The sequence below is a fragment of the Thermomonospora echinospora genome (assembly GCF_900108175.1).
In the GTDB taxonomy this organism is placed as follows: domain Bacteria; phylum Actinomycetota; class Actinomycetes; order Streptosporangiales; family Streptosporangiaceae; genus Thermomonospora; species Thermomonospora echinospora.
Genome location: NZ_FNVO01000003.1, coordinates 518,303 through 622,893 on the forward strand (window position 1 = coordinate 518,303; position 104,591 = coordinate 622,893).

At 71.6% G+C, this 104,591-nt stretch carries 83 protein-coding genes; 38 read left to right on the forward strand and 45 right to left on the reverse strand.

The features are described from left to right. Positions 1–110 precede the first annotated feature (110 nt). Positions 111–869, forward strand: coding sequence for a YaaA family protein (locus C4U03_RS09780; RefSeq protein ID WP_103937471.1), 759 nt, complete (start codon positions 111–113; stop codon positions 867–869). A gap of 75 nt (positions 870–944) precedes the next feature. Here the strand turns inward: C4U03_RS09780 and C4U03_RS09785 are convergent, their stop codons facing one another. The 3 genes from C4U03_RS09785 to C4U03_RS09795 all read right to left on the reverse strand — a co-directional run bounded on the left by C4U03_RS09785 (position 945) and on the right by C4U03_RS09795 (position 6,119). Beyond that, positions 945–1,940 (reverse strand): hypothetical protein, encoded by a 996-nt coding sequence (locus C4U03_RS09785; RefSeq protein WP_103937353.1) that lies wholly within the window; start codon positions 1,938–1,940, stop codon positions 945–947. Positions 1,941–2,119: 179 nt separating this feature from the next. Then, entirely contained in the window at positions 2,120–3,769 is a 1,650-nt protein-coding gene (locus tag C4U03_RS09790; RefSeq protein ID WP_103937354.1) for an RNA polymerase sigma factor, read from the reverse strand. Positions 3,770–4,013: 244 nt separating this feature from the next. Beyond that, positions 4,014–6,119, reverse strand: a complete 2,106-nt coding sequence (locus tag C4U03_RS09795) for a SpoIIE family protein phosphatase (protein ID WP_103937472.1) — start codon at positions 6,117–6,119, stop codon at positions 4,014–4,016. 793 nt (positions 6,120–6,912) lie between these two features. On the opposite strand from C4U03_RS09795, the gene C4U03_RS09800 reads away from it, so the two are divergent. Together C4U03_RS09800 and C4U03_RS09805 are read left to right on the forward strand one after the other, a co-directional pair. After that, positions 6,913–8,160 (forward strand): FxsB family cyclophane-forming radical SAM/SPASM peptide maturase, encoded by a 1,248-nt coding sequence (locus C4U03_RS09800; protein ID WP_103937355.1) that lies wholly within the window; start codon positions 6,913–6,915, stop codon positions 8,158–8,160. Continuing rightward, complete coding sequence (locus C4U03_RS09805) at positions 8,160–9,497, forward strand: HEXXH motif domain-containing protein (RefSeq protein WP_103937356.1); 1,338 nt, start codon at positions 8,160–8,162, stop codon at positions 9,495–9,497. The genes C4U03_RS09800 and C4U03_RS09805 overlap by 1 nt, the downstream gene beginning before the upstream one ends. A 105-nt stretch (positions 9,498–9,602) precedes the next feature. Here the strand turns inward: C4U03_RS09805 and fxsT (C4U03_RS09810) are convergent, their stop codons facing one another. After that, positions 9,603–12,176 (reverse strand): FxSxx-COOH system tetratricopeptide repeat protein, encoded by a 2,574-nt coding sequence (gene fxsT, locus C4U03_RS09810; protein WP_103937357.1) that lies wholly within the window; start codon positions 12,174–12,176, stop codon positions 9,603–9,605. Between the two features lie 316 nt (positions 12,177–12,492). On the opposite strand from fxsT (C4U03_RS09810), the gene C4U03_RS40325 reads away from it, so the two are divergent. From C4U03_RS40325 to fxsT (C4U03_RS09830), 5 genes are all read left to right on the forward strand, one after another. Then, complete coding sequence (locus tag C4U03_RS40325) at positions 12,493–12,669, forward strand: hypothetical protein (RefSeq protein ID WP_160146936.1); 177 nt, start codon at positions 12,493–12,495, stop codon at positions 12,667–12,669. Positions 12,670–13,350: 681 nt separating this feature from the next. Beyond that, on the forward strand, positions 13,351–14,817 hold the full coding sequence (locus C4U03_RS09815; RefSeq protein WP_160146937.1) for an MFS transporter: 1,467 nt from the start codon (positions 13,351–13,353) through the stop codon (positions 14,815–14,817). 243 nt (positions 14,818–15,060) lie between these two features. Further along, positions 15,061–16,545, forward strand: a complete 1,485-nt coding sequence (locus C4U03_RS09820) for a VMAP-C domain-containing protein (RefSeq protein WP_146087298.1) — start codon at positions 15,061–15,063, stop codon at positions 16,543–16,545. A 17-nt stretch (positions 16,546–16,562) separates the two neighbouring features. Beyond that, positions 16,563–17,573, forward strand: a complete 1,011-nt coding sequence (locus C4U03_RS09825) for an AAA family ATPase (RefSeq protein ID WP_103937360.1) — start codon at positions 16,563–16,565, stop codon at positions 17,571–17,573. Then, on the forward strand, positions 17,570–21,715 hold the full coding sequence (gene fxsT / locus C4U03_RS09830) for an FxSxx-COOH system tetratricopeptide repeat protein (protein WP_103937361.1): 4,146 nt from the start codon (positions 17,570–17,572) through the stop codon (positions 21,713–21,715). Before C4U03_RS09825 ends, fxsT (C4U03_RS09830) begins: the two co-directional genes overlap by 4 nt. An 18-nt stretch (positions 21,716–21,733) precedes the next feature. On the opposite strand, the gene C4U03_RS09835 is transcribed toward fxsT (C4U03_RS09830), so the two are convergent. From C4U03_RS09835 to fxsA, 3 genes are all read right to left on the reverse strand, one after another. Further along, entirely contained in the window at positions 21,734–23,578 is a 1,845-nt protein-coding gene (locus C4U03_RS09835; RefSeq protein WP_103937362.1) for an HEXXH motif domain-containing protein, read from the reverse strand. After that, positions 23,575–24,711 (reverse strand): FxsB family cyclophane-forming radical SAM/SPASM peptide maturase, encoded by a 1,137-nt coding sequence (locus C4U03_RS09840; protein ID WP_103937473.1) that lies wholly within the window; start codon positions 24,709–24,711, stop codon positions 23,575–23,577. The genes C4U03_RS09835 and C4U03_RS09840 overlap by 4 nt, the downstream gene beginning before the upstream one ends. 102 nt (positions 24,712–24,813) lie before the next feature. Next, positions 24,814–25,020: an FxSxx-COOH cyclophane-containing RiPP peptide gene (gene fxsA, locus C4U03_RS09845; protein ID WP_103937363.1), complete on the reverse strand. Its 207-nt coding sequence runs from the start codon at positions 25,018–25,020 to the stop codon at positions 24,814–24,816. Between the two features lie 274 nt (positions 25,021–25,294). On the opposite strand from fxsA, the gene C4U03_RS09850 reads away from it, so the two are divergent. The 11 genes from C4U03_RS09850 to C4U03_RS09900 all read left to right on the forward strand — a co-directional run bounded on the left by C4U03_RS09850 (position 25,295) and on the right by C4U03_RS09900 (position 37,390). Next, positions 25,295–25,999 (forward strand): molybdopterin-dependent oxidoreductase, encoded by a 705-nt coding sequence (locus C4U03_RS09850; RefSeq protein WP_103937364.1) that lies wholly within the window; start codon positions 25,295–25,297, stop codon positions 25,997–25,999. After that, positions 25,986–26,666 carry a cytochrome b/b6 domain-containing protein gene (locus C4U03_RS09855; RefSeq protein ID WP_103937365.1) on the forward strand — a complete coding sequence of 227 codons (681 nt, stop codon included), beginning with the start codon at positions 25,986–25,988 and terminating at the stop codon, positions 26,664–26,666. The genes C4U03_RS09850 and C4U03_RS09855 overlap by 14 nt, the downstream gene beginning before the upstream one ends. A gap of 105 nt (positions 26,667–26,771) precedes the next feature. Continuing rightward, on the forward strand, positions 26,772–27,056 hold the full coding sequence (locus C4U03_RS09860; RefSeq protein ID WP_103937366.1) for a hypothetical protein: 285 nt from the start codon (positions 26,772–26,774) through the stop codon (positions 27,054–27,056). 226 nt (positions 27,057–27,282) lie between these two features. After that, a complete protein-coding gene (locus tag C4U03_RS09865; protein WP_407701420.1) occupies positions 27,283–28,824 on the forward strand; it encodes a hypothetical protein in 1,542 nt (513 codons plus the stop codon). 150 nt (positions 28,825–28,974) lie between these two features. Continuing rightward, complete coding sequence (locus C4U03_RS09870; protein ID WP_146087299.1) at positions 28,975–31,305, forward strand: TY-Chap domain-containing protein; 2,331 nt, start codon at positions 28,975–28,977, stop codon at positions 31,303–31,305. Between the two features lie 76 nt (positions 31,306–31,381). After that, positions 31,382–33,883, forward strand: coding sequence for a TY-Chap domain-containing protein (locus tag C4U03_RS40330; RefSeq protein WP_103937368.1), 2,502 nt, complete (start codon positions 31,382–31,384; stop codon positions 33,881–33,883). Then, entirely contained in the window at positions 33,880–34,248 is a 369-nt protein-coding gene (locus C4U03_RS09880) for a hypothetical protein (protein ID WP_103937369.1), read from the forward strand. Before C4U03_RS40330 ends, C4U03_RS09880 begins: the two co-directional genes overlap by 4 nt. A 56-nt stretch (positions 34,249–34,304) precedes the next feature. Further along, positions 34,305–35,087, forward strand: coding sequence for a putative hydro-lyase (locus C4U03_RS09885; RefSeq protein WP_103937475.1), 783 nt, complete (start codon positions 34,305–34,307; stop codon positions 35,085–35,087). A 32-nt stretch (positions 35,088–35,119) separates the two neighbouring features. Next, positions 35,120–35,881, forward strand: a complete 762-nt coding sequence (locus C4U03_RS09890; RefSeq protein ID WP_103937370.1) for a LamB/YcsF family protein — start codon at positions 35,120–35,122, stop codon at positions 35,879–35,881. Between the two features lie 43 nt (positions 35,882–35,924). After that, a complete protein-coding gene (gene pxpB, locus C4U03_RS09895) occupies positions 35,925–36,542 on the forward strand; it encodes a 5-oxoprolinase subunit PxpB (RefSeq protein ID WP_103937371.1) in 618 nt (205 codons plus the stop codon). After that, the gene (locus C4U03_RS09900; RefSeq protein ID WP_103937372.1) at positions 36,542–37,390 is read left to right on the forward strand and encodes a 5-oxoprolinase subunit C family protein; all 849 of its coding nucleotides are present in this window, start codon (positions 36,542–36,544) and stop codon (positions 37,388–37,390) included. Before pxpB ends, C4U03_RS09900 begins: the two co-directional genes overlap by 1 nt. 132 nt (positions 37,391–37,522) lie before the next feature. On the opposite strand, the gene C4U03_RS09905 is transcribed toward C4U03_RS09900, so the two are convergent. Both C4U03_RS09905 and C4U03_RS09910 read right to left on the reverse strand, forming a co-directional pair. After that, positions 37,523–38,611 (reverse strand): winged helix DNA-binding domain-containing protein, encoded by a 1,089-nt coding sequence (locus tag C4U03_RS09905; protein WP_103937373.1) that lies wholly within the window; start codon positions 38,609–38,611, stop codon positions 37,523–37,525. Between the two features lie 52 nt (positions 38,612–38,663). After that, a complete protein-coding gene (locus tag C4U03_RS09910; protein WP_103937374.1) occupies positions 38,664–41,168 on the reverse strand; it encodes an AAA family ATPase in 2,505 nt (834 codons plus the stop codon). A gap of 279 nt (positions 41,169–41,447) precedes the next feature. Between C4U03_RS09910 and C4U03_RS09915 the strand changes: the two genes are divergently transcribed. Continuing rightward, complete coding sequence (locus tag C4U03_RS09915) at positions 41,448–42,161, forward strand: ribonuclease HII (protein WP_103937375.1); 714 nt, start codon at positions 41,448–41,450, stop codon at positions 42,159–42,161. Between the two features lie 61 nt (positions 42,162–42,222). Beyond that, on the forward strand, positions 42,223–42,870 hold the full coding sequence (locus tag C4U03_RS09920) for an HhH-GDP family DNA glycosylase (RefSeq protein ID WP_103937376.1): 648 nt from the start codon (positions 42,223–42,225) through the stop codon (positions 42,868–42,870). Between the two features lie 133 nt (positions 42,871–43,003). On the opposite strand, the gene C4U03_RS09925 is transcribed toward C4U03_RS09920, so the two are convergent. Next, positions 43,004–44,548, reverse strand: coding sequence for a TerD family protein (locus tag C4U03_RS09925; RefSeq protein WP_103937377.1), 1,545 nt, complete (start codon positions 44,546–44,548; stop codon positions 43,004–43,006). A 133-nt stretch (positions 44,549–44,681) separates the two neighbouring features. Between C4U03_RS09925 and C4U03_RS42800 the strand changes: the two genes are divergently transcribed. Beyond that, a complete protein-coding gene (locus C4U03_RS42800; RefSeq protein ID WP_103937378.1) occupies positions 44,682–45,485 on the forward strand; it encodes a DoxX family protein in 804 nt (267 codons plus the stop codon). A 41-nt stretch (positions 45,486–45,526) separates the two neighbouring features. On the opposite strand, the gene C4U03_RS09935 is transcribed toward C4U03_RS42800, so the two are convergent. The 4 genes from C4U03_RS09935 to C4U03_RS09950 all read right to left on the reverse strand — a co-directional run bounded on the left by C4U03_RS09935 (position 45,527) and on the right by C4U03_RS09950 (position 50,468). Further along, entirely contained in the window at positions 45,527–46,441 is a 915-nt protein-coding gene (locus C4U03_RS09935; protein WP_103937379.1) for a helix-turn-helix domain-containing protein, read from the reverse strand. A gap of 162 nt (positions 46,442–46,603) precedes the next feature. Continuing rightward, a complete protein-coding gene (locus C4U03_RS09940) occupies positions 46,604–49,420 on the reverse strand; it encodes a vitamin B12-dependent ribonucleotide reductase (protein ID WP_103937380.1) in 2,817 nt (938 codons plus the stop codon). An 83-nt stretch (positions 49,421–49,503) separates the two neighbouring features. After that, positions 49,504–49,977, reverse strand: coding sequence for a transcriptional regulator NrdR (nrdR, locus tag C4U03_RS09945; protein ID WP_103937381.1), 474 nt, complete (start codon positions 49,975–49,977; stop codon positions 49,504–49,506). 194 nt (positions 49,978–50,171) lie between these two features. Beyond that, positions 50,172–50,468, reverse strand: a complete 297-nt coding sequence (locus tag C4U03_RS09950; RefSeq protein WP_103937382.1) for a peptidoglycan-binding protein — start codon at positions 50,466–50,468, stop codon at positions 50,172–50,174. Between the two features lie 638 nt (positions 50,469–51,106). On the opposite strand from C4U03_RS09950, the gene lexA reads away from it, so the two are divergent. Beyond that, positions 51,107–51,808 (forward strand): transcriptional repressor LexA, encoded by a 702-nt coding sequence (gene lexA, locus C4U03_RS09955; protein WP_103937383.1) that lies wholly within the window; start codon positions 51,107–51,109, stop codon positions 51,806–51,808. Between the two features lie 51 nt (positions 51,809–51,859). On the opposite strand, the gene C4U03_RS09960 is transcribed toward lexA, so the two are convergent. After that, on the reverse strand, positions 51,860–52,252 hold the full coding sequence (locus tag C4U03_RS09960; RefSeq protein WP_200827163.1) for a cupin domain-containing protein: 393 nt from the start codon (positions 52,250–52,252) through the stop codon (positions 51,860–51,862). A 570-nt stretch (positions 52,253–52,822) separates the two neighbouring features. Further along, on the reverse strand, positions 52,823–55,288 hold the full coding sequence (gene leuS / locus C4U03_RS09965) for a leucine--tRNA ligase (protein WP_235017737.1): 2,466 nt from the start codon (positions 55,286–55,288) through the stop codon (positions 52,823–52,825). A gap of 404 nt (positions 55,289–55,692) precedes the next feature. Here leuS and C4U03_RS09970 point away from each other — a divergent pair, with 404 nt between their 5' ends. Next, complete coding sequence (locus tag C4U03_RS09970; RefSeq protein ID WP_103937385.1) at positions 55,693–57,237, forward strand: long-chain-fatty-acid--CoA ligase; 1,545 nt, start codon at positions 55,693–55,695, stop codon at positions 57,235–57,237. 90 nt (positions 57,238–57,327) lie between these two features. Here the strand turns inward: C4U03_RS09970 and C4U03_RS09975 are convergent, their stop codons facing one another. Continuing rightward, the gene (locus tag C4U03_RS09975; RefSeq protein ID WP_103937477.1) at positions 57,328–58,197 is read right to left on the reverse strand and encodes a helix-turn-helix transcriptional regulator; all 870 of its coding nucleotides are present in this window, start codon (positions 58,195–58,197) and stop codon (positions 57,328–57,330) included. A 114-nt stretch (positions 58,198–58,311) separates the two neighbouring features. Here C4U03_RS09975 and C4U03_RS09980 point away from each other — a divergent pair, with 114 nt between their 5' ends. Next, the gene (locus C4U03_RS09980) at positions 58,312–59,046 is read left to right on the forward strand and encodes an SDR family oxidoreductase (RefSeq protein WP_103937386.1); all 735 of its coding nucleotides are present in this window, start codon (positions 58,312–58,314) and stop codon (positions 59,044–59,046) included. A 58-nt stretch (positions 59,047–59,104) separates the two neighbouring features. Here C4U03_RS09980 and C4U03_RS09985 read toward each other — a convergent pair whose 3' ends face one another. Continuing rightward, positions 59,105–60,349, reverse strand: a complete 1,245-nt coding sequence (locus tag C4U03_RS09985) for a cytochrome P450 (RefSeq protein ID WP_103937387.1) — start codon at positions 60,347–60,349, stop codon at positions 59,105–59,107. A 104-nt stretch (positions 60,350–60,453) separates the two neighbouring features. Then, positions 60,454–61,323: an alpha/beta fold hydrolase gene (locus C4U03_RS09990; RefSeq protein ID WP_103937388.1), complete on the reverse strand. Its 870-nt coding sequence runs from the start codon at positions 61,321–61,323 to the stop codon at positions 60,454–60,456. A gap of 252 nt (positions 61,324–61,575) precedes the next feature. Here C4U03_RS09990 and C4U03_RS09995 point away from each other — a divergent pair, with 252 nt between their 5' ends. After that, complete coding sequence (locus C4U03_RS09995; protein WP_103937389.1) at positions 61,576–62,952, forward strand: aspartate aminotransferase family protein; 1,377 nt, start codon at positions 61,576–61,578, stop codon at positions 62,950–62,952. Positions 62,953–63,037: 85 nt separating this feature from the next. Here the strand turns inward: C4U03_RS09995 and C4U03_RS10000 are convergent, their stop codons facing one another. Beyond that, a complete protein-coding gene (locus tag C4U03_RS10000; protein ID WP_160146938.1) occupies positions 63,038–63,859 on the reverse strand; it encodes a class I SAM-dependent methyltransferase in 822 nt (273 codons plus the stop codon). A 203-nt stretch (positions 63,860–64,062) separates the two neighbouring features. On the opposite strand from C4U03_RS10000, the gene C4U03_RS10005 reads away from it, so the two are divergent. The 3 genes from C4U03_RS10005 to C4U03_RS10015 all read left to right on the forward strand — a co-directional run bounded on the left by C4U03_RS10005 (position 64,063) and on the right by C4U03_RS10015 (position 66,504). Then, a complete protein-coding gene (locus tag C4U03_RS10005) occupies positions 64,063–64,485 on the forward strand; it encodes a CBS domain-containing protein (RefSeq protein ID WP_103937391.1) in 423 nt (140 codons plus the stop codon). Between the two features lie 328 nt (positions 64,486–64,813). Continuing rightward, positions 64,814–65,449: an RNA polymerase sigma factor gene (locus C4U03_RS10010; protein WP_103937478.1), complete on the forward strand. Its 636-nt coding sequence runs from the start codon at positions 64,814–64,816 to the stop codon at positions 65,447–65,449. A 68-nt stretch (positions 65,450–65,517) separates the two neighbouring features. Beyond that, positions 65,518–66,504, forward strand: coding sequence for a hypothetical protein (locus tag C4U03_RS10015; protein WP_103937392.1), 987 nt, complete (start codon positions 65,518–65,520; stop codon positions 66,502–66,504). 28 nt (positions 66,505–66,532) lie between these two features. On the opposite strand, the gene C4U03_RS10020 is transcribed toward C4U03_RS10015, so the two are convergent. From C4U03_RS10020 to C4U03_RS10030, 3 genes are all read right to left on the reverse strand, one after another. Then, the gene (locus C4U03_RS10020; protein WP_103937393.1) at positions 66,533–67,795 is read right to left on the reverse strand and encodes an SAM-dependent methyltransferase; all 1,263 of its coding nucleotides are present in this window, start codon (positions 67,793–67,795) and stop codon (positions 66,533–66,535) included. Between the two features lie 52 nt (positions 67,796–67,847). Beyond that, a complete protein-coding gene (locus tag C4U03_RS10025) occupies positions 67,848–69,215 on the reverse strand; it encodes an FAD-binding oxidoreductase (protein WP_103937394.1) in 1,368 nt (455 codons plus the stop codon). 302 nt (positions 69,216–69,517) lie between these two features. Beyond that, a complete protein-coding gene (locus C4U03_RS10030) occupies positions 69,518–70,045 on the reverse strand; it encodes a DUF1707 and DUF4870 domain-containing protein (RefSeq protein WP_103937395.1) in 528 nt (175 codons plus the stop codon). Positions 70,046–70,627: 582 nt separating this feature from the next. Between C4U03_RS10030 and C4U03_RS10035 the strand changes: the two genes are divergently transcribed. Next, on the forward strand, positions 70,628–70,999 hold the full coding sequence (locus C4U03_RS10035; RefSeq protein ID WP_103937396.1) for a hypothetical protein: 372 nt from the start codon (positions 70,628–70,630) through the stop codon (positions 70,997–70,999). Positions 71,000–71,198: 199 nt separating this feature from the next. Here C4U03_RS10035 and C4U03_RS10040 read toward each other — a convergent pair whose 3' ends face one another. Next, positions 71,199–72,263 carry a DUF4192 domain-containing protein gene (locus C4U03_RS10040; protein ID WP_103937397.1) on the reverse strand — a complete coding sequence of 355 codons (1,065 nt, stop codon included), beginning with the start codon at positions 72,261–72,263 and terminating at the stop codon, positions 71,199–71,201. Between the two features lie 178 nt (positions 72,264–72,441). On the opposite strand from C4U03_RS10040, the gene C4U03_RS10045 reads away from it, so the two are divergent. Beyond that, entirely contained in the window at positions 72,442–73,506 is a 1,065-nt protein-coding gene (locus tag C4U03_RS10045) for a M4 family metallopeptidase (RefSeq protein ID WP_160146939.1), read from the forward strand. Between the two features lie 18 nt (positions 73,507–73,524). Here C4U03_RS10045 and C4U03_RS10050 read toward each other — a convergent pair whose 3' ends face one another. Beyond that, positions 73,525–76,026: a penicillin acylase family protein gene (locus C4U03_RS10050; protein ID WP_235017738.1), complete on the reverse strand. Its 2,502-nt coding sequence runs from the start codon at positions 76,024–76,026 to the stop codon at positions 73,525–73,527. A 159-nt stretch (positions 76,027–76,185) separates the two neighbouring features. Between C4U03_RS10050 and C4U03_RS10055 the strand changes: the two genes are divergently transcribed. From C4U03_RS10055 to C4U03_RS10065, 3 genes are all read left to right on the forward strand, one after another. Continuing rightward, positions 76,186–77,772: an SMI1/KNR4 family protein gene (locus C4U03_RS10055; RefSeq protein WP_103937400.1), complete on the forward strand. Its 1,587-nt coding sequence runs from the start codon at positions 76,186–76,188 to the stop codon at positions 77,770–77,772. A 39-nt stretch (positions 77,773–77,811) separates the two neighbouring features. Beyond that, a complete protein-coding gene (locus C4U03_RS10060; protein ID WP_235017739.1) occupies positions 77,812–79,983 on the forward strand; it encodes an ATP-dependent DNA helicase in 2,172 nt (723 codons plus the stop codon). A gap of 251 nt (positions 79,984–80,234) precedes the next feature. Next, on the forward strand, positions 80,235–81,449 hold the full coding sequence (locus C4U03_RS10065) for a pyridoxal phosphate-dependent aminotransferase (RefSeq protein ID WP_103937401.1): 1,215 nt from the start codon (positions 80,235–80,237) through the stop codon (positions 81,447–81,449). Positions 81,450–81,603: 154 nt separating this feature from the next. Here C4U03_RS10065 and C4U03_RS10070 read toward each other — a convergent pair whose 3' ends face one another. The 14 genes from C4U03_RS10070 to C4U03_RS10135 form a co-directional block, all read right to left on the reverse strand. Further along, complete coding sequence (locus C4U03_RS10070; RefSeq protein WP_103937402.1) at positions 81,604–82,377, reverse strand: hypothetical protein; 774 nt, start codon at positions 82,375–82,377, stop codon at positions 81,604–81,606. Positions 82,378–82,400: 23 nt separating this feature from the next. Next, a complete protein-coding gene (locus tag C4U03_RS10075) occupies positions 82,401–82,961 on the reverse strand; it encodes a hypothetical protein (protein ID WP_235017740.1) in 561 nt (186 codons plus the stop codon). A gap of 17 nt (positions 82,962–82,978) precedes the next feature. Then, the gene (locus tag C4U03_RS41705; protein WP_235017741.1) at positions 82,979–83,947 is read right to left on the reverse strand and encodes a hypothetical protein; all 969 of its coding nucleotides are present in this window, start codon (positions 83,945–83,947) and stop codon (positions 82,979–82,981) included. Between the two features lie 2 nt (positions 83,948–83,949). Continuing rightward, the gene (locus tag C4U03_RS10085; RefSeq protein WP_200827164.1) at positions 83,950–84,522 is read right to left on the reverse strand and encodes a hypothetical protein; all 573 of its coding nucleotides are present in this window, start codon (positions 84,520–84,522) and stop codon (positions 83,950–83,952) included. A 13-nt stretch (positions 84,523–84,535) separates the two neighbouring features. Then, positions 84,536–85,798 (reverse strand): MlaD family protein, encoded by a 1,263-nt coding sequence (locus tag C4U03_RS10090; RefSeq protein ID WP_103937403.1) that lies wholly within the window; start codon positions 85,796–85,798, stop codon positions 84,536–84,538. Then, on the reverse strand, positions 85,798–87,048 hold the full coding sequence (locus C4U03_RS10095; RefSeq protein WP_103937404.1) for an MCE family protein: 1,251 nt from the start codon (positions 87,046–87,048) through the stop codon (positions 85,798–85,800). Before C4U03_RS10095 ends, C4U03_RS10090 begins: the two co-directional genes overlap by 1 nt. Then, the gene (locus C4U03_RS10100; RefSeq protein ID WP_103937405.1) at positions 87,045–88,235 is read right to left on the reverse strand and encodes an MCE family protein; all 1,191 of its coding nucleotides are present in this window, start codon (positions 88,233–88,235) and stop codon (positions 87,045–87,047) included. Before C4U03_RS10100 ends, C4U03_RS10095 begins: the two co-directional genes overlap by 4 nt. Further along, entirely contained in the window at positions 88,235–89,248 is a 1,014-nt protein-coding gene (locus tag C4U03_RS10105; protein ID WP_103937406.1) for an MCE family protein, read from the reverse strand. Before C4U03_RS10105 ends, C4U03_RS10100 begins: the two co-directional genes overlap by 1 nt. Continuing rightward, positions 89,245–90,300 carry an MCE family protein gene (locus C4U03_RS10110; protein WP_103937407.1) on the reverse strand — a complete coding sequence of 352 codons (1,056 nt, stop codon included), beginning with the start codon at positions 90,298–90,300 and terminating at the stop codon, positions 89,245–89,247. The genes C4U03_RS10105 and C4U03_RS10110 overlap by 4 nt, the downstream gene beginning before the upstream one ends. Next, complete coding sequence (locus C4U03_RS10115) at positions 90,297–91,601, reverse strand: MCE family protein (protein ID WP_103937408.1); 1,305 nt, start codon at positions 91,599–91,601, stop codon at positions 90,297–90,299. The genes C4U03_RS10110 and C4U03_RS10115 overlap by 4 nt, the downstream gene beginning before the upstream one ends. Beyond that, positions 91,601–92,443: an MlaE family ABC transporter permease gene (locus tag C4U03_RS10120; RefSeq protein ID WP_103937409.1), complete on the reverse strand. Its 843-nt coding sequence runs from the start codon at positions 92,441–92,443 to the stop codon at positions 91,601–91,603. The genes C4U03_RS10115 and C4U03_RS10120 overlap by 1 nt, the downstream gene beginning before the upstream one ends. A 6-nt stretch (positions 92,444–92,449) precedes the next feature. Further along, entirely contained in the window at positions 92,450–93,238 is a 789-nt protein-coding gene (locus tag C4U03_RS10125) for an MlaE family ABC transporter permease (RefSeq protein WP_268817499.1), read from the reverse strand. After that, entirely contained in the window at positions 93,235–94,440 is a 1,206-nt protein-coding gene (locus tag C4U03_RS10130) for an ABC transporter ATP-binding protein (protein ID WP_103937410.1), read from the reverse strand. Before C4U03_RS10130 ends, C4U03_RS10125 begins: the two co-directional genes overlap by 4 nt. A 237-nt stretch (positions 94,441–94,677) precedes the next feature. After that, on the reverse strand, positions 94,678–95,031 hold the full coding sequence (locus C4U03_RS10135) for an ATP-binding protein (protein WP_160146940.1): 354 nt from the start codon (positions 95,029–95,031) through the stop codon (positions 94,678–94,680). Between the two features lie 214 nt (positions 95,032–95,245). On the opposite strand from C4U03_RS10135, the gene C4U03_RS10140 reads away from it, so the two are divergent. Further along, positions 95,246–96,055, forward strand: a complete 810-nt coding sequence (locus C4U03_RS10140) for a helix-turn-helix domain-containing protein (protein ID WP_103937412.1) — start codon at positions 95,246–95,248, stop codon at positions 96,053–96,055. Next, a complete protein-coding gene (locus C4U03_RS10145) occupies positions 96,055–96,435 on the forward strand; it encodes a DUF397 domain-containing protein (RefSeq protein ID WP_160146941.1) in 381 nt (126 codons plus the stop codon). The genes C4U03_RS10140 and C4U03_RS10145 overlap by 1 nt, the downstream gene beginning before the upstream one ends. Before the next feature lie 60 nt (positions 96,436–96,495). Here C4U03_RS10145 and C4U03_RS10150 read toward each other — a convergent pair whose 3' ends face one another. Together C4U03_RS10150 and C4U03_RS10155 are read right to left on the reverse strand one after the other, a co-directional pair. Beyond that, complete coding sequence (locus C4U03_RS10150; protein ID WP_103937413.1) at positions 96,496–97,200, reverse strand: class I SAM-dependent DNA methyltransferase; 705 nt, start codon at positions 97,198–97,200, stop codon at positions 96,496–96,498. An 87-nt stretch (positions 97,201–97,287) separates the two neighbouring features. Then, the gene (locus C4U03_RS10155) at positions 97,288–98,244 is read right to left on the reverse strand and encodes an NAD(P)-dependent alcohol dehydrogenase (protein ID WP_103937414.1); all 957 of its coding nucleotides are present in this window, start codon (positions 98,242–98,244) and stop codon (positions 97,288–97,290) included. A gap of 643 nt (positions 98,245–98,887) precedes the next feature. Here C4U03_RS10155 and C4U03_RS10160 point away from each other — a divergent pair. Next, complete coding sequence (locus C4U03_RS10160; protein WP_235017742.1) at positions 98,888–99,784, forward strand: hypothetical protein; 897 nt, start codon at positions 98,888–98,890, stop codon at positions 99,782–99,784. Positions 99,785–99,942: 158 nt separating this feature from the next. Here C4U03_RS10160 and C4U03_RS10165 read toward each other — a convergent pair whose 3' ends face one another. The 4 genes from C4U03_RS10165 to C4U03_RS10180 all read right to left on the reverse strand — a co-directional run bounded on the left by C4U03_RS10165 (position 99,943) and on the right by C4U03_RS10180 (position 104,340). Further along, positions 99,943–100,533, reverse strand: coding sequence for a hypothetical protein (locus C4U03_RS10165; RefSeq protein ID WP_103937415.1), 591 nt, complete (start codon positions 100,531–100,533; stop codon positions 99,943–99,945). A 119-nt stretch (positions 100,534–100,652) separates the two neighbouring features. Continuing rightward, positions 100,653–101,297, reverse strand: coding sequence for a hypothetical protein (locus tag C4U03_RS10170; RefSeq protein WP_103937416.1), 645 nt, complete (start codon positions 101,295–101,297; stop codon positions 100,653–100,655). Positions 101,298–101,860: 563 nt separating this feature from the next. Next, on the reverse strand, positions 101,861–103,339 hold the full coding sequence (locus C4U03_RS10175; protein ID WP_146087302.1) for a DUF6801 domain-containing protein: 1,479 nt from the start codon (positions 103,337–103,339) through the stop codon (positions 101,861–101,863). A 548-nt stretch (positions 103,340–103,887) separates the two neighbouring features. Then, a complete protein-coding gene (locus tag C4U03_RS10180) occupies positions 103,888–104,340 on the reverse strand; it encodes a hypothetical protein (protein ID WP_235017743.1) in 453 nt (150 codons plus the stop codon). Here C4U03_RS10180 and C4U03_RS41710 point away from each other — a divergent pair. Continuing rightward, positions 104,333–104,591, forward strand: a 259-nt coding sequence (locus C4U03_RS41710) for a hypothetical protein (protein ID WP_235017744.1), incomplete at its 3' end; no start/stop codon positions are given. The genes C4U03_RS10180 and C4U03_RS41710 overlap by 8 nt on opposite strands.

Below are 104,591 nucleotides of genomic sequence, written 5' to 3' on the forward strand. Positions count from 1 at the left end.
GCCCCGGCACGCCGGGGCCACCGGAACGACGAGCGGCGGCCATCACAGGCGATGGCCGCCGCTCGCCCATGAACGCGAAGACCGAGACCACGACACGGATCGGGGGAACCGTGCTGATCGTGCTGCCGCCCTCGGAGGGCAAGGCGTGCGGCGGGGACGGCCCACCGCTCGACCCGGCCGGCCTGAGCTTCCCCGAACTGAACCCGATCCGGGAGCGGGTGCTGTCGGCCCTGGCCGAGGTCTGCGGCCGGGACGACGCACCGCAGGTGCTGGCGCTGCCGCGGACCCAGGCGGAGGAGGCGCTGCGGCGCAACCGCGACCTCCATACCGCGCCGACCCTGCCCGTGTCGCGGCTCTACAAAGGTGTGCTCTACGAGAACCTGGCGCTGGCGTCCCTGGACGAGGCCGCCCGGCGGGCCGCCGACGAGCAGATCGTGATCCTGTCGGGGCTGTGGGGGGCGCTGCGCCTGACGGACCGGATCCCGCCCTACCGGCTGGCGATGGCCGTCTCGCTCCCGCCGCTGGGCAGGCTCGCCGCGCTCTGGCGGCCGGCCCTGGAGCAGGCGCTGCGGCCGACGGGGCTCGTGGTGGACATGCGTTCGGCCCCGTACGCGGTCGCCTGGCGCCCGGCGGCGCCCACCGTGACGGTACGGGTGTTCCGGGAGTTCCACGTCCCGGGCGGCGTCCCCAAGCGCACGGTCGTGAGCCACATGGCGAAGGCCACGCGCGGCAAGGTGGCCCACGACCTCCTCAAGGCCGGGGTGGACCCGGCGTCCCCCGAGGAGCTTCTCAAGGCCGTCTGCGGACTTGGCTACAGCGCCGAGCTGAGCGGGGACGGCAGGCATCTGGACGTCGTCCTGCACGCCTGAGGCGGCCCTGAGGGGCCGTTCAGCCGGTCGCCCGCGCCCCTGGGCTCCCCAGACGTCCCGGGCCCGTGGCGAGGGTCAGGAGATGTCCAGGTTGAGGTGGCGGCAGGCCTTGACGTACTGATCGGTCTCGTCGCCGAAATAGCTCCAGGGCAGCCCGCTCGGCCGCCCGTGGGTGCGGATCAGGTGCTGGCGGGCCGGCCGCCGCGCGTCCGCAAGGTGGAAGGCGGCGCCGAAGAAGTTGTGCGCCTCGATCGTGCGGGGGTGGGGACGGGGCCCCTCAAACCAGCGGCGTGCGGCGATCTCCACGTCACGGCACTCCTCGGCGGAGAACCAGGACGAGGTGCCGCGGATGATCCCCGAGCGCTCCTGCACGAAGTACTCGAAGTAGGCCAGCGGGATCAGCGCGGCCCGCGGGTCCTCGCGGGGGGCCATACTCATCGCCACCCGGGCGAAGTCGAACATCTCCTCCATCATCCCGCCCCACTGCGGGGACAGGGTGACCACCCGCGCGACATGCGCCCCGTACAGGGTGGGCCATCGCCGGTGGGCCTGCGCCCACAGGGCGTCCTTGTCCTCCCGACCCAGGTCCAGGCCGAGGGCCAGCCACATCATCGACTCCCACGGGACGGGGTCGTCCCGGAAGATCTCGGCGGCCCGCATCAGCGGCTCGCGGGCGGCCTTCATCCGTTTGGTGTACGCGATGTAACCGGCCGCCTGCACTGAGCGGGCACGGGCGTCCGGGCGGCTCCGCCAGGCCTCCTCGACCCGGGTACGGCCCAGCCACAGCCACAGGTCGGGATTGCCGGGGTCCTCGGCCAGCAGGGCCTCGATCCCCCGGCTCCATCCCGCGGCAGCCTTGGCCAGCGCCTCCACGCGCAGGGATCGCAGTTCGGGGTCGGCTCTGCTCTCCGCCAGGGCTGCGGCGCCGACTCTCGGATAACGGTCGCGGACCGCGTCGACGGCGCGGTCCAGTACGGGGTCCAGCCATGGACGTCCGCGGATCAGGCGTGCGGCGCGGGGTCGTGCGCCAGGGGACCGGCTGGGCACCCGGTCGACCTCCATCACTCCCATATCCGGCGAGCGTAGGAAGAACCGGGGCGGCCGACGCTACTTGCGTGTAAACAGTGTGTTACGCACTCGGACACGAGTTGACCTGCAACTTTTCAACAGGTCAGCACGAGTGCGGTGATGGAGTGACACCGGCCGGGTACGCCGCCCCCCGCAGGACGGCGTACCGGGCGGGCGACTGCTCAGTCGAGGTAGTCGCGCAGCACCTGCGAGCGCGACGGGTGACGCAGCTTCGACATGGTCTTGGACTCGATCTGCCGGATGCGCTCCCGGGTCACCCCGTACACCTTGCCGATCTCGTCCAGGGTCTTGGGCTGGCCGTCGGTCAGCCCGAACCGCATCGACACCACCCCGGCCTCGCGCTCGCTGAGGGTGTCGAGCACCGAGTGCAACTGCTCCTGCAGCAGGGTGAAGCTGACCGCGTCGGCCGGGACGATCGCCTCGGAGTCCTCGATCAGGTCGCCGAACTCGCTGTCGCCGTCCTCACCGAGCGGAGTGTGCAGCGAGATCGGCTCACGGCCGTACTTCTGCACCTCCACGACCTTCTCGGGGGTCATGTCCAGCTCGCGGGCCAGCTCCTCCGGGGTCGGCTCGCGGCCCAGGTCCTGCAGCATCTGCCGCTGCACCCGGGCCAGCTTGTTGATGACCTCGACCATGTGCACCGGGATGCGGATGGTGCGGGCCTGGTCGGCCATCGCGCGGGTGATCGCCTGCCGGATCCACCAGGTGGCGTAGGTGGAGAACTTGAAGCCCTTGGTGTAGTCGAACTTCTCCACCGCGCGGATCAGGCCCAGGTTGCCCTCCTGGATCAGGTCCAGGAACAGCATCCCGCGCCCGGTGTAGCGCTTGGCCAGCGAGACCACCAGCCGCAGGTTGGCCTCCAGCAGGTGGCTCTTGGCGCGGCGGCCGTCCTCGGCGATCCACTCCAGGTCCTCGCGGTCCTCGGGGGACATCGCGTGCCCGGCGGTGGCCAGCCGCTCCTCGGCGAACAGGCCGGCCTCGATCCGCTTGGCCAGCTCCACCTCCTGCTCGGCGTTGAGCAGGGGCACCTTGCCGATCTGCTTGAGGTAGTCCTTGACCGGGTCGGCGGTGGCGCCGGCCGCGGCGATCTGCTGGGCCGGGGCGTCGTCGTCGTCATCGGTGATGACCAGGACGTCCTCTTCGGTCTCGGGGCCGGCCTTGCCGGCCGCCGGCTTGACCGCCTCGGGCGCCTCGTCCTCCTCGATCTCCTCCTCGACGGCGTCGTCCACCACGTCGTCGGTCAGGTCGACGTCGAGGTCGAGGTCGTCCTCGAGGTCGGTGACCTCGACGTCGTCGTCCAGCTCCGGGTCGTCCTTGGCCGCCGCGGGGCCCTTGGCGGGAGCTGCCTTGGCCGCCGCCTTGCGGGCGGGGGCGGCCTTCTTGGCGGCGCTCTTCTTGGCCGGTGCGGACTTCTTGGCCGCGGCCCTGGCCGCCGGTGCGGCGCCACGGCCCGCCGGTTCAGCCGCCTCCGCGGTCTTGTCCACGGCGTCGTCGACGACCGCGGTCACCGTGTCCGGCTGCTCCTTGGCAGCGGCCGTCGTCTTGCCTCTGCGCCCCGCCGGCGTCGCGCGCTGCTTGCGCGGACGCTTCGGCGCTGCGGAGTCGGCAGCGCTCACCATGACGGTCACACCCTCCTTGCTGAGGCTCCGCAAGATGCTGGAGGCCTTGGACACGGGGATGTCGGCCTCCTCGAACGTACGTCGTACGTCGTCGGCTTCGAGGTAACCCTGGGACCGTCCACGCTCGATCAGTTGCCCGATGACGTGCTCGTGCAGGTCTGACGCTTTCGAGGTCGAGCTAGCAGGCGACACAAATACCTCTCGAACGAACGTGTGGCTAGGTTGACCCAAGTGCCCTGGCGGGCGTGACCCCGCTTGTGGCGGAGCCTGAGCAGCTCGCACTCGGCAGGGCCTGACTGATCGCGCGGCACCGCAGCGTACCCGCTCTCATCAAGGTCAAGCATTCTGGCACGGCCGCGCATTCCGCTTTGAAGAGTCCTGCCCGGTACCACACCACCTTAGAGGGCACCGGGCGGTCCTCTGTACGTCTGCGCGGTCAGCACGCCGGCTTGGGCGGGACGTGCAGGGCGAGCACGGTCACATCGTCCACTTGCTCGTATCCGGCAAGCATCCGATCTACCAGGAAGTCGACGAGTCTCTCGGGATCCCCCACCACCTCTGGTGGAGCGTCCGCGGCGACCGTGACCAGTTCGGCCAGGCCGGCGTCCACCCCACGCCTACGGTTCTCCACAAGTCCATCGGAATAGAAGACCACAGTGTTGCCGGTTTCGATGGAAAAACTTGTCTGCTGTCGCTGGCTGGGCCAGCCCAGCGGGGTGCCGGGCTCGCTGGTGCTCAGCCGCGCGGGTCCGTCCATCGACAGCAGCAGCGGCGGCGGATGCCCGGCGTTGCTGAGCACTCCGCGCCCGGTCTCGGGGTCGATCACCGCGTAGGCGACGGTGGTGAACTGCTCCTCGTCCTCGGTGGCCGAGAACAGCCGATCCAGTCCGGCCAGCACCGCGGCGGGCCGGGGATCGTTGAGCGCCAGCGCCCGCAGCGCGTTGCGGACCCGGCCCATCCCGGCGGCGGCCAGCACGCCCTTGCCCATGACGTCGCCGACCGCCACCGCCAGTCGGTCGTCGGGCAGCCGGAAGGCGTCGTACCAGTCGCCGCCGACCTGCACGTGCCGGGTGGCCGGGTGGTAGCGGGCGGCCAGCCGCATCGTGTGGATCTGGGGCAGGTCGCTGGGCAGCAGACTGCGCTGCAGTTCCTCGGCGGTCTTGTGCTCACGCTCGAACAGCAGGGCGCGTTCCACCGCCAGCGCGCACTGGCCGGCCAGCGCCTCCAGGAAGACCCGCTCCTCCTCGGTGATCTCGCGCGGCCGGGTGAAGGAGAACCGCAGCGCCCCGATCGGCGCGCCGGCCGCCAGCAGCGGCAGCCCCACCCAGGCCCGCTCGTCGGCGTGCCAGGGGAAGGTGGCGGCCTCGTCCCGTCCGAGGTGCAGCCGCAGCTGGTCGGGGGTCCCGGCGGTGAACGGTCGGCCCTCGCGGACCGCCACCGACATGACGGTCGGCTCGTTCACCGAGATGTCGCCGCGCAGCGCCGTGCCGCCCTCGCCGCCGTCCGGGCCGGCCGGGGCGACGATGCTCAGCCGCAGTTTGTCGTCGTCCAGCAGGGCCACCGCGGAGTGGTCGGCGCCGATCGCCGATCGACCCACCTCGGTGATCACCTGCACCACCTGGCTGACCGTCAGCGCCTCGGCCAGCATCGAGGTGGCCTGCTGCAGCCGGGCGGTGCGCAGCGCGGCGGCCGACAGCTGCTCGGTGAGGCGGCCGCGCATCTCCTCGGCCTCGCGCTGCCCGGTGACGTCGGTGTTGGCGCCCACCCACTCGATCACGGTGTCGCCCCGCCAGATCGGCACCGCCCGCACGTCGAAGTGCCGGTAGGTGCCGCTGCGGGTGCGCACCCGGTAGGCGGACTCGAAGATCCGGTTGTCGGCCACGCACTCGCGCCAGGCGGTCTCCACCCGCGACCGGTCCTCCGGGTGCACCACGGCCAGCCAGCCGCCGGCGGCGTAGTCCTCGGCGCTCTGGCCGGTGATGGCCCGCCACTCGGGCGCGTCGTCGGTGATCTCGCCCTCGGGCGAGGTCACCCACACCACCTGGGAGCTGGACTCCACCAACGAGCGGTAGCGCTGCTCCCGGCGCCGCACGACGTCCTCCCCCAGCCGCCGCTCGGTCACGTCCAGGGCGATCAGGATCACCCCGGCGAGCTTGTCGTCGGCGCTCCAGGAGGGGAACCAGGAGCAGGTGAAGTGCCGCACCCGCCCGTCCTGGCCGCCTTGGCCGCCCCGGCCGGCGGGACGCAGGGCCAGGTCGACGTCGGCGACCGGGGTCTCCTCGGCCAGCACCCTGCGCAGCGCCGCCTCCACGGGGACGGTCAGCTCGTCCGGCAGCACCTGCGAGGGCCGCCGGTCCAGGACGTCCTCGGCGCGCAGCCCCAGCGCCTCCAGCAGGGTGTCGTTGACCCGCCGCAGGCGCAGGCCGTCGTCGAAGAGGGCCAAGCCCACCGGGGCGCCCCTCAGCAGCGTCGACAGCAGGGCGGAGTCGGTCGCGTCCATGCCGGCGACTCGTGGGTGCGGGACGGACGTATCGGCGCTCACGTTCGACACCTCCGAATCCGCATCCTTCGGTCGCTGACCAGCGGTGCTCATTCCTAGCAGCCTTCCGGGTAGCGCAAGAGCCCGTACTGCGAGGCTAGTCTTCATCACTATGAGTGAATGGGAGCAGGCTAGCGCTCCCCGCCTCCATCACAACACCGGTCGGAATCAGGTCTTCATCATCCCGAGGGTTCGGCGCCGAAGGAAGTCCCGTTCGGCAACGTGTTCGGACAACCTGACGACCGCCCGTTCCCGGTCACCTGGTGACCGGCCCTCCCCAGGCCCGCCGGAACCCGTCGGGTGGCACGGGTCCGACGGCGAACAGCCGTCAGCAGATCCTACGCCGCCCGGCCCCCACCGGGTGGCCGACTCGCTCCTGCCGCCCGCATCCGCGGGCGGTTCCGCCCCCGGACACCCCGATGGCCGCTTCCGGTCACCCACAGACACCCATCCCGGTGTGGCAAAAACCAGCCAAAATCTCGTTGTTCGACCGGATCGTCAGGGGCCGAGCGGACCTCAGGCGCCGTCCGAGGCAGCGGACGCACCAGCGGCATCTGACGGTCCGATGGCGGCACCATACCCCGGTGCGGGCGGACCCGTCCGGCTTCTCCCGCTCCGAGGCGTTATTTCTCCATTGACAAACTCGGCACAGGTGGATGCCGGCCGATAACTTTCGCAGGCTCGGACATCGACGCGAGGCAACAGGTTTGACACTCCCTCAAATGCGTGCATAAACATACAAGTCCCGGCAAAAGCGCAGTGTCGCGCTCACATCCGACCGTGGGGGTAGATCTGCGTGACGGCCGTTGCCGACCCAGCGAGCGCCGCAGCCGAATGGCCGGCCCGTCTGGACGTCCAGGCGCTGCTGGAGTCCGGCTGGCGTCCCACCCCGTTCCACCAGTTCGTGCTGAAGATCCACAGCCGGTGCAACCTGGCCTGCGACTACTGCTACATGTACGAGATGGCCGACCAGAGCTGGCGGCGGCAGCCCCGGCGGATGAGCCGGCCCACCCTCGACCGGGTCGCCCTGCGGATCGCCGAGCACGCCCGCGTCAACCGGCTGCCCGGGGTGGAGGTCATCCTGCACGGCGGCGAACCCCTGCTGGCCGGCCCCGACCACATCCGGTACGCGGTGGACACGATACGTTCGGCGGTGGATCCGGATATTCAGGTGTCCTTCCATCTACAGACCAATGGGACCCTACTCGATTCCGTCTTTCTGCAACTGTTCGACGAGCTCGGCGTTTTCGTCAGCGTCAGCCTGGACGGCGACGAGGAGGGCCACGACCGTCACCGCCGGCGCGCCAACGGCCGAGGCAGCCACGCCACGGTGACGACGGGTCTGCGCAGGCTGACCGCACCCGCCTACCGCCACCTGTTCAGCGGCCTGCTCAGCACCATCGACCTGGACAACGACCCGGTGGCCACCTATGAGGCGCTGCTGCGGTTCCGGCCCCCAACCGTCCATTTCCTGCTCCCCCACGGCAACTGGGACAACCCGCCCCCAGGCCGGGTCCCCGGCTCGGACGCCGCCTCTTACGGGGACTGGCTGATCGAGGTGTTCGACCGCTGGTACCGGGCCCCGGTGCGGGAGACCCGGGTACGGATGTTCTCGGAGATCATCCGACTGCTGGTCGGCCGCCCCTCGCGCAGCGAGTCGATCGGGCTGTCGCCGGTCGCCGTCGCCGTCGTGGAGACCAACGGCGGCATCGAGCAGGTCGACACCCTCAAGTCGGCCTACGAGGGCGCCACCAGCACCCCGCTGCACGTCTCGCGGGACTCCTTCGACACCGCCCTCCTCCTGCCCCGCATCGCGGCCCGCCAGATCGGCCGCCGCGCGCTGGCGGCCGAGTGCCGGTCATGCCCGCTGCAGCGGGTCTGCGGAGGGGGCCTGTACACGCACCGCTACCGGTCCGGCAGCGGGTTCGCCAACCCGTCGGTGTACTGCCCGGACCTGTTCCGTCTCATCTCCCACATCCAGCGGACCGTCACCAAGGACCTGGCGGCGCTCAAGCACTCCTCTCGCAAACGTGGTGACCTGTGATGAGCCTCGGCCGGCACAGCGTTCCCGAGAAGGCCTTCCTCGCCCTGGCCGCAGGAAGCGGCGGAGCCGACGCCCTGGAACACCTCAAGGCGGCGCAGCGGAGCAAACACCTGCTGCTGATCCGTGCGGTACGGGACACCGCGCTCGAGGCCGGGCATCCCGAAGCCCACCAGGCCGGACAGGCCTACCGTCTGCTGGCCGACATCGAACGGACACATCCGGACCAGGTCCGGACCGTCCTGGCCTATCCGACGGTCGGAGCGTGGGCGCGGCGCACACTGCTCGCCCTGACCGGCGACGGCAACGCCCGGAAAGCGGCGCACCCGGGTGAGCTGACGGCCCTGGCCGCCGCGGCGGCGATCCGGGCGGGGCATTCCTGCGCGGTCGAGGTTCCGGTCCGCGACGGCGCAGTCGTGCTGCCATCACTCGGCCGCGCGCCGCTGCCCGGCCAGAGCACCGCCTTGGTACGGTCGCGTCCCGGCCGAGCCGAGGTGACCGCCGGCGGCACCACCGTCCGGGTGCCGGGCGACCACCATGAGGACGGACCCGGATGGGAGGCGTTGCGCAGGCTCAGCGCCGAATGGCGGGGGACGCGCGTCGACTTCCTGCTGGACGATCACGACCCCGACCGTGCGCCCGGCGCCGACCCCGTCGGCACGCGGCTCGACGCCCGCGAGCTGGAACACTGGCGGGAGACCCTCGGCAGGGCCTGGCGGATGCTGCTCAGCAGGCACTGGACCACCGCGGAGGAGGTCGCCGCGTCGATCACCGTCCTGACCCCGCTGGTCCCGCCGGAGCAGGGCCAGTCCAGCGCCACCCCCAAGCACGCGTTCGGCAATGTCGGGCTGTCCACGCCGCCCGACGCCCATTTCTTCGCGGTGACCCTGGCGCACGAGGTACAGCACACGAAGCTGACCGCCCTGCTCGACGTGGTCCGGCTGGTCCGCCCCGATGACGGCAGCCGTTACTACGCACCCTGGCGGGAGGATCCCCGGCCGCCCGAAGGGCTTCTGCAGGGCGCCTATGCCCATCTGGGGATCACCGGCTTCTGGCGGCGGCAGCGCGACCACGAATCGGGCGACCGGGCGCTGCGCGCGCACAGCGACTTCGCCCGCTGGCGGGAGGCCACCGAACTCGGCGCCCGCACCTTGCTGGCCAGCGGCCGGCTCACCCCGGCGGGCAAGGTGTTCGTCACCGAGATGCGCCGCACCCTTCGGCCCTGGCTGCGCGAGCCGGTGAGCGCGCCCGCCCGAGAACGGGCCCGCAGGGTCGCCGAAGACCACCTCTCCCGCTGGCGTCTGCGCAACGGCGAGCCGCCCTTGCCGGCCGCGCTCTAGGCTCAACGGCGTTGCCGGGCGCCACGGACCGGTCTCCCGCCCGCGGCGCACCGCCGCCCAGGGGCGCCACCGGCCACGGGCGGACGGGCTCCGGAGGGCCGCGGCCTAGATGGGCGGAGGGTCGAAGTCGGCGTCCAGATGCCGTCGTTCCTGCGCGACCACCGCGTCCGGATGCTCCGGTCCGAGCGTCCTCGCGTAGGTCTCTATGGCCTCTTCGAACAGTTGCTCCGCCTGCTCCGCCTCGCCGACCTCCCGCAGGTCGACCGACAGGTTCGCGGCGCACGCCAGCGTCATCGGGTGGGCCGGTCCCAGCAGGTCGCGGATCCTGCGCAGCGTGCCCCGCCCGAGCCGGCAGGCAGCCTCGTGGTCGCCGAGCGCCGCCAGGTCGCTGGCGAGGTTGCCGGCCACCGTCAGCGAGTAGTGGTGGTCGCGTCCGAGCTTGGCCTCCAGCCCCTCCAGCGCCTTCTCGTTGGTCTCCCGGGCGGACTTGGGATCTCCGCAGACCCGCCGCAGCAGGGCCAGGTTGCCCGCGCAGCCGTGGGTGAAGGGATGCTCGCCGCCGTACACCCGGGGATAGCGGCGCACCGTGTCGGACGCCAGTTCAAGCGCCGCCTCCAGCTGCCCCATCGCCCGCAGGATGTTCGCCAGGGCGATCGCTGCGGCCAGGGTGTCGGGATGGTTCAGGCCGAACAGCCGGACATGACGGGCGTGCATGTCCTCGGCCAGTTCCAGCGACCTGTCATAGTCGCCGATGCGCCGCCAGGCGATGGACAGGTCCTTGGCGGTGCGCAAGGTCCACGGGTGGTCGGGACCCAACTTCTCGACCCCGTAGTCGTAGGCGTCCTCGCCCAGGTCGCAGGCCTCCGAATAGTCTCCGCACAGACGTACCGCCCGCGCCAGCCCCGTCCATGCGTTCAGGAGGCTGGCCTCGCCGGCACTGGGCTGGTCCGGCTGGTTCTGGAATTCGTTGAGTCCTCGGAACACCACCTCGTGGAACTCCTTGGCCTGGATGTAGTCGCTGTTGAGGCCGTGATCGAGCGCGAGGTTGTTCATCGCCCGCAAGGTCTCCAGATGCGACTTGCCGAAGACCTCCTTATGCCGCTCGAGCGAGTCGGCGTCGTGATCCCGGGCGGTGGTGAACTCTCCGTGGGCCCGCAGGTCGGCCCCCAGGGAGTTGGTCAGGACCAGAACCTCTCTCTCCTTCTCCAGGAGAAGGTTCTCAGCGCCGCTCTCCACCACCAGGTTCTTGGCGGACGCGAGCGCGTTCTTGTTCACCTCGTAGGCCGCGTTGTACTCGCCGAGCGCCCGCAGGATGTTGCCGAGGTGCCGTCGCCCTCGCAGGATGAGGACATCCTCCTGCTCCGCGTCGGCCGCCCACTCGTCCAGCAGCGAGTTGACCAGGCTCCGGGCCGCGGCGTAGTCACCGGACGTATACAGGTAACGCACCATCTTGAGGGCGAAGTCACGGACCTCCGGGTCCTGGTTCTGACGCACCAGTGACGGTTCGATGTGACCGACGAGTTGCTGGTACCGGTCCCAGTGCTTGGTGTCCTCGGGGTCACGGGGGGCCGCCTGGGCGAGGAGCAGGTGAACCTCGTTGCGGATCCTGGCCCGCGCCGCTTCGGCCACCTCGTCGCGCAGCAGTGCCTGGATCAGCCGGTGCACCTGGATCGTACGGCTTGGCGAGTCGATGCGGGCCAGCGCGTAGCGGCCCATCTCCCTGATCGCCCGGGTCAGCCGGATGGGGTCGTCGAGCAGCGAGGTCAGCTTGGGGCCCAACCCGGGACGTGGCCGGGAGAAGACATCCCTGGGGATGGGCTCGGGACCGAAGAAGGCGCAGCATCGCAGCAGTTCCACCGCCTCGGGCATCTTCTCGGCGAGGCTGGACACCGACAGCGCCCAGGCCGCCGTCATCGGCGCCGGGTACTCGCTGGGCTTGCCCTCCAGGAGCAACTGGCTGGTGCGCTCACGCAGCAGCCGCAGGTACTCGCTCACCGACATGCCGGTCTCCGCCTGCAGGGCGCCGGCCTGCTCCAGCGCCAGCGGCAGGTCCCCCAGTTCCTCGGCCAGGTGATCGGCCTCTGCGGAACTGATCGCCTGCGGCACCCGCTTGCTGAGGAACTGCACGCTCTCCGCACGCGTGAACACGTCCACCGCGACGGTGTCGACCACCGCCTCCCAGCGATGGTTCCGGGAGGTGATCAGCACATGACCGGGCCCGCGCGGCAGGACGTCGTTGAGCTCCTCCGGCTCGTCGGCGTTGTCGAAGATCAGCAACCAGCGGGAGTAGGGCTCCCCGCGGCGCAACGTCTCGAGGACCGCGTTGGCCGCCTCTTCGGTGCCGGTGGTCGAGGCGGGCGGCAGGCCCAGATACGGGGCCAGCGCCGCAAGGCTCGAACGGACGAGGATGGGCTGGTCCGCCGGAATCCACCACACCAGGTCGTAGTCGGACCTAAACCGCCAGGCGTACTCGATCGCCATCTGGGTCTTGCCCACGCCCCCCAGCCCGTGCAGGGCGTGCGGGACCACCGCGGTCACCTGCCCGGTGATGCCCTGCTGCAGGACGGAGAGCAGTTCTTCCCGGCCGGTGAAGTTCTTGTTGCGCGGAGGAATCTTTCCCCAGACGTCGGGGATGGGTTCCCGCAGCCGTCCGGCCCTGGCATATTCGCCCTGCGTCATGCCCTACCTCCGCACAGTCCGGACCACCACGTCCTCCAGCCACCATTGCTCATCCTAGGACTGGACCTGTCAATATCCCATCTCAGGAGACATGGACTGGTCATTGCCGTGGAGTTAATCTGAAGGATTAGGCCGAGCGACCCAGAATCCGGACGACCACTTCGCAGGTTTCGGGCCCGACACAATAGTGATCAAAACACGTGCCGATGGTCACGTCAGAGAAATTCTGTCAGACTGCACTTCTGGGCGGGCTTTCACAGATGCGGAGCCGCACGGCCATGGGCGGCGATCACGGCAGCCGCCATCGGGAGGAAAGATGCAGCATCCAGCGACGGGCTCGGCGGAAGCACTCGTCGACGTCTCCAAGCTGACACTGGCCGAGATCGACGGCCTACCCGAGTTGCACCCACTGGGGGAGACGCTCCGCGAGGCGATAGACACCTCTCCCGTGATCGCCGCCGCCGGCTTCGACAGCGGGCTGACGCCGTTCTAGGCGTTCGCCCCGCGCCGCCCGGCACGGTACGGCACCCCCCGGCCGGGCGACCGCCTCACCGTGTCGGTGGGCGGCCCGGGACGGGCGACTCGGCGGACGTTCACGCCGCGGAGCCCAAGGGCCGTCACCGCACCGGTGGCCGCCTGCCGCCCCGGGCCACCACCCCCGGGCCGCAAGGCCGGCACCGCGAGGCCGGAAAAGAGCATATATTCCGGCATAGACCGCCATTCCCCGGTGAAATGCCCCACGGGGGACGATCGAGCCTCGTGATCGCCATATGGTTCACGAGCGCCTCCTCCCAGGCGACGACGCAATCCAGAACGGCCCGTTCGCAACCGTGACGGGCATGACGGTCAACGCAGGTAGCCGGGCCCTTCATCGGGGACAGGGGCACGCGTGACCCCCAGGGGACGCGGCATGCGGGCGGAGAACCGGCCGCGCCCGGGCCGGTGCTCGATGCTGCAAAAACTCGACAAGTTTCCCCATAATCGCCGTGCAAGTCCGCTAAGTTAAGACGTGCTGCCCACGCCGTGCATGGGCAGCACTGTTGATTCAGTGGGCAACCGCGGCCCACCACCCTACGTGGCCGATTTGTCACGCTACCCGCTGAATTGACGCATGCCCGGACCATGCCTTGTTTCCCGGGCAGTGGAATGTCCAGCCTCGATCAAGGTGTGCCGCGTGCCCGTAAACGCGGTCAGGGAGTACGGGCGGGTGGCCGACTGCGAAACTGAGAAATGCGGTGGCGAGAACGCCGGACGCTGGCGGCTACCACGTTCCTTCACTCTGTTGTGGAGCGGATCGGCGGCCTCCCAGTTCGGCAGGATGGGCGTCGCCATCGCCAACCCGCTGCTGGCCCTCTCGCTGACCGGTTCCCCCGTCTTCGCCGGCTGGGTGACGGCCGCCTCCACTTTTCCCAGCCTGCTGCTCCACCTGCCGGCCGGGGTGCTCGTCGACCGCTTCGACCGCAGGCTGGTGATGATGACGTGCCAGTTCGCCCGGCTACTCATCGCCCTCCTTTTGATCGTCAGCCTCTATCTGACAGAGAATCCGCTGCTGCTCATCCCCGCGGCCGCCGGCGACGGGGTCTTCTCCGCGCTTTATGACCTGGCCGAGGTGACCGCCATCCGGCAGGTGGTACCGGACGACCAGTTGCCGGACGCGATGGGAAAGAACGAGGCGCGCAGCCATATCGCGCTTCTGCTGGGCAGACCGCTGGGCGGCTTACTGTACGACGCCGGCCGGTTGTTTCCCTATGCAGCCAACGCTTTCTTCTCACTGATTTCGCTGATCACCTTGAGTTTTGTGAGGATTCCCGTACCGGAAACCGAGGCATGGCACGGCGGGACCATGCTCCAGGAGTTCCGGGACGGCCTGGCGCGGTTGTGGCACGACCATTTCCTGCGCCAGATCCTCATCGTCTGCGCGATCACCAACTTCGCCTTTCAGACGATCTTCCTGCTGCTCATCGTCCAGGCCGAGCGGCGCATCGGCTCGGCGACCATGATCGGCGTACTGTTCACCGCGTCCGGTCTCGGCGGCGCGCTGGGCGCGCTCGCGACGCCCAGGATCCTCCGCCGGGCCCTGCACGGCGCGGAGTCGACCCGGGTGGTACTGGTCTGCGTGTGGGGCTGGTCGGCGATGACCACGATCGTGGTCGTCTTCGACCATCCGCTGGTCGGCCTGGCGGCCTGGGGAGGCATCAGCTTCATCGGCGCCCATCTCAACGTCGCCCTGGCGATCTACCGGGCGAAGGCGGTGCCGGAGAAGCTCATGGCCAAGGTGACCGGTGTGAGCGGCTTCGTCACCCGGGGCGCCGTACCCCTCGGCGCGCTGGTCGCCGGCTATCTGGTGTCGAACCTGGACACCAGGCACGCGGCACTGACCGTCGCGCTCGCCACGCTCGGCGTGTCGCTGTGGACCACCTGGCAATGGCACGGCGGACGATCCGGGCTCGCCCGCCGGCGCCCGGTCGCCGGCCTGGCGCGGTGGGCGTCCGAGTTGCGGGCCGAGCGCGTGCTGCCCGGGCGGCCCCGGCAACGCCGTTCCGTGCTCGCCGCCGACGCGGCCGAAGACACGGCGGCGCCTTCCGGCTTGGACGCCTCGGTGGCGCGGACCGCCGATCCCGAAGCGGCGCCCATGACCTGAACGGGTTGCCCGGAAATCGAACTACGGACACCCGGATCCATCCCACAACGATGGCCACGGAAATACGGTCACATCTTCCATTGACACGGCCGTAAACATCTTTATTAATGTCCGTTACCGAGGGCAAGGCTCGTCGCGGTCGAAGCGGCGCAGACCGGCACCGAACCCTGGACACCGCGTACGATATGACGATTAACCGGGGGTTCTTCGGCGGCTCTGCGCCTAAAGGGGATGGGGCTGAGAGTGGCTTGGTCACTGGGGGTCGATGATCAATGGCAGCTGGTTCACGCCCTCCTGGACGTCGAGGGCATGCGCCGGCGCAGGGACCGCGACCTCTACATCGATCTCCTGGAGGAGGAACTGGGCTGCCGGCTTCCCGCCAAGCGCGATGACCGTGATGTGTACGACGTGCTGCATTTGGTGAAGTCCTGCCTGGCCTACCCTGGGGCGGTCCGTACGCTGGCGATGATCGTCGGTCGGTTCCACGGAGGCGCCAGGGCCATGCAGAACCTCAACGAACTGATCGAGCAACTGTTCCCCGAGCCGCTGCTGACCTCGCAGGAGCGCCGTGAGCTCAACCGGTTGCTGCTGCACGATCCGGCGGGCGGCGGGATGCGCGTCGCGGACCGCACCGTCATCGGCGACCTGTACGGCAGGGCGGTGGGGCCGCTCGGCCCGCCGCTGAACCGCGACGTCGACGACCTGCGGGAGGTCCTCGCGCTGCTGGAGGACGCGACCGTCGGGCTCGATGGGGTTCCGCCCCTGCTGGCCTTCGTCGAGAACCTGGCGGCCCACGCCGACGAGCCCATCGCGGGCGCTCTGCGGGCCTGGTCGGAGCGCTTCGCCAGACGTCTGGGGCTGGAGCCCGGAACCGCGCACGCGATTCGCGGGCGCGTCGAACGCGCACCGAGGTCCATCGGCCCCCGCAGCTATCTGATCATCGAGTTCCGCCCCGACGCCGTCGACGCCGACCGCTACCTCACCTCGGCCTGGCTGCAGATCGACGACGCGCACGGCGCCATGCTGCGCTGCGACGACGAGGACCCGCTGCCGCGCACCCGGTTTCCCCGGGTGATCGAGGAGCTGCTCACCGACCCCCGGGTGGTCAACCGGCCGCGCCCGGAACTGATCGTGGAGTTCGTCCTCCCCCGGAGCCTGCTGTGCGTTCCCCTCGATCAGATCCGGGTCGACATCGAGGGACTGGAACGCCGGCTGGGGATCGAATACCCGATCGTGGTGCGCAGCTTCGACCGGATGCGTAAGCCCGCGCTGCACCACAACTGGCGGCGCAAGTGGAACTGGCTGCGCGACAATCCGGCCCGGGCCGGCATGTGCCGGCTTCCCCGGCATGCCGACTTCGACGAGGAGCGCCTGTACAACACGCTGGTGTCGGACGAGTCCTCGGTCTGCCTCGCGCTGGCGTTCATCCCGCGGAACGAGTACGAGAGCCCGCCCGACGAGCTGGAGGTCGGCCTGCACGCGGGCGTGCCGATCGCCGTCTGGTGCCGCTGGGAGCGCGAGCCGGGCCGCTTCTTCGCCGAGGTCCAGGAGCTGTGGGGCCAGGGGGCGCTGGAGCTCCCCGAAAGTGTGCTGGCGCTGCGGCGCAAGGCCCTGCGGGCGCTGGACGAGACCGCCGCGGAGAACCATCTCGGATTCCAGCTCACCTTGATGTTCGACGACGCCGATCGGCTTCCCGAGCCTTACGTCCGGCTCAGCGCGCCGGCCTGACCACCGCTGGAGGACCCATGGCGACGACCGAGCCCGCATCCGCCGCACAGGACGAGACCTGGTTCATCTACCGGGGCGACGGCCGGCCGCACGACGGGCTGGAACGGTTGCCGGAGCCTCCGCCGTGGCGCCGCTTCGATCGTTCCGGCACCGACCGGCGCAGGGACCGCGCGCTGTCCTACCGCCCCGACAAGAACGCGGTCAAGATGGTCAACGCGGCCGTCTATCTGCGGCGGCCCCTGCTGGTGACGGGCAGGCCCGGCACCGGCAAGTCGACCCTGGCCTACAACGTCGCCTATGAGCTGGGGCTGGAGCCGGTGCTCTACTGGCCCATCACCAGTAAGTCCACGCTGGAGCAGGGGCTGTACCGCTACGACGCGATCGGCCGGCTGCACGAGACGAGCCTGCGTCAGGCCGCGGCGCCCGCCGCCGACGCCGCCGCGCCGGACATCGGCCGTTTCATCCGCCTCGGCCCGCTGGGGACGGCGCTGCTGCCGCGGCCCAGGCCCCGGGTGCTGCTGATCGACGAACTCGACAAGAGCGACATCGACCTCCCCAACGACCTGCTCAACGTGTTCGAGGAGGGCGGCTTCACGATCCCGGAGCTGGACCGGCTGCCCGAGGAACAGCCGATGGTCCACGTGATGACCTCCGACGAGCGGGCCCGGGTGCCGGTGGAGCGAGGTCAGGTGCGCTGCACGGCCTTCCCCATAGTGATCATCACCAGCAACGGGGAGCGCGAGTTCCCTCCGGCGTTCCTGCGCCGCTGCATCCGGCTGATGATCGAGCCGCCCACCCCCGAACAGCTCGCCGACATCGTCGAGGCGCATCTGGGCAGGCAGGCCCGGGAGCGCAGCGGCGACATCATCCAGGAGTTCCTGGACCGCCAGACCCGCGGCGACCTGGCCACCGACCAGTTGCTGAACGCCATCTATCTCGCCACCTCCGGGGCACGCCCGCCGCAGAGCGACCTGGAGGAGCTGCGCGAGGCCATCCTGCGCCCGCTCGACGCCGCCGGATCGGGATGATCGACCGGCTGATCGAGGCCCTGCGCGGGCTCGATCCGCAGCCGACCGCCGGAGAGCTGGCCGACGCCCTCTGGCTGGCCCGGTATCTGCCCGCACGGCAGAGCGGGCGACCCGACGCCGCGGCCGACGGGCAGGCGCCGCCGGCATTCGACGGGCGGGAGAAGGAGCCGTTCCCCGAGCCGCCGGACACTCCCCCGAACCCTCCGGACCGGCCCGTCCAGGTCAGGTCGGCAGCCGCTCAGGCGGGGCTGCACATGGCCCCGCCGCGCTCCTCGGGCTCGCAGGTCGTGCGCAGCCCGGCCATGCCCGCGATCCCCCGGGCGCTGCGGCTGGCCCGGGCGCTGCGCCCGCTGCGGGTGGGGGCGGCCTCCCGCACCCGCGCGTACCTGGACGAGGAGGCCACCGCCCAGCAGATCGCCGAAACCGGCGTCTGGCGACCGGAGCTGCGCCCGGAACCGGAGCGATGGCTGGACGTCGCGCTGGTGATCGACGACAGCGTCTCCATGACGGTCTGGCAGCGCACCGTCAGCGAGTTCCAGGCCGTTCTGGAACGGCTCGCCGCCTTCCGCGACGTCCGGGTGTGGCGGATCGACACCGACAGCGACCGGCTGACGCTGCGCGCCCACGCCTCCCGCACCGGCCCCGGACGCAACCCGAACGAGCTGATCGACCCGACCCGCCGCCGGGTGGTGCTGGTCATCAGCGACTGCGTCGGCCGTGCCTGGCGAGACGGCCAGGCGGCCGCGCTGCTGGAACGCTGGGGCCGGATGGGGCCCGTGGCCATCGTGCAGCCGCTGCCGCAACGGCTCTGGTGGCGCTGCGCGGCGGCCTTGGAGCCGGTCTCGATCAGGGCCTCGCAGCCGGCGCAGCCCAACGAGCGCCTGGACGTGCGCTCGCGCGAAGCGGCCGAGCCACCGCCGGGGATCGCCATTCCGGTGCTGGAACTGGAGCCGCGGTGGCTGCGGCCATGGGCCGAACTGGTGGGCGGTGGGGCGAGCCGGCTCAACGGCATGGCGCTGATGACCGGCCGCCCGGTCTCCGAGGACCTGCCCGAGAACGGCCAGGACGAACTCTCTCCCCTGGAACGGGTGATGCGGTTCCGGGCGTCCGCATCACCTCCGGCGTTCCAACTGGCCGTGTACCTGGCGGCCGCTCCGCTGCGTCCGCCGGTGATGCGGCTGGTCCAGCGGGCCATGCTGCCCGACTCCCGGCCCGCGCACCTGGCCGAGGTCTTCCTGAGCGGGCTGCTGCGCAAGGTGGACGTCCCCGAGGACCCCGAACAGGCCGAGTACGAGTTCCTCGACGGCGTCCGCGACGTCCTGCTGGGCGCGCTGGGCCGCGGTGAGGCGGTGCGCGTGCTGCGCGAGGTCTGGGAGGTCATCCGGATCAGATGGGGTTCGGTGCTGGACTTCCCGGCCTTGCTGCGGGCGATGGAACAGGGCTCCGGCGCGCTGTCCGTCGATCCGCCGTTCGCCCGGGTGACGGCGCAGGTGCTGGCCCGGCTCGGCGGGCGCTACACCGCGATCGCCGAACGGCTGACGGCCGACCGCGGCCCGGGTGCTTCGCTGCCGTCCGATGACGTCGAGGAGGACGAGGCGGCCGCCGGCCCGCCGGCCTCCCGGACGCGACCGCCCAGAGCCGCGGAGCCGGTGATCAGGGGCGGCCTGCCGCCGCGCAACCCGGACTTCACCGGACGCGACGAACTCCTGCCTGAGATCCGCCGGCGGCTGGACGATGGCGTCACCGTGCTGACGCCGCAGGCCGACAGCCTCGGCGGTGAGGGCAAGTCCCAGCTGGCGGCCGAGTTCGCCCACCGGCACGCCGCCGACTACGACCTCATCTGGTGGATCCCCACCGAGCAGGTCACCCTGGCCAGGTCGTCCCTGGCGGAACTGGCCCGCCGCCTCGGCACGCCGCTGAGCGACGACATCAACCGCACCGTCGACCGGGTGCTCCGGGAGCTGCGCAGGGGCAGCCGGTACCGCAGGTGGCTGCTGGTCTACGACAACGCGGCCGATCCAGACGAGCTGACACCGCTGATGCCGGTCGACTTCGTCGAGGGACGGCTGGTCACCCTGCGGCAGGACGGCGTGGGGCACGTCCTGGTCACCTCCGGAGACCGGCGCTGGGCCGAGCGTGCCACCGCCCTCCGGGTGGGGGTGTTCGAGCGGCCGGAGAGCATCGCGTTCCTGCGCCGCCGGGTGCCGCGCCTGTCGGTGACCGAGGCCGACCGGCTGGCGGCCCGGGTGGGCGACCTGCCGCTGGCAGTGGAACAAGCCGCGGCGCTGCTGGCGGAGACCGGGCGCGGTGTCGAGGAGCACCTGCGGTCGCTGGAGGAGCAACTCGGCCAGAAATGGATCCTCGACCTGCCGCCGGAGTACCCGGTGCCGCTGGCGGCGACGCTGGGGGTGAACTTCGAGCGGCTGCGGCAGGACGCGCCGGCCACCGCCAGGCTGCTGGAGCTGTGGGCGTTCTTCGGGCCCGAGCCGGTCGTCCGAGAGCTGCTGTCGGCCGGCGGCCGGGCGCGGCTGCCCGCGGCGCTGCAGGCGACCCTCACCGACCCCGAGCGGCTGACCTGGTCGATGCGCGACATCGGCCGCCACGCGCTCGGCCGTTACGACCGGCAGACGGCCAGCCTCCAGGTGCACCGGCTGGTGCGGACGATGCTGCAGGCCAAGCTGTCGGGACCGAAGGGCGCGCGGATCCGCGGCCAGGTCCACCGCGTCCTGGCCGCCGCGATGCCGGAGCGGCCTCCCGAAGACGAGACCACCTGGGCGCGCCGGGCGCAGATCACCCCCCACGTGGTGCCGGCCGGGGTCATCGACGGCGCGACCACGCAGATCCGGGAGGTGGCGCTCGACCAGGTGCGCTACCTCTACCTGCTGGGGGACTTCGAAGGCGCGCGGACGCTCGGCCAGGCGGCGTTGGAGCGGTGGACCGACATCCTGGGTCCCGACGACAGGCTGGTGCTGCGGACCTGCCACAACATGGGCAACGTGCTGCGCGCTCTGGGGAAGGTCGCCGACGCCCGACGCCTCAACTCGCAGACCCTCGATCGGGCCATGGAGCGCTTCGGCCCCAACGATCGCGAAACGCTGCTGGTCGCCAACAGCGTCGGCGCCGACCTGCGGCTGCAAGGGGATTTCACCCGGGCGCTGGAGCTCGACCAGCGGACCATGGGGCGCATGGTCCGCATGTTCGGCAGGGACAACCGCACCACGCTCATGGTCGCCAACAACGTGAGCATCGACCTGCGGCTGCTGGGCCGGTTCCGGGAGGCCCACGAGATCGACCGGGACGCCCTCGACCGGATGCGCCGGCTGGGGCGGCATCGCAACACCCTGCTGGCGATGAACCAGGTCGCCCGTGACCTGCACGGATTGGGCCGGTACCGCGAGGCCGAGATCCTGCAACAGCAGGCCCTGGAGGTGATGCGGGAGACGCTCGGCCCCGACCACACCGTCGTCCTGCAGGCGCAGATGAGCCATGTCGGCACGCTGCGCAAGCTGGGGCCCCACGAACAGGCCAGGGAGCTGGCCGAAACGACGCTCCAGCTCCATTTGCAGCGGTTCGGCCCCGAGCATCCCGACACGCTGGCGGCGCAGCGGAGCCTGGCGGTGGCGTGTGCGGTCACCGGCGACGCCGAACGCGGGCGGACGCTGAGCGAGGAGGCCCGGCGTGGCTACCACCGGCTCCTGGGCGCCGACCATCCGTTCGTCCACGCGTGCGGCACTGATCTCGCCCTCAGTCTGAGGGCGCTCGGCTCCCACGACGCGGCGTTGCTGGTGGACGACTCCTCACTGCACGCGCTGCAGCGCAGGCTCGGCGTCGACCACTACTACTCGCTCTGCTGCTCCGTCGGCCTGGTGCACGATCTGTTCTTCACCGGGCGGTTGGAGGCGGCGCTGAGCCGCTCGAAGGACACGCTCGCCCGTTTCCGGGCGCACCACGGCCCCGACCATGTCTACAGCCTGGTCTGCGCCCACAATCACCGAGTGATCGCCGAGCGGCTGGGCCGCGAGCCGTCGCAGCCGGATCCGCTGCCCGACCTGACGCGCGCCCTGGGGGCCGATCACCCCGACGTGCGCCGGGCCGGCGCGGGCGAACTGGTCGAGTGTGACATCGAGCCGATTCCGCTGTGATCATGGCGGCGGCCGCGTTCAGGTCCTCGGCAGCGCCAGATGGTCCACCGTCCAGTCCTGTGTGATGTGACCGATCACCGGTGTCAGGCGGCGGGCCAGATCGAGCGGGTCTGGGAGGGCTCCCGTCCGTTCGCCGATCCGGCCGTGCGCGCCGGCCACGACCTCGGGTGCGGTCCGTAGCGCGACGGCGGCTTCGTCACCGACGCGCCGGGCCGCCAGGGCCAGTCCTGCCCATGCCTCGGGGTCGGACGAACCTGCCGCCAGGTGGGCGCGGTAGCCCTCCAGGGCCGTTCCCACGTCCCCTCGCACCAGCGCGAGATCCGCCGCCTCGGCACCGGCGCCAGGCCACCGGTCCCGGCCGATCGAGCGGAATCCGGACGGATCGCGCAGCCGCAGGCCCCGCAACTCGAATCGTGCGCCGCGCATCCCCGGCAGCTGATCGACCGGCGCCGGTCTCGGGGGGCCGGTGAGGGGGCCGGCGGAGCCGGACGGCCACGCCGCGGCGATCCGGTCGAGTGCGCCCGGATCAGGGCGCAGATGACGCAACCGCCAGGTCAGCACATGATCGTCAAACGACTCCGCGGCGAGGTCGCCGGCGAGCCGTCCGACCGGGGCCTGCGGGAGCCCCAGGAGCGCCGCCCGCATGCCGGCGACGAACCGGGCGCCGTCCTCGGTGAGCCGGTCCGAACCTGCCAGGAAGTCGATGGTGTGCAGCGTCCGGGTGCGCCAGAGCGCCAGCGCGTAGTCGGCGAACGCCGCATCACCGTCACTCAGGGCCTCGCGTTGCCCGGCCCAGAACTCGGTGACCCCGAGGTAGGCGTACGCCCCCTGCAACAGCCCCCCGAGCGGCCGGGGGTCGTCCCGCCACGGCGAGTAGAAGCACTCCCGGGGATCGTCGTCGTAGAGCCTCACCAGATCCAGCAGCGCGCACAGCTTGACGTGCTGGAACTCGTGCACCAAGGACTCGGCGAACAGCAGCGCGTCGCCCGGCGGGGTGATCGCCACGGCTCCGAAGGCCTCCGCGCTGGTGGCGCTGAGCCCCCGTCGGCCTCCCTGAGTCGCCAACGGCACCAGCGCGGTCAACATCGCCGCCATCGTGTCGGCCCGTTCCTGATGCCGGGTGGCCAGGATCGACCAGGCGCCGTCCAGCGCCCGCTGCCAGGCGCCCACGGCCGTTTCCGGCAGCCGGGGCGCAGGGCCGAGGCGGGCGTCGTCGCGGTAGGGATCCACGTCGTCGAGCGGCAGACGCAGGGTACGCCGCCCGTGCGTGCAACGGAGGACCCTGATCCCGTGCCATCCGGGCACGTCGGCATGGGGGTCGGCGGAGGTCACCACCGTGCGATGACCGGTGGAGATCTCCACACCGCCGGAGCCGGAGCGGACCTTCGCGGTCCCGTGGAAATCGTCGGGTCCCACCTGGGCGCATCCCAGCGTCGGCAGGGCCGCCACGCCGCCGCGCACCGCGACCTCGGCGTCGACGTCCAGGCCGGCGCGCAGCGCCGCGGCGACCGCGATGTTGCACACATGCGCCAGGTCGGCCTCGGCCTGGGGCGTCCCCTGGTCGACCAGCCCGCGCAGGCAGGCGGCCGACCAGGCGGTCACATGCGGGTAGAGCAGGACCTCGGCCACCTCGGCAGGCCGCCGGCCCTCCACCTCTGACAGCAGTTCGAAACCCGATTCGATCAGGGCGAGGCCGGATCCGAGCGACCGCCTGCGCTCCAGCACCAGCCCCCACAGCGCGTGCAGCCGGAGCTTGTGCCTGCTGAGCTGGCCGCGCCGCAGCATCTCCATGGCGGCCGCGTCACCGCGCCCGGCGGCCAGGGACCGGAAGGCGGAGGCGGGGATCCGAAGCGGGCCGATCATCGCCGGGCCCCGCGGACACGGGCCAGATCGGCGTCGATCCGACGATGCACGTGCATGATGAGCTTTTTCAGGTCAAGACAGTAGACCGACGGGTTCCGGTAGCCGTGGCCCCGCCGATAGCGGTGCGTGTAGCAGCCGCCGCCGCAGATGTCCCCGACCGGGCAAGCCGTGCACTGGGCGCACAGCGCCGCCCGGCCGATCTGCCGGGCGACGACCCCCGGATGCCGCAGCGCGTCGTCGAACTCGTGCTCGGTGACCGTCAGGCCGGTTTCGGGAGCACCGGGGAAGGCGGTCTTCAGGGTGTCGACCTGCTGCATCGTCCCGTCGGTGTCCACGACGATCAGCGCGACGGGCGACAGCCCGACGCTCTCGCTGCGGCTGCGGCCGCCGAGCACCAGATTGATGATCTCCTCGAAGAGCCGGATGCCGGTCTCCCGGACCGGGGCGCCGTACCACCGGTCGAACACCGCGATCAGCCAGTCCGCATAGGGCGTGCCCGCGTCCGGGCCTCGCCCCGGCGGCGGCTCCGACCAAGTGCCGTGCGGCAGCAGGAAGTCGATCCGGGGCGGTGCCGTCTCCAGCAGTGCCTCGTAGCCGGCAACGGGATCGTTGGCCAGGTCGATCGTGCACAGCAGCCCCCGGTACAGCTCACGGTGGCGGTCGGTCAGCGTCTTCAGCGCCCGCCGGACCGCCGCGTGGCTGCCCCTGCCGTTGGCGCGGCGGCGGTGCCGGTCGTGTGCGGCACGGTCGCCATCGAGGCTGACCGACACCCCGATGTCGTGGGCGGCCAGCAACGCCAGCATCCGCTCGTCCAGCAGCAGCCCGTTGGTCTGGACACCGATCCCGACCCGATGGCCCGCCGGGAGGCCGCGGCGCAGCTCGGTGGCCGCGAAGTCGATGAAGGCGGGCCCCGCCAGCAGAGGCTCGCCGCCGTGCAGGACGATCTCGACCTCGGCGAGCCCGTGTGCGCGGGCGTGCCGTGCGATGCGTTGTGCGGTCTGCCGTAGAATTGCCGCCGACATCACTGCCGGCCGCGACCTCCAACTCTGGTCGGCGCCCTGGTACATGTAGCAGTAATCACAGGCGAGATTGCACCTGCCGTGGATTTTCAGGACGAATTCACGGAAGGGCATCGGGCGCCAGCCACCGGCCGCCAGATGTGCAATGTCCAACCCGCCGTCCGGCCATTCCACCGATCCCGGCCGGTCGATGCCCCCCGTCGCCTCCGGCACCACTCAGGTGACCGATGCGACATCTTCGGCCGCGGCCGGCGGCATATTCGAGTCGAATCCCGCCACCACCTCGCGGGGGTCGGCCGCCTCGCTCCGCACCCGGGCAAGGGCCTCGCCCAGCACGGTCCCGTCCAACGCCCGGATCTCGCGCAGAGAGAGTCCGCCGAGGTCGATCAGCATCGACTCGATCTCACCGTCTGCGTCATCCACCGAACGCCTCCCCTCGTGCCCGGCTCACGCTGACAACATGCATCCGGGACCCGATTCCACGGGCGCCTTTACCCGCGGCACTGAGCAGATCCTAACCATCGACCTGTCTGGAATCACAAAAACCACCGGTCTGCGGAGCAATCTTTGCCCCGCCCACCCGGCCGGCTCCGCGCCGGAACCGGCAGCCTTTGCGGCGGCGGCCGACTTATGACGGAAGTCTTACGGCGACGTCCAGCGGGTGGTCGATTCGCCCGGTGGGTGGTCGAATGGTGGGATGGCCAGCGAGGATGTTGAGGGCACGCCGGTAGGCAGACGGATCGTGCTGGGGATGCTGGGGCTCGGGGCGGTCGGGGTGGCCGTCGGCGCGGGGCTCCAGGAGAAGGTGAACACCGCGCTGGCGCCGGTCGGGGACCTCGGGCAGGTGCTGCCGGGGGCAGGCGGGTTCCGGTTCTACTCGGTGGTGGACTCGGTCGAGCGGAGGACGCCGCAGAGCTACCGGCTGGAGGTCGGCGGACTGGTGGAGCGGCCGCGGGCGTTCACCTTCGAGGAGTTGCGGCAGGCGCTGCCGCAGACGCGGATGACCAAGGACTTCCAGTGCGTCACCGGGTGGCGGGTGGACGACGTCGCCTGGGTGGGGGTGGCGCTGCCCGACCTGCTGGACGCCGTGGGGGTCAGGCCGGAGGCGCGGGCGGTGCGGTTCCGCTCGTTCGACGGCGTCTACACCGAGTCGCTGACGCTGGAACAGGCGCGGCGGCGTGACGTGCTGGTCGCGACGGGAATGCTGGGCGGTCCGGTGACCCATGACCACGGCGGCCCGGTGCGGCTCTACGTGGCCCCCATGTACGCGTACAAGTCGCTGAAGTGGCTGGGCGGGATCGAGCTGACGCACAAGGTCGTCCCCGGGTACTGGGAGCGGCGGGGGTACGACGTCGACGCGTGGGTGGGCCGGTCGAACGGGCGCGACGATGAGCCGACCTGACATGCTCGCCAGGTTCACCGGGGCCGAGCGGGCGGTGCACCACGCCACCGCGGTGCTGATGCTGGTGTGCTTGGGCACCGCCGCCTGCCTGTACGTGCCGGACCTGGCCACGTTGGTGGGCCGGCGGAGCCTGCTGAGGACCGTGCACGTGTGGTGCGGGTTCGCGCTGCCGGTGCCGATGCTGGCGGGATGGCTGTCGCGGGCGTTCCGGGAGGACGTGCGGCGGCTCAACCGGTTCGGGCCGCGTGACCGGGAGTGGCTGCGCCGCGCGGACCGGCGGGCGGTGGCCGGTGGGCGGGGGGTGGTCCCGGTCGGCAAGTTCAACGCCGGGCAGAAGCTCAACGCCGCCTTCGTGGCGGGAGCGATCCTGGTCATGCTGGGCACCGGCGCCGTCATGTCCTTCCCCGACCCGTGGCCGGTCGGCTGGCGGACCGGGGCCACGTTCGTGCACGACTGGCTGACCCTGGCGGTCCTGGCGGCGGTCGTCGGGCACCTGTGGTACGCGCTGCGCGATCCGGGGGCGCTGGGCGGCATGTGGCACGGCCGGGTGGGGCCGGAGTGGGCGGCCCGCCACCACGCGGGCTGGCTGGACGAGTTGGTCAAGGCCCCGGATCCTCGCCAGGAACGTTCCGTAAAGACTGCGAATCCGGACTCTGCCGAGCCTTGACAGTCCTTGTGAAAGCGCTGGAATGGGCGGTGAGCCCGCGCGCCGGACCTGCGGGCGCATCGCGTGCCCCGGCAGGGGACCGGCGCAGACAAGGGGGGTGCCCGGATGCGCGTGCTTGCCGACCGGCAAGGTGATACCCGCGAGCTGTTGTCGCGCCGGCTGGAGGCGGAGTTCGGCCTGCTGCCCACCGAGACGGTGCGGCGGTGCGTCACCGACGTGCTGGCGTGCATGAACCATCTCGGTGTCGACCCGGCGCCCGCGCTGGTCGAGCGGATGGCCCGCGAACACCTCATCGGCATGGTCAAGTCCGAGCCGCCGTCCGGCCGCGCCGCACCGGGCGGCACCTGCGAACGCCGGCGGGACCGCTCCGGCCCGGACGACGTCCGCTGACCGCCGGTGGACCCCGAGCCACGTCGCGCCCCCGCCGCCGGCGCGCCGATCCCGGTGTGCGGCCGCCCGCCCGGCGGTAGGGTGATCGGGCGGGCACAGGCCGTTCCCGTCCCCGCCCAGCCCGCCCCGCGGGCACCGGCCGGGACGGCCCCCTGCCGGGCGGTCCGGTGACCGCCCGCGCCACCCGCATGATCGAGTACGTGATCGAGTCTGAGAGGGTGGAGGCGTGAGCCCCCGTAGCCGCTCCTCCGGGGATCCCCAGTCACCGCCGGACGAGATCATCGGCATCTTCGACGACATGCTGCGGCATGCCCGCGAGCTGCTGGCCGTGCGCAGCCCGCTGGACGCCGAGCTGATCGTCAGCGAGATCCAGGGCGCCTGGTGGGGACAGCGGGTGCCCGACGGCGACGTGGACCGGGTCGTCGGCGAGGCGCTGGCCGAGCACGCCGGCCAGGCCGCGACCCCGGCAGCGCTGGCGCTGCTGACCGGGATGGCCTACCTGGGCACCGCCCGGCAGGCGGTCAAGGCCGAGCGGGCCGCGCTAGAGCTGATGGAGCACGGGGTGGCCCGGCCCGGCTGGGCCGACCGGGTCGGCATGGTGACGCCCGAGGAGTGCTTCGTCTCCCGCGACGTCTACGGCGACCAGGACTCGGTCGTATGCGTCTACAGCTACGCCGGTGAGGACCGGCACGCCCTGGTGGTGCTGGTCGACCACAACCGGTCGGGGATGGTCCGCGACGCCTGGGTGTCCTCCCGCGTCGACACGCTGCTGGACCACTGCCGCCAGGAGGGCCGCACCAATCCGCTGGTGCGCTTCGAGCGGCTCGATCCGCGCGACGCCCGGGCCATGCTGGAGCACGCGCTGGACCGTACCGACGCCACGGTGAAGCCACCGGTCACCGACACCTTCGCCGCCTACCACGCGTTCCTGCGGGCCCGGGTGCGGGCGCTGCCGCCGGGGGGCCGCCGTCCGGTGACGCCGGTGCACGGCGGGGACTCGCGGGCGACGCTGGCCGCCCGGTTCCTGGCCTCCGACGAGGCCGAGGAGCTGTCGGACCGCTCGGCCGCCGGCCGCTGCGTGGACCGGATCATCGAGTACGGCTGTGAGCACGACCTGGGCCGGCCGCTGCGGGTCAGCCCGGTCAAGTGCGAGATGTTCCTGCTGGACTGGCTGCCCCGCAAGGTGCTGCTGTCACCGGCCGAGCAGGAGGCGATGCCGCACGTGCTGGCCGCCTGGGTGCGCTGGGCGGGCCGCCGGTCCGGGCTGCCCGACGAGGGGATCCGGGCGGCGCTGGACGCGGTGTGGGACGCCACCGGCAAGTTCACCGAGGCCTACCGCGATCCGTCGGCGTTCGGCCTGGACCCCGGGCTGGTGCGGAGGCTGCTGCCGGACGGCGAGTTGGACGCGCTGCCCCGCCGGGCGTTCGCGCTGCCCTTCCTGTCCGGTGAGCACTACCTGCCTGGGCGCGGGCGGATCGATCTGGCCATGCTGGACCCGGCCGACCCCGCCGACCGGCGGATCATGCTGGAGTTCGAGCATCCGGGCGCCGACGAGGATCACCTGGCGGCGCACGAGCGGCTGGCCGTGCGGCTGTGGCATGGGGATCCGCCCCAGCTGTGGGAGACCGCGCAGGCGCTGCTGGACGCCGGGTTCGAACGGCATGAGATCCTGCACCGGCTGATCGAGGTGCTGGCGCGGTGCGGGGACGACCCGCGGGCGCTGCGTGCCGCGCTCGGCACGCTGCGTCATGAGCGTCCTCCGATGTGAGCGGCGCCATGACAACGGGTGTGACTTCCGGTTTGCGGGAGACCTCTGAGACGGCGATTATCGGATACTTCGGGGGTTGAGCAAGTCTGCCTGCGGAGTGAGCCAGCCCCACCACTCGGAACCCCCGGCGACGGCCAGTGAGGAGTGATCTTGTTGGAGTGGTCCGAGTTCGCCCGACGTCTCGGCCGTGAGCTGGCGGGCCTCGATCGCGACACCATCCTCATCGTCCGCGAGCGCGCCGAGAGCAGGCACTACGTGCAGGCCATGCGGGAGCCCGACCGGCTGTACGCCGAGGCCGTCAGCAACCACTTCCTGGACGGGCCGCTGCTGCTGACCGCCGCCGACGAGGAGGTGCTGAGCGAGGCCGGGTGGAAGCCGCCGGCCGAGCCCGCCCCGCGCAACTGGTGGACCGAGCTGACCGCGCTCGCCCCCGCCGCCGAGCACTTCCGGCTGGCCGACATGATGGTGCACGCGCTGCGCGACGTGCAGGGCGTACGGCGGCCCTCCGACCTGGTCTATGAGTCGTTCCACCGGCTCGGCAACGGGCTGATCGAGCTGGTGGACTTCGGCATCGCCCCCGCCGACCCGTCCCGCGTCACCGAGCGCCGGTCCACCCCCGACCCGATCTCCACCCCCGACCCGGCGTCCGCCCTTGACTCGGCGTCCGCCCAGCGGCCGGTGGCGGGCCCGGTGCTGTCGGCCCCGGTGGGCGACCCGCTCCCGGACGGCCTGCCGCCCACGGCCAACGGAACCGCCCGCGGCGCCCATCACCGCCCCGCCCCGGTGCCCACGCTCCCGCCCGCACCCGGACCCGCGCCCGCGCCCGCGCCCGCCGGCCGGCCGGAGTCCACCGACGGCGAGTTGGAGAACCGGCTGGCCGAGGCCAAGCGGCAGGGCGACCATGTCACCTACTTCGACCTGCTGCTGCGCTCGGACCTCGTGCTGCCCCTCCCCGAGGAGCCTGGGGCGGCCGAGCCGGTCACCACCACGATCGCCGGTGTCGTCTATGTGGTGGCGTTCTCCTCCCCGGCGGCGATGGCGGCGTCGATGCGCCCGAAGGCGGCCGCTCCGCCACCGCACCGCCGCATCTCGTTCGCGGCGCTCGCCGCCGCCTGGCCGGACCCCTCCTGGTCGCTGGCCGTCAACGCCGGCCTGCTCAGCGAGGTCCTTCTGGACGCGGCGGCCGTCGCCCGCCTCGACCAGACCCGCCGTGCCGCCGAACAGGCCGCCGCCGTGGACGCCGTCTCCCCCGAGCCACTCCCGCCCTCCGGCAACGTTCCGCCGTCGTCCCCCTCCGCCGGCACCGCCCCGCCGCAGGAGGCGCGCCCGGCCGACGCGATGACGCCGCTGGACGCCGCGCCCCCGGACGGCCACACGACGCCTTCAGCAACGACTCCATCGACCACTCCTCCGGTGAATCCTCGACCGCCGCACGACATCGCTCCGGCCGACCGCTCCGCCCCGTCCCGCATCCCGTCGTCCCCGGCCGCCCCGCAGCCTGCCGCCTCGGCCGACCGCGTCGTTCCGCCGCTCACTCCCCCACCACCGGCCGACGCGATCGCATCCGCGCAGGCCACGCCGCCAGTGGACGCCCCGCTCCCCTCGGGTGAGTCCGCACCGCCCGCTCCTCCGAACGGCCGCGTCCCCTCCCCGCCGGCGGTGCCCTCGGCAGAGTCCGCCACGCCGCGTCCCGCATCCCCGGCGGGCATTGCGCCACCCCACGTCGCCGTCGCGGCCGATCCCACCGCATCACCGCACGACACCGCTCCGATGCCCGCCGCGCCCCCGCAGGCCCCGGCCCCGGCGGACACCGCCACGGGGCCGCGCCCCCCGTCTCCGGCCGACGCCGCGCGGCGACTGGCCGACCAGGCGGCGGCCTCTTCCTCCATGGTCCCGGCCGATCTCCCCATGACCCCGGCCGACGCCGCCGTACCGCCGCACGGCGCCGTTCCGGCCGCGGCCTCGTCCACGGCTCCCCCGGCGGGCGCCGCCGCGCCGCCACAGGCCAACGGCGTACCGTCGCACCTACCCGCGGCCACCGATCCGACCGGTCCGCCTCCGGACTCCGAGGTCGGCTCGGCGCCCACCGCTCCCTTCGCCGCCGCACCGGCGGACGCTCTCCCTTCCCGGAACGGTGCCTCCCCGGCCGGTTCCCCACCACCGGACGCCGCCTCCGCGGCCGGCCCCGCCGGTCTGCCGCCGTCCCGGACGTCTGTCGAGCCGCCGGCCGATCTGCCACGGCGCCGCCGCCGCGCCAAGCCCTCGCCCGCCGGGCCGCCCTCCGCGGAACGAGCGGGGGCTGCGCACGCGAAGACCGCCCCCGCCTCCGCTGAGGGTCACGTGGTGATGCGGCTGCCGCACGGCGTCCGGCTGTGGGAGGACCGGGGCGACGGCGGCGAGCCGACGCCGCTGGCGGTCTACGACGCCATCAGCGGTGGCTGGACACGCATGCGCGCGGACGTTTCCGACGGGTCCGGGTGACAGCGGTGAGGTAGCGTTCCCCCCGCTACCGTCACTTCCCGTTGGTGAGAGACCCGTCCGCCTGGAGTTGGACCGCTTGGACTGGACCGATTTCGCGCAGCGGCTGACCCGTGAGCTATTGCACCTGCCCGTCGACGCGTTCGTCATCGTGCAGGGGCCGGGCGGCCTTCCCTACGTACAGGCCATGCGCTACCTGAACGGCCTGCACGCGGAGGCGGTGAGCAGCGACTACCTGCCCGAGCCGCTGGACTCCGGGCAGGAGCTGCGGCTGTCGGAGCTGGGCTGGCAGGCCCCGGACGGCCGGGTGCGCCGCAACTGGTGGTGCCGGGTCATGCTGCCGGCCGACCTCGCCGCCGTCACCCCCGAGCAGGCGGCCGAGTGCGGCGCGCTGGCCGACCGCATGGTCGCCGCGTTCCGCGACGTGTACGGCGTGCCCTCGGTGGCGGGCCTGACCTACGAGGCCAACCGCAACGGCGAGCAGGCCGGGCCCGTGCCGATGCCGGGGCTGGGCATACCGGCGGCCGACGCCGAGCCGCCCCCGGCCGAGCCCGACCTGAACTGGGCGGAGTTCACCGAGCGGCTGGCGCGCGAGCTGGCGGCGATGGAGCCGGAGATGGTGCTGGTGATCCCGCACCTGCGCCAGGAGAGCCACTACGTTCAGGCGTTCCGGGACGCGCGGTGGATACGGGCGGAGGCGGTCAGCGGGCAGGCCCTGCCGCCGTCGGCCCCCCGCTTCGACGCGGAGGAGGAGCGCCTGGCGGCAGCGGGCTGGCGGCGCCCGGGCGAGCATCCCAACTGGACCTGCGAGCTGCCCGCCGACGCGGCCCCGCAGGAGTACCGGCGCCTGGCCGCGATGATGGTCACCGCGCTGCGGGACGTACAGCTCGCGGCCAGTCCCGCCGACCTGGTGTACGAGGCGTTCGTCGGGGCCGTCCACGTGGAGCTGACGGAGTTCGGCATCCCGTACGCCGGCTCTGGCCGGGTGGACGCGCGCAGGGCGAGCCGGCCGCTGCCCGGCCCGGCCTCCGCCGCCGGCCCGTCCGCCGCCGAACCGGCCGCCGCCCTGCCGCCGGCCGCCGGATCGTCCGGCACGGCACGGCACGCCGCGGGACCGGCCGCCGCGGCGCCATCCGAGCCGTCCGCCGACTTCGACATCGAGGCGGAGCTGACGGCCGCCAAGAGCCGTGGCGACCAGCCCGGGTATCTGGGGCTGGTCCTGCGGGCCGACCTCTTCGTGCCGGTCGCCGAAGGCGAGCAGCCGGTCACCGCGACCTTCCGCGACGGGACGTACGTGCTGGCGTTCACCTCTCCGGAGGCCATGGACTGGGCGCTCGGCGGCAAGCCGATGGACTACCGGCGCACCACGTTCGCCGAGCTGGCCCGCAACTGGCCGCGGCCCGACTGGCAGCTGGCGATCAACTCCAGGCTGCCAAGCGCCGCCTACATCGACACCGGCACCATCCAGCGGACCGCTGCACGGGCCGCCGGCCGCCGCCCGGCGCCGCCCGGTCCCCCGGCCACGCCCTCCGGCGCCACCGCCCCCGAACCGGCCGTGGCCCCGCCGGTCACCGGCGTTCCCGCCCCGCGGACGGCCGCCCCCGACACGGCCCGCACCCCCACCGCCCCGCACGGCGACGAACCGGCCGCAAAAGCCCCCGCCGCCCCGCACAAGGACGAACTCACCGCCGGAGTCTCAGGCCCACGCGAGGACCTCCCCGTCGCCGGAGCCGCCACCTCACCCGCAGACAAGCCCGTCGCAGACTCCGCCGTTCCGGCCGAGGGTGAGCCGGTCGCCGGAGCAACGGTCGCATGGGGGAACGTCTCCACCGCCGGAGCCGCCGTCCCGCCCACCGGCGAACCCGTCACGAGGACTTCGGCCCTGCCCGAGGACAAGCCCGTCGCCGGAGGCCCGGCACCGCTCACCGACGGGCCTCTCGGCGGAGCCGCCGTTCCGGCCGCAGGCGAACCCGTCACCGGAACCTCGATCCCGGCCGAGAACGAGCCCGTCACCGGGGGCTCGGCTCCGCTCGTCGATGGGCCTCTCGCCGGGGCGGCGGCTACTGCTGTGCCCGGCTCGGGCCGCGCCGCCGCCGTACCCGGGCAGGAGGCGACCTCGGCGCCCGGGGGCGGGGTGCTGGCCGCCGCGGGCGGCGTTCAGGCCGAAGCGCTTGAGGAGGGCGTGGTGATGCAGAAGGTCCTGCGGCCCGATCACGTCGTCCACTACCTGGACGGCGGTTACGACTGGGTCGCGGGTCTCGTGTACCGGCTGCGGGACGTCAGCGGCCTGCAGACATCCGAGCAGTTGGTGCGGGCTCTGGGTCTCGACCACGAGGGCTCGCCGTTCTCGGCCGGTGACGCGGAGGTGTACGTGATCCGCTGGCCGCTGACGAAACCGGCCCTGGCGCGGCCCGAGGCGCCGCCCGCGGGGTCGGCCGTCCCGGTGTTCAGGATCGGCAGCCAGCGCCTGCCGCACGGCGCGGAGATGTTCGGCGTCGACCGGCTGGGGACGGAGTCCTTCCTGGCCGTCTACGACGCCGACGTCCGCGGCTGGATCCGGACCGGGGAGGTCAGCCGGTGAGCGTCCGGGACGGTTTCTACGCGGGCTGGCGGGGGCTGGAGTACGAGGCCAGCCCGGACGATGAGATGGTCAGGCTCTACACCGGCGTACCGGCTGAGGGGTTCGAGGAGGTGGCCCCCGGCCGTCACGTGCGAGTCGTGGCCGCCGACGAGATCGAGCACCTGTCCTACGTGGTCACGATGTGCACCTGGCGGGACGAGCCGTTCCAGGTGCTCGGCGAGCACGAGACATGGCTGCGGGTCGAGTACGCCGGGCAGGACGCCGAGGTCGCCGAACGGCTCGGCCTGGACACGTTCGACCTGGGGGTCTACCAGGCGTGGGCGCCGCGCGCCGAGGTGCGCGGCCTCCGCGAGGAACGGTTCTGATGGACCGCACGCCCCGGCCGAAGGCTTGGACCACGCAGGCGGGGAACCATCCGGGGATGAGCCTCCCCGACCAGCCCGCCGTGCTGACCCCCACACAGGCCCGGGCGCTGTTCCGCACCGGTGCCACCACACCGACGACCAGCGGCTGGTGCCGCGGGTACACCCAGGCCAACCTGCTGGCCGTCCCCCGCACCCTGGCGTTCGACGCCCTGCTGTTCGCCCTGCGCAACCCGGGCGCCTGCCCGCTGCTGGAGGTCACCGATCCCGGTGACCCGCATCCGCGGAACCTGGCCCCGACGGCGGACCTGCGCACCGACCTGCCCGCCTACCGGATCTACGAGCACGGGACGCTGGTCGCCGAAGTCGGTGACGCGACCGCGTACTGGCGCGATGACCTGGTGGCGCTGCTGATCGGCTGCAGCTTCAGCTTCGAGGCGGCGCTGGCCGCCGCCGGGGTGCCGGTACGCCATGTCGAGCAGGGCCGCAACGTCTCGATGTACGTCACCGACCGGCCCTGCGTTCCGGCGGGACGGCTGTCGGGGCCGCTGGTGGTGTCGATGCGGCCGGTCCCGGAGCCGCTGGTGGACACGGCGATCGAGGTGAGCACCCGCTATCCGGCGCATCACGGCCCGCCCATCCACGTGGGGAACCCGGCCGCGCTGGGCATCGCCGACCTGGCCCGCCCCGACTTCGGCGACCCGGTGGAGGCCGAGCCGGGGGACGTGCCGGTGTTCTGGGCGTGCGGGGTCACCCCGCAGGCGGTCTGCATGGCCAGCGGACCGGAGTTCGTCATCACCCACTCCCCCGGCCGCATGTTCATCACCGACCGCGCCGACTGACCATCGGCCGCCCGGAGCGGTTCAATGAAAGCATGGCGGTGATGGACATCAACGCCGACCTCGGCGAGGGGTTCGGCGTGTGGACGCTGGGGGACGACCTGGCGCTGTTGGAGATCGTCACGAGCGCGAACGTGGCGTGCGGGTTCCATGCCGGCGATCCGCTGGTCATGCGGCGGGTGTGCCGGGCGGCGGTGACGCGCGGAGTGGCGATCGGGGCCCAGGTGTCCTACCGGGACCTGGCCGGGTTCGGGCGCCGGGAGATCGAGATGGCCCCCGACGAGCTGACCGCCGAGGTCCTCTACCAGCTGGCCGCGCTGGACGGGATCGCCCGTGCGGCCGGCGGCCGGGTGTCGTACGTCAAGCCGCACGGCGCCCTGTACAACAGGATCGCCCGCGACCGGGAGCAGGCGGGCGCGGTGGTGGAGGCGATCCGGGACTACGACCCGTCGCTGCCGATCCTGACCCTGCCGGGTTCGGCGGTGCACGAGGTGGCCGGACCGCTGACGGTGATCGCCGAGTGCTACGCCGACCGTGCCTACACCCCGGAGGGGACGCTGGTGCCGCGGCGGCGGCCCGGCGCGGTGGTGCACGACGCGGACACGGTGATCGAACGGGCGGTGCGGATGGCCGTCGAGGGCGTCGTCATCGCGGTCGACGGCACCAAGGTGCCCGTCGACGCCCGTTCCATCTGCGTGCACGGGGACACGCCGGGGGCGGTGGAGCTGGCCCGCGCCGTCCGCGGGGCCCTGGCCGCGGCCGAGGTCGATGTGCGGCCCTTCGCTCTTCCCGGCTGACCGGCGGGGCTCGCGGGGACACGATCGACGGAGGTGAGGGCGCGTGCTGGTGCGTAGGGCGGGCGATGCGGCGGTGCTGGTGGAGGTCGGCGACCTGCCGACCGCGCATCGGCTGCACGCGGCGGTGTGCGGTGCGGGGTTCACCGGGATCCTGGATGTCGTTCCCGGTGAGCGCACGGTCCTGATCGTCGCCGATCCGGACCGCTGCGACCTGGACCGGTTGGCGGCCCGGCTGGCCGCACTGGAGCTGCCGGACGGGCCGCAGGACGGCCTGGTGCCGGTGGAGATCCCCGTGGTCTACGACGGGCAGGACGTGGCGGAGGTGGCCGGGCTGACCGGCCTGTCCGCCGAGGAGGTGGTGCGGCGGCACTCGTCCGGCGTCTACGTGGTGGCCTACCTGGGTTTCTCGCCGGGGTTCGGGTATCTGACCGGCCTGGATCCGGCGCTGCACGTGCCGCGCCGCCGGACGCCCCGCACGTCCGTGCCCGCCGGGTCGGTGGCCATCGCGGGCCCGTACGCGGCCGTCTATCCGTCGGCCTCGCCGGGGGGCTGGCGGCTGCTCGGGCGTACCGAGCTGGCGTTGTGGGACGTGCGCCGCGCTTCGCCCGCGCTGCTGCGGCCCGGTGCCCGGGTCCGCTTCGTCCCGGTGGAGGCGGCCTAATGATCGAGGTGGTGCGTTCCGGCCCGCTGACGACGGTGCAGGATCTCGGCCGTCCAGGGCACGCCCATCTGGGGGTGCCCTGCTCGGGGGCGGCGGACCGGCGCAGCCTGTGCCTGGCCAACCGGCTCGTCGGCAACCCGGAGGACGCGGCCTGCCTGGAGCTGACCTTCGGCGGCCTGGCTCTGCGCTTCCATGCGCCGGCCTGGATCGCGGTCACCGGGGCGCCCGCCCCGCTGCGGGTGGACGGGCGGCCCGCCGGGATGAACGCCCCCTGCCACGTCCCGGCGGGCGCGCCGGTCGAGATCGGCGCCCCAGCCGCGGGGGTGCGCACCTATCTGGCGGTCCGAGGTGGGCTGGCCGTGCAGCCGGTGCTGGGCAGCCGCGCCACCGACCTGCTGTCGGGGCTGGGCCCGGCGCCGCTGGAGCCCGGTGACCGGCTGCCCGTCGGTGAGTGGCGGGACAGTCCGCCGATCATGGTCGACCAGGCCCCGGTCCCGCCGCTGGCGGCCGAGCCGCTGCTGCGCGTCCGTCCGGGTCCGCGCGACGACTGGTTCGCGGCCGACGCGCTGGACACGCTGACGGGCGGGCCGTACGAGGTGACCGCCGACAGCAACCGGGTCGGCGTCCGGCTGACCGGCCGGCCGCTGCGCCGCGCCCGCGACGGGGAGCTGCCCAGCGAGGGCATGGTGACCGGGGCGATCCAGGTGCCGCCGAACGGGCTGCCGATCATCTTCCTGGCCGACCATCCGACCACCGGCGGCTATCCGGTGATCGGGGTGCTGGCCGAGGCCGACATCCCGGTGGCCGCCCAGCTCCGCCCCGGCCAGCGGGTCCGCTTCCGCCGCTGACCCGCCGACGCCGCGCGGCGGACCGGCGCCCGGACGTCTTCCGGGACCCGCGGCGAAACCACCTCCCGCCCCGATCCACCGCCGTCAGCACCCCGCCCCCGACAAGCAACCTAGACCGCCCGGACCACTCGTTCAGGGCAGGCCGAGGAGGCGGGTGAGGCGGGCGATCTCCGGCTCCAGGAGGGCGGTGGGGACGTCCTCCCAGAGGGTGGGGTCGATGCCGTCCTTGGCGTCCCAGATGCCGGCGACCCTGCCCCGGTGCAGGACGACCGGGGAGATCCAGCCGGCGGCGCGGCTGACCTCGGCGCGCCGTCCGGGTGGGATGAGGTAGGCGGCGCCGGTCCCGGCGCCCAGGACGTACTGGTCGAAGCCGCCGAGGAGGCGGACGGCGTCGGCGGGTCCGGTGGCGATGAGCTCGTCGAGGTGCTCGGCGAGCGCGTACATGGGGGCGCCGTCCACCTCGACCGGGACCAGTTCGTCGGCCATGGCGGCGAACCAGGCCCGCACGTCCTTGCGGCGGTGCGTCCGGCGCATCAGCCAGGCGTCAAACGCCTCGACGGTCGCCGGGCCGTGGGCGCCGAAGTAGGCGCGGATCACGGTGCGGGCGGCGTCCTCGGCCGGCGGCAGCCCGCCCCAGCCGGGGACGTGCCGGGAGGGGGCGCAGAAGGTGACCCGGTTGCCCTGGGAGGGGCCGAAGCACAGCACTCCCCACCAGGCCAGCGGTTTGAGCAGGGCCCCCCAGCCGGAGGTGAGGGCCTCGGCCAGGTGGGGCGCGCGGGTGCGTTCGACGATCTCGGCGCCCAGCTCCTCGCGGGTGAGGCAGGCGCCGCCGGCCAGCGCCTCGGTGGCGGCCTCGGCCAGCGCCTCCAGCTCGGCGGGGCTCGCGCCGAAGTTCCGCTGCCAGCTCGCCTTCTCCCAGTTACGGACCGTGGCGCACAGGGCGAGGTAGGCGCCGGCCTCGTCCGCCGGGAGCAGGTGGAGCGTGCCGCGCATGGCCCATGTCTTGACGAGGGTACGCTCCTGCCACAGGGCGCGTGCGGTCTCGCCCGGGTCAGGGGCCGCCTGCCGGACGGCGACGGCCAGCTCCGCGGCGGACGCCACCTGCGCCTGGACGCCGGCCAGCCGCCGCGCCACCTGCACGGCCGTCTCGGTGCCGGTCGGGTGGAGGTACTGGCGCCGCATCCGCCAGGCGAGCACCTGTGGCCAGGTCAAGGATTCCATCGGCCGATCACACCACGCCGGTGTGACGTTTCCGCCCCGGGCGGCCCGCCGGTCAGGGGCGGCGGGGCTGCAGCTCGGTGTAGGCGGCGCGGACGTCCTCGGCGGTCAGAACGGTCAGGTCGGCGGGAGTGGCGGCGGCGCCCAGCCGGGCGGCGCGCACCGCGCGGGAGGCGCACGCCTTCTCGTACAGGGAGCGGGCGAACCGGCCGTTGCCCAGCTCGTCGATCCGGCCGAGCCCGCAGACCCGCTGGAAAACCAGGGCCAGGTCGTCCAGGGCGGCGTCATCCCACCGGTCCCCGCCCTGCTCGGCGATCACCTGGGCGATCCGCAGCAGCTCGTCCGGGCCGTAGGAGGGGAACACCACCCGCACGTCGAACCGGGACGCCAGCCCAGGGTTGGAGCGCAGGAACCGGTCCATGTCATCCTCGTAGCCGGCCAGCACCACCACGAACCGCTCCCGGTCGTCCTCGGCCCGCTTGAGCAGCGTTTGCACCGCCTCGGCGCCGAACGCGTCGCCCCCGCTGTAGCCAGGGTTGTCCAGCGCGTACGCCTCGTCGATGAACAGCACCCCGCCGAGCGCGGAGTCGATCATCCGGTTGGTCTTGATCGCGGTGGCGCCCAGATGCTCGCCCACCAGGTCGACCCGGTGCGCCTCCACCACCGCCGGGCGGGCCAGCAGCCCCAGCGCCGCGAACACCCGGCCCAGCACCCGGGCGACGGTGGTCTTGCCGGTGCCGGGCGGGCCGACGAACACGAAGTGCCGCATCGGCGGGCGGGTCGGCAGCCCCTGCTCCTCGCGCATCTGCGCGACCTGCAGCTGCGCGGCGATCTCGCGGACCTGCCGCTTGACCGGCTCCAGCCCGATCATCGCGTCCAGCGAGCCGAGCGCCTCCTGCAGGGTGGGCGTCTCGTCGTAGCCCCGGTACCGCTCGGTGACCTCGGCGAACGCCGCCTCCACGTCCTCGGCGCACACCGTCACCAGATCCTCGGCGGTCGGCTGCCGCCCCGACCAGGCGCCCGAGCCGACCACCCGCACGTCGCGGGCGCGGGCGGCGGCCTCGGTCAGCGACCGTACGAACCGGCCGTTGCCCAGCTCGTCGATGATGCCCCGGCGGCACACGTCCTCGAAGCGGGCCCGCAGCCGGGCGGTGGCCTGCTCGTCCAGCCGGTCCTCGCGCAGCCCGGTGTGGTACTCGGCGATCCGCAACAGCTCGCCGGGGGTGTAGGACGGGAACCGCACCCGGGTGCCGAACCGGGAGGCCAGCCCGGGGTTGGAGTCCAGGAACTCGGCCATCTGCGACTCGTACCCGGCCAGGATGATCACCAGGTTGTCCCGGTCGTCCTCGGCCCGCTTCAGCAGCGTCTGCACGGCCTCGTTGCCGAACCGGTCCGGCTGCCCGTCGGCCGCGTTGACCAGCCCGTAGGCCTCGTCGACGAACAGCACTCCGCCGAGCGCGGAGTCCACCAGCCGGTTGGTCTTGATCGCGGTGGCGCCCAGGTGCTCGCCCACCAGGTCCGCCCGGTGCGCCTCGACGACCTTGGGGCGGGGCAGCAGCCCGAACGCGTAAAAGACGCCCGCCAGCGCCCGGGCGACGGTGGTCTTACCGGTGCCCGACGGCCCGACGAACACGAAGTGCCGCATCGGCTTCTCGGTGGGCACTCCGGCGGCCGCGCGCAGGTGCGCGGCCTCGATGGACGCGGCGATCGAGCGGACCTGCCGCTTGACCGGCTCCAGCCCGATCATGCCCTCCAGCTCGGCCAGCGCGTCCCCCACGGAGATCTCCGGGGTCTCCTCGGCGGGCCCGTGGGCCGGTGCGCCGAGTTGGGCGGCGGCGCGCTGCTCGTAGGCGGCCTGGGTGGCCGGCGGGACCCCGGCGGCCACCGGCTCGTCCGGCCCGACTCTGGTCTCGTCCGGGCCCGTCGCGGCGGCGTCCGGCGGCCCCGCGTCGGGTTTGCGGCGGGCCGCCTCCTGCTCCTGCACCCAGCCGGTGTCGTACGCCTCGGCGGGCACGGCGCGGCGGGACTGGTCCCAGCGGTAGCCGAGGATCGCCAGCGCGGTGACCCAGGCGGGCACCACGTGCAGGACATGCAGCGGACGGGCGGTGGCGGCGGCCACGACCCCGGCGGACGCCAGCGCCAGCAGCACGGTGCGCCACGGCGCGTACCCCCGCAGCCGGGCCGCACCGAACGCCACGGGCGGGGCCAGCAGCGCCAGGAAAGCCGCCTGGTGCTCGGGCTCGGGATACTGCGCGCCCAGCGGAAGGGACGCCGCCAGCCAGCAGGCCACCACCGCCGTCACCGCCATGCCCGCCGGAGAGCGCATCGTCAGGTGGCCCACGACCAGCAGCACCAGCAGCACGACCGTGGCGCCCGCCACGGTCGTCAGGGGCTGCCCGGCCAGCACCGTGGCGGCGATCGTCACCGCGACCAGCAGCACCCCGGCCAGGAAGCGCAGCCCCGGCTGGATCTGGAAGTACCGCCAGCGCGCACGTTCGAACAGATCCCGCGCCGCGGTCCCCACCGCCGGGCGGGAACGGGATCCACCGAACTGTCCCATCGGCTCCGACTGGCCTCCTCGGTCGCCCGGGGATCTTCCGCACTGGGGGCGGACAGGTCCGATCATGCTCCACCCGGCACCCCGCGCGTGTCCAGCGTCGCACGCCCGGGGGCCTCAGGCCATCCTGACGCGACATAGCGGGCAGATCTGTGCCGAAGGACACCGAAACGGCCTCCCGGCGGGACGGGCCGCCCGGTGCCATGATGGGCCGATGCCGTTCTCACGCGCCCTGGGAGCCGTATGACCGAGACCCTGCCGGGATTTGAGGAGCCCCCGTCCATGACGGCCGCTCCCCGGGGTGCCGGCTACACGATCGAACGGGAGCTGCGTGCCGCCGGGGCGGTGCGGATCGCGGGGGTGGACGAGGTCGGCCGGGGCGCCTGGGCCGGGCCGGTGGTCGTCTGCGCGGCGGTCACCGACCTGGGCGAGCCGCCGCGGCTGCCCGGACGCGGCGGCGGCACCATCCGGCTGACCGACTCCAAGCTGCTCACCGCCGCCCACCGCGAGGCGTTCGCCGAGATCCTGCCGGGCTGGCTGACCGCCCACGCCCTCGGCGCCGCCGAGCCCGCGGAGATCGACCAGGTCGGGATGACCGAGGCGCTGCGGCGGGCGGCCGTACGGGCGCTGACGGCGCTGCCGCACCGGCCGGACATGGTGATCCTGGACGGCAAGCACGACCTGCTGGGCGGACCGTGGCGGGTGCGCTGCGAGGTCAAAGCCGATCAGCGCTCGGTGTCGGTGGCCGCCGCCTCCGTGCTGGCCAAGGTCCACCGGGACCGGCTGATGGCCCGGCTGGGCGAGGAGTTCCCTGCCTACGGGTTCGCCGACAGCGCCGGCTACCCCTCCCCCACCCACCAGCGGGCGCTGGAGGAGTCCGGGCCGACCCCGTACCACCGGTTGTCGTGGTCCTACCTCGACGATCTGCCGCGCTGGCGGCACCTGCGCAAGCACCGCGATCCCCTCGCCGGGACGGGCCAGCTCTCCCTCCTGTAGGAGGCGGCTCATAAGCGCCCGCCACACGGGTAACCCCGTTGCTGTACGGGAGGTACGTGTGATGGACGCTGTCGTGAAGAGGCTGTTGCGCGAGGCCGGGCAGACCTATGCGGAGGAGGCGGGGATTCCCCTCAAGGACCAGCCGTCAGCCCTGTTCAAGCTGCTGGTCCTCAGCAACCTGCTCAGCGCCCGCATCACCGCCCAGATCGCGGTCGCGGCCGCCCGCGAGCTGTTCGAGGCCGGTGGCGGCACGGCGCGCGGCCTGGAGCGCATGTCCTGGCAGGAACGGGTGGACGCGCTCGGCCGCGGGCACTACGTGCGCTACGACGAGAGCACCTCGACCCGCCTCGGCGGAACCGCCGAGCTGGCACAGCGCAAGTACGGCGGTGACCTGCGGCGGCTGGCCCGTGACTCGGGGCGGGACCCCGAACGGGCCGCCGAGATGCTGCGGGAGTTCCCCGGCATCGGCCCCACCGGCGTGGACATCTTCTTCCGGGAGGCGCAGGCGGTGTGGCCGTGGCTGCGCCCGTACATCGACGAGCAGGTGCGCAAGGGGGCCGAGCGGCTCGGGCTGCCCACCGATCCCAAGGAACTGGCCGGCCTGGTGCCCGACAAGGACGTGGCGCGGCTGTCGGCGGCCCTCGTTCGCGTGGCCCGCGACAAGAAGCTGGCCGACTCGATCAAGAACGGAGGCAAGGACGGCAGGTGACGGCCGCCCCTGGTCCAGGCCGCCACGGCGGTCTGGACCAGGGGCTACAGGTCGGCCTCGCGGAACGGGTGGGGCGGTCTCGGCGGAGCGATGAGCGCCTCACCCGACACCGCGGCCAGCAGGGAACGCGGGGTCAGTCCTTGCCGCGGGCCGCGACCCACTCCAGGTTCCAGCCGTAGGCCTGGTCGACCGCGAGCTTGCCCCAGCGGGGGCGGCCCGGCGGCGGCAGGATGAACCGGCCCTCACGGCGGACCACCAGTTCCCCGTTGACGTTCTCGATGAGCGCCAGGACGGCGTCCCGGGAGGCGTCATGGCAGTCGTTCATGCTCATCTCGATCGGCGGTGAGCCGATCGGGTAGAGCGTGGCGACGGCGTCCACGCCCCGGAAGTCGTCGGCGCCGTCGTAGATCTCGGCGAACACCAGGATCCGGCGGAACTTGGCGGTGTGGTCCAGGTTGATCGTCAGATTCTCGCCGGTGGCGCTGCCGCCGGTGCGGTCGTCCTGGTCGAGCTGGATGTACGGCGGGTAGTTCAGCGCGCCGAAGTCGCCGAGGGCGTGGATGATGCCCTTGGTGCCGTCCGTCAGCTCCCACAGGCAGCACAGGTCGAGGTCGAGGTCGACGCCGCGGCGCCGCTTGCCGAGCCTGCCCTTGGCCACCCCGGGACGGGCGGTCCAGCTGAGGTTCACCCGCATGTTGCCCGCGGTGGCGCCCTGCTTGGTCAGCGAGACCGCGGGCGCGTCCTTGGTCAGCGAGATCTTGCTGAGGCTGACCGGCTGCGGCGCGGGCTGCCCCGGGACGGGCGGAGGCGGCGGGGCGTACTGCTGACCCGGCGGAGGCGGCGGTGGAGGCGGCGCGTACTGCGGCTGCCCCGGCGGGGGCGGCGGAGGCGTGTACTGACCAGGAGGCGGAGGCGGGGGCGTGTACTGGCCAGGAGGCGGAGGCGTGTACTGACCCGGTGGTGGCGGGGGCGGCGCGTACTGCCCTGGCGGGGTCGGGGGCGCGTACTGGCCGGGCGGCGGAGGCGGGGGCGCGTACTGACCCGGCGGCGGAGGCGGAGGCGTGTACTGACCCGGCGGCGGAGGCGGCATGTGCTGCGTCTGCGGCGGCGCAGGGGGCGGGGGCGGCTGCGGCGCGGCGGGCTGCTGCGGCGCGGGGGCGTCGTCCACCGAGATCCCGAAGTCGGTGGCCAGCCCGGCCAGGCCCGTGTCATAGCCCTGGCCCACGGCCCGGAACTTCCACGCGCCCTGCCTGCGGTACAGCTCGCCGAGCACGAACGCCGTCTCCGTCGTCGCGCCGGTGCTGTCGAAACGCGCCACCTCGGACCCGTCGGCCGCGTCCAGCAGCCGCACGTACAGGCCCTGGAACCGGCCGAACGTGCCGCCGTCCGCGGAGGCGACGATCACCACCGTCTCGACCTGAGGCTCGATCCTGGCCAGGTCCACCGACAGCACGTCCCGCACGACCGGCCCCTGCTGCTTGCCCTCGTACCGCACCGCGCCGGACGGATGCACCGGCTGGTTGTAGAACACGAAGTCGGCGTCGGAACGGACCTTGCCGGCCGCCAGCAGCAGGGCCGACGCGTCGGCGTCGGGCACCCCGGGGCCGCCCTGCCAGCCCAGTTCTACACGGACCGCGGAAACCGGCACCGGTACGTTGGCGCCCTTCTGCATCGTCATGGACGTAAACCTAAAGGCATGTGGGCACGGGATCGACCCGTGGCGTTAGGGTTTCGGCTTCCGGACGCCTCTGGACGCCCGCCCCCGCGGTATCGGATCATCCCTGGACACGCACGGAAGGGAACTGACGGCCATGCGCAGCACTCGGCCACTGTACGACGTCGTCGCGCTGCTGGCTCGGATCGGCGTCGGCGTCGTCTTCCTCGCCCACGGCTGGCAGAAGATCCAGGTGGGCGTCACCGCCACAGCCGATTCCTTCGACCGGATGGGCGTCCCGGCGCCCACCGCCGCCGCCATCTACGCCACCTTCGCCGAACTGCTGGGCGGCCTGGCCCTGATCGCCGGGCTCGGCCTGCCGGTCGCCGGCACCCTGCTGTTCCTGGACATGGCCGGGGCGCTGGTGTTCGTCCACGCCGGGAACGGGCTGTTCCTCGTCGATCAGGGCAGGGCGCGCAACGGCTTCGAACTCGTCCTCGTGCTGGGCCTGGCGAGCCTGCTGTTCGCGGCGGGCGCCGGCGGCCGGATCTCGCTGGACCACCGCCTGTTCCCCCGGCGCGCACCCGACGCACCGCCGCCGCCCGCGCCCGCCTCGCCCGCGCCCGCCTCGCCGGCGCCCACCGCGCCGGAGACGACCCGGCCCAAGGCGGCACCGGTCAAGGCAGCGTCCGACACAGCACCGGACGAGAAACCGCCCGCCGCCGAGCCGCCGGCCGAAACCGCCGCGCCCAAGCCCCGGAGCGGACGACCGTCCGCCAGGAGCCGGAAGAAGCAGACGGGCACGCCGAACCCCGACCCCGAACCCGAGGGCGAGCCCCCGGCAGCCCCGGCCTCCCGGCCCCGGCTGGCCTCCGACATCATCGGCGACACCGGCCAGGACGTGTTCGTCGCCGGACGCCGCAAGCCCCGCGGCAAGCCGGGACCGGGCACCGACTCCTGACCACAGGGCCCTCGACCCCAGAGCCGCCCCTAGCCGGACGGCTAGGCACCGCTGCCGGCTCGAAGGGCGGCGATCAGCCACTCGAAGGCCGGGACGGCCGGCGGGTGCGGCGGACGGCCGTTGACGAGCGCCAGGAGCTGCCAGTACCGCTCCACCCGGGCATCGACGAACGTCTCCAGTTGCTCCAGGATCCGGGCCCGCTGTGCGGCCGAGGTCTCCGGCCCGACGATCCGGTCCGCAACGGCCCTCCCCTGCGGGGAGCCGGGCTCGATCCCCTCCGCCAGCGCCCGCCCGGCGTGTTCCAGCACCGTCTGGTAGTCGGGGCCGAACTCCAGCTCATCGGCTCCCCCGCCGGCGACCGCCATGGCGCGCACCCGCCGCCGGAAGTCCTCGTCCGCAACGAGTTCCGCCAGCTCGACCCACGCGTCGACCTGTTCGGGGGCCGGATCGTCGGGCAGCTCCGCGGGAAGCCGCCGCATGCTCTCCACGACGCCCATCGCAGGCGTGCCGGGATCGATGCCCTCGGCGACCTCCCGGACGAAGTCGTCGATGATCTGCTGCCGCTCCTGTGCGGACAGCCTGGCCAGTTTGTGCATCAGCACCGTCTCCTCGATCGTGCCGCCGCGTTCGGCGACCGTGTGGAGCACCGCGCGGCGCAGCCGCAGGATCCGGATCTCCGCGTCCAGCGCGGTGACGTGCGCAGCCGCCACCTCGGCGACCGTGCGGGTCCGCGCGAGGACCTCCTGCACCACCTCCAGGCCAAGGCCCAGCTCCCGCAGGCTCCGCACCAGGTCGAGCCGGGCCACCGCCTCGGCGTCGTAGAGGCGGTAGCCGCCGGCGGACCGGCCGGCGGGCGGGACCAGCCCGGCGTCCGACCAGAACCGGACCGTCCGGGCGGACACACCGCACCGGTCCGCGAGCTGCCCGATGGTGAACAGTTCCGCGCTCGTGCTCATGAAGACGACTGTGCACCTTCCAGCGGCTGGAACCTCAAGCCGAATCCTCCCGCTCCGGCCCGGTGTTCGCGTTCGCCCCCAGGACAATGCGCGAGGGGAGCCGGCACACCGTGCCGGCTCCCCTCATTCACGCGCGCCGTTCGCGTTCGGCGACGCCTTTCCTCAGCTGCAGCCGCTGGTGGAGCCGCAGCCCTCGCAGACGTAGCAGCTGCCCGCCGGGCGCATCTTCGTGCCGCAGGTCATGCACAGCGGCGCGTCCTCGGCGGTACGGCCCTGGTGGCTCTCCATCAGATCGACCGAGTCCTGCAGCACCGGGGCGGCCGCCGGGCGGGCGATCTCCGCGGTCTGGGCGAGGGTCTCGCGGGCCACCTCCTCGTCGGCGTGCAGCGTGGCCGGGTCCTCGCCGTTGGCCTGCATCGTCCGCTCCTGGGCGGTGAAGATGCCCAGCTCGGCCCGCTGCTCGTACGGCAGGTGGTCCAGGGCCAGCCGCCGGAAGATGTAGTCCATCACCGAGGTGGCCATCCGGATGTCCGGGTCGTCGGTCATCCCGGCCGGCTCGAACCGCATGTTGGTGAACTTCTCCACCCAGGTCTCCAGCGGCACCCCGTACTGCAGGCTGATGGAGATCGCCATCGAGAACGCGTCCATCACGCCGGCCAGCGTGGAACCCTGCTTGCCGAGCTTGAGGAACACCTCGCCGAGGCCGTCGTCCGGGTAGGACGAGGCGGTCATGTACCCCTCGGCGCCGGCCACCGAGAAGCGGGTGACGGTCGCCGGCCGCTGCTTGGGCAGCCGCCTGCGCACCGGCCGCGCCGGAACGACCGGTGCGGCCGGCTCGGCCGCCACCGGAACGGCCTTCTCCTCGTCCTTCTTCTTGGCCACCGACAGCGGCTGGCCCACCTTGCAGTTGTCCCGGTAGATCGCCAGCGCCTTGAGCCCCAGCTTCCAGCCCTCGTAGTAGACCTTCTCGATGTCCTCGACGGTCGCCTGCTCGGGCATGTTCACGGTCTTGGAGATGGCGCCGCTCAGGAACGGCTGGACCGCGGCCATCATCCGCACGTGGCCCATCGGGCTGATCGCCCGCTCGCCCATCGCGCAGTCGAACACCTCGTAGTGCTCGGGGCGCAGGCCGGGCGCGTTCACCACGTGCCCGTGCTCGGCGATGTACTCCACGATCGCCTCGATCTGCTCCTGCTGGTAACCCAGCTTGCGCAGGGCGCGCGGCACGGTGTGGTTGACGATCTCCATCGACCCGCCGCCGACCAGCTTCTTGAACTTCTTCAGCGCCAGGTCCGGCTCGATGCCCGTGGTGTCACAGTCCATCATCAGGCCGATGGTCCCGGTCGGCGCCAGCAGGCTGGCCTGTGCGTTGCGGTAGCCGCTCTTCTCACCGAGCCGGATGCAGTCGGCCCACTGCCTGGTGGCCTCGACGTGGATGGACTTGTCCATCTCGTCGAGGGTGCGGATCTGGTCGTTGGCGGCGGCGTGCTTGCGCATCACCCGCTTGTGCGGCTCGGCGTTGCGCGCGTACCCCTCGTACGGGCCGACGACCCCGGCCAGCTCGGCGGAGCGGCGGTAGGCGACGCCGGTCATCAGCGAGGTGATCGCGGCGGCCAGCGACCGGCCGCCCTCGGAGTCGTAGGCGTGCCCGGTGGCCATCAGCAGCGCGCCGAGGTTGGCGTAGCCGATGCCCAGCTGCCGGTACGCCCGGGTGGTCTCGCCGATCTTCTCGGTGGGGAAGTCCGCGAACGTGATCGAGATGTCCATCGCGGTGATGATCAGCTCGGTCAGCTTCGTGAACCGCGCCACGTCGAAGGTGTTGTCCTCGCGCAGGAACTTCAGCAGGTTGATCGACGCCAGGTTGCAGGACGAGTTGTCCAGGCTCATGTACTCGGAGCAGGGGTTGCTGGCGGTGATGCGGCCGGTTTCGGGGTTGGTGTGCCAGTCGTTGATGGTGTCGTCGTACTGGATGCCGGGGTCGGCGCACTCCCAGGCGGCCTGGGCCATCATGCGGAACAGGTCCTTGGCCTTGACGGTCTCGATGATCTCGCCGTTGAGCCGGGCGCGCAGGCCGAACTCGCCGTCGTTCTCCACCGCCCGCATGAACTCGTCGGAGACCCGCACCGAGTTGTTGGCATTCTGGTACTGGACGCTGGTGATGTCCCGGCCGCCCAGGTCCATGTCGAAACCGGCGTCCCGCAGCGCGCGGATCTTGTCCTCCTCGCGCGCCTTGGTCTGGATGAACTCGGCGACGTCGGGGTGGTCGACGTCCAGCACGACCATCTTGGCGGCCCGCCGGGTGGCGCCGCCGGACTTGATGGTGCCCGCCGAGGCGTCGGCGCCGCGCATGAACGACACCGGCCCGCTGGCGGTCCCCCCGGACGACAGCAGTTCCTTGCTGGAGCGGATCCGCGACAGGTTCAGCCCTGCCCCGGAACCGCCCTTGAAGATGATCCCCTCTTCCTTGTACCAGTCCAGGATCGACTCCATCGTGTCGTCCACCGACAGGATGAAGCACGCCGAGACCTGTTGCGGGGACTTGGTGCCGACGTTGAACCAGACAGGGGAGTTGAAGCTGAAGACCTGGTGGACCAGGGCGTACTTGAGCTCGTGGTCGAAGATCTCGGCGTCCTCGTCGGAGGCGAAGTAGCCGTGCTCCCGGCCAGTGCGGGTGTAGGCCTCGACGACCCGGTCGACCAGTTGCTTGAGGCTCCACTCGCGCTGCGGGGTGCCGACCGCGCCGCGGAAGTACTTGGAGGTGACGATGTTGGTGGCGTTGACCGACCAGAAGTCGGGGAACTCCACCCCGCGCTGCTCGAAGTTGACCGACCCGTCGCGCCAGTTGGTCATGACGACGTCCCGGCGTTCCCAGTCGATCTCGTCGTACGGGTGCACGCCCGGCTTGGTGAAGACCCGCCCGATCTTCAGCCCCCTGCGCTTGCCGCGCCTGGCCGCTGAGCCGCTCACCGTTTCGGTCATGACTCTCCCCCTTCAGGCCGTGACAGGCCCATAACAGGATCAACGTTGCCCGGCGGCCGGCCCATCCACCGGCCCGGGCTTTCTCAGTCGTCGCGCTGGAGGCGCCCCGCGTCGGCGGCGGCGCGTAGCGACTCGATCTCCCGCTCGAAGTCCTCCAGCGACTCAAACCCCCGGTAGACGGAGGCGAATCGCAGGTAGGCGACCTCGTCGAGCTCCCGCAGCGGTCCCAGGATGGCCAGGCCGACCTGGTGGGAGGGGATCTCGGCGACCCCGGTGGCCCGGATCGCCTCCTCCACCCGGTGTCCCAGCTTGGCCAGCGCGTCCTCGTCCACGGGGCGGCCCTGGCAGGCCCGGCGCACCCCGGCGATGATCTTCTCCCGGGAGAAGGGCTCGGTGACCCCGCTGCGCTTGGCCACCATCTGGAGCACGGTCTCCTGGGTGCTGAACCGCTTGCCGCACTCGGGGCAGGAACGGCGGCGCCGGATGGCCGCGCCGTCCTCGGTGGAGCGGCTGTCGATCACCCGGCTGTCGGGGTGCCGGCAGAACGGGCAGTGCACCGCGTCTCGACCTCCCCTGACAGATCACCACAAGACCACAACCTGTGGATAATCACATCGATGTAATTACTAGATGTTGTGGTCAACCGTAGGGGTCGGCGGAGGGCAGCGCAAGCTGGAGGGATCACCTCGCCGGTAGACCCTGGTCACATCGGCCCCAAGGGTCCCAGCCCGGCGTGTCGCCGCCGCGCCGCTCAGCGGACCGGCGGCCGCAGCCGCCGGCCGGGCTGGACGACGGACCCGGGCAGGCCGTTGAGCTGGGCGATCCGCCGTACGGTCAGCCGCGGGTCGGTGTGGGGCCGGGCGCGGACGGCGGTCTCCCAGAGGACGTCGTCCCGGCCGACGGCGACCGTCCGGACCTCCTGGCGCGGCGCCGAGCCGGGGGTCTCGGCGGCGTGCGAGCCCCGTTCGGTGCCGAGCCAGAACGCGCCGAGCATCAGCCCGGTCATCGCGATGACGACGGCCGCCTTGCCGCGCCGGGTCAGCCGCACCGGCCCGGCGTCCCGTTCAACCCCGCCGCGCGGGCGCCGCCCCCTCCCGGCCGCCGGGCCGCGCGGCCTCGGGCCGCCTCCTGCCGCACGGCGGTGGGCTGGGTCGCCGCCTGCCGGGACACGCCGGGACGGGCCGCCGTCCGTCGGGCCGCGCCCGGCCGGACCACGTCGTTCTCGGTCGCCCCCGGCCGGGGTGCCGGATGCCGGGTGGCCGGGGGGCGGGGCGTGACCGGTCCGGTCGCGGCGGGGCCTCGGGGCGTCGGCGGGCCGGGGCGGGGTGGGGGTGCTGCGCGGGAGGTGAGGGGCCCGGTCGGAGGGACGGCGTTCAGGACCGCCGGGCAGGAGGGTGAGGTGCTTGCGGGTGAGCAGGGGGCGGCAGGGGCGGGGGGTCCGGGACGGGCTCGCCATGGTGGTGCCTCCGATCGAGGGATTCGAATGAAAGTTCGATCGAACGGGTGTACGATTTGTATCGCAGGCGCCCGGTACAAGGCGAGCGGAACACGCCGAATTTCTTCGAACAGTTGTTTGATCATCAGCGGGTTCCACGCTAACGTGCCATCACAACGAGGAGTGAGGGATCCCGTACGAGTGGCGCGCCGGCAGGCCGTCACGCCCAGCGCCCAGGAGGCGGTCTAGCGATGAGCAAGGTCCGGGAACTGCCCGACGGGCCGATGGACGACAGCGGTCTGACCCAGCGGCAGCGCATGGTGCTCGAGGTGATCCGGGACTCGGTCCAGCGGCGCGGTTATCCCCCCTCGATGCGCGAGATCGGTGAAGCCGTCGGACTGACCAGCACCTCCAGCGTGTCGCACCAGTTGCGCACCCTGCAGCGCAAGGGCTACCTGCGGCGCGACCCGAACCGGCCGCGCGCCGTGGAGGTGCGGGTGCCGGGCGCCGCCGCGGTGCGGGTGGAGGGCGCCGCCGCCCCGGCCTTCGAGGCCGCCGGCGGACAGGAGTCGGGCCCCACGCCCGCCATGGTGCCGCTGGTCGGCCGGATCGCCGCCGGCGGGCCGATCCTGGCGGAGGAGACCGTGGAGGACGTGTTCGCGCTGCCCCGGCAGTTGGTCGGCGAGGGCACCCACTTCCTGCTGAAGGTCTCCGGCGACTCGATGATCGAGGCGGCCATCGCCGACGGGGACTGGGTGGTGGTCCGCCAGCAGCCGGTCGCCGAGAACGGCGACATCGTCGCGGCGATGATCGACGGCGAGGCCACCGTGAAGACGTTCAAGCTCAAGGACGGCCATGTCTGGCTGATGCCGCAGAACAGCGCCTATGACCCGATCCCCGGCGACGAGGCGTCCGTCCTCGGCCGGGTGGTGGCGGTGCTGCGCAAGATGTGAGCACGACCCTGACGCGGGCGGGACGCCCGCGTCAGGGTCCCGGGCCGGCGGTCAGGGAGCGGAGGTCCCCTCGCGGCCGTAGCGGTCCTCCAGGCGCACCACATCGTCGAGTTCGGTGGTGGATGCCTCCAGCAGCACCAGGTCGTCAATGGCGGTGACGCGGTGGACCATCCCCGGCGGCAGGTGCAGCGAGTCGCCGGGGCCGAGCCGCAGCTCGGTCAGCGCCGTCGCGTCGGGCCCCACCTCCACCAGCGCGTTGCCGCTCTGGACGGCGATGACTTCCTCCTTGACCTCGTGGTACTGCAACGACAGCGAATGCCCCGCCTTGACGTGCAGGGTCTTGCCGCAGAAGCGGCCCTCCACGAGCGCGAAGATCTCCTCGTGTCCCCACGGTTTGGGAACGGTCCGGACGCGCTGCACCGGCGAGACGACGGCCTCGGACATGTGTCTCCTCTGTAGGTAGGCACCCGCGGAACGCGCCGCGGGCGGTCTGGTGTTACGGGGGTGGTCTCCGACCCGGCGTCACCTGCCAGGTGGGACGTTACCGACCACCCGGGAGCCCTGCTCACCAGGGATGCCCCGACGCCCCGGCGACACCACCCGTCCCCACGGCCACCATGGCACCAACTCATCGCCACAGGACACGATAGAACGTCCCGTTCTGCACCAAACCAGGCACTGGCGCGTCCCACAAGAGCGAGCCCGGCAAGCGACCTCATGAGGACATGCCGGAACCCTTCCGTCCCGCGGATCGTCCCGCTCCACAGGACGCGACGACGGCGGCCGTCCCTAGGGGATATGACGAGACCACGCCATCCGCGGCCATCCGCGCCCCGGTCCCTCGGGACGCGACGACACCGAAGCGCCCCACGAGGGTGTGACAGCCCCATTCCCTCCTGGAGACACCGGGTCATGAGGACGCCCGGCCGTCCCGCAGGGGGCGGCGGAAGCGCTGCACCCTGGAGGACGCCGAGCGTCCGCCCGCCGCGGCAGGCCGTGGCGGGCGGGGACGGGTCAGGCCGGGACGATGTTGACGATCTTGGGGGCGCGCACGATGACCTTGCGGACTCCCCCGTCGCCCAGCGCCGCCCGGACCTTGTCGGAGGCCAGGGCCAGCCGCTCCAGCTCGTCGGCGGCGATGCCCGGCGGCACCTCCAGCCGGTCGCGGACCTTGCCGGCGACCTGGACCACGCAGGTGACCTGGTCCTCGACCAGCAGGGCGGGGTCGGCGGACGGCCAACCGGCACGGATGACCGGGGCCTGGCGGCCCAGCGCCTCCCAGGCCTCCTCGGCGGTGTAGGGCGCGAACAGCGACAGCAGGATCGCGATGGTCTCGGCGGCCTCCCGCACCGCCGGGTCCGCGGCGCCTGGGCCGGAGTCGATGGCCTTGCGGGTGGCCGAGACCAGTTCCATGATCCGGGCGATGGCGACGTTGAAGCGCTGCGCCTCGACCATGGTGGTGGCCTCGTCGATGACCCGGTGGGTGGCGCGGCGCAGGGTCACGTCGCCGGCCGCGGGGTCGGCCCCGGCCGGGGCGGCGGTCTCGGCGGCGATCCGGTGCACCCGGGCCAGGAACTTGGCCATACCCTGCGGGGACACGTCGGCCCAGTCGATGTCGTCCTCGGGTGGGCCGGAGAACAGCATCGCCAGCCGGACGACGTCCACGCCGTACTCGGCGATCTGGTCGCCCAGGTCGACCAGGTTGCCGGTGGACTTCGACATCGCCTTGCCGTTCAGGATCACCTGGCCCTGGTTCAGCAGCCGGGTGAAGGGCTCGGTGAAGTCCACCATGCCCATGTCGTGCAGCACCTTGGTGAAGAACCGGCTGTACAGCAGGTGCAGGATGGCGTGCTCGACGCCGCCGGTGTACTGGTCGACCGGCATCCATGTGCGGACCTGCTCGGGGTCGAACGGCCCGTCGGCGTAGTCCGGCGAGCAGTAGCGGAAGTAGTACCAGGACGAGTCGACGAACGTGTCCATGGTGTCGGTGTCGCGCGTGGCGGGACCGCCGCACCTGGGGCAGGCCGTGTCCACCCAGTCCCCGGCGGCGGCCAGCGGCGAGGTGCCCTTGGGCGCCAGGTCCGCGCCGCGCAGATCAGGCAGCCGCACCGGCAGGTCCTCGTCGGGCACGGGGACCTCGCCGCAGGACGCGCAGTGCACGATCGGGATCGGGCAGCCCCAGAACCGCTGCCGGGACACCAGCCAGTCGCGCAGCCGGTAGTTGACCGACGCCTTGCCCAGGCTCTTGGACTCCAGGACCTCGATGGCCCTGGCGATGGCGTCGGCCTTGCCCAGCCCGTCCAGCGGGCCGGAGTTGACCAGCCGGCCGTCCCCGGCGGTGGCGACGCCGGTCTGCGCGGGGTCGGCCTCGCCGGTGTCGACCACGACCCGCACCGGCAGCCCGAACCTGCGGGCGAAGTCCAGGTCGCGCTGGTCGTGGGCGGGCACCGCCATGATCGCGCCGTGGCCGTACTCGGCCAGCACGTAGTCCGACGCCCACACCGGGATGCGCTCGCCGTTGACCGGGTTGATCGCGTACCGGCCCAGGAAGACGCCGGTCTTCTCGCGCTCGGTGGACAGCCGGTCGATCTCGCTCTCGCGGGAGACCTGCTCGCGGTAGGCCTCGAACTCGGCGCGCTGCTCGGGGGCGCAGATCTCGGCGGCCAGCGGCGCGTCGGCGGCCACCACGAAGAACGTCGCGCCGTACAGGGTGTCGGGCCGGGTGGTGAAGACGGTGACCGGCTCGGCGCGGCCCTCGATGACGAACTGCACGTCGGCTCCGGTGGACCGGCCGATCCAGTTACGCTGCATCAGCAGCACCCGGTCCGGCCACCTGCCCTCCAGCTGCGCCATGTCGTCCAGCAGCCGGTCGGCGTAGTCGGTGATGCGGAAGTACCACTGGGTCAGTGTGCGCCGCTCGACCAGGGCGCCGCAGCGCTCGCAGTGCCCGCCGACGACCTGCTCGTTGGCCAGCACGGTCTGGTCATTGGGGCACCAGTTGACCTGGCCGCCCTTGCGGTAGGCCAGACCCCGCTCGTAGAAGCGCAGAAACAGCCACTGCGTCCACTTGTAGTACTCGGGGTCGGAGGTGTGCAGCCGCCGCGACCAGTCGAACGACGGGGCGTACCGGTGGAACGAGGCGGCCTGGGTCTCGATGTTGGCGTAGGTCCACTTCGCCGGGTGCTCGTTCCGCTTGATGGCGGCGTTCTCGGCGGGCAGGCCGAAGGAGTCCCAGCCGATCGGGTGCAGCACGTTGTAGCCGCGCTGGAACCAGTAGCGGGCCGGCACGTCGCCGATGGCGAACGCCTCGGCGTGACCCATGTGCAGGTCGCCAGAGGGGTAGGGGAACATGTCGAGCGCGTAGCGCCGCTCGCGGGAGTCGTCGGCCGACTCCTCGGCGCGGTACGGCTCGATCTCGGCCCAGCGGGCCTGCCACTTGTCCTGCACCGCCCGCGGGTCGTAGGAGTCACTGGGGGCCACGGCCCCGGCTGCGCCTCCCGACGCTTCGCGGGTGTGTTCATCGGTGCTCAAGGTCGCCAACTCCGGTCTTTTGCTATGGGTGTACGTGCGTCGTACTGGTCTGCCATGGGCTTGGCGCCTGCCGGGCCCGTACACGAAGAGACCCCTCGCACAGGAGGGGTCACCGCGCCGACGGGTGGTGTCAGCGCGGCGGGCCAAGAAGCAGGCACACTCGCATATCACAAGACTAGCGCAAGGGACAAGCTCGACGTGGCGCCCGCTGGGCACCCGCACCTGAGCCCTGGGCACCTGCACATAAGTCATTACTTGCGGGTAGCGTCGGCAGGGGCCATTAGGCCAGGATGAACGTCACATCCCAGACCATTCGACGCGACGCCATTGGCGGTCAGCTCGCGAGGAGTGCCATGCTCAACCTGTCCGTTCTGCTGGAGGACGCCGCACGGGAGACGCCGGACCGTGACGCCGTGGTCTTCGGTGAGATGCGGCTGTCGTATTCGTTCCTCGATCAGGTCGCCAACCAGGTCGCCAACCTGCTGGTGTCGCGGGGCGTCCAGCCGGGCGACAAGGTCGCGCTCTCCTCGCCCAACCTGCCGTACTTCCCGATGGTGTACTTCGGCGCGCTCAAGGCCGGCGCCGTGGTGGTCCCGCTGAACGTGCTGCTCAAGCCGCGCGAGATCGCCTACCACCTGAACGACTCCGACGCCAAGGCGTTCTTCTGCTTCCAGGGCACCCCCGAGCTGCCCCTGGGCGAGATGGGCTGGGCCGGCTTCCAGGAGGCCGCCGGCTGCGAGAACTTCTTCCTGCTGCCGGCCGGGCTGGACGTCACCGAGTCCCCGATCGAGGGCGCCGAGCTGTTCTGGGCGGCCCTGGGGGGACAGCCGGGCACCTTCGAGTCGGTGTCCACCAAGCCGGACGACACCGCCGTGGTGCTCTACACCAGCGGCACCACCGGCCAGCCCAAGGGCGCCGAGTTGACGCACAACAACCTGCTGCTGCAGGCGCTGGTCAACGACGCCAACTTCGAGCGGACGCCACACGACACCTTCATGGTGACGCTGCCGCTGTTCCACATCTTCGGGCAGACCTGCGTGATGAACGTCGGCATGTACCGGCGGGCCACGCTGGTGCTGGTGCCGCGCTTCGAGCCGAAGGCCGCCATCCGGACGCTGGTGGACGAGAAGGTCAACCAGTTCGCCGGGGTGCCGACCATGTGGTGGGCGCTGCTGACCGACGACACCGCGCCCGAGGACGTCGCGGCGATCCGCGAGAACCTGCGGGTGGCGGTGTCCGGCGGGGCGTCCCTGCCGATGGAGGTGCTCAAGGGCGTCAAGGAGAAGTTCGGCGTCGACATCCTGGAGGGCTACGGCCTGTCGGAGACCTCCCCGGTGTGCTCGTTCAACCGCCCGGACCGGGCCACCAAGCCCGGCTCGATCGGCTTGCCGATCTGGGGCGTGGAGATGAAGCTCATCGACGACGACTGGAAGACCGTCGAGGGCGAGGGCCCCGGCGAGATCGCGGTGCGCGGCCCCAACATCATGAAGGGCTACTACAAGCGTCCGGAGGCGACCGCCGAGGCGATCCGCGACGGCTGGTTCCGCACCGGCGACATCGCCCGCCGCGACGAGGACGGCTACTACTACATCATCGACCGGTCGAAGGACATGATCATCCGCGGTGGGTTCAACGTGTACCCGCGCGAGATCGAGGAGGTCCTGATGACCCACCCGGACGTGTCGCTGGCCGCCGTGGTGGGCGTGCCGCACGAGTCGCACGGCGAGGAGATCAAGGCGTACGTGATCCGTAAGCCCGGCGCCACGGTGACCGAGGAGGAGCTGGTCGCCTGGGGCAAGGAGCAGTTCGCCAACTACAAGTACCCGCGCGTCGTGGAGTTCCGCGACGAGCTGCCGATGACCGCCACCGGCAAGATCCTCAAGCGCGAGCTCCGCTAGCGGCCCGCTCGGTGGGCGGGGGCCACGCCCCAGGACGCGGCCTCCGCCCCCCGCCCGGCGATCTTTGGAACCCGCGACCCCGCCGCCGGGTCACCGCTCCCCCTGCTCGCCCACCGCGGCATCGGCGGTCAGATCCTGGGTCCCCACCACGCGCAGGAGCTTGAGCGCCTCGTACGCCGGAGTTCCCGGCGCCGCCGTGTAGAGCACGACACGCTGATCGCGGTCGGGGACGAGCAGTATGTCGCAGTGCAGTTCGATCGGCCCCACCACCGGATGCCGCAGCACCTTGACGTTGCTCTGCTGCACGGCGATCTCGCGTTCGGACCACAGCCGGGTGAACAGCGCGCTGCCCCTCAGCAGTTCGGCCACTAGCCCGGCCACCCCGGGGTCGTCGGGATAACGGGCGGCGGCGGCACGCAGGTCGGCCACGCAGGTGCGGGCGAACCGGCCGTACTCGCTGTCGTCGATGATCTGGGTCGACTCCGGGGCCAGGAAGAACGACCGCAGCGGATTGCGGTCGCGCGGCGCCAGCAGGGAGAAGCCGGGCACCAGGGCGGCGGCCATCGCGTTCCAGGCGAGGACGTCGTACTTGGCGTCCATCACGAACGCCGGGGTGTCGTCGAGCCGGTCCAGCAGGTGCAGGATCCCGGCGGGCACGTCCTGCGGCGGGCCGGGCCTGGGCTGCGGCGACTCGCCCGCCAGGTGGTGCAGGTAGTCGCGCTCGGCGTCGGTCAGTCGCAGCGCGCGGGCCAGGGCGCCGAGGATCTGCCGGGACGGGCGGGGACCGCGGGCCTGCTCCAGCCGGATGTAGTAGTCGACGGACATGCCCGCCAGGCGCGCCACCTCCTCGCGGCGCAGCCCCGAAGTGCGCCGCCGGGGGCCGGTCTCCAAGCCGACGTCCTCGGGCCGGATCCGGGCGCGCCGCGAGCGGAGGAAGTCCGCCAGTTCCCGCCTGTCCATGCCCTCCAGCATGGGGCAGCCGCCGTCGCCCCGGTACGCCTCAGGGTGGTACCGCCGGTCCCAGCCTCCGGCGGTCTCTGGTGGCGCCGCCCGCCACCGCGTTCAGTGAACGCCATGACGGAAACGATCGCCCTGATCACCGGGGCCAACAAGGGAATCGGGCTCCAGACCGCGCGACGGCTGGGCGCCGACGGGATCACCGTGCTGGTGGGCGCGCGGAACGCCGAGCGCGGCGAGGAGGCCGCCGGCAGACTCCGCCAGGAGGGCGCCGACGCGCGGTTCGTGGAGATCGACGTCGCCGACGAGGCGTCGGTGGCCAAGGCGGCCGGATGGATCGAGAGCGAGTTCGGGCGGCTGGACGTGCTGGTCAACAATGCCGGGATCATGATCGACGATGCGGCGCCCAGCGAGACGTCGCTGCAGGTGCTGCGGACGACGTTCGAGACCAACGTGTTCGGCATGGTGGCGGTGACGAACGCGATGCTGCCGCTGCTGCGCCGCTCGGCGGCGCCCCGGATCGTGAACCTGTCCAGTGACCTGGGGTCGCTCGGCCTGATGTCGGACCCGTCCTATGCGCACTACCCGTTCGTCCTGCTGGCGTACAACACCTCCAAGACGGCGGTGAACGCGCTGACCCTGTGCTACGCCAAGGAGCTGGCGGGCACGCCGGCCAAGGTCAACGCGGTCAACCCGGGTTACTGCGCCACCGATCTGAACGCGCACACCGGCCCGCGCGCCGCCGAGGAGGGCGCCGCGGAGGTGGTGCGGCTGGCGACCCTGCCCGACGACGGCCCCACCGGCGGCTACTTCATGGACGAGCCCGAACCGGGCACGGTCGTCCCCTGGTGATCGGACCCGGCGGGGCGGGAACGGGGTACCGCCCCGCCGGGAGTCGGTGGCCGGCCGGTCAGATCTCGTAGGGCAGGCGCTTGATGCCGTTGATGAAGTTGGACAGCAGGCGGTCCGGCTCGCCGGCCGTGCGGATGTTGGGGACCTGCCGGAACATCTCGCGGAACATCACGGTGATCTCGCGGCGGGCCAGGTGGGCGCCCAGGCAGAAGTGCGGGCCGGGGCCGCCGAAGCCGATGTGCGGGTTGGGCGAGCGGGTGATGTCGAAGCGCTCGGGGTGGTCGAAGACCGTCTCGTCCCGGTTGGCCGACCAGTAGTACAGCAGCAGCTTGTCGCCCGCCTTGATCTCGTGCTCGTTGAGCGTGGTGTCGCAGGTGGCGGTGCGGCGCATCCAGATGACCGGGGAGGCGTAGCGGACGATCTCCTCGACGGCGCCGGGGATGCGGGCCTCGAAGTCCTCGGTCAGCAGGGCGCGCTGGTCGGGGTTGTGGGTCAGCAGGTGCAGGCCGTGCGCGATGGCGTTGCGGGTGGTCTCGTTACCGGCCACCACCAGCAGGATGAAGAACGAGCCGAGCTCCTGGTCGGTCAGCGACTCGCCGTCGATGTTCGCGTTGACCAGGGCGGAGGTCAGGTCGTCGGTGGGGTTGGCGCGGCGGTGGCGGCCGAGGTCCTCGACGATGTCCTTGAGGGTCTGCCCGGCGGTCAGCAGCGCCATGGCGATCTTCTCGAAGTCCTCGGCGTCGACGAACTCCGGGTCGGCGCCGGCCAGGATCACGTTGGTGGCGTCCAGGACCGTCTGGTAGTGGTCCTCGGAGATGCCCATCAGCTCGCAGATGATGGTCAGCGGCAGCCGGGCGGCCACGTCGGCGACGAAGTCGCCGGTGCCGCCGCCCTCGCGGACGCCGGTCACGATCCGCGCGGCGACCTCCTCGACGTGGTCCTCGAACCGCTGGATCATGCGGGGGGAGAACGCCCGAGAGACGATCCGGCGGATGTGGGCGTGCCGGGGGTCGTCCATGTTGATCATGGAGCCGAAGTACTCGCCGAGGTCGGCCGGCATGTCCGGGATGCTGATCGCGCCCTGGCCGGAGCAGAAGTCCTTGGGGCGGCGGGAGGCCTCGACCACATCGGCGTGCCGGGTGAGCGCGTAGTAGCCCGGTCCGGGGGGCAGGTAGGTGACGGGCTCCTCGTAGTGCGGGAGTCCGGGCTCGTAGCGCAGGGCACGGAACGCCGCATGCCGTTCCTCCAGCGGGCGCTCCCAGAAGCCCCAGCTGGTGAGGTTGATGTCGGCTGCCTTGACCATGGACGCGACCCCTATGAGTAGAACCACATTCGGTTTACATACATCCTGCCAAAGTAAACCGTGCTCGCACCACCCCTGGACGGGCGTTCACCCCCGGCGGGCGTTCACCTCTCGGCGGCCAGCCAGTCCAGGATGTGCGCGTTGACCGTTTCCGGCCGTTCCAGGTGCAGGAAGTGGCCGGCGCGCTCGACCAGCTCGACCCGCGAGCCCGGCGGCAGGTGCGGCAGCGCGCCGGTGGCGCCGCCGGCGACCTCCACGTTCAGGCAGCCGTCGTCCACCCCGTGCATGTAGAGGATCGGTCGCTCCCCCACCCTGTCCGCCGCCTCCTGCTGGGCGGCGTAGGCGGCGACATGGCGGGACGGGTCGAGCATGGCCCGGTAGTAGCCGAGCGCGGCGGCGATGTTGCCGGGCGCGCTCAGGCAGTCCATGACGTGCGAGACGTCCCGGTCGGCGTCGTACCCTGGCGACCAGTCGCGCCACAGCCCCTCGACGAAAGCCCGGTTCAGCGCCATCTCCCCCAGCGGCGTCTGGAACACGAAGATATAGAACGAGCGCTTGAGCTGCTCGTAGGTCAGGAAACCCGACAGCAGCACAGGGTTGGGCGGCACCGCCATGGCGACCGCGCGCCGCCATCGCCCGGGCTCGTGCCCGACGGCGGCGTAGACGGCCGTGGCTCCCCAGTCGTGCCCGATCAGCACCGCGTCCGGCCCGCCGCCGAGCGCCTCGTGCAGGGCGTTGGCGTCCGCGGCCAGCGCGCCCGTCTGGTACGCGCCGTCCGCCGGGACCGAGGTCGGCGCGTACCCCCGCATGAACGGGGCGACCGCGCGGTATCCGGCGGCGGCCAGTGCGGGCAGCAGGTGCCGCCAGGTGTGCGCCGAGTCGGGGAACCCGTGCAGGCACAGCGCCAGCGGCCCGTCGGCGGGCCCCTCGGCCAGGTAGCCGAACTCCAGCCCGTTCGCCTCGATCACGTCCATGGACGCCTCCGTTCGCAGCACGCCGACGGCGCGACGTTACCGCCGACCGAGCCTCGTTCGGTAGGCATACCGAGCCCCGTTCGGCGGGCGCCCGGCGTCCCGGGCCACCCGAACCCGCACCCCCGCTGCGAATATCGTGGCGGAAACGTTAGATAGCAAACGAATCAGTTGTCATATACGATCTGCACAACTGGATCCATAAGCGGCGGGGCGACCGAGACGCCCCGCCGGCCCCGGCACCAAGGATGAGTGATGACGGACCCGACGCAGGACCCCCTGCAGAGCGCCGCACGCGACCACCTGTGGATGCACTTCACCCGGCACTCGTCGTTCGAGAACGGCGGCGAGGTCCCCGTGATCGTGCGCGGCGACGGCGCCTACATCTACGACGACAAGGGCAAGCGCTACCTCGACGGGCTCGCCGGGCTGTTCGTCTCCCAGGTGGGCCACGGCCGCCAGGAGCTCGCCCAGGCCGCCGCCAAGCAGGCAGCCGAGCTGGCCTTCTTCCCGGTCTGGTCGTACGCGCACCCCAAGGCGGTCGAGCTGGCCGAGCGGCTGGCGGCGCTGGCCCCCGGCGACCTCAACCGGGTCTTCTTCACCACCGGCGGCGGTGACGCGGTGGAAAGCGCCTGGAAGCTGGCCAAGCAGTACTTCAAGCTCACCGGCCGACCCACCAAGCACAAGGTGATCAGCCGGGCCATCGCCTACCACGGCACCCCGCACGGCGCGCTGTCGCTGACCGGGCTGCCCGGCCTCAAGGCGCCCTTCGAGCCGCTGGTGCCCAGCGCCTTCCGGGTGCCCAACACCAACATCTACCGGGCGCCCGAGCACGGCGACGACCCCGAGGCGTTCGGCCGCTGGGCCGCCGACCGCATCGAGGAGGCCATCGAGTTCGAGGGCCCCGACACGGTCGCGGCGGTGTTCCTGGAGCCGGTGCAGAACGCCGGCGGCTGCTTCCCACCGCCCCCCGGCTACTTCCAGCGGGTCCGCGAGATCTGCGACCGGCACGACGTGCTACTGGTCTCCGACGAGGTGATCTGCGCCTACGGGCGGCTGGGCACCATGTTCGGCGCGCAGAAGTTCGGCTACCGGCCCGACATCATCACCTTCGCCAAGGGCATCACCTCCGGGTACGCCCCGCTGGGCGGCATGCTGGTCGCCGACCGGCTGTTCGAGCCCTTCAAGGAGGGCACCCGGATGTTCGCGCACGGCTACACCTTCGGCGGGCACCCGGTGTCGGCGGCGGTGGCCATGGCCAACCTCGACCTGTTCGAGCGCGAGGACCTGCTCGGCCACGTGCGGCGCAACGAGGGCGCCTTCCGCGCCACCCTGGAGAAACTGCTGGACTTGCCGATCGTCGGCGACGTGCGCGGCGACGGCTTCTTCTACGGGATTGAGCTGGTCAAGGACAAGAACACCAAGGAGACCTTCGACGACGACGAGGCCGAGCGGCTGCTGCGCGGCTTCGTGGACAAGGCCCTCTACGACGCCGGGCTGTACTGCCGCGCCGACGACCGCGGCGACCCCGTCGTCCAGCTCGCCCCGCCGCTGATCTGCGACCAGTCGCACTTCGACGAGATCGAGCAGATCCTGCGCGCGGTCCTGTCGGAGGCGTCCAACCGGCTGTAGCCGAGGACCCCGGTGGCCGTCTCCCCTCCCCGCGGGAGACGGCCACCGGCCGCGCCCGGACCCGTCGGTGGGCCTGGGCACCGGCTCAGGGACGGCGGGCGGTGGTGTAGCGGACCTCGGTGTAGATGGCCAGCGCCCCGTCCGGGGTACGGGCGGCCTCCATGGCCTCGTACGCGGCGGCGCGGGCGTCCTCGACCCGGTCCTCGGGCAGCCGCTCCAGCGTCGCCCGGCCGCCGTGCGAGCCGATCCACTCCCACCACTGGTCCGGGCCGGTGAAACGGGTCTCGAAGGTCACGTGCTCGTGCTCGACGTCCTGGAAGCCGACCTCGTCGAGCACGGCGGTGACCGACTCGGCCGTGCGGAACAGCTCGAACCGGGGCCGGTCCTGCTGCTGGGGCAGGAACGCCCCGACGACCTTCATCAGGTGCTCGTAGTTGGGGTCCTGCCCGTTGAAGGTGCTGATGGCCAGCCGGCCGCCCGGGCGCAGGGCCCGCAGCCAGGCCCCGGCCGCGGCCGCCGGGTCCGGCATGAAGAAGATCACGAATCCGGCCGTGACCAGGTCGAAGGAGCCGGGCTCGACGGCGGGCTCGGCGGCGTCGCCCACCCGTACGTCGACCTGGCTGAGCCCGCGCCGCCGGGCGTCGTCGGCGGTCGCCGCCACCATGCCGGGCGCCAGGTCGATCCCGACCACCCGGCCCTGCGGACCGACCGCCTCGGCCAGCGGGACCAGACAGTGTCCTCGGCCGCAGCCCAGGTCCAGCACCCGCTCACCGGGGCGCGGGGCGGCCCGGGCGGCCAGCGCGCGGCCCATGGGCCCGAAGTACTCGGGGCCAAGTTGCTCGTAGGTGTCCGCGGACCGGTCGAAGACACCGGCGACGGCGGCCTTCATGTCAGAGGGATTTTCCATGGTCGGAGCATGACACGCCGCCCCGACAACGGACGACGGCGGTCGTTCCCGGCGAACGCCGCCCGGCCGCCGCGGCGCCGGAGCACCAACCTCCGGCCACCAAAACCCCCAGATTAGTACAAATCGGGCATCGAGCCCGGTGCGGCGGGCACATCCGGAACGCCGCGGCCGCGGCAGCACCATCGTCGTACAAGGGGGTTCACATGACCACGGCACGCGATGTCATGCACTCGGGCGTGCAGTGCATCTCGGAGAGCGAAACACTGGACCGGGCCGCCCAAATGATGCGCGACATGGACGTCGGCGCGCTGCCGATCTGCGGCGCCGACGACCGGCTGCACGGCATCATCACCGACCGCGACATCGTGGTGAAGTGCATCGCCGCCGGCCACGACCCGTCCAAGGCCACCGCCGGCGAGTTGGCGGAGGGCACGCCGCGCTGGGTCGAGGCCAGCGCCGACATCTCCGAGGTACTGCGGGAGATGCTGGAGCACCGGATCAAGCGGCTCCCGGTGATCGAGAACAAGCGGCTGGTCGGCATGATCAGCGAGGCCGACCTCGGCCAGAAGCTCCCCGAGGACCAGATCGCCGAATTCGTCGAGAAGGTCTTCGTCCCGCACCACTGACCGCCTCCACATCCCCAGGGGGCCGGGTCCCGCCGTCGCGCGGGCGGGACCCGGTCAGGGGACGGCGGAACGGGACTTCTTTCCAGCCATCGGCATTTCAGATACACACCACTCAAAGCTCACAGGCGTACAAACGTCACACGATGTCCCCTGCGAGCAGCCCGCGACCCACCGCATCGGCCCGCTGTCCACGCCCGGCACCCGTGCCGGCTCCGGCGTCCCGAGGATCACCCCAAGTCCCCCAGATCACCACGAGCCCGCCACCGAACCGGTGTCGATCGCCCGAATGGTTACCGCCTCCCCCCGCGCACCCTGCATCATCTACGGCATGGACGGCGCGCGGGAACGCTCCTCCCCTGTGGCCGAGCCTTCACGAGGACATCCGGTCCCCTCCGGGGCACCGCGGGCCGACGGGACCGAGGAAGTGGACCTCGAGGAGGCCCTGCGGGAGGCGCTCAACGGGGACGAGACGGCCTTCCGGGCGCTGTATCGGGACATTCAGCCGAGGCTGCTCCGTTACCTGCGCGCCCTGGTCGGCGCGGACGCCGACGACGTCGCCTCCGACACCTGGCTGCAGATCGCCAGGGACCTGGGAACGTTCCGGGGCGACTACGACCGGTTCCGCGGCTGGAGCACCCGGATCGCCCGCAACCGCGCCATCGACCATCTGCGCAGGGCCGGCCGCCGGCCCGGGGTGAGCCTTCCGGTGGAGGAGTTTCCCGAACGGGCCGGTGCGCGCGACACCGAGACCGACGTGCTGGAGCGGCTGTCCACCGAGGCGGCCATCGCGCTGATCGCGGAACTGCCGCGCGACCAGGCCGAGGCGGTGCTGCTGCGGGTGGTGGTCGGCCTGGACGCCAGGGAGGCCGGACGGGTGCTGGGCAAACGGGCGGGCAGCGTCCGCACCTCCGCCTACCGGGGACTGCGCAGGCTCTCGGAGAAGCTCGGCGAGAGAGGATCATGAGCACGGTGACGGACGGGACGGACGGGAAGGTGTGACGCGGGCTCGGCCCGGGACGCAGAAGGAACAAGATGAACGCAGATGGCCGTCGGATCGACCGCGGGGACGCCGAGCGGATGCTCGACGCCGCCGCGACACGTCCGCAGCCCGGCCCGCCGCCGCAGGCCCCCGGTCCCGCCGGGGAGCCGGCCGACCCGCTCGCCCGGCTGCTGCAGGCCGCCGCGGCGCCCGCGACCGCAGCGGAGCTGACCGGTGAGGAGGCCGCCGCGGCCGCCTTCCGGGTACGGCGGGCCGTGGCGCCCGTGCGGGCCGGCCGCACCCGCGTCCGGGTCACCTCGCTGTTCTCGGCGAAGGTCACCTCGTTGTTCTCGGCGAAGGTCGCCACATTGGCGCTGACGGTCACCACGGCCACGGGCGTTGCCCTGGCGTCGAGCACGGGCACGCTGCCGCTGGCGTGGGGGCCGCAGGAGCCGCCGAAGGCCGACCCCACCGCACCGTCCTCGTCCGAACGGACCGGGCAACGGCCCTCCGGCCCCTCCGGGGCCTCGCCCACGCCGTCCGTTCCGTTCGTTCCCGCGCCCGCAACGGTACGGCTCTGCCGCGCCTACACCGCCGCCGTCCAGGACGACCCCGGGGCCGCGCGCCGCAGCCCGGTCTTCTCCTCGCTAGCGACGCAGGCGGGCGGCGGCGAGCATGTGGACGGCTACTGCACGCGGGTGCTGGAGGCCGCGGCCCGCAACGCCTCCCCGAGCGCCACCAGGCCCGGCGACGACTCGGAGACCCCTTCCGGCGACGGGCGCGACGAGGACCGGCCGGGCAACGACTCCGGAGACGACGGCCTGCCCGGGATCACACCACCCGACCCGGCCGACCCGCCCGGCGATCCGGAAAAGCCGAATAACCCAAACAAGCCTGACAAGCCCGAGAAGCCGGACAAGGTGAAGCCGCCGAAGCCCCGGAACGAGCCGCGCAAGGCCCCACCGGACCTGCCCGACAACCAGGACGGTGACCAGGGCGACGGCGTCGCCGCCCCGGTCGCCGTTCCCAAAGCCCGCTGACAGCGGCGCCGGCGGCGGCCGGCGTGCCTCAGGCCCCCCAGTCCGGGCGCAGCGGCATCCGGGCGTCGCCGTCGCCGTCGAGCTTGACGCCCAGCACCTGGTGCAGCTGGATCCAGTTGCGCTCGAAGCCCAGCCGGCAGCCGGCCATGTAGAGCCGCCACACCCGCGCGGTGCCCTCGCCGACCTCGGCCACCGCCTCCTGCCAGTGGTCGTCGAGGTTGCGGCACCATTCCGCCAGCGTGCGGGCGTAGTGCTCGCGCAGGTTCTCCTGGTGACGGATCTCAAAGCCGGTGTCGTTCATCTGGGACTGGAGGTAGCCCGGCCCCTCCAGTTCCCCGTCCGGGAACACGTACCGGTTGATGAAGCCGCCCTTCTTCATCGACGGCTGGGTGTTGTCGGGCCGGGTGATGCAGTGGTTGAGCAGCCGCCCGCCTGGCTTGAGCTTGCCGTACAGGAAGCCGAAGTAGGACGGCAGGTTGGCCTTGCCAATGTGCTCGGTGAGCCCGATTGAGCTGACCGCGTCAAAGTCGCCCTCCTGCACGTCCCGGTAGTCCAGGTGGCGGACCTCGGCCAGCTCCGTCAGCCCCGCCTCCGCGATGGCCTTCTGCGCCCACTCGGCCTGCTGCTTGGACAGCGTGACGCCCAGCGCCTGCACGCCGTAGTGCTTGGCGGCGTGCATCACCATGCCGCCCCAGCCGCAGCCCACGTCCAGCAGCCGCATGCCGGGCCGCAGCCCGAGCTTCTTGGCGACCAGGTCGAACTTGTGGAACTGCGCCTCCTCCAGCGTCGCGTCCTCGCTCGGGTAGCAGGCGCAGGTGTAGGCCATCGACGGGCCCAGTACCCACTCGTAGAAAGTGTTGGACACGTCGTAGTGGTGGGAAATCGCCCGCGCGTCCCGCCGTTTGGTGTGCCGCAGCCAGGAGGTGCGGCCGGTCCGCACCTCCTGCGGCGGCGGCTCCAGCCGGCGGCTGACGGCCGCGCGCAGCAGGGGATCGTCGATGACGCCGGCCAGCAGCCGCAGCCGGGCCTGCACCGTCATGGAGTCCATCAGCTGCGTCATCTCGTGCAGCAGCGTGTAGATGTCGCCGTGGACGTCCAGGTGCCCCGACACGTACGCGCGGGCCAGCCCGAGGGCGCCCGGCGAGTGCACCAGATAGGACATCGCGTACGGCGACTTGACGTGGACCCGCAGGTCGGCGTCGAGGAGACCGGCCCTCGAACCGTCGTAGGCGGTGAGCTCCACGGGGGCTCCCGCCCCCACTAGCTCCTCGAAGACCTTCGCCAGCGTCATCGCTTCTCTCCTGTCCTTTCCCGGCCCGGCGGGCCGTCCCCCCGACGATCGGTCAGCGGCCCCGCACGCACTTGTCGTAGAGATCCAGCAGGCGTGCTTCGGGGTCGTACATCGACTTCAGACGCCGATAGGTTTCCCCGTCGTAGTGACGCCAGAACTCCTCGCGCGAGTAGAAGGCCGTCGAGTAAAGCGACTTGTGGCCGTCCAGCGCGGCGACCCTCCGCTCGATCAGGCGGTTGTGGTACTCGGGCATCTGCCCGGGCCGCAGGGGCACCGTGCCCCAGAAGCCGACGTTGACGTAGGTGGCGGCGGGCTCCAGCGGGTACAGCGGCCACCGCTCGCGGGCCCGCAACGGGCACAGCCACACCGGGCTCATCCCGACCTTGTCGTGGAAGAACTCCAGGAACTCCGGCAGCCGGTCCACCGGCACCTCGATGTCCTGGATGACGTCCTCGCGCGGCGGCTTGCCCGTCCACCGGTCGATGCGCGCCTTGAAGTGGAAGCGCTTCTCGTAGGCCACCAGCCTGCGGTACACGTCCGACCGCTTGGCCTGGTCGGGCCACAGCCGTCGCACCAGCGGCCGCTGCACCCCGAACGCGCCCGAGCACCAGAACCAGTCGGTGTCCCAGCGCCAGATGTAGTCGCGGATGGTCAGGTAGTCGATGCTCCGCTGCTGGATCGACTGGTAGTAGATGCGCTGCCCGGTGTAGTCCGACACGTACGGGGCCTTGTCGGTGAACGTGCCCACCGTCAGGTACGCCTCGCGCGGGCCGAACACGGTGCCGTCCAGGAAGTCCACCGGCTCGTCTTCGTGCGAGCGGCTCTCGCTCAGCTCCTTGAGCTTGGCGGCGCACGCCTGCGCGTCGTCGAAGCGCAGGTGCCGCAGCCGCACGTACGGTTTGACCGGCTCCAGCTCTATCTTCAGCTTCAGCGTGTAGCCGAGCGTCCCGTAGGAGTTGGGGAAACCCCAGAACAGGTCGGCGTGCTCGCCGTCGCGGGTGGCGGTGACCACCTGCCCGGCCCCGGTGATGACCTGCATCTCCAGCACCGACTCGTGCGGCAGCCCGTTGCGGAACGAGGTGGACTCGATGCCGAGCCCGGTCACCGCCCCGCCCAGCGTGATGGTCTTGAGCTGCGGGACGACCAGCGGCATCAGCCCGTGCGGCAGGGTCGCGTCGACCAGGTCCTCGTAGGTGGTCATGCCCTGCACCTCGGCGGTGCGCGTCTCGGGATCGACCGCGAGCACCTTGTCGAACCCGGACACGTCCAGCCCCGGCGCGCTGCCGGGCTCGCGGAACCGGAACAGGTTGGAGGTACGTTTGGCCAGGCGCACCGGCGTGCCCGGCGGGATCGCCTCATACGACCTTCGCAGTGCCTCGACCGCCCGCTCGTGGTCGTCTCTGACCGCCAGCTGTGTCATCGCGCCCCTTTCCGTGACCAGTAAACCGATCATCCCATGTCTGATCCAGCCATCCCACTCGTTATGGTCGTCACAGCCGCCGCCGAAGCGGGATCCGGAAAGGGCTTTGCGCCGGCTCAACCGGCCTGACTCGCGAGCAGCACGACCCGACCGGCCCGACCTGCGAGCAGCCCGACTCCACCTGCCTGACCTGCGAGCAGTCCGACTAGCCGGCCCGACCTGCGAGCGGCGCGACCCGACGGGCCCGACGGGCCGGCGAGCGGCGCACCGGCCCGGTGTCCCTCCCCCTGGGGAGGGGTGCGTCACTTGATCGCGCGCAGGATCCACGGGTAGCGAAAGTCCTGGCCGGTGAGCGCGACCACGGCGCCGACCAGGGCGGCGATCCACGCCACCGCGTACACGACACCGCCCAGCCCGAACGTCACGATCGTCACCAGCAGCAGGGTGAGCTGGAAGTTCAGCGCCTCGGCCGCGTGGCGCCGCACGTACTGCGACCGCCGGCCGCTGAGCAGCATGATCGCCAGGGGCGGGATGATGACCGGCACCATGCCCGAGCCGTGCGCCAGCGCGGCCAGCATCCGGTCCTCTCCATCGGCCGCCCCTGCCACGACCTCCTTGGACGCGTACTGCGGCACCGGCCGTCCCAGGTCGGCCACCACCGCCGCCAGTTCGCTGTGGGTCTTGGCCGTCATCGCCAGGTGCATCCGCATGTCGAACTCTTCGTGGTCCAGCCGCCCTTCGGCGTACGCCTCCTTGAGACTCTCGATCGCCGGCTCCCGCTCGGCGTCCGAAATCCTCAGCCCCGTCACCGTGTATCCACCGTTGTCCATGCCTTCATGGTCGGTTCCCGGCCGTCCCCCGGTCATCGGGGAAGACCCTGGCCTTCCCCTGATCCGGCGACCACCCTGCTCAGGGTGCTGCCCTCCGGCCATCTCCGACGGCATGACCACGACGGTCCGTCCCGCACCGGACGGCTCCATCACCCTGGCGGCGCCCAGGAAGCACCCGGCGAACAACGCCAACAGCCAACAGCGGAGACGGCGAAGACGGCGGCGGCCTCAACCGGATGGCGGCAGCGCACCTGGGAAAGCCATACCGTCGCGGGGCTGACACCCGGGGACCTTCTCCCGAGCCAGCACGTCCCACGCCCGGAAAGCCGCACCGGCGCGGGATGGACACCCGGAGGCGCTCTCCTGAGCCCACACGCTCCACGCCCGGAAAGCCGCACCGGCGCGGTGTGGGCACCGCTGGACCTGGGCGTTCCGGTCGGCCGGTTTCGGCCGGGTGGGGCTCCGGTGACGGCCGGCCCTCTAGGGTTGGGGAACCAGCCGGACATATCAACCGTTGTCATCTCGACGAATGGGCTCCTTCGGGGTTGGGATGCCGCGAACACCGAATGGCAGGGCGATCGGATGAGGTTCCGTGACCGATTCGGAATCCGCAAGTGGCGGGGCGTTAGGGTCGCCAAGCTGGATCGGGAGGCGACCGACGCCGACATCGAGGCGCTGATCGCCTTCGCCCGCAGCCGCCAGGGCGTGGAGTTCTTCGTCGAGCCCGAGACCTTCGCCACCGACACCACCGCGGTCGCCGTCGCCTCCGACGGCGAATGGACCCGCCGCCGCGTCGGCGCCCCCCAGGTCATCCACAAGGTTGCCCGTGACCTCGGCCTCCCGGTCTACGACGTCCAGCTGGTCGGCTACCCGCCGCGGATGCGCGCCTGGAACGAACGCAACCGCGACCGCCGCCTCGACCCCGGCTCCCCCGGCGAGGCCGTCTCCTCCTGACCTCCTCCCGTACAGCACGGGAACGCGAAAGCGGTCGCTCAGCCACGGCGTCAAAGCGGTCGCCCGGCCGGGGACCGCACAGCACACGGCCGTACGGCGATCAGGCTCGGCTTCCCTGCCCGTGTTTTCTGCCCGTGTTCCGCCCGTGGGCGCGGGGGTGGTCTTGCGGCCGGGGTGGCCGCAAGACCCCGGGCGGCTTTCACGGTGGGGGGTTCTGGTCCTGTTCGGCGTAGGCGGCGGCGAGTTCTTCGGGGGTCAGGCTCAGGCGGGCCTTGGACGGGGGGATGCCCGCGTCGATGACTTCGCGGAGGATGCCGGCCAGGGAGTAGGCGGGGTCGGTCGCCAGTGCGCGGTCGAGGGCGACGTTGGCGAGGCCGCCGTCGCCGTTGGTGTAGGCGGCGTAGGCCAGCAGGCAGGCCGGGGCCGCGGCGTAGGGGTCCTCGACGCGGCGCAGGACGTCGCGCCAGAACGCGATGTCCGCGGCGGGGTCGTCGGCGTTCATGCGGACCCATGCCTCGTCGCGTACCCGCAGGTCGGTGAGCAGGACGCCCAGCCAGGCGATCTCGTCGTCCGAGGGCGGATCGGCGCCGGCGGCGCGGGCGGTGAGCCCGGCGATGAGGGGAACGGCCTCCTCGACCATCCGTTCACGGATCTGGGCGGGTTGGAGACCGCCGGCGGCCCAGAGGAGGAAACGCGCCTCGGCGCGGTCGGTGGCCTCCCGCATGGCCTGCCGGGCGGGGCCGGTGAGCGGAGCGACGGTGCGCTGGAGCTCGGCGCGGTCGGCGTAGGCGACGTGGCCCGCGAGGGTGGCCTCGGCCGCCACCACGCTGGAGGAGATGTCGTACGCGGTGCCCTCCGGCGGGCAGCAGGCGGGCTCCTGGCAGAGGTAGGACCACCAGCGGCCGTCCGCCACGCGCAGGGCCTCCCTGACGGTGATGCCGCGGGCGGCCAGCACCTGCCGGGAGGCGTCGATGAGCGGCGTGACGCGCTCCGGTGCGCCGTAGCCGAGCAGGAGGGCCTGGCGGAAGCCGTTGCGGGCCAGCAGGTCGCTGACGTGCTCCGCGAGCCCGTGCGGCAGGTCGGCGGTGCCGGGACGCGGTAAATCCAACCGCAGCGCGCACGTGGCGCCGGGCCCGTCGAACCCGATGGCGACCAGGCTGTCGGCGGGGTGGAAGCCGAGCAGGTAGGGCACGGCGGAGACGGCGTCGTGCGGCGACTGGATCTTCAGGGTGGGCCGCTCGGTGCGGGTCGTGGGGCTGTTCATGCCCCTGAGCCTGCCAACCGGGAGCGGCCGTCGACAGACCCTGACGGCACTGTGGACAACCGTCCAATGCGGGGACGCGGGTGACACGAGGAGGCCGGTCATCACACCCTCGTAATGGGCCTCGGGCTGGGCCTCCGAACCCATGTACGTTCCTCGCGGAGATGTCATGCTCCCCGGCATGGTCTGCAGATGGCGGAACACGATCCGGGGCGACCGTGGCGCGACCGCGACCGAATACGCCGGGTTGCTGCTGCTGGCCGCCGGACTCGCCGGAGCGCTGGCAACCTCGGGGCTACCCGGCCTGGCCGTAGTGAAGGTCGACCAGGCCATGTGCGGATTCTCCCCGGAGACCTGCCGCCGGAGAGGGATCGGTCCCCCCGCGGGCGGTCCCGCGCTCATCCCGCGGCCGTCCATCCCCCCGGCGACCGCCAGGCCACCGCTGCCCCACCGGCCGGGACAGCCGCGTATGAACCGCCGGGTCTACCGCTCCACCGGCATCGGCAAGCGCGTCGAACGACGGGAAGGCGGCCCGCCGACCGGGGATCCCGTGATCGACCGGGTCTACCAGTACCTGGGAACGGTCGGCACGTACTTCTGGGATCGGTTCGGGCGCAACTCCTTCGACGGCCGGGGCGGCCGGCTCAACGTCGAGGTCGACGACGACTCGGAAGCGGAGTGGAACCTAGAGCTGTGGCGCATGACCGTCGGGCGGGACGCCACACTCGACGTGGTGGCCCACGAGTTCACTCACGGAGTCGTGAGTGCCACCGCAGGTCTGGCCAACTACGGTCAGCCTGCGGCCCTGAACGAGGCGCTGGCCGACATCTTCGCCAGCAACGTCGACCAGAACTGGCAGATAGGCGAGAGCACCGAGCGCGGCGTCCTACGCGACCTGTCGAACCCCCGCCGTTTCGGGCACCCGGCGCACGTGTCGCAGTACAGGTCCGGGCTCATCGACCTCACCAACCAGAACTCTCATTACAACAGCACCGTCATCAGCCATGCCTACTACAGGATGGTGCGTTATCTCGGCCGCACCGAGGCGGAGGGCCGCACCGTCGCGGAGCAGATCGTCTACCGGGCGCTGACCAGACATCTGGCGAGCAGCCCGGGATTCGAGGACTTCCGCACGGCGGCCCTCCGCGCCACGGCCGACCTGTACGGCGCGAAAAGCCCGAGCTACCTGGCCGTCAACCGGGCCTTCGCCGAGGTCGGCCTGAACGGCAGATGGCGACCGTCCTGACACGGCCCTCCCCGCTCCTCACGGCGTGAGCGTGAGGGTGTGCTCGGCCGCGCCGCGTACGGAGTCGGTCCGGGAGCGCATGGGGATGGTCTCGCCGTCGGCCCACAACCGGGACTGGTCGGCGTAGTTGTCGTGGAAGGCGTGCCCGGAGGCCCCGGTCAGGTTAATCCAGCGCGACCGGTCGAGGTCGGCCAGGTCGGCGACCATCCGCATGGACGGCACCCAGGTGACCTCATAGCCCTCCTGGGCGTCCCACCCGGTGGCGTTGACGATGGAGGCGCCGCCGGACAGCTTGAGCGGGCCGCGGTTGAACAGCCACTCGATGGGGGCGATCCCCGATGTGCCGAAGGTGTCGTTGGTGAGTTGGAGCGTGTGCAGGTCTCCCCACCGCCATGCGCGGGGGTCGTCGCCGAGCCTGCCGGTCAGCTCGGTGTGGGCCGCCTTGACGGCCTGGCGCAGGACGTCGTCCCGGGTCTCCTTGGCCGAGGGCGTGCCGGCGTCGTCCCACCAGGGATCGTCGGGGCGGTCCAGCAGGCCGCGGACGACCTCGAACCAGCGGTCGCCGCCGTCCGGACGCGCCCCCTCGGGAAGCTCGTCGTTGAACGCGCCGATGACCAGGTGCCGCCATATGGCGTTGAAGTAGGCCGCCGGGGCCGAGTCGCGCGCCTGGTCGAAGTTCCAGCCGCGCAGCAGCTCCACATCAGGCCCGCCCACGCGCAGCAGATGCGGCACGAGCGTGGGGGCGAACCCGTTACGGCTGTCCATCTGGATACGGCTCATGGCACCGGCGTCCATCTTCGCGGTGGAGGCGACGAGTTCGTCGATGCGGTCCGCCCGGTAGCCGTAGGACCAGTCCTTGGTGAGCAGGTGCTGGTACTGGGGGCCGACGGCGGCGTTGTTGGCGGTGACGATGTAGCCCGCCTTGGGGTTGTAGACGGTGGGCAGCTCATCGAAGTCGAGGTAGCCCGTCCACTCGTACTCCCCCGTCCAGCCGGGCACCGGCCAGGTGCCGTCGCCCTTGGCGCGGACGGGGATGCGGCCGGGCGCCTGGTAGCCGATGTTGCCGTCCACGTCGGCGTACACCAGGTTCTGCGCGGGCACCTCGAACAGCTTGGCCGCCGCCCGGAACTGCTCCCAGTTCTGCGCGGCGTTCATCGCCACGATGGCGTCGGCGGTCGGCCGGGGTTCGAGGGCGACCCAGCTCATCGCCACGGCCATGCCCTGCCCGGCGGTCTTGGCGTCGTCCATGACGTCGGAGATGAGCGGGCCGTGCCGGGTGGAGCGGACGGTGAGCCGGACGGGGTCGGAGCCGGCGACCTTGATCTCCTCGACGCGGGTCTGCAGGGGCTCCTGGGCACCCTTGTACTCGTAGGTCCGGTCGGTGACCTTCTCCAGGTACAGGTCGCTGACGTCCGGTCCCAGGTTGGTGAAGCCCCAGGCGATCCGGGCGTTGTGGCCGATGACCACGCCGGGCACGCCGGAGAAGGTGAAGCCGGTGACGTCGAAGGGGCACTCCTCGGAGACCCGTGTGCAGTGCAGCCCGGCCTGGTACCAGATGGACGGCATGTGCGGGGCCAGGTGCGGGTCGTTGGCGAGCAGCGGCTTGCCGGTGGTGGTGCGGCTTCCGGCGACCACCCAGGAGTTGGAGCCGATGCCGGGCGCCCCGTTGCCCATCATCGGCGGCATGGCCCTGATGGCCCGTGTGACGTTCTCCAGGATGGGGGCGATGGCGCGGGAGCGGGCGGACCCGGCCGGCGCGGCGTCGCCCTCCGGCTGGAACGCGTCGTCTTTGACCTTGCCGCCCGTGACGATGGAGGGGAAGCGGTCGAAGTCGTAGGCCGGGTAAAGCTGGTCGACCCGGGCCTTGTCCACCTTGGTGGCGGCCAGGGCGCGCCCCAGTTCGTCCTCCATGTTGGAGCGCAGGTCCCAGGCCATCGCCTTGAGCCAGGCCACCGAGTCGGCGGGGGTCCACGGCTCCGGTGTGTAGCCGGAGCGCTGGAAGCCCAGGACGGCGTATTCCAGGCTTTGCGTGGAGGTGTTGCCGTGCTCCTTCAGCCACGCGTTGACACCCTGGGCGTAGGCGTCGAGATAACGCCTTGTCCGTGGCGACAGCAGGGGGACCTCCTGCTCGGCGACCCGCCGCCACCCCATCGTCCGTACGACCTTGTCGGTGTCGAGGGTGGTCTCGCCGAACAGTTCCGACAGGCGCCCGGATGTGACGTGCCGCCGGAAGTCCATCTCCCAGAAGCGGTCCTGAGCGTGCACATAGCCCTGGGCACGCATCAGGTCCTCGCCGCTGTCGCCGTACAGGTGCGGGATCCCCCACTTGTCGCGGTGGACGGTGACTTCCGCGCGCAGGCCGGGCAGCTTCGCCTCGCCGTCCAGGTCGGGGAACGAGCGCCGTACCGTCCACACGACCCACAGGGTGAGCAGCAACACGAGCACCAGCAGGACGACCAGGGTCCGTACGGCCCAGCGGACGGGACGCGGCAGGGGGGCGAGCGGGGCGAACCGGGCCACACCGGCTCCTTCCATGCGGGGGTTTCCGCAGCCTAGGGCAGGAAGGATCACGATGGGGACACGCCCGGCGCGCGGTGTCGACAGGCGGCTTCACTCCCCGCCGTCCACGTTGTGGGATTCTTGGCCTCACCGTGGCGACGATGTGAGAAAAGGTCCTCGATGGCGAGCGAACTCGATCCGCCGTTGGCCGCGCTGGTGCGGCCGATGGCGGAGGCCGTGACCGGCGCGGCCCCCTCCGGCTGGCGGTCGGCGGTCCTGACCTGCGAGGTGGACCCCCAGGCGGGCAGCCACCAGCTCGTCTACGAGCGGCCGGACGGCCCCGATAAGGGCCTGTCGGCCGACATCGACCTGATGCCCCTCATCGAGGCGGCCGAGGAGCTGAGCGAGACCGGCCGGGCGGGCGTCGAGCTGACGGTACGGCCGTCCGGCGACTACGAGGCGGTCATCACCCAGCGGGACGACCACGGCCCGCACCCCGAGTTCGGCCACCAGATCTACGTCCTGGATCCGTCCCATCGCCCGCCGCAGCCCGGCGAGTCGCAGGGCGGGCCGCGGGACGCCTCCCCGGCGGGGGATCCGCGGGAGGCCGCCCGGCTGCTGCGCGAGCTGCTCCGGCTGAAGTACGAGATCGTCGAGCTGACCGATCCGCCGCGTCCGCCCGCGCCCGGCGACCCGGCCGCCCGGATACGGGAGTGGGCCGGAGTGGAGCCTCCGGCCGACCTGTGCGCGCTGTACGAGGTGGCCGACGGGGACGCCCTGGCGTTCTACGGCTACGAGTGGCTGCCGTTGGAGGAGCTGACGCATCCCGGCCGCAGCCCGCTGCACGCCCGTGAGCGCTGGTGGGCCGGCTGGGACTTGGCGTGGGACGACACCGTCCTGGACACCGACCCGCCCGGCACGGTGCGCCGGGTGACCGGGCATCCCGGCTGGATCCCGTTCGCGCACGACGGCGGCGGCAACCACCTGGCGGCCGACATGGCGCCGGCCGAGGGTGGCAGGCCGGGCCAGGTCATCCAGATCGGCCGCGACTACGGGGACGGCCCCGCCTATCTGGCCGACTCGGTCACCGGCCTGCTGCGCATGGAGCTCGACACGATCAGGCGGGGCGACTACGACGCCGTGGAGGACTCTTTCATCGAGCTGTTCGGCCCTGAGTGGGACCGCACGCCCGCCCGCAATGCTCGCGAACGCAGGATCGATGCACGCCGGGCCGGTCTGGGCTCGGTCGGCCCCGAGGTGCAGCGGCTCACCGTCTCGCACGGCGCCGACCTGGACCTGACCGCGCTGCGCAACGCCCCGATGCTCCGCGACCTACGGCTGACCTGCCAGAGCCTGGACCTGAGCCCGCTGCTGGACCTGCCGGTGGAGAATCTGGCGCTGGCCGCCGACACCGTCGACCTCGCCGCGCTGTCCGGCCACCCCACGCTGCGCACCGTCACGCTGGCGACCAGGGAGCCGGTGTGCGTCGCCCCGCTGGGCACCCTGCCGATGCTGCACGGCCTGCACCTGGCCGGGGCCGCCGTCGCCGACCTGGACCGCCTCGCCGGCCTGGGAACGCTGCGCTATCTCATGCTGACCGGCGAGCAGTGGCAGGAGCTGCGCCGCCGCGCCGACCGGCTCCCCCCGCTGGCCGCCGCCGGCCTGGCCGGGGACGTACGGCAGGAGGCGGCCCTGCGGTGGGCATCCGGCTTCCCCGGCTTCCGGCCGCCGAAGACGACCCACGTCACCGGTCACCTCGCGCGCTGACGCCGCACCGGCCGGACGGGCGGGGTAGCGTTGGCCGACGTGCCCTCCCCTGATCTGCTCAACCACAGTGACCTCCGCGTTCCCGACACCGCCACCCTGCTGACGGCGGCGGTCGAAGCGATCGGGGGCGCCGAACGCCCTGGTCAGCAGCGGATGGCCGAGGCGGTCGAGCGGGCCATCGCCTCCGGCGAGCATCTGGCCGCGCAGGCCGGAACGGGCACCGGCAAGTCGCTGGCCTACCTCGTCCCGGCGATCCGGCACGCGGTGGACAAGGACACCACGGTGGTGGTCTCCACCGCCACGATCGCGTTGCAGCGCCAGCTCGTGGACCGGGACCTGCCCCGGCTGGCCGAGGCGCTGCGGCCGCTGCTGGGACGCGAGCTGAAGTTCGCCATCCTGAAGGGCCGGCGCAACTACCTGTGCCTGCACCGGGTGCAGACCGGCGCGCCCGACGACCCTGAGGACGCGGGCCTGTTCGACCCCCAGCAGTTGTCGGCGCTGGGCCGCCAGGTCAAGCGACTCAATGAATGGGCCGAGGAGACCACGACCGGCGACCGCGACGAGCTGGTCCCCGGGGTGAGCGAGCAGGCGTGGCGGCAGGTGTCCGTCACCGCCAGGGAGTGCCTGGGGGCGCAGCGCTGCCCGCAGGGCACGTCCTGTTTCGCGGAGCTGGCGCGGGCCGAGGCGGGCGAGGCGCACATCGTGGTCACCAACCACGCCCTGCTGGCGATCGACGCCCTGGAGGAGTTCCAGGTGCTGCCCGAGCACGACGTGGTGATCGTGGACGAGGCGCACGAACTGGTGGACCGGATCACCTCGGTCGCCACCGGGGCGCTCAGCGGCCCGGCCGGGGAGGCGGCCGCCCGCCGCTGCGGTCGCCTGGTCGAGGACGGCGTCGCCGACCGGCTCAAGGAGTCCGCCGAGGGGCTGGCGGTGCTCCTGGAGGACCTGCCCGCCGGGCGGCTGGACGTACTGCCGATGTCGCTGGGCAACACGCTGGCCGCCGTACGGGACGCGGCGCACGCCTGCCTGACCGCGCTCGGCGGAGAACGCAAGGACGACGATCCGGCCGGCATGGCGGCCCGCAAGGCCGCCCGGTCGTCCGTGGAGGAGCTGCACGACACCGCCGTGCGGACGCTGGAGGCGTTCGAGCCCGAGATAGCAGCGCGCTCGGAGGTGGTCTGGCTCGACAAGCCGTTCGCCGGCGCGGCCGCCACGGACCGGCCCCAGCGCCCGCCGACGCTGCACGTCGCCCCGATCGGCGTCGGTGGCCTGCTGCGCTCCACGCTGTTCGAGACCCGCACCGCCGTCCTGACGTCGGCCACTCTCACCCTCGGCGGCTCGTTCGAGCCGCTGGCCCGCCAGTGGGGCCTGCCGCCCTTGGGCGAGTCCACCGGCCGGGACGCCAGGACCGCCGCCGAGGGCCTGGCCAAGACCGCCCAGGATCCGGCGTCCCGCGACGCGGGCGCGGGGAGCGGCTCTCACCGGGACGGGGGCAAGGCCGCCGGTGAGGACACTGGGGACGGCGAGCCGATGCGCTGGACGTGCCTGGACGCCGGGTCGCCGTTCGACCATCCCCGGGCGGGCATCCTGTACGTGGCGCGGCATCTGCCGCAGCCGGGACGGGACGGGCTGCCCGACGCCTACCTGACCGAGATCACCGAGCTGATCGAAGCGGCGGGCGGGCGGACGCTGGGGCTGTTCTCCTCGATGCGGGCGGCCCGGCAGGCCGCCGACGAGCTGCGGGGGCATCTGAGTCACCCGCTGCTGTGCCAGGGCGAGGACTCCACGTCCCTGCTGGTCAAGAGGTTCGCCGAGGAGGAGCGGACCTGCCTGTTCGGCACGCTGTCGCTGTGGCAGGGGGTGGACGTGCCGGGGCCGTCCCTGCAACTGGTGATCATGGACCGGATCCCGTTCCCCCGCCCGGACGATCCGGTGGCCTCGGCCCGGCAGCGGGCGGTGGCGGCCCGCGGCGGCAACGGCTTCATGGCGGTGGCGGCCACGCACGCGGCGCTGCTGCTGGCCCAGGGCGCCGGGCGGCTGCTGCGCTCGGTCACCGACCGCGGGGTGGTCGCGGTCCTCGACCCCCGGCTGGTGACCGCCCGGTACGGCGGGTTCCTGAAGTCCTCGCTGCCCCCGTTCTGGGCCACCACCGACCCCGCCGTCGTCCGCGGCGCCCTCCAACGCCTGGACACGACCGCCTCCGCCTGACCTCCGGCCGGGTCCGCCGCCGGTACGGCCCGCGTCCCGCCGGGTTTGGACGAGGGACCGGCCGTTCGGCCTGCGGGGGCCCGGCCCGGTCGTTCCGGCGGGACGGCAGGCGGCGCATCGGGTGCCGTGGAAGGCGGCCGGCCCGGGCCTGCCCGGCGGGCGGGCGGCGACACGCCGGGTCCCCCGGGCGCTGCGGCCGACGACCGTGACCCCCGGAAATCGCGTTGACCTCCGTCGTTAGTCTGTTGCCCATGCAGGTCACCCAGTCGGAGAAGCTCGCCAACGTCTGCTACGACATCCGCGGTCCGGTACTGAAGAGGGCCAGGCAGTTGGAGGCCGAGGGCCACCAGATCCTCAAGCTGCACATCGGCAACCCGGCCCCGTTCGGGTTCGAGGCCCCGCAGGAGATCCTCCAGGACATCATCCGCAACCTGCCCGAGGCGCACGGCTACAGCGACTCCAAGGGGATCCTGCCCGCCCGCCGCGCCGTCGTGCAGTACTACGAGGAGCGCGGCATCGAGGGCCTGGACGTCGAGGACGTCTACCTCGGCAACGGGGTGTCCGAGCTGATCGTGATGACCCTGCAGGCGCTGCTGGACAACGGCGACCAGGTGCTGATCCCCGCGCCGGACTATCCGCTGTGGACGGCCGCGGTGTGCCTGGGCGGCGGCACCCCGGTGCACTACCTGTGCGATGAGCAGGCCGACTGGGCGCCGGACGTCGCCGACATCGAGTCCAAGATCACCGACCGTACCAAGGCGCTGGTGATCATCAATCCGAACAACCCGACCGGCGCGGTCTACCCGCGCGAGGTGCTGGTGCGGCTGACCGAGCTGGCCCGCCGGCACGGGCTGATCATCTTCGCCGACGAGATCTACGACCAGGTGCTCTACGACGGCGCCGAGCACGTCTCGATCGCCACGCTGGCCCCCGACCTGCTGTGCCTGACCTTCGGCGGGCTGTCCAAGAACTACCGGGTGGCGGGTTTCCGCTCCGGCTGGGTGGCGCTGTCGGGCCCCAAGGACCACGCCGAGTCCTACATCGAGGGCCTGGACATCCTGGCCAACATGCGGCTGTGCCCGAACGTGCCGGCCCAGCACGCCATCCAGGCCGCCCTCGGCGGCAACCAGAGCATCAGCGAGCTGGTCCTGCCCACCGGGCGGCTGGGCGAGCAGCGCGACCGGGCCTGGAAGCTGCTCAACGAGATCCCCGGCGTCAGCTGCGTCAAGCCGCAGGGCGCCCTGTACGTGTTCCCGCGCCTGGACCCCGGCGTCTACCCGATCGACGACGACATGCGGTTCGCCCTCGAACTGTTGGAGGACCAGAAGCTGCTGGTCGTCCAGGGCACCGGCTTCAACTGGCCGCGCCACGACCACTTCCGCGTCGTCACCCTGCAGTACGCCGCCGAGCTGGAGGAGGCCATCACCCGCATCGGCACGTTCCTGACCCGCCGCTACCCGTCCTGACCCGGCCGAGCCGGGGCACGGCGACCGCTGGGACGAAAGCGCGCCGACGCCGTCCGGCCGGCTCAGCGGCGCAGGTAGCGTGCCGCCTGTAGCGGTTCCCTTCGGCCAGGGATTCGTCCCCGGTGCGGGAGACGACGGCGAATCACTGCACGGCTCAGCGCGGGATGTTGAGGGTGTCGATGTTGGTGATCTTCCAGGTGCCGCCCTGGCGGACGGCGTCCAGCGCCAGCATCGCCGCCGCGTAAGTGGTCTCTTCCTTGCTGGTGCGGGTGCTGCGCTGGTCGGCATAGACCAGGACGCGGGCGCGGTCGCCGTCCAACAGCTTGACGCCGCTGTCGGTGACGGTCGTGGTCAGCACCAGCTTCTGTTTGACGGCCTCCTGGCGCACGGGCGCGAGCATGTTGTCGTACTGCTGCACCGCCTTGCCCGTCAGCAGCCGCTTGGCCGCCTGCTCGGTCTTGGTCATGTCGGTGTAGCTGTAGGAGAACAGCTCGTTGACCGCGTCGTCGAGCTGGCCCTTGACCTCGCTGGTGCGGCCGGTGTCGGTGAGGGCGACGTTGCCGGCGACCGATCCGCTGCGCAGGTCGTGGGCCTGCACCGCCGACCAGGCCGCCAGCCCGCCGAGCAGCACGGTGGCCACGCCCAGCGTCAACGGCCGGCCCAGCAGCCCGCGTAGCCGGGCCAGCCGGCCGGGCGCGGCGGGCTTCGCCTTGGGCCTGGGCTTGGGCTTGGCCGCGGGCTTCTCGGCGTCCGTCTCGGGGCCGGCCGCAGGTTCTTCGACATCCGCCTTAGCCTTGGCCTCGGATTCCTCAGCCTCAGCCGCCGCCGGCTCCTCGGTCGGCTCGGGCCTTTTCTCGGTCTCGGGGGCCGGTGCGGCGGCCGCCGTGCCGCGCCGCCGCTTCTGGAGGACGTGGTGGGGAATGGGCATGGACGTGCGGTCCTCTCGAAGGGCTACTGGCCGGTCTCGGTGCTGGGGGCGCTGCCACCGACCGGGGCCTGGCCAAGCGCGCTGAGCTTCCAGCCGGTGTCGGTACGGGTGAGCTGCCCCAGCATCCGGCTCTGCTTGGTGGTGGGCTTGCCGTCCGGCGGGGTCACGGTGATCTGCAGGGCGACCATGATGGCGGCCTTGCCCGACCGCACGTCCAGCTCGGTGAGCGCGCTCTCCAGCACCTTGGCGGTGGTGATGGTCCTCGCCTGGCGAACCTGCTGCTCGAACTGGGCCTGGCCGGCGGTGATCTGCCGGTTCAGCTCACCGGTGGAGGAGTCCTGCCATGCTTTCAGCCCGCCGGCCAGGTCGCGGTGGTCGAGGGTGTTCATGTTCTGGACGGCCTGCTCGCCGGCGCGCAGCACCTCCTCGCGGGTGCGGGAGTAGCCCAGCGCGTCGTCGTGCGCCGCCCCGTACCAGGACCAGCCGAACCATGCCGCGCACAGCGCCGCGATGACCAGCAGCGTCAGCGCCGTCGTCCGCAGCGGGTCGGACGTGCGGGACAACCGGGCGGTGATGCTTGCCAATGCCGTGTCTCCTTGGGCTATCGGGCCTGGATGTCGACGATCCGCCAGTGACCGTCCGACAGGCGTGCGGTCACCGAGAGCTGGGCCGCCGCGGTCGTGCCGCCGGGCTTGTCCTTACGGTGGACGGTCTGGTCCAGGAAGACAAGCAGTTGTGCGGTATCGCCCGACATGCGTACCACCCCGGCCCGCACCACCCGCGAGGTCAGCGTCAGCCGCTGCGCGGCGGCCTGCTGCTTCACCTGGCCGAACAGTGTCTGGTACTGGTTGAACGCCCGCCCCGCCAGCACGTCGCGGGCGGCCTGCTCGGTGACGGCGGTGTTGGCGTAGGAGTAGGAGAACACCTTGCCGAGCGCGTTGCTGACGTCGCCGATGACCACCTCGGTGCGTTCGACGTCGGTCAGCGCCCGGTTCTCGGCCGCCTCGTCACCACGCACCTGCGCGGCCCGCACCAGCAGCGCGGCCCCCACCACCACGAACACCAGGGCCAGCACAAGCGGATCCCGCAACCAGGCCGCCCGCGAACGCGAACCGCCCCCGGTCTTGCCTGCCTCGCCCGTCTTGTCGCCAGGCGACGCCGTGTCGTCACCCTCGCTGGCCGGGCCACCGTCGGTCGCGGCCGTGTCCTCGCCCGCCGTGCCGACATCGCTCCCGCCGGACCGGCCGGCGCCTTCGGTCCCCTCAGCCTCGCCGGACGGGCCGTCGTTCGCCTTGGCCTTCTCACCGCCCCCCGCAGTGGCGTCGCGGCTCGCCTCGGCCTGTCCGGCGGCTCCGGCCCCACTGGGCGCTCCGCCGTCCGCCCCGGGAGGAAGCTCGTCGTCGGCGCGCGATGCGGCTTCGCTGGGCGAGTGGCCGTCCGTCTCGGTGCGGCCGTTGGTCGCGGTGCCGTCGGCGGGCGGGTCGTCGTCGTTCGGGCGGGGGGCGGAGACGACGGTGGCGGGCAGGCCGTTGTGGGGGTTGCCGTCGGCGCTCACAGTGTCCTTCTCCATGGTCAGCTCGTATTGACCGGGATCGCAGTGAGCGATCGCAGCTTCCAGCCGTCCGGGGTGCGGGCCAGGCCCGCCTCGAACCGCTTGCGGTCGGTGCTCGCGCCGGCGCCGGAGGCGGGTGTGATCTCGACCCGGACCATCGCGATCAGCTGGGCGGTGCCGGCCCGCGGGTCGAGCTGGAGGACGGCGGCATCGGTGACGGTGCCGCGGGCGCTGGTCCTGGACTGCTGCACCTGCTGCCGGTTGCGGTCACGGGCGCGGGTCAGCTCCTCGCGCAGCGGGCCGGTGGAGGCGTCCAGCCACCGGCGCAGGCTCTGGTCCACCTGGGTGGCGTCCATGGTGTTGAGGTCGGCGACGGCCTGCCGGCCGGCCGCCAGCACCTCGTCGCGGGTCTTGCCGAAGTCGACCGCCTCGTCCCGTCCGGCCTGCCAGTACGACCAGCCGCCCCAGCCGGCGAACGCCACCGCCGCCGCCAGGATGAGACGCCCGGCTGCGCGGCCCCGGAGCAGGCCGCGCAGCCGGGCGGGCCTGGAGGCGTCCCGGTCGTGTGGCGAGGTCTCGCCCGTGCCGGCCATACGGTCCTCCTCGCTACTCAACAGCGGCCCATCCGGTCAGCCCGAGCAGGCCGCTCAGGTCGGTGGCCCCCGTCTGGACGGACGGCAGGGCGAGCGCGCCGGGCAGTCCGGTGGCCGCCGCGACGCGGGCGTCCGTCGATCCGGGCTTACGCGCCTTGGGCACGCCGCCGCCGTACGGGGCGTTGGCCGAGCCGCGGACGTTCTTGCCAGTGGAGGCGGGCTCCCGGCAACTGGCGGCGCGGTTGAACGCCGGGCCGGGCGAGGTGTTCAGCCCGTTGCGGTAGGTCGTGCCCTCGTAGCCGCGCACGCACGGCAGCGGCGAGAAGAACGTCACCGCCATGCCGAAGCTGGCGCCGCGCGGGGTGATGGCGGTGGAGCCGGCCGCGACCGCCTGCGGCAGCCGCACCATCAGCTCCTCGATCCCCCGTTGCCGGGTCAGCGCCACGTCGGAAGTGGTCAGCAGGTTGGCCACCAGCACGCTCAGGCTGGGGTCCAGGTCCCGCACCAGCCCGGTGAGCTGGGTGGCCGCGTCCGGGGCGGTGGTGATGAGGCGGCGCAGGTCGGCGTCGGCGGTGCCGAGCCGGTCGGCCAGCAGCCGGGCGTTGGCGGCGAACGACCGCAGCGCCGCGCTCTGCTCGTTCTGGGTGCGCAGCACCGTCTCGCCGTCCACGATCAGTTTGGTGGTGGAGGGCAGCGCGACGTCGGCGGCGTCGATGAACTCGCCGCTGGTGTCCATCAGCGCCTGCAGGTTGGCGCCCTGCCCCTCGAACGCCCGGCCGAACTCGTCCACCACCGTGCGCAGCGACTCCAGCGGCACCGAGGCGGCCAGGTCGTTGAGGCTGGTGAGCAGGTTGGTCACCGGCGCCGGGGTGGCGGTGGCCGACTGCGGGATCACCGACCCGTTCCTCAGGTAGGGGCCGTCGCCGGTCTCCGGCCGCAGGTCGATGTACTGCTCGCCCACGGCCGACAGGTTGGCGACCACCGCGCGCAGGTTGGTGGGGATCTTCGGCGCCGACCGGTCGATGTGCAGGTCGGCGCGCAGTCCCTGGCCGTTCAGGTGCATCGGCCCGACCCGGCCGACCGACACGCCGCGGTAGGTGACGTCGGCGTTGGTGTAGAGCCCGCCGGTCTGCGCCAGGTCCACCTTGACCACGTAGTAGTCGCGGACGCCGACATAGCGCGACAGGTCGGCGTACCGGACGCCGATGTAGGCGATCACCAGCACGCCGAGCACGAGGAACGCGTAGTTCTTCAGCCTGGTGCCGAGGGTCAGCATCAGTCGTCGCCTCCCTGGGGCGTGCTCGACGGGGACCCCGGCGGAGAGGTCGGTGTCCCCGGCGGGGTGGTGCCGGGCGCGGTGGGGGGCGGCACCTGGCCCGGTGGCGTGCCCTCCGGGGTGGACTCGCCCGTGGGCGGCGCCTGGGGCGTGGTGCGGGGGGTGCCGACCGACGGCAGCGGCAGCGGGGCGTGCCGCGCGCTCACCGGTGCCGGGCCTCCGGACCCGCCCGGGCTGATCGGCGGGATGATCGCGGTGCCGTCCACGGCGGTGATCGTCAGGTAGACGTTGAGGTAGTCGCCCTTGACCACGTTCAGCACCTCGTCGGTGAACGGGTAGGTCAGCAGGACCTCCAGCGACTTGGGCAGGGCGGTGCCCGCGTCGGCCAGCCGCTGCAGGATCGGGGCCAGTGCCCGCAGGTCGGCGACCATGTTCTCCTGACTGCGGTCGAGCACGTCGGTGGCGACCTCGCCGAGGTCCTCCAGCGCCTTGAGCATGGTCATCAGCTGGCCGCGCTGCTCCTCCAGGATCCGCAGCCCGGGGCTGAGGTCGTCGAGCGCGACGTTGATCTGCTGTCTGCGCGACGAGAGCGTGGCGGCCAGCCGGTCGACGGCGTCCAGCGCGTCGGTGATGTCGCCGGAGTGCTCGTCCAGCGTGGAGGTCAGCTGCTCGACCCGGCGCAGCATGGAACGGACCTGCGGTTCGTTGCCCTCCAGCGCCCGGTTCAGCTCCCGGGTGATGGTGCGCAACTGGTTGATGCCGCCGCCGTTGAGCAGCATCGACATCGCCCCGAAGACCTCCTCCACCTCGGGGTAGCGGTTGGTGCTGTCGACTCCGATCACCGCGCCGTCGCGCAGCGTCCCGCTGGCGGTGCCGTTCGGCGGCGGCATGAGCTGGACGTACTTCTCGCCGAGCAGGCTGGACTGCTCCAGCCGGGCGACCGCGTTGGCCGGCAGCCGCACGTCCCGGTCGATGACCATGGTGACCTCGGCCTGCCAGCCGTCATCGGGCAGCGTGATGTCGGTGACCCGGCCGACGGCCACGTCGTTGACCCGCACCGCGGCGTGCGGCACCAGGCTGAGCACGTTGTCGAACTGGGCGGTGACCTTGTAGGGGTCGTCTCCCACGTCGGCGCCGCCCGGCAGCGGCATGTCATAGACCCCCCGGTAGCCGCCGGACCCGGAGCTGCACCCGGCGAGCACCGCCAGGCTCAGCCCCGCCACCGCCGCCTTGACGATCGGGCGTCTCACCGGCCCTCCTCCTTCGCGGCCGGGCCGTAGACGTCGCCCACGGGCGGCAACGGCATCGGCGGCAGCACGCTCTGCTCGTCGTCGGGCAGCGGTACCAGGTCCCGCGGTCCGAGCCGGTACTTGTCGCACAGCTCGGCCAGCGCGGAGTCCTCGTCCGCGGTGCCGCACAGCTGGCTTCCGACGGGGCGCGCAGTGCTCGTGCCGCCGACGCCCGGCCCCATGCTGATCTCGTTGAGGTTGCCGCGGCCCATGAGCGACCTGCTGACCGGGTCGTAGGCGTTGAGCACGTTGCCGGCCGCCAGCGGGGCCACGTCCAGCACCTCGGCCAGCGACGCCCGCTGGTCCACCAGCACCTGCGTGATCTTCGCCAGCCGGTCGACGTTGCGCCGCAGCAGCGGCCGGTGCTCCCGGATGAAGCGCTCCACCTCCCGCAGCGCGGTGGCCAGCTCCGACAGCGCCGCCGCCAGCTCGTCCCGGTCGGCGGCCAGGAACTCGTTGACCTCGGCGAGCTGCTGCTCGGCCCTGCTGACCTGGGAGTCGTTGGCCTTGAGCATGGTGGTGAACTTCTGCAGGCTGGACAGCGTGCCGAAGAACTCGTCGCTGGTGCCCGACAGGGTGCGGGTGGCCTGGCCGAACTCGCGGATCATGTCGCCGATGGCCTCGCCGTTGTCCCGCAGGTTGGCCTCGCCGGTCTTGAGCGCCTCCGACAGCGCCCCGGTGGAGTTGACGCCGTCGGGCCCCAGCGAGTCGGTCAGCTTGGTGATGCTCTCGTAGAGCTGGTCCACCTCGACCGGGGTGGCGGTACGGCTGGCGGGGATCACGGTGCCGTCGGCGATCTGCGGGCCGCCGGTGTAGACGGGGGCGAGCTGCACGTACCGGTCGGCGACCACGCTGGGCGCGACGACGACGGCGTTGGCCCCGGCCGGGATCTCGACGTCGTCGTCCAGCCGCAGGGTGACCTTGACCTCGCGGCCCGCCGGGCGGACCGACTCGATCCGGCCGACCCGTACGCCCAGCACCCGTACGTCCGATCCCCCGTACACGCCGACCGCCTGGGAGAAGTAGGCGGTGACGAGCTTGCCGGTCTCCGGGCGCAGCACGTAGACGACCAGGGCGAGCGCGACGACCAGGGCGAGGACCGCCCCGGCCACCCGGTTGACCAGTTGCCCGCGTGCGATGTCCGCCATCAGCCCTCGCCTCCGACCTTGGGGGGCATGCAGCCGTTCGCCGGTGGCGTGCCCGGCTTCAGGTACTCCTTGGGGACCAGCCCGCACAGGTAGGCGTCGGTCCACCGGCCGTTGCCGAGGGTGTTGCCGACCAGCCGGTAGTACGGCCCGGCGATCGCCAGGGCCTTGTCGAGGTTGCGCTGGTTGTCCTGCAGCACCTTGGCCACCCGGTCCAGCGCGGTCAGGGTCGGCGCGAGCTGGGCCTCGTTGTCGCGCACCAGCCCGACGAGGTGGCGGGACAGCTCACGGCTGGCCACCAGCAGCCGGTGGATCGCCTCGCGCCGCAGCCGCAGCTCCTCCAGCAGCAGGTTGCCGTCCTTCAGCAGCGCCTCGTACTCGGTGTTCTGCGAGGCCAGGGTGCCGGTGAGCCGGTCGGAGCCGGCCAGCAGCCGGGCCAGCCGGTCGTCGCGGGAGGAGATGGTCCGCGACAGCGCGGTCATCCCGTCCAGTGCCTTGCGCACGTCGGGCGGGGTGTCCCGGAACGTCGCGGAGATCACCTGCAGGCTCTGGGCGACCTTGGCGGTGTCCAGTTGCCCGAACGTCCGGCCCAGGTCGCCGAACGCCTGGGTGACGTCGTAGGGCGCCCGGGTGCGGTTGGTCGGGATGGTCTGGCGGGGGTTCTGCGCGGCGCTGCCGAGCGGCGCGACCGCCAGGTACTTGTCGCCCAGCAGGGTCTGGATGGAGATCGCCACCGTGCTGGCGTTGCCGATCCACACGTCCTTGACCCGGAAGCTGACCTTGACCCGGCCGCGGTCCAGCCGGACGCCGGTGACCTTGCCGACCTTCACCCCGGCCACCCGCACCTCGCTGCTGGTGTTGAGCCCGGCGGCCTCGGTGAAGTGGGCGGTGTAGGTGGTGCCGCCGCCGATGACCGGCAGGTCGTCGGCGCGGTAGGCCAGCAGGCCGAGGACGAGCACCAGCACCAGCCCGATCACCGCGATCGGAACGGGATTGCGCTCCTGGATCGGCTTCATCCCTTGCACCTCTGTTCCGTCACCGGGATGCCGGTGGGCGGCGGGCCGTGGTCCTCGCCGCCCGTGTGCTCCCAGCTCACCCCCCGCACCGTGGCCTCGCACAGGTAGAAGTTCAGCCAGGACCCGTAGGAGGCGACCCGCCCGATGGTCTGCATCTTGACCGGCAGCCGCCGCAGGAACGTCTCCAGCGCCGGGGTGCTGTCGGCCAGGTTCTCCGAGAGCCGGCCGAGCTGCTTGATGTCCTCGCGCAGCGGGTCGCGGCTGTCGCGCAACAGGCTGGAGGTGGTGTCGGCCAGGTCGCTCAGCGAGACGATCGCCTCACCGAACACCCTGCGGTCGGCGGCGAACCCCTGCACCAGTTGCCGCAGGGTGCTGACCAGTGTCACGAACTGCCCCTCGCGGGCGTTGACCGTCTCCACGACCGTGGTCAGGTTGTCGATGACCTGCCCGATCACCTTGTCCTTGGCGGCCAGTGTGCTGGTCAGCGACCCCACGGTGGACACCAGGCTCTGCACGGTGGCGCCCTCACCCTGGAACACCGAGATCAGCTCACCGGCCAGCTTGTTGATGTCGTTGGGCGACAGTGCCTGGAACAGCGGCTGGAACCCGTCGAACAGCTGGGTGAGGTCCAGTGCCGGGGTGGTGCGCTGCTCGGGGATGGTGTCGCCGGGCCGCAGCGTGGCGGCCTGCCCGGTGGCCTGCCCCTCGCCCCGGCCCAGCTCGACGAACCGCTGCCCCACCATGTTCAGGTACTTGATCGTGGCGGTCGTGGTGGCCGGCAGCCTGCGGTCGCGCTCGACGTTGAAGGTGACCTCGGCGAGCCTGCGGTCCACCACCCGGATGCCCTCGACCTGGCCGACGCGCACGCCCGCGATGCGGACGCTGTCGCCGATGATGAGGCCGGTGGTGTCGGTGAAGCGCGCCTTGTACGCGACGGTGTCGCCCACGCCGGTGTTGGCGATGCTGATGGCCAGTGCGGCGGTGGCGACCACGGTCACCACGATGAAGGCGATCGACTTGGCCAGCGGGCCGGCGATGCTCTTGCGTCTCACTTCAGCCGCACCTCCGTTCCCCGGTAGATGGGGCCGACCAGGACGCTGCTCCAGTCGGGCAGCTCGTCGTGGGGACGGCCGACCTGTGCTGCCAGCAGCTCGTTGAGCTGCTGGTTCTCCTCCGGCGAGTTGGGCAGGCCGAGCAGCCGGCCGCCGGGGGCCGGCGCGGTCGGCGTGGTCGGCGTGACCGCGGGCGGCGTCCCCCATCCGGTGAGGCCGTTGCCGGGGACGGTCCCGACGCCGTCATAGGGGACGGAGTAGCAGCGGGGGCCGCCACCGGCGTTGTAGACCGGGCGGTCCTTGCCCGGCCGGTACCTGCCCTTGGACGGCACCACCTTGACGGTGACCGACAGGCCGGGCTTGCCGGTGCCCTTGCCCAGTGCCCGGTCCATGGACGGGACGAAGTCGCGCAGCATCCGCAGCGTGCACGGCCAGGACGGCGAGTATCGGGCCATCAGCTCCAGCGACGGCCGGCTGTTGGCCGACAGCCAGATGATGTTGTCTCGGTTGGCGCGCAGCCACTCGGTCAGGTAGCGCGACGAGGACGTCATCGAGCTGTACAGGTCGCTGAGGTTGCCGCGCTGGTCGACGATGGTGCGGCTGGTGATCGCGAAGTCCTCCAGCGCGTCGAGGATGTCGGGGGCCGCGTCGGCGTAGGCGTGGCTGACCCGCACCAGCTCCCGCAGGTCGCGGTTCATCTGCGGCAGGTACGGGTTGAGCTTCTTCAGGTGGGCGTCCAGCTTCACCATCGTGGCGCCGAGCTGGTCGCCCCGCCCCTCCAGCGCGTCCGCGACGGCGGTGAGGGTGGCCGCCAGCCGTTCCGGCTTGACGGCGGTCAGCAGCGGCAGCACGTTCTCCAGCACCTGCTCCAGCTCGATGGCGTTCTGGCTGCGGTCCTGGGTGATGACGCTGCCGGGGGCCAGCGGCTGCCCGGCGGGCTGGACGGGCGGGATCAGCGCGACGTACCGCTGGCCGAACAGGGTGGTCGGCAGCATCTGCGCGGTGACGTTGGCGGGGACGTGGTCGAGCATCCCCGGCTTGAACGCCAGCGTCAGCCTGGCCCCGCCCCCGTCGGCCCGGACCTCGCGGACCTGGCCGACGACCACGCCGCGCAGCTTGACGTCGGCGTTGCGGTGCATCTCGTTGCCGGCGCTGCCGGTGTGCAGCGTGACCATGTCGGCGGCGGTGAACTTCTTCTGGTAGGCGGCGATCGACAGCCACACCAGCAGCGACAGCACCAGGACGAACGCGATGCCCAGCATCCGGCGCCCGGTGGTGAACAGCGGCGTTCCCTCGCGCATCAGCCCGCCACCTTCACCGTCGTGGTGGCGCCCCAGATCGCCAGGCTGAGGAAGAAGTCGGTGACGCTGATCAGCACGATCGCGGTGCGGACCGCGCGGCCCACCGCCACGCCGACCCCGGCCGGGCCGCCGGTCGCCCGGAACCCGTAGTAGCAGTGCGCCAGGATCACCATGACGCTGAAGGCCAGCACCTTGGTGAACGACCACACCACGTCCACCGGTGACAGGAACAGGTCGAAGTAGTGGTCGTAGGTGCCCGGGGACTGCCCGTTGTAGAGGGTGGTGACCATCCGGGAGGCGAAGTAGGAGCTGAGCAGCCCCATCCCGTACAGCGGGATGATCGCCACGAACCCGGCGATGATCCGGGTGGTGACCAGGTAGGGGACGCTGGAGATGCCCATGCCCTCCAGCGCGTCCACCTCCTCGTTGATGCGCATCGCGCCGAGCTGGGCGGTGAACCCGGCGCCGACGGTGGCCGACAGCGCCAGCCCGGCCACCAGCGGCGCGATCTCGCGGGTGTTGAAGTAGGCGGACACGAACCCGGTGAACGCCGAGGTGCCGATCTGGTTGAGCGCCGCGTACCCCTGCAGGCCCACCACGGTGCCGGTGAACAGGGTCATGGCGACCATCACGCCGATGGTGCCGCCGATCACCCCGAGCGCTCCGCCGCCGAAGCTGACCTCGGCCAGCAGCCGGCGGATCTCCCGGGTGTAGCGGTGCAGCGCCCGCGGCGTCCAGGCCAGCGCCCGCAGGTAGAACAGCAGCTGGTCGCCCAGCGTGTCCAGCCAGGTCAGGCGGGAGTTCAGCCGTCTCGCCGCCCCGCCGTCAACGAAGATGCCCATCGCGGCTCAGCTTCCCTTCGGGGGCACGACCTGCAGGTAGATGGCCGTGAGCACGAGGTTGACGAAGAACAGCAGCAGGAAGGCGATCACCACCGACTGGTTGACCGCGTCCCCGACCCCCTTGGGCCCGCCGCGCGGGTTGAGCCCGCGGTGCGCGGCCACCACCCCGGCGATGAAGCCGAAGATCAGCGCCTTGATCTCGCTGATGTACAGGTCCGGCAGCTGGGCCAGCGCCGAGAAGCTGGCCAGGTAGGCGCCCGGCGTGCCGTCCTGCATGATCACGTTGAAGAAGTAGCCGCCGGCCACGCCGACCACCGAGACCAGCCCGTTCAGCAGCACCGCGACGCCCATGCAGGCCAGCACCCGGGGGACGATGAGCCGCTGGATCGGCGAGACGCCCATCACGGTCATCGCGTCGATCTCCTCGCGGATCGTGCGGGAGCCGATGTCGGCGCAGATCGCCGAGCCGCCCGCACCGGAGATCAGCAGCGCCACGATCAGCGGGCTGGCCTGCTGGATGACCGCCAGCACGCTGGCCGCGCCGGTGAAGGACTGGGCGCCGAGCTGCTGGGTGAGCGAGCCGACCTGCAGCGCGATGACCGCGCCGAACGGGATGGAGACCAGCGCGGTCGGCAGGATGGTGACGCTGGCGATGAACCAGAACTGCTCGACCAGCTCGCGGAACTGGAACGGGCGCCGGAACATCCCGCCCAGCACGGCGCCGGCCAGCGCGAACAGCCGGCCGGTCTCGCGCAGCGCGCCGACTCCGGGGAGCGTGTACTGCGGCGTCGTCACCAGCGTCCCCCCTCGCCCGGAGGGGGTCCGGAAGGCCCGGACGGACCCGACGGACCGGCCGGGGGCGGACCGGGCGGCGGATCCGGCGGCAGCAGACGCGGACCGGGCGCGGGCCTCGGCGACGGCACCGGCCCGGCCGCCGGACCGTGACCGGGAGCCGGGGCGGGGCCGTAGGAGCCCTTCGCGGCCGAGCGCTGCGGCAGCTCGGGAGCCACGCCGACCGGCCGCTGCGCCTCGGCGTTCATGTTCTCCAGGATCGCCTGCTGGGCGGGCGGCGGGAGCTGGTGCAGCATGCCCAGCACCCGCTCACGGCGGCGCTCGGCCCCCTTGCGGGGCGGCATCCCCGGGCTGGGCCGCAACTGCCGGGGGATCTTGAACGGGCCGTCGTCCTCCTCGTCGGGGTACCCCTGCGCCTGCTCCATCGCCAGGGTGGCGGCGTCCTTCTCCTCCGACATGCCGATCGGCCCGGCCCGCCGGCCCCGCAGGAACTGGAAGACGACCGGCTCCTCGCTGGTCAGCAGCACCTCACGGGGCCCGAAGGTGACCAGTCCGCGGCGGAACAGCATGCCCATGTTGTCGGGCACGGTGGAGGCGATGTCGATGTTGTGCGTGACGATCAGCATCGTCGCGTCGATCTGCGCGTTCAGGTCGATCAGCAGTTGCGACAGGTAGGCGGTGCGCACCGGGTCCAGACCGGAGTCGGGCTCGTCGACCAGCAGGATCTCCGGGTCCAGCACCAGGGCGCGGGCCAGGCCGGCCCGCTTGCGCATCCCGCCGGAGATCTCGCCGGGCAGTTTGCCCTCGGCCCCCGCCAGGCCGACCATGTCCATCTTCTCCAGCACGATGCGCCGGATCTCGGACTCCTTCTTCTTGGTGTGCTCGCGCAGCGGGAAGGCGATGTTCTCGTACAGGTTGAGCGAGCCGAACAGCGCGCCGTCCTGGAACATGATCCCGAACAGCTTGCGGATCTCGTGCAGCCGCCGTTCGGAACTGCTCACCATGTCCACGCCATTGATCATCACCCGGCCGCGCTCGGGCTTGATCAGGCCGATCAGCGATTTCAGGAACACCGTCTTGCCGGTCCCCGAGGGGCCCAGCATCACGCTGACCTCGCCGGCCGGCAGGGTGAGCGAGACGTCCTGCCAGATCGTCTGCCTGCCGAAGGACTTGCTCAGCCCTTCGACGACCACTTCGATTCCCATCGCACCCGCCCGCAATTGAATGCCGCCGCGCCAGAGCCTCGAATGGTTTTTGCGGCACGCGCCCGGACCATATGATCGCTACTGGCCGGTACGCTACTTGTGCGGCGCGGTCACCTTCAAGCGGATGACCGGAGCCAAAACCCCGCCCGAGATTTTGTTATCACCGGATGACAAGACCTTCCACGCCTTTGTCTCCGGGTGCGCGTCCGGGATCGCGGAACGGTCACGGCCCGGTCTTCAACAGGTCGCGGTCATCTTGGCCCACACGACCTTGCCGCCGCCGGGAGGCCAGCGCGTCCCCCACGACTCGGCGAGCGCGCCGACGATCTGCAGCCCCCGCCCGCCCTCGTCCCCCGGTCCCGCCGGCCGGTGCACGGGCGCCCTTTCGGACGGGTCGCGCACCTCCACCACGACCGCGCCGACCACCGCGTACATCACGAACACGATGGCCCGCCCCGGGCAGGCCGCGACGCTGTTGGTGACCAGTTCGCTGACCACCAGGCGGACATTGTCGGCGAACCGTTCCGACGCCCCCCACTTGGCGAGATGGACCTGCGTCAGATCACGCAGCAGTCCCACCGTTGCGGGCACCGCAAGCACTTCACGCCTAAGTTCATAACCACCAACTCCGGACTTCCCTGGCATTTTGGCCATCACTTTCCATCCACTTGGTTACCCCTTTTCGCTGACCAAGCCTGACCCGCCAGATTACTGTCTGCCATGAGTTCAGTACTCCGCATCACCAACCCCGGCTACACCTGGCACACCCCCGCTACCGCCGCCGTAGCCCGCCCGGAGGAGCCCCATGCCAGAGCTGGACCCGAAGCAGTCGGCGCGCGCCTTCTACGCCCGCGCCCTCGCCCGCGAACGCACCCGCGCGTCCCTCACCCAGAGCGCCCTCGGCGCCCACCCCGCCGTGATGGTCTCCGGCAAGCTCATCGGCCACATCGAGAACGGCCGCCGCCCCCCGACCCTCCGCATCTCCAAGGCCTTCGACAAGGCCCTCGACCTGGAAGAACACTTCGAGGCCCTGTACGGGATCATGGTCCGCGAGGAGGGCGAGCCCCCGGCCATCTACGAGTACTTCGACCTGGAGACCCGAGCTTCATCGATCAAGACGTACGACTGCCTCTGGATCAACGGCCTGCTACAGACCGAGGAGACCGCCCGCGAGATCCTCAGCGCCGCACACAGTGTGGACAAGGCCGACGAATTTGTCGCGGCCCGCATGGAACGGCAGGAGATCCTCCGCCGCGAAACCCCGCCCTGGCTCATGATCGCCATGGACGAATTCTGCATCCGGAGAGTCGTCGGCAGCCGGGAGATCACTCGCCGCCAGCTCGAACACGTGCTCACCATGATGCAGGAGCCGAACATCAACGTGGTGATCGTTCCTGCGGGAGCGCCGATCTACCCTGCCGGATCCTTCGCACTCATAGGGTTCCCCGACAGTGCCGATGTCGGGTACGTCGAAGCCGCCTCCGGCCACGGCCGGACCCTCGCACCAGGTCCAAAGGTCAAGGGCCTCGCGCTCCTGTCCGATCGCATCGCCTCGATGGCGCTACCGGTGCCAGACTCGGAGAAACTGATCCGTACCGTCATGGAGGAGCTCTAGTGCCGCTCGACACGAAGCCGGTTTCATGGCGTAAAAGCAGCCACAGCTCGATGGACGAGAACTCCCAGTGCGTGGAGGTCGCCGCCCTGCCCATCCCTCCATCGGCCACATGGCGCAAGAGCGCCCACAGCTCAATGGACGAGAACTCGATGTGCGTGGAGATCGTAACCCTGCCGATCGGCCCCTCACCCAGTGAGTGGCACAAGAGCAGTCGCAGCGGTGGAGAAGATCACGCGATGTGCGTGGAGGTCGCCGCCTCGGGGGTCACGGTCGCCGTGCGGGACAGCAAGGACCCGGACGGGCCGTACCTGACCTTCGCGCCCGACCAGTGGCGGGCGCTGGCCGAGCGGATCCGGCAAGGACGGCTCGATCTCCCCTGAGCCGCCGACGCGCAGGGCGGGGTCGCCGGTGGTGGCCCCGCCCTCTGGAGGACGCCGCGGCTATGCGGGCTTGCGCCAGACCAGGGCGGCGGTGAAGGGGTGGCCGCGGAAGCGTGACCACTTGGGCTTGACCGTGAGCCAGCGGTCGTCGATGACGTTCTCGCGCATCTCGGCCAGCGTCCAGCCGGCTCCGACGGCGGCCATGACGTGGTCGCTCAGCAGGTGGACGTTGGTGTCGATGGCGACCGGCTCGCCCGAGGACGCGGTGAAGTGCGTCGGCATGCCGCTGACCATGATGAAGTGCGGGTGGAAGGCCACCAGCACGAACAGGGCGCCGGGCTCGGCCAGCCGCCACGCCTCGGCGTACAGCGGGCGCAGGTCGGCCAAATGCTCGTCGATCAGCGAGGCGATGACCAGGTCGTAGGCGCCGCCCGCGAGCCCGGTGGCCGTCACGTCGGCCTCGTACAGGTGGTCGTGCGCTCCCCTGGACCGGGCGGCGGCGAGCATCTCCGGCGTGAGGTCCACTCCGTCGATCACCGAGCCCACGCCGTTGCGCCGCAGCCAGGCGGCGGTACGGCCGGTGCCGCACCCCAGGTCGGCCGTGCGGCGCACCGTACTCCAGGAGGGCTCGGTCAGCTCCTCCAGGAGGGCCAGGTCCATGATGTCCTCGACGGTCCTCTCATAGGTGTCCGCCCACTGCCCGTAGCCGGTCCGTACGTCCACCATCGGGTAACCACGGGTGTCGAAGTCCGCGAACTGCACCATGCGCCACAGTATGGAACTCCTCTCCCATCCCCAGCGAAGGGTTTTCCGCCCGGCCGCAGGCGTACGAACGCGCCCGTGCCCCGGTCCTCAGTGCGGGGTGACGACGACCTTGCCGAGGGCGCGTCCCTCGCCGACGTGAGCGAGGGCGTCCGGTACCTGGTCAAGTTCGAAAGTGCGATCGATGCGGATGCTCACGTCACCGGCGACGCACAACCGAGTCATCGGCTCGAAGTGGGGTGGACCTTCCCTGACGACGAGCACCCCTAGTCGGCGGCCGGTGACCCGCCCGGCCGCCGCGCCGATCGTGAGGACGCGCAGCAACGCCCGTACCGACCCGCCCGCACACCGATACCGGCCGCCCGGAGCGAGCGCCCGACGATAGGCGAACACCGATCGATGAGCGACGAGGTCCAAGATGAGGTCGTACGGCTCGTGTTCGCGGGTGAAGTCGTCGCGGCGGTAGTCGATCACGGCATCGGCCCCGAGCGACCGCATGAACTCCAGCTTGTGGCCGTTGTCGACACCGGTCACGTGCGCACCGAGTCGCTTGGCCACCTGGATGGCGAACGAACCCGTGCCCCCGCCGGCCCCATTGATCAGCACCCGACGTCCTTCCGCGGCGCCTGCCATGCCCTGCACGGCGATCGCTCCGGCCTGCGGAATGGTCGAGGCCTCGGCGAACGTCAGTGCGGCGGGTTTGATGGCGAGTGCCGACTCGGGTGCGACCGCGTATTGGGCGAACCCACCCTTGAGCTGGAGGTTGTCTCCGTAGACCTCGTCACCGGGCTGGAAACGGGTGACACCGGTGCCGACGGCCTCGACCCAGCCGGCAATGTCCGAGCCCAGAATCGAGCGTCGCGGCGCCCGCACCCCACCCAGGCGAGCGTAGAAGGGCGAACCGCTCAGACCTTCCCAATCGCTGAGATTGATCGAGGTCGCCGCGACCTTCACCAGTACCTGCCCGGCGGCGGGCGACGGCATCGGGACGTCCTCGACCCGCAAGACGTCGGGCCGCCCGTACCGCTCGTAAACGACAGCCTTCACGTCTCCTCCACGACGCCCAGGCGTCGGTCCTGTCAGAGCAGCCACATCGCGGGCATTTCAGCCGCAGGCTAACCCAAGGCCGGCCTGGCAGGACTGGCCAACTGAGGACAACCGTCGCGAGCGGTCCCCGGACGAGAAGCCCGGCACCGGCCGCTTCGGGACGAGTCCCCGCGCCGCCGAGCCCCCTGGCGGCCCGGCCTGATGCCGCAGCCTCCCGGAAGGGAACGCCCCCATGCCCGCACCACTCGTACCGCCCAAGCACCGCCCAGGCACCGCCCGCCGGGCGGGCCGCGCTGCGCGATCCGCACGGGCGTCGGCCCGGATGAACGGATCGGGACGGACGAATCCCTTCGGAAAGGCATTAGGGGTGGCACCCGAACCCACGCCCATCACATTCCTTTTCCCTGCCGGCGCCTCGGCCGGCAGGGAGCCGCTCACCTGACGACCGCCTCACATCAGGGAATCACACCCCGTCATCCCCGGAGACTTTTACGTTACCGGGCACGTGGCATATTTCTCCGACCCCATTTCCACCCCATCCGTAAATAGGTTGAATGACCGGATATGGACATCCGATCGCGCACGCTGGATCTCGATCTTCTCGCCGTTCACACTGAGCCGACCCGCAGGAAAGGGATATCGCATGCGCAATCCACCCCGTCCGCGCATCCACCGCCCCGGTACGGTCCGGGCCCTGGCGGTCGCCCTGGCCATGCTCGCATCGGTGCTGCTGCCCGCGATCGTGTCCCCGGCGAACGCCCTGGCGTTCCCGACCCCCAGATCCTTCGTCTCCAACCTCGACCTCGAATGCTTCAGAACCGAGGCGTACACACCCCCGACCGGGCCGATCCTGACCACCCATCTCAACCCGGTCCTGGCCGATCTGCCCCGCGAGCAGATCGTTCTCGGGCCGCGTGAGCAACTGTGCGTCCCGGTCGCCAAGAACGGCGTCATTCCGCCCCAGGACGTGCTCGGCTTCATCCGGTACGTCGACCTGTCCTGCTACCGGACCCAGGGAATCAACGTCAACAGGCAGCTCAACCTGAGACACCTCAACCCGGTGCTGACCGGGCTGCCGCCGACCAATGTCGTGATGACCTCCCCGCAGCAACTGTGCGTGCCCGTCATCAAGAACGGCGTCGTCCCGCCCGACGAGGTGCTGCGGCTGGTCCAGTACATCGACCTGAAGTGCTACCTGATCGGCCCGCAGGCACCGCTCAACAGGCCCCTTTCGCTCACCCAGCTCAACCCGGTGCTGACCGGGCTGCCCGTCAGCAACGTCAACGTCACCTACAACCGGCAGCTGTGCGTGCCCGTCCAGAAGGGCGACCAGCAGATCCCTCCGGAGGTGCTGAACATCGTCCGGTGGCTCGACCTGGTGAAGTATGACCTCCAGGCCCCCGCCCTCCCGGTCGTCCCCCTGACGCTGACCCACATCAACCCCATGTTGGCGGGTCTGCCGAAGGAGCAGGTGACCCTCAACTCACCGCCCCAGCTCGCCGTCCCGGTGGCGAAGAACGGCGTCATCCCGCCGGACTGACCGGCCCGAAGAACTGGGGGAGGCGCGGTGCGCCTCCCCCAGTTCTTTTCTGCCCGGACGCCCGAACGGCCGGGCGGCCGGGCGGAGGATGACCCCGAACAGCTCGCGGATCTCCTGCGGACGTCCACGGCCCGGCGGCCTCGGCCGCCTCGGCCGGCTCAGGGAGTGAGCTGGATCGTGCCGGGGGTCAGGGTGTAGCTCCCCGCGTACCGAAGCCTCTGGCCGGGGTTGACGAGCCCGAAGCAACCCGTGACAGAGATGACGACGAGCTGGACGTTCTGTGGGTTGGGGGCCGTGGGGTCGATGTTCAGGACGGCCGAGCCGTTCGTGTAGGTGCCGGGCGCCCCGCCCGTCGCCGTCATCGTGCAGCCGGGGACGGCATAGGTCAGCGTCAGGTTCGTCACGGTCACCTGGACCGTGCTCGCGGTGCCGCCGACCACGTTGATGGCGGCGGTCCCGGACTGGGTCACGGGGCAGCCGGTCCACGTCGTGACCGCGAAGCCGCCGATGTTGTTGCCGCTGGCGCTGTAACCGTTGGGCATGGTGCCGCCGCCCGCCGATGACGAGCAGGTGGCCAGCGCCCCGCTGCTGAGCGTGAAGGTGACCGTCCCCGAGGTGGCGGTGTACGCCCCACTGGAAGCGCTGCCGGAGACGGTCACCGGGATGGCGTGGGAGGGAAGGGCCGTCAGCCCCACGGCGGCGGTCGCGGTGGCGGCGACGACGGCGGTCCGGAGAGTTCTTCTGCGCATGGAAGACCGATCCTCGTGCAGTCTGAAAAGGACCGGCGGCGGGTGGGCCCGTTCGCTGGTGGGCCCACCCGCCGCCGTCCGATGCGCCGCCGTCATCGAACATGGCGGCCACCGTCATGTCAGGATTCAGAGGGCAGCTCTGCCGGGCTCAGGGTCAGGTTGATGGTGTTGCCCGCACCGGGAACCGTGAGGTTGATCAGCGGGGTCGCCAGGAGGCAGTTCTCGAACTTGGGGATCTCGTAGGTCCCGCTCATGGGGCCGCCGTTCAGTACGTCGAAGCCCTCCCCCGACGTCAGGTTGATCGTCGCCGGCTTCTCGGTCTTGCAGTGGTCGCCGACCGGGGTGGGGATGCCGGCGACCTTGAGGTTCTTCAGCCGCAGGGTGACCTTGGAGGTACTCTTGGTCGCGCCGGTGATGAGGTCGACCGCGCCGGTGGTCTGGCCCTCCTGGATGAACTCGGTCGTCACGGACACGGGGATGACGCCGAACTCCTTGAACGAGCCCTGGGCCGGGGGCAGGGCGAGGTCGGCCGTGAACGCGCCGGTGTCGAAGTCCAGAGCGACCTTCAGTTTGCCGGGGCCCAGCTTCATCGTCGAATCGGTCGTCTTGATGTAGGTGCTGCCGTTCACCGGGTAGTCGACTCGGAACGGTTCGGCCGCGTGGGCCGTTCCCGAACCGGCGACGAGCCCGACGGCGGCGAGTACGCCGGCGGCCGCGCAGGCGCCGGCCCTACGCACTTTCGGTGACACGGAAGAGCGTGACATCGAAGGGTCCTCCCTGACTGCTACGAGCAGAACTCGGTGCGGATCAAAGCCCCCCGACCTACTTCACCCGCGCATCGACCTCAAAATTATCCACCCTTTTGAGGAGAGACAAGACCGCACGAAGAGCATGGAGAAAAAGACTGAATAATTGTCACAAAGCACACATGGAATGGGTGAATTTATCCCACCATGAGTCCGTTCGACGCTCCGTGATCGAGCGATCTCGATCGCGTTCGGAGTCCATGCGCGACCTGTCAGAATGTACTCGCCGGAAGACCCTCATGCCCTTGGAAACCCCTCTGGCCTCCGGGTGACCGCCGTTCCGCAGGGCCGCCCGGCAGCCGTTGCGCTCACCTGCGAAGGGCTTGGGCGGCGGGGAAATCGTCGTGACCGGCCCACCCGTCCAACGGCCGCATAAACCGATGTGGGCGGCTGTGCACAGCCTGAAAGGCGCGGATCGCAAGCGGCCGACCATGCCGGTCCTCGCAGGCGCACCGAACCGACAGGGCCGTCCGATGCCCGGCCGGGCCGGGCATCGGACGGCCCTGTCGGCCGCGCATCGGTCAGCGGAGCGGAACCGGCTTCACCGGCGGGCAGCCGAAGCCGGACTGCGCCGTGCAGCCGTTCCCTTGTGTCATCTTGACGTAATTTCCCGGCCCGGAGATCGAGGCGGTGAAGATCGGGTCGAGATCCTCGCCCACACCGCACCCGGCGAACGGGGGGATCGTTGCCTCGCCGGCCAGCGGACCGCCGGAGTCGGGGCTGTATTCGGCGGCGGTCGCCGATAGCTTCGTCTCCATGGGCTCGGCCAGCCCGCAGTTCGGCCCGACGTCCAGCGGGGTTCCGTTGACCTCGGCCTCGTGGACGCGCATACCGAATTTCGCGGTGGCCGTGACCCGGCTGCTGTCTCCGTCCTCGTCGTCCAGGATGAAGTCGAGTTCGACCAGAATGTCCATGAACGGCGTCGCCTGGGTCACCTCGACGGTCGCCGTGGTGGGCATGAAGCCGTAGGTCAGGAACGTCGACCTGGCCGGCGGGAACCCCGCCTTCCCTCCCGAGTTCAACCGCGCCTTGAACGGAATACAGAATCTGATCTTTCCGGGTGGGCTGCAGTCATAGAAGGTGGTGCCCACGATATTGATGATCGTGTACGGGAACAGCATCGCACTGTTCAGCTTCTTGACGTTGGAGTAGCCGGTCATGTAGGCGCATACCGTCAGCGCAAAGGGGTCGCCGATGTCCTCGCCCAGTTCCTCGCAGTCGGCCGGGATGTCCGCGGCGGCCAGCGACCGGTCCGGCGATGGCCCCTGCCTGAGGTTGCCGCGCTCCGGCCTGTCCTGCCGGCCTGGGCCGCTTCCGTCAGGAGAGGCGAAGACAGTCGCCAGCGTCGAGTTCTGCCCAGGATTCAAGGTGCACGGCACGGCGAGGGCGTCCGGACTCGTCGCACTGCCGTCGGCCTTGCGCGGCTTGAGGTCCAACGCCAGTTGACCGAGCGTGAAGATGACGGGACCGGGTTTGCCGACCTTCACCGCGGGCACCGGCCCCGACGCCGTCAGCACCAGGTCTCCGCCGCGAGGAACGGCCGCAGGCTTTACCGCCAGACCAGGCCACCGTACGGGTGACGGACCCGTCCCCTGCGTGATCATTGTGACGAACCCCGCCGTCCCGGTGACCGTGGCGGCGCCGAGCCCGGACAGGTCGCCGAGGGCGGCCTGCGGTACGGTCACCGTCACGTTCATCTTGCCCGGTCGCAGCGGCCGGCCCACCCGGGCGGACGACGGGAACTCGCCCGCCACCTTCACCTTGACCTGCCGAGCGCCTTGGGGAAAGCGGCAGGAGTAGGCCAGGCTGGCATCAGCGGTCTGGGCGCCGGCGGCCGGCAGGGCTCCCGGCAGCATCCCCGCCGCGACCACTATCGCCCCGAGCGCCGCCGTACGCAGTGCCCCGCGGGACGTGCAACTCACGCTGATCCTCATATACGCACCTGTTCGCCGAACCGGCCGGCAAGGACTCGCCCGCACCGGCCAGAGGACCCGGCCCACACGGCCGAGACATCCTGGCGCGACGAGAAGCCGGAAAAACAAAGGTGATCACATGTTCCCGCCAAGCTACTCGCCGGTTCGAGCATCGGACAAGCGGTCAGCCGACGGACGAGACCACAAAGAACGGGAATTAGCAGGAGATGACAATCACCGAACCGAATCTGTCCTGCCGTGAGTCGTTCATGGCCGCCCGAAGGGGCGACCGACCACGTGCCCGCGGCCTGAACGACCCCGTCATGGCGCGGAGTCCGAGCAGGGCCGGTCATCGCCGCCGGCCTGGATTTTCTCGGAGGTGGGACGCAGTGCACATGCTCCGGCCTCCGGCCGCCGGGAGAGGCCCCGGCCTCCGCCATATACCGGGCGTAATGCCGCTGCGGGCGGCCGCACAGCAGAGCCACGCCCCACATTCCCTGATGTTCCGGCCCCTCGTCGAGAGCCCCTGGGTCCGATGCCGGGCGGCCCCGATGGCCGCGCACCGGATTTACGCCGCTCTTCGGACCTGAGGCCGTTTCCGCATTGGTTAGAGGTTGCGCTCGGGTCGGTCCCGATCAGTGGTTGCGGTGGACCGCGATGTTGCCGGTGACAGAGAAGGTGGCGTTGAAGCTCGGCTTGTCGCCGTTGGCCAGGATGCCCAGGCAGGACGCGCCCGAGACGATGAGGCCGCCGGAGGTGCCGCCGGGCTCGCTGATCGTCAGCGTCTTGGCGCTGTTGTCGTAGGTTCCGCGCGCCGAACCGCTCACCATCGCCGAGCATCCCGTCCCGGCGATGGTGGCGTGGACGCCGGAGATCCGCCCCTTGATCACGTGGGTCGACGAGTTCTCGGAGATGGCCTGGAGGGTCCAGGTCCCGGCATGGGTCACGCCGAAGGTGAGGTTGATTGGTCCCCTGCAGCCCGTCCAGCTGCTGCTGATGACATTGGCGACCGTGTCAGGCACGTCGATGTGGCCCACTTCGGGAGAGATGGCGTGCACAAAGCCGGCGTCGTTGAGGCTGGTGGCCACGGTGCTGCCGCTGGCGGTCACCGACGTGCAGGTCAGCGAGGCGCTGTTGCGGGGGTTGGTGAGCGTGGGGTTGGTGCTGGTGGCCGAGAAGATGGTGCTGGTGGGGGTGACGTTCCAGGTGCCGGGGCCGGCGAAGGCGGGGGTGCCGGCCAAGCTGACCGCCGCGGTCGTGGCCGCACCGGCCACCAGAGCGTTCCGCACGAGCTTGCGCATTACCGTGTTCCCTTTCAAGAAGTCGTTCCAGGAGAGAG

Excerpts from the sequence above, each read along its gene's own strand:
- fxsT (WP_103937361.1), top strand. The coding sequence starts at position 17,570 with ATGATCGACCGGCTGATCGAGGCCCTGCGCGGGCTCGATCCGCAGCCG.
- C4U03_RS09855 (WP_103937365.1), top strand. The coding sequence starts at position 25,986 with ATGAGCCGACCTGACATGCTCGCCAGGTTCACCGGGGCCGAGCGGGCG.
- C4U03_RS09960 (WP_200827163.1), bottom strand. The coding sequence starts at position 52,252 with ATGTCCGAGGCCGTCGTCTCGCCGGTGCAGCGCGTCCGGACCGTTCCC.
- C4U03_RS09785 (WP_103937353.1), bottom strand. The coding sequence starts at position 1,940 with ATGGGAGTGATGGAGGTCGACCGGGTGCCCAGCCGGTCCCCTGGCGCA.
- C4U03_RS41705 (WP_235017741.1), bottom strand. The coding sequence starts at position 83,947 with ATGGAGAAGGACACTGTGAGCGCCGACGGCAACCCCCACAACGGCCTG.
- C4U03_RS09925 (WP_103937377.1), bottom strand. The coding sequence starts at position 44,548 with ATGACGATGCAGAAGGGCGCCAACGTACCGGTGCCGGTTTCCGCGGTC.
- C4U03_RS09940 (WP_103937380.1), bottom strand. The coding sequence starts at position 49,420 with ATGACCGAAACGGTGAGCGGCTCAGCGGCCAGGCGCGGCAAGCGCAGG.
- C4U03_RS09840 (WP_103937473.1), bottom strand. The coding sequence starts at position 24,711 with ATGCCCTTCCGTGAATTCGTCCTGAAAATCCACGGCAGGTGCAATCTC.
- C4U03_RS10170 (WP_103937416.1), bottom strand. The coding sequence starts at position 101,297 with ATGTCACGCTCTTCCGTGTCACCGAAAGTGCGTAGGGCCGGCGCCTGC.
- C4U03_RS09835 (WP_103937362.1), bottom strand. The coding sequence starts at position 23,578 with ATGATCGGCCCGCTTCGGATCCCCGCCTCCGCCTTCCGGTCCCTGGCC.
- C4U03_RS10045 (WP_160146939.1), top strand. The coding sequence starts at position 72,442 with ATGGTCTGCAGATGGCGGAACACGATCCGGGGCGACCGTGGCGCGACC.
- C4U03_RS09905 (WP_103937373.1), bottom strand. The coding sequence starts at position 38,611 with ATGGAATCCTTGACCTGGCCACAGGTGCTCGCCTGGCGGATGCGGCGC.
- C4U03_RS10035 (WP_103937396.1), top strand. The coding sequence starts at position 70,628 with ATGAGGTTCCGTGACCGATTCGGAATCCGCAAGTGGCGGGGCGTTAGG.
- C4U03_RS40325 (WP_160146936.1), top strand. The coding sequence starts at position 12,493 with ATGCAGCATCCAGCGACGGGCTCGGCGGAAGCACTCGTCGACGTCTCC.
- fxsT (WP_103937357.1), bottom strand. The coding sequence starts at position 12,176 with ATGACGCAGGGCGAATATGCCAGGGCCGGACGGCTGCGGGAACCCATC.
- C4U03_RS09985 (WP_103937387.1), bottom strand. The coding sequence starts at position 60,349 with ATGGTCAAGGCAGCCGACATCAACCTCACCAGCTGGGGCTTCTGGGAG.
- C4U03_RS10025 (WP_103937394.1), bottom strand. The coding sequence starts at position 69,215 with ATGACACAGCTGGCGGTCAGAGACGACCACGAGCGGGCGGTCGAGGCA.
- C4U03_RS10085 (WP_200827164.1), bottom strand. The coding sequence starts at position 84,522 with ATGGCCGGCACGGGCGAGACCTCGCCACACGACCGGGACGCCTCCAGG.
- C4U03_RS10120 (WP_103937409.1), bottom strand. The coding sequence starts at position 92,443 with ATGGGCATCTTCGTTGACGGCGGGGCGGCGAGACGGCTGAACTCCCGC.
- C4U03_RS09990 (WP_103937388.1), bottom strand. The coding sequence starts at position 61,323 with ATGGACGTGATCGAGGCGAACGGGCTGGAGTTCGGCTACCTGGCCGAG.
- C4U03_RS10130 (WP_103937410.1), bottom strand. The coding sequence starts at position 94,440 with ATGGGAATCGAAGTGGTCGTCGAAGGGCTGAGCAAGTCCTTCGGCAGG.
- C4U03_RS09910 (WP_103937374.1), bottom strand. The coding sequence starts at position 41,168 with ATGGGACAGTTCGGTGGATCCCGTTCCCGCCCGGCGGTGGGGACCGCG.
- C4U03_RS10160 (WP_235017742.1), top strand. The coding sequence starts at position 98,888 with ATGCGCAATCCACCCCGTCCGCGCATCCACCGCCCCGGTACGGTCCGG.
- C4U03_RS09825 (WP_103937360.1), top strand. The coding sequence starts at position 16,563 with ATGGCGACGACCGAGCCCGCATCCGCCGCACAGGACGAGACCTGGTTC.
- C4U03_RS09975 (WP_103937477.1), bottom strand. The coding sequence starts at position 58,197 with ATGGACAGGCGGGAACTGGCGGACTTCCTCCGCTCGCGGCGCGCCCGG.
- C4U03_RS09915 (WP_103937375.1), top strand. The coding sequence starts at position 41,448 with ATGACGGCCGCTCCCCGGGGTGCCGGCTACACGATCGAACGGGAGCTG.
- C4U03_RS10000 (WP_160146938.1), bottom strand. The coding sequence starts at position 63,859 with ATGGAAAATCCCTCTGACATGAAGGCCGCCGTCGCCGGTGTCTTCGAC.
- C4U03_RS09920 (WP_103937376.1), top strand. The coding sequence starts at position 42,223 with ATGGACGCTGTCGTGAAGAGGCTGTTGCGCGAGGCCGGGCAGACCTAT.
- C4U03_RS10100 (WP_103937405.1), bottom strand. The coding sequence starts at position 88,235 with ATGGCGGACATCGCACGCGGGCAACTGGTCAACCGGGTGGCCGGGGCG.
- C4U03_RS10065 (WP_103937401.1), top strand. The coding sequence starts at position 80,235 with ATGCAGGTCACCCAGTCGGAGAAGCTCGCCAACGTCTGCTACGACATC.
- C4U03_RS10105 (WP_103937406.1), bottom strand. The coding sequence starts at position 89,248 with ATGAAGCCGATCCAGGAGCGCAATCCCGTTCCGATCGCGGTGATCGGG.
- C4U03_RS10115 (WP_103937408.1), bottom strand. The coding sequence starts at position 91,601 with ATGCGCGAGGGAACGCCGCTGTTCACCACCGGGCGCCGGATGCTGGGC.
- C4U03_RS09890 (WP_103937370.1), top strand. The coding sequence starts at position 35,120 with ATGGCGGTGATGGACATCAACGCCGACCTCGGCGAGGGGTTCGGCGTG.
- C4U03_RS42800 (WP_103937378.1), top strand. The coding sequence starts at position 44,682 with ATGCGCAGCACTCGGCCACTGTACGACGTCGTCGCGCTGCTGGCTCGG.
- C4U03_RS09980 (WP_103937386.1), top strand. The coding sequence starts at position 58,312 with ATGACGGAAACGATCGCCCTGATCACCGGGGCCAACAAGGGAATCGGG.
- C4U03_RS10140 (WP_103937412.1), top strand. The coding sequence starts at position 95,246 with ATGCCAGAGCTGGACCCGAAGCAGTCGGCGCGCGCCTTCTACGCCCGC.
- C4U03_RS10055 (WP_103937400.1), top strand. The coding sequence starts at position 76,186 with ATGGCGAGCGAACTCGATCCGCCGTTGGCCGCGCTGGTGCGGCCGATG.
- C4U03_RS10150 (WP_103937413.1), bottom strand. The coding sequence starts at position 97,200 with ATGGTGCAGTTCGCGGACTTCGACACCCGTGGTTACCCGATGGTGGAC.
- C4U03_RS09805 (WP_103937356.1), top strand. The coding sequence starts at position 8,160 with ATGAGCCTCGGCCGGCACAGCGTTCCCGAGAAGGCCTTCCTCGCCCTG.
- C4U03_RS10010 (WP_103937478.1), top strand. The coding sequence starts at position 64,814 with ATGGACGGCGCGCGGGAACGCTCCTCCCCTGTGGCCGAGCCTTCACGA.
- C4U03_RS10070 (WP_103937402.1), bottom strand. The coding sequence starts at position 82,377 with ATGCCCATTCCCCACCACGTCCTCCAGAAGCGGCGGCGCGGCACGGCG.
- C4U03_RS09995 (WP_103937389.1), top strand. The coding sequence starts at position 61,576 with ATGACGGACCCGACGCAGGACCCCCTGCAGAGCGCCGCACGCGACCAC.
- C4U03_RS10090 (WP_103937403.1), bottom strand. The coding sequence starts at position 85,798 with ATGCTGACCCTCGGCACCAGGCTGAAGAACTACGCGTTCCTCGTGCTC.
- C4U03_RS09900 (WP_103937372.1), top strand. The coding sequence starts at position 36,542 with ATGATCGAGGTGGTGCGTTCCGGCCCGCTGACGACGGTGCAGGATCTC.
- C4U03_RS10030 (WP_103937395.1), bottom strand. The coding sequence starts at position 70,045 with ATGGACAACGGTGGATACACGGTGACGGGGCTGAGGATTTCGGACGCC.
- C4U03_RS10165 (WP_103937415.1), bottom strand. The coding sequence starts at position 100,533 with ATGCGCAGAAGAACTCTCCGGACCGCCGTCGTCGCCGCCACCGCGACC.
- C4U03_RS09860 (WP_103937366.1), top strand. The coding sequence starts at position 26,772 with ATGCGCGTGCTTGCCGACCGGCAAGGTGATACCCGCGAGCTGTTGTCG.
- C4U03_RS10020 (WP_103937393.1), bottom strand. The coding sequence starts at position 67,795 with ATGACGCTGGCGAAGGTCTTCGAGGAGCTAGTGGGGGCGGGAGCCCCC.
- C4U03_RS10040 (WP_103937397.1), bottom strand. The coding sequence starts at position 72,263 with ATGAACAGCCCCACGACCCGCACCGAGCGGCCCACCCTGAAGATCCAG.
- lexA (WP_103937383.1), top strand. The coding sequence starts at position 51,107 with ATGAGCAAGGTCCGGGAACTGCCCGACGGGCCGATGGACGACAGCGGT.
- C4U03_RS09850 (WP_103937364.1), top strand. The coding sequence starts at position 25,295 with ATGGCCAGCGAGGATGTTGAGGGCACGCCGGTAGGCAGACGGATCGTG.
- C4U03_RS10015 (WP_103937392.1), top strand. The coding sequence starts at position 65,518 with ATGAACGCAGATGGCCGTCGGATCGACCGCGGGGACGCCGAGCGGATG.
- C4U03_RS09885 (WP_103937475.1), top strand. The coding sequence starts at position 34,305 with ATGAGCCTCCCCGACCAGCCCGCCGTGCTGACCCCCACACAGGCCCGG.
- C4U03_RS09935 (WP_103937379.1), bottom strand. The coding sequence starts at position 46,441 with ATGAGCACGAGCGCGGAACTGTTCACCATCGGGCAGCTCGCGGACCGG.
- C4U03_RS10005 (WP_103937391.1), top strand. The coding sequence starts at position 64,063 with ATGACCACGGCACGCGATGTCATGCACTCGGGCGTGCAGTGCATCTCG.
- C4U03_RS09970 (WP_103937385.1), top strand. The coding sequence starts at position 55,693 with ATGCTCAACCTGTCCGTTCTGCTGGAGGACGCCGCACGGGAGACGCCG.